91 protein-coding genes, 3 tRNA genes and 1 riboswitch (1 of these 95 only partly in view) are annotated in these 97,304 nt (G+C 52.8%); of the genes, 48 read left to right on the top strand and 46 right to left on the bottom strand.

The genetic code is table 11. The features are described 5' to 3' along the window. Positions 1–91 precede the first annotated feature (91 nt). Positions 92–167: transfer RNA gene (locus tag AAC086_RS02060), tRNA-Glu, on the top strand. Between the two features lie 138 nt (positions 168–305). Here AAC086_RS02060 and AAC086_RS02055 read toward each other — a convergent pair. Next, positions 306–1,793 carry a DNA polymerase IV gene (locus tag AAC086_RS02055; protein ID WP_339774636.1) on the bottom strand — a complete coding sequence of 496 codons (1,488 nt, stop codon included), beginning with the start codon at positions 1,791–1,793 and terminating at the stop codon, positions 306–308. A gap of 104 nt (positions 1,794–1,897) precedes the next feature. Next, a complete protein-coding gene (locus AAC086_RS02050; RefSeq protein WP_339774635.1) occupies positions 1,898–3,169 on the bottom strand; it encodes an EAL domain-containing protein in 1,272 nt (423 codons plus the stop codon). A gap of 290 nt (positions 3,170–3,459) precedes the next feature. Here AAC086_RS02050 and AAC086_RS02045 point away from each other — a divergent pair, with 290 nt between their 5' ends. The 3 genes from AAC086_RS02045 (at position 3,460) to AAC086_RS02035 (ending at position 6,685) form a co-directional block, all read left to right on the top strand. After that, positions 3,460–4,815, top strand: coding sequence for a tetratricopeptide repeat protein (locus tag AAC086_RS02045; protein WP_339774634.1), 1,356 nt, complete (start codon positions 3,460–3,462; stop codon positions 4,813–4,815). A 157-nt stretch (positions 4,816–4,972) separates the two neighbouring features. Further along, positions 4,973–5,719, top strand: a complete 747-nt coding sequence (locus tag AAC086_RS02040; RefSeq protein WP_339774632.1) for an SAM-dependent chlorinase/fluorinase — start codon at positions 4,973–4,975, stop codon at positions 5,717–5,719. A 129-nt stretch (positions 5,720–5,848) separates the two neighbouring features. Continuing rightward, on the top strand, positions 5,849–6,685 hold the full coding sequence (locus AAC086_RS02035) for an MBL fold metallo-hydrolase (RefSeq protein ID WP_339774630.1): 837 nt from the start codon (positions 5,849–5,851) through the stop codon (positions 6,683–6,685). 125 nt (positions 6,686–6,810) lie between these two features. Here AAC086_RS02035 and AAC086_RS02030 read toward each other — a convergent pair whose 3' ends face one another. The 3 genes from AAC086_RS02030 to AAC086_RS02020 all read right to left on the bottom strand — a co-directional run bounded on the left by AAC086_RS02030 (position 6,811) and on the right by AAC086_RS02020 (position 10,436). After that, positions 6,811–7,506, bottom strand: a complete 696-nt coding sequence (locus AAC086_RS02030) for a flagellar motor protein MotB (RefSeq protein ID WP_339774627.1) — start codon at positions 7,504–7,506, stop codon at positions 6,811–6,813. Positions 7,507–7,542: 36 nt separating this feature from the next. Then, positions 7,543–8,337 (bottom strand): MotA/TolQ/ExbB proton channel family protein, encoded by a 795-nt coding sequence (locus AAC086_RS02025; protein WP_339774624.1) that lies wholly within the window; start codon positions 8,335–8,337, stop codon positions 7,543–7,545. A gap of 383 nt (positions 8,338–8,720) precedes the next feature. Continuing rightward, on the bottom strand, positions 8,721–10,436 hold the full coding sequence (locus AAC086_RS02020; protein WP_339774621.1) for a HAMP domain-containing methyl-accepting chemotaxis protein: 1,716 nt from the start codon (positions 10,434–10,436) through the stop codon (positions 8,721–8,723). 435 nt (positions 10,437–10,871) lie between these two features. Between AAC086_RS02020 and AAC086_RS02015 the strand changes: the two genes are divergently transcribed. The 5 genes from AAC086_RS02015 (at position 10,872) to AAC086_RS01995 (ending at position 13,683) form a co-directional block, all read left to right on the top strand. Continuing rightward, positions 10,872–11,141: a hypothetical protein gene (locus AAC086_RS02015; RefSeq protein WP_339774619.1), complete on the top strand. Its 270-nt coding sequence runs from the start codon at positions 10,872–10,874 to the stop codon at positions 11,139–11,141. Positions 11,142–11,503: 362 nt separating this feature from the next. After that, on the top strand, positions 11,504–11,764 hold the full coding sequence (locus AAC086_RS02010) for a hypothetical protein (protein WP_339774617.1): 261 nt from the start codon (positions 11,504–11,506) through the stop codon (positions 11,762–11,764). A 123-nt stretch (positions 11,765–11,887) separates the two neighbouring features. Beyond that, complete coding sequence (locus AAC086_RS02005) at positions 11,888–12,415, top strand: adenine phosphoribosyltransferase (protein ID WP_339774615.1); 528 nt, start codon at positions 11,888–11,890, stop codon at positions 12,413–12,415. Between the two features lie 126 nt (positions 12,416–12,541). Next, the gene (locus AAC086_RS02000; RefSeq protein WP_339774612.1) at positions 12,542–13,003 is read left to right on the top strand and encodes a hypothetical protein; all 462 of its coding nucleotides are present in this window, start codon (positions 12,542–12,544) and stop codon (positions 13,001–13,003) included. Between the two features lie 92 nt (positions 13,004–13,095). Beyond that, a complete protein-coding gene (locus AAC086_RS01995; RefSeq protein WP_339774610.1) occupies positions 13,096–13,683 on the top strand; it encodes a hypothetical protein in 588 nt (195 codons plus the stop codon). Between the two features lie 14 nt (positions 13,684–13,697). On the opposite strand, the gene AAC086_RS01990 is transcribed toward AAC086_RS01995, so the two are convergent. Then, positions 13,698–15,041 carry a ChaN family lipoprotein gene (locus AAC086_RS01990; RefSeq protein WP_339774609.1) on the bottom strand — a complete coding sequence of 448 codons (1,344 nt, stop codon included), beginning with the start codon at positions 15,039–15,041 and terminating at the stop codon, positions 13,698–13,700. 43 nt (positions 15,042–15,084) lie between these two features. After that, the gene (locus AAC086_RS01985) at positions 15,085–16,239 is read right to left on the bottom strand and encodes a PLP-dependent aspartate aminotransferase family protein (RefSeq protein ID WP_339774608.1); all 1,155 of its coding nucleotides are present in this window, start codon (positions 16,237–16,239) and stop codon (positions 15,085–15,087) included. A gap of 114 nt (positions 16,240–16,353) precedes the next feature. Between AAC086_RS01985 and AAC086_RS01980 the strand changes: the two genes are divergently transcribed. Further along, positions 16,354–17,658 carry an FAD-binding oxidoreductase gene (locus AAC086_RS01980; RefSeq protein WP_339774607.1) on the top strand — a complete coding sequence of 435 codons (1,305 nt, stop codon included), beginning with the start codon at positions 16,354–16,356 and terminating at the stop codon, positions 17,656–17,658. 79 nt (positions 17,659–17,737) lie between these two features. Here AAC086_RS01980 and AAC086_RS01975 read toward each other — a convergent pair whose 3' ends face one another. From AAC086_RS01975 to AAC086_RS01955, 5 genes are all read right to left on the bottom strand, one after another. Further along, positions 17,738–18,739 carry an MBL fold metallo-hydrolase gene (locus AAC086_RS01975; RefSeq protein WP_339774605.1) on the bottom strand — a complete coding sequence of 334 codons (1,002 nt, stop codon included), beginning with the start codon at positions 18,737–18,739 and terminating at the stop codon, positions 17,738–17,740. A 182-nt stretch (positions 18,740–18,921) separates the two neighbouring features. Next, complete coding sequence (locus AAC086_RS01970; protein WP_339774604.1) at positions 18,922–19,875, bottom strand: ABC transporter substrate-binding protein; 954 nt, start codon at positions 19,873–19,875, stop codon at positions 18,922–18,924. 95 nt (positions 19,876–19,970) lie between these two features. Then, positions 19,971–20,792 (bottom strand): ABC transporter permease, encoded by an 822-nt coding sequence (locus AAC086_RS01965; protein WP_339774602.1) that lies wholly within the window; start codon positions 20,790–20,792, stop codon positions 19,971–19,973. Then, positions 20,789–21,610 carry an ABC transporter ATP-binding protein gene (locus AAC086_RS01960; RefSeq protein ID WP_339774600.1) on the bottom strand — a complete coding sequence of 274 codons (822 nt, stop codon included), beginning with the start codon at positions 21,608–21,610 and terminating at the stop codon, positions 20,789–20,791. Before AAC086_RS01960 ends, AAC086_RS01965 begins: the two co-directional genes overlap by 4 nt. Then, positions 21,601–21,712: riboswitch (TPP riboswitch) on the bottom strand. Its footprint overlaps the gene before it by 10 nt. A 98-nt stretch (positions 21,713–21,810) precedes the next feature. Continuing rightward, complete coding sequence (locus AAC086_RS01955; protein ID WP_339774598.1) at positions 21,811–22,779, bottom strand: quinone oxidoreductase; 969 nt, start codon at positions 22,777–22,779, stop codon at positions 21,811–21,813. 98 nt (positions 22,780–22,877) lie between these two features. On the opposite strand from AAC086_RS01955, the gene AAC086_RS01950 reads away from it, so the two are divergent. The 7 genes from AAC086_RS01950 to AAC086_RS01920 all read left to right on the top strand — a co-directional run bounded on the left by AAC086_RS01950 (position 22,878) and on the right by AAC086_RS01920 (position 27,362). Beyond that, positions 22,878–23,726, top strand: coding sequence for a LysR family transcriptional regulator (locus tag AAC086_RS01950; protein ID WP_339774595.1), 849 nt, complete (start codon positions 22,878–22,880; stop codon positions 23,724–23,726). Positions 23,727–23,928: 202 nt separating this feature from the next. After that, on the top strand, positions 23,929–25,041 hold the full coding sequence (locus AAC086_RS01945) for an acetoin utilization protein AcuC (RefSeq protein ID WP_339774593.1): 1,113 nt from the start codon (positions 23,929–23,931) through the stop codon (positions 25,039–25,041). Next, positions 25,038–25,484, top strand: a complete 447-nt coding sequence (locus tag AAC086_RS01940; protein ID WP_339774591.1) for a DUF192 domain-containing protein — start codon at positions 25,038–25,040, stop codon at positions 25,482–25,484. Before AAC086_RS01945 ends, AAC086_RS01940 begins: the two co-directional genes overlap by 4 nt. A 172-nt stretch (positions 25,485–25,656) precedes the next feature. Beyond that, positions 25,657–25,733: transfer RNA gene (locus AAC086_RS01935), tRNA-Pro, on the top strand. Positions 25,734–25,838: 105 nt separating this feature from the next. Then, on the top strand, positions 25,839–26,132 hold the full coding sequence (locus tag AAC086_RS01930; protein WP_339774589.1) for an ETC complex I subunit: 294 nt from the start codon (positions 25,839–25,841) through the stop codon (positions 26,130–26,132). 129 nt (positions 26,133–26,261) lie between these two features. Next, a tRNA-Arg gene (locus tag AAC086_RS01925) sits at positions 26,262–26,338 on the top strand. Positions 26,339–26,513: 175 nt separating this feature from the next. Next, positions 26,514–27,362, top strand: coding sequence for a polysaccharide lyase (locus tag AAC086_RS01920; protein WP_339774587.1), 849 nt, complete (start codon positions 26,514–26,516; stop codon positions 27,360–27,362). 15 nt (positions 27,363–27,377) lie between these two features. Here AAC086_RS01920 and AAC086_RS01915 read toward each other — a convergent pair whose 3' ends face one another. The 4 genes from AAC086_RS01915 to hisI form a co-directional block, all read right to left on the bottom strand. After that, positions 27,378–28,100 carry a YitT family protein gene (locus tag AAC086_RS01915; RefSeq protein WP_339774585.1) on the bottom strand — a complete coding sequence of 241 codons (723 nt, stop codon included), beginning with the start codon at positions 28,098–28,100 and terminating at the stop codon, positions 27,378–27,380. A 98-nt stretch (positions 28,101–28,198) separates the two neighbouring features. Then, positions 28,199–29,026, bottom strand: coding sequence for an aldo/keto reductase (locus AAC086_RS01910; RefSeq protein ID WP_339774582.1), 828 nt, complete (start codon positions 29,024–29,026; stop codon positions 28,199–28,201). Between the two features lie 349 nt (positions 29,027–29,375). Then, positions 29,376–30,524 (bottom strand): GTP-binding protein, encoded by a 1,149-nt coding sequence (locus AAC086_RS01905; protein ID WP_339774580.1) that lies wholly within the window; start codon positions 30,522–30,524, stop codon positions 29,376–29,378. A 42-nt stretch (positions 30,525–30,566) separates the two neighbouring features. After that, a complete protein-coding gene (hisI, locus tag AAC086_RS01900; RefSeq protein ID WP_339774579.1) occupies positions 30,567–30,968 on the bottom strand; it encodes a phosphoribosyl-AMP cyclohydrolase in 402 nt (133 codons plus the stop codon). A 134-nt stretch (positions 30,969–31,102) separates the two neighbouring features. Here hisI and AAC086_RS01895 point away from each other — a divergent pair, with 134 nt between their 5' ends. Genes AAC086_RS01895 through AAC086_RS01885 form a run of 3 tightly spaced genes read left to right on the top strand, consistent with a single transcriptional unit; the run spans position 31,103 to position 33,240 of the window. Beyond that, positions 31,103–31,579 (top strand): Fur family transcriptional regulator, encoded by a 477-nt coding sequence (locus AAC086_RS01895; protein WP_339774576.1) that lies wholly within the window; start codon positions 31,103–31,105, stop codon positions 31,577–31,579. Next, positions 31,560–32,438 (top strand): zinc ABC transporter ATP-binding protein ZnuC, encoded by an 879-nt coding sequence (znuC, locus tag AAC086_RS01890; RefSeq protein ID WP_339774573.1) that lies wholly within the window; start codon positions 31,560–31,562, stop codon positions 32,436–32,438. Before AAC086_RS01895 ends, znuC begins: the two co-directional genes overlap by 20 nt. Next, positions 32,431–33,240, top strand: coding sequence for an iron chelate uptake ABC transporter family permease subunit (locus AAC086_RS01885; RefSeq protein ID WP_339774571.1), 810 nt, complete (start codon positions 32,431–32,433; stop codon positions 33,238–33,240). Before znuC ends, AAC086_RS01885 begins: the two co-directional genes overlap by 8 nt. Positions 33,241–33,317: 77 nt before the next feature. On the opposite strand, the gene metC is transcribed toward AAC086_RS01885, so the two are convergent. Then, a complete protein-coding gene (metC, locus tag AAC086_RS01880) occupies positions 33,318–34,502 on the bottom strand; it encodes a cystathionine beta-lyase (RefSeq protein WP_339774569.1) in 1,185 nt (394 codons plus the stop codon). A gap of 256 nt (positions 34,503–34,758) precedes the next feature. Between metC and AAC086_RS01875 the strand changes: the two genes are divergently transcribed. Continuing rightward, positions 34,759–35,712 (top strand): threonine/serine dehydratase, encoded by a 954-nt coding sequence (locus AAC086_RS01875; protein WP_339774567.1) that lies wholly within the window; start codon positions 34,759–34,761, stop codon positions 35,710–35,712. Positions 35,713–35,950: 238 nt separating this feature from the next. On the opposite strand, the gene rpmF is transcribed toward AAC086_RS01875, so the two are convergent. The 6 genes from rpmF to AAC086_RS01845 form a co-directional block, all read right to left on the bottom strand. Then, on the bottom strand, positions 35,951–36,130 hold the full coding sequence (gene rpmF, locus AAC086_RS01870; RefSeq protein ID WP_085593343.1) for a 50S ribosomal protein L32: 180 nt from the start codon (positions 36,128–36,130) through the stop codon (positions 35,951–35,953). Positions 36,131–36,171: 41 nt separating this feature from the next. Next, positions 36,172–36,834: a GNAT family N-acetyltransferase gene (locus AAC086_RS01865; RefSeq protein ID WP_339774563.1), complete on the bottom strand. Its 663-nt coding sequence runs from the start codon at positions 36,832–36,834 to the stop codon at positions 36,172–36,174. Beyond that, positions 36,831–37,388 (bottom strand): GNAT family N-acetyltransferase, encoded by a 558-nt coding sequence (locus AAC086_RS01860; RefSeq protein WP_339774561.1) that lies wholly within the window; start codon positions 37,386–37,388, stop codon positions 36,831–36,833. The genes AAC086_RS01865 and AAC086_RS01860 overlap by 4 nt, the downstream gene beginning before the upstream one ends. A gap of 182 nt (positions 37,389–37,570) precedes the next feature. Next, positions 37,571–38,431: a sulfurtransferase gene (locus AAC086_RS01855; RefSeq protein ID WP_339774558.1), complete on the bottom strand. Its 861-nt coding sequence runs from the start codon at positions 38,429–38,431 to the stop codon at positions 37,571–37,573. Positions 38,432–38,559: 128 nt separating this feature from the next. Then, on the bottom strand, positions 38,560–39,273 hold the full coding sequence (locus AAC086_RS01850) for an alanyl-tRNA editing protein (protein WP_339774556.1): 714 nt from the start codon (positions 39,271–39,273) through the stop codon (positions 38,560–38,562). 222 nt (positions 39,274–39,495) lie between these two features. Continuing rightward, a complete protein-coding gene (locus AAC086_RS01845; RefSeq protein ID WP_339774555.1) occupies positions 39,496–39,915 on the bottom strand; it encodes a nuclear transport factor 2 family protein in 420 nt (139 codons plus the stop codon). A 114-nt stretch (positions 39,916–40,029) separates the two neighbouring features. Between AAC086_RS01845 and AAC086_RS01840 the strand changes: the two genes are divergently transcribed. After that, positions 40,030–40,815 carry a helix-turn-helix transcriptional regulator gene (locus AAC086_RS01840; RefSeq protein WP_339774554.1) on the top strand — a complete coding sequence of 262 codons (786 nt, stop codon included), beginning with the start codon at positions 40,030–40,032 and terminating at the stop codon, positions 40,813–40,815. A gap of 8 nt (positions 40,816–40,823) precedes the next feature. Here the strand turns inward: AAC086_RS01840 and AAC086_RS01835 are convergent, their stop codons facing one another. Then, positions 40,824–41,981 (bottom strand): PA0069 family radical SAM protein, encoded by a 1,158-nt coding sequence (locus AAC086_RS01835; protein WP_339774552.1) that lies wholly within the window; start codon positions 41,979–41,981, stop codon positions 40,824–40,826. Between the two features lie 117 nt (positions 41,982–42,098). Between AAC086_RS01835 and AAC086_RS01830 the strand changes: the two genes are divergently transcribed. Together AAC086_RS01830 and AAC086_RS01825 are read left to right on the top strand one after the other, a co-directional pair. After that, positions 42,099–42,362: a GDP-mannose 4,6-dehydratase gene (locus AAC086_RS01830; protein ID WP_339774551.1), complete on the top strand. Its 264-nt coding sequence runs from the start codon at positions 42,099–42,101 to the stop codon at positions 42,360–42,362. A gap of 145 nt (positions 42,363–42,507) precedes the next feature. Continuing rightward, entirely contained in the window at positions 42,508–43,170 is a 663-nt protein-coding gene (locus AAC086_RS01825; protein WP_339774549.1) for a LysE family translocator, read from the top strand. A gap of 93 nt (positions 43,171–43,263) precedes the next feature. Here the strand turns inward: AAC086_RS01825 and AAC086_RS01820 are convergent, their stop codons facing one another. From AAC086_RS01820 to AAC086_RS01810, 3 genes are all read right to left on the bottom strand, one after another. Next, positions 43,264–43,422, bottom strand: a complete 159-nt coding sequence (locus AAC086_RS01820) for a hypothetical protein (RefSeq protein ID WP_339774548.1) — start codon at positions 43,420–43,422, stop codon at positions 43,264–43,266. A gap of 1 nt (position 43,423) precedes the next feature. Then, entirely contained in the window at positions 43,424–44,998 is a 1,575-nt protein-coding gene (locus AAC086_RS01815; RefSeq protein WP_339774546.1) for an L-lactate permease, read from the bottom strand. 287 nt (positions 44,999–45,285) lie between these two features. Further along, complete coding sequence (locus AAC086_RS01810; protein ID WP_339774544.1) at positions 45,286–46,305, bottom strand: LLM class flavin-dependent oxidoreductase; 1,020 nt, start codon at positions 46,303–46,305, stop codon at positions 45,286–45,288. A gap of 164 nt (positions 46,306–46,469) precedes the next feature. On the opposite strand from AAC086_RS01810, the gene AAC086_RS01805 reads away from it, so the two are divergent. Further along, positions 46,470–46,994 carry an AAA family ATPase gene (locus AAC086_RS01805; protein ID WP_339774542.1) on the top strand — a complete coding sequence of 175 codons (525 nt, stop codon included), beginning with the start codon at positions 46,470–46,472 and terminating at the stop codon, positions 46,992–46,994. 40 nt (positions 46,995–47,034) lie between these two features. Here AAC086_RS01805 and AAC086_RS01800 read toward each other — a convergent pair whose 3' ends face one another. Beyond that, positions 47,035–47,922 (bottom strand): LysR family transcriptional regulator, encoded by an 888-nt coding sequence (locus AAC086_RS01800; protein WP_339774539.1) that lies wholly within the window; start codon positions 47,920–47,922, stop codon positions 47,035–47,037. Between the two features lie 120 nt (positions 47,923–48,042). Between AAC086_RS01800 and AAC086_RS01795 the strand changes: the two genes are divergently transcribed. From AAC086_RS01795 to AAC086_RS01775, 5 genes are all read left to right on the top strand, one after another. Then, positions 48,043–49,350, top strand: a complete 1,308-nt coding sequence (locus tag AAC086_RS01795; RefSeq protein ID WP_339774537.1) for an MFS transporter — start codon at positions 48,043–48,045, stop codon at positions 49,348–49,350. A gap of 1,285 nt (positions 49,351–50,635) precedes the next feature. Then, positions 50,636–51,601, top strand: a complete 966-nt coding sequence (locus tag AAC086_RS01790) for a hypothetical protein (protein WP_339774534.1) — start codon at positions 50,636–50,638, stop codon at positions 51,599–51,601. 431 nt (positions 51,602–52,032) lie between these two features. Beyond that, on the top strand, positions 52,033–53,757 hold the full coding sequence (locus AAC086_RS01785; protein WP_339774531.1) for a carbamoyltransferase: 1,725 nt from the start codon (positions 52,033–52,035) through the stop codon (positions 53,755–53,757). A gap of 56 nt (positions 53,758–53,813) precedes the next feature. Further along, complete coding sequence (locus AAC086_RS01780) at positions 53,814–55,157, top strand: MBOAT family O-acyltransferase (protein WP_339774530.1); 1,344 nt, start codon at positions 53,814–53,816, stop codon at positions 55,155–55,157. A gap of 8 nt (positions 55,158–55,165) precedes the next feature. After that, entirely contained in the window at positions 55,166–56,203 is a 1,038-nt protein-coding gene (locus tag AAC086_RS01775; RefSeq protein ID WP_339774528.1) for a hypothetical protein, read from the top strand. A gap of 120 nt (positions 56,204–56,323) precedes the next feature. On the opposite strand, the gene AAC086_RS01770 is transcribed toward AAC086_RS01775, so the two are convergent. After that, on the bottom strand, positions 56,324–57,322 hold the full coding sequence (locus AAC086_RS01770; RefSeq protein ID WP_339774526.1) for a cysteine synthase A: 999 nt from the start codon (positions 57,320–57,322) through the stop codon (positions 56,324–56,326). Positions 57,323–57,453: 131 nt separating this feature from the next. Beyond that, positions 57,454–58,083, bottom strand: a complete 630-nt coding sequence (locus AAC086_RS01765) for an NUDIX domain-containing protein (RefSeq protein ID WP_339774523.1) — start codon at positions 58,081–58,083, stop codon at positions 57,454–57,456. Between the two features lie 269 nt (positions 58,084–58,352). Here AAC086_RS01765 and AAC086_RS01760 point away from each other — a divergent pair, with 269 nt between their 5' ends. The 3 genes from AAC086_RS01760 (at position 58,353) to AAC086_RS01750 (ending at position 62,702) form a co-directional block, all read left to right on the top strand. Beyond that, positions 58,353–58,793 (top strand): DUF3775 domain-containing protein, encoded by a 441-nt coding sequence (locus AAC086_RS01760; protein ID WP_339774521.1) that lies wholly within the window; start codon positions 58,353–58,355, stop codon positions 58,791–58,793. 458 nt (positions 58,794–59,251) lie between these two features. Next, positions 59,252–60,934 carry a diguanylate cyclase gene (locus tag AAC086_RS01755; RefSeq protein WP_339774519.1) on the top strand — a complete coding sequence of 561 codons (1,683 nt, stop codon included), beginning with the start codon at positions 59,252–59,254 and terminating at the stop codon, positions 60,932–60,934. 304 nt (positions 60,935–61,238) lie between these two features. Continuing rightward, on the top strand, positions 61,239–62,702 hold the full coding sequence (locus AAC086_RS01750) for an aminoacyl-histidine dipeptidase (protein WP_339774517.1): 1,464 nt from the start codon (positions 61,239–61,241) through the stop codon (positions 62,700–62,702). A gap of 49 nt (positions 62,703–62,751) precedes the next feature. On the opposite strand, the gene AAC086_RS01745 is transcribed toward AAC086_RS01750, so the two are convergent. Next, the gene (locus AAC086_RS01745; protein ID WP_339774515.1) at positions 62,752–64,116 is read right to left on the bottom strand and encodes a DnaJ domain-containing protein; all 1,365 of its coding nucleotides are present in this window, start codon (positions 64,114–64,116) and stop codon (positions 62,752–62,754) included. Between the two features lie 315 nt (positions 64,117–64,431). Between AAC086_RS01745 and AAC086_RS01740 the strand changes: the two genes are divergently transcribed. Beyond that, entirely contained in the window at positions 64,432–65,475 is a 1,044-nt protein-coding gene (locus tag AAC086_RS01740) for a phosphoethanolamine methyltransferase (protein WP_339774513.1), read from the top strand. A gap of 124 nt (positions 65,476–65,599) precedes the next feature. Further along, positions 65,600–65,725: a type B 50S ribosomal protein L36 gene (gene ykgO, locus AAC086_RS01735; RefSeq protein WP_007090004.1), complete on the top strand. Its 126-nt coding sequence runs from the start codon at positions 65,600–65,602 to the stop codon at positions 65,723–65,725. Positions 65,726–65,869: 144 nt separating this feature from the next. Here the strand turns inward: ykgO and AAC086_RS01730 are convergent, their stop codons facing one another. The 3 genes from AAC086_RS01730 to AAC086_RS01720 form a co-directional block, all read right to left on the bottom strand. Next, complete coding sequence (locus AAC086_RS01730; RefSeq protein WP_339774511.1) at positions 65,870–67,312, bottom strand: adenylate/guanylate cyclase domain-containing protein; 1,443 nt, start codon at positions 67,310–67,312, stop codon at positions 65,870–65,872. A gap of 27 nt (positions 67,313–67,339) precedes the next feature. Next, a complete protein-coding gene (locus AAC086_RS01725; RefSeq protein ID WP_339774509.1) occupies positions 67,340–67,693 on the bottom strand; it encodes a hypothetical protein in 354 nt (117 codons plus the stop codon). Positions 67,694–67,797: 104 nt separating this feature from the next. After that, positions 67,798–68,244 carry an Lrp/AsnC family transcriptional regulator gene (locus AAC086_RS01720; RefSeq protein WP_339774506.1) on the bottom strand — a complete coding sequence of 149 codons (447 nt, stop codon included), beginning with the start codon at positions 68,242–68,244 and terminating at the stop codon, positions 67,798–67,800. A gap of 161 nt (positions 68,245–68,405) precedes the next feature. Here AAC086_RS01720 and AAC086_RS01715 point away from each other — a divergent pair, with 161 nt between their 5' ends. From AAC086_RS01715 to AAC086_RS01705, 3 genes are all read left to right on the top strand, one after another. Next, on the top strand, positions 68,406–69,488 hold the full coding sequence (locus tag AAC086_RS01715) for a saccharopine dehydrogenase C-terminal domain-containing protein (protein ID WP_339774504.1): 1,083 nt from the start codon (positions 68,406–68,408) through the stop codon (positions 69,486–69,488). Between the two features lie 172 nt (positions 69,489–69,660). Then, complete coding sequence (locus tag AAC086_RS01710) at positions 69,661–70,584, top strand: hypothetical protein (protein WP_339774502.1); 924 nt, start codon at positions 69,661–69,663, stop codon at positions 70,582–70,584. A gap of 116 nt (positions 70,585–70,700) precedes the next feature. Further along, the gene (locus AAC086_RS01705) at positions 70,701–73,142 is read left to right on the top strand and encodes a tetratricopeptide repeat protein (protein WP_339774499.1); all 2,442 of its coding nucleotides are present in this window, start codon (positions 70,701–70,703) and stop codon (positions 73,140–73,142) included. A 34-nt stretch (positions 73,143–73,176) separates the two neighbouring features. Here the strand turns inward: AAC086_RS01705 and AAC086_RS01700 are convergent, their stop codons facing one another. From AAC086_RS01700 to AAC086_RS01690, 3 genes are all read right to left on the bottom strand, one after another. Beyond that, entirely contained in the window at positions 73,177–73,677 is a 501-nt protein-coding gene (locus AAC086_RS01700; RefSeq protein WP_339774497.1) for a universal stress protein, read from the bottom strand. Between the two features lie 280 nt (positions 73,678–73,957). Continuing rightward, positions 73,958–74,710 (bottom strand): TIGR02186 family protein, encoded by a 753-nt coding sequence (locus tag AAC086_RS01695; RefSeq protein ID WP_339774495.1) that lies wholly within the window; start codon positions 74,708–74,710, stop codon positions 73,958–73,960. A gap of 98 nt (positions 74,711–74,808) precedes the next feature. Next, positions 74,809–75,732 (bottom strand): sulfite exporter TauE/SafE family protein, encoded by a 924-nt coding sequence (locus AAC086_RS01690; protein ID WP_339774493.1) that lies wholly within the window; start codon positions 75,730–75,732, stop codon positions 74,809–74,811. A gap of 133 nt (positions 75,733–75,865) precedes the next feature. On the opposite strand from AAC086_RS01690, the gene AAC086_RS01685 reads away from it, so the two are divergent. Both AAC086_RS01685 and AAC086_RS01680 read left to right on the top strand, forming a co-directional pair. Next, positions 75,866–76,117 (top strand): sulfurtransferase TusA family protein, encoded by a 252-nt coding sequence (locus tag AAC086_RS01685; RefSeq protein WP_339774491.1) that lies wholly within the window; start codon positions 75,866–75,868, stop codon positions 76,115–76,117. 15 nt (positions 76,118–76,132) lie between these two features. Then, complete coding sequence (locus AAC086_RS01680; RefSeq protein ID WP_339774488.1) at positions 76,133–76,627, top strand: GNAT family N-acetyltransferase; 495 nt, start codon at positions 76,133–76,135, stop codon at positions 76,625–76,627. A gap of 34 nt (positions 76,628–76,661) precedes the next feature. Here the strand turns inward: AAC086_RS01680 and AAC086_RS01675 are convergent, their stop codons facing one another. From AAC086_RS01675 to AAC086_RS01660, 4 genes are all read right to left on the bottom strand, one after another. Then, complete coding sequence (locus tag AAC086_RS01675; protein ID WP_339774487.1) at positions 76,662–78,029, bottom strand: DUF2336 domain-containing protein; 1,368 nt, start codon at positions 78,027–78,029, stop codon at positions 76,662–76,664. A gap of 12 nt (positions 78,030–78,041) precedes the next feature. Beyond that, a complete protein-coding gene (locus AAC086_RS01670; RefSeq protein WP_339774484.1) occupies positions 78,042–79,883 on the bottom strand; it encodes a sensor domain-containing diguanylate cyclase in 1,842 nt (613 codons plus the stop codon). Next, on the bottom strand, positions 79,880–81,910 hold the full coding sequence (locus AAC086_RS01665) for an EAL domain-containing protein (protein WP_339774482.1): 2,031 nt from the start codon (positions 81,908–81,910) through the stop codon (positions 79,880–79,882). The genes AAC086_RS01670 and AAC086_RS01665 overlap by 4 nt, the downstream gene beginning before the upstream one ends. Positions 81,911–82,074: 164 nt before the next feature. After that, positions 82,075–82,764, bottom strand: a complete 690-nt coding sequence (locus AAC086_RS01660) for a GGDEF domain-containing protein (protein WP_339774480.1) — start codon at positions 82,762–82,764, stop codon at positions 82,075–82,077. Positions 82,765–82,914: 150 nt separating this feature from the next. On the opposite strand from AAC086_RS01660, the gene AAC086_RS01655 reads away from it, so the two are divergent. After that, on the top strand, positions 82,915–83,232 hold the full coding sequence (locus AAC086_RS01655) for a DUF5818 domain-containing protein (protein WP_339774477.1): 318 nt from the start codon (positions 82,915–82,917) through the stop codon (positions 83,230–83,232). Positions 83,233–83,260: 28 nt separating this feature from the next. Here the strand turns inward: AAC086_RS01655 and AAC086_RS01650 are convergent, their stop codons facing one another. Together AAC086_RS01650 and AAC086_RS01645 are read right to left on the bottom strand one after the other, a co-directional pair. Beyond that, entirely contained in the window at positions 83,261–84,358 is a 1,098-nt protein-coding gene (locus AAC086_RS01650; RefSeq protein ID WP_339774475.1) for an SPOR domain-containing protein, read from the bottom strand. A gap of 148 nt (positions 84,359–84,506) precedes the next feature. Then, complete coding sequence (locus AAC086_RS01645) at positions 84,507–86,888, bottom strand: AAA family ATPase (RefSeq protein ID WP_339774474.1); 2,382 nt, start codon at positions 86,886–86,888, stop codon at positions 84,507–84,509. A 308-nt stretch (positions 86,889–87,196) separates the two neighbouring features. Between AAC086_RS01645 and AAC086_RS01640 the strand changes: the two genes are divergently transcribed. Beyond that, entirely contained in the window at positions 87,197–88,168 is a 972-nt protein-coding gene (locus AAC086_RS01640; RefSeq protein WP_339774471.1) for a PaaX family transcriptional regulator C-terminal domain-containing protein, read from the top strand. 53 nt (positions 88,169–88,221) lie between these two features. On the opposite strand, the gene AAC086_RS01635 is transcribed toward AAC086_RS01640, so the two are convergent. Continuing rightward, entirely contained in the window at positions 88,222–89,781 is a 1,560-nt protein-coding gene (locus AAC086_RS01635) for a PLP-dependent aminotransferase family protein (RefSeq protein WP_339774469.1), read from the bottom strand. Positions 89,782–89,860: 79 nt separating this feature from the next. On the opposite strand from AAC086_RS01635, the gene AAC086_RS01630 reads away from it, so the two are divergent. The 4 genes from AAC086_RS01630 (at position 89,861) to AAC086_RS01615 (ending at position 93,525) form a co-directional block, all read left to right on the top strand. Then, the gene (locus AAC086_RS01630) at positions 89,861–90,148 is read left to right on the top strand and encodes a DUF1127 domain-containing protein (protein WP_339774466.1); all 288 of its coding nucleotides are present in this window, start codon (positions 89,861–89,863) and stop codon (positions 90,146–90,148) included. A 142-nt stretch (positions 90,149–90,290) separates the two neighbouring features. Then, the gene (locus tag AAC086_RS01625; protein ID WP_339774463.1) at positions 90,291–91,268 is read left to right on the top strand and encodes a threonine dehydratase; all 978 of its coding nucleotides are present in this window, start codon (positions 90,291–90,293) and stop codon (positions 91,266–91,268) included. After that, the gene (locus AAC086_RS01620; protein WP_339774460.1) at positions 91,252–92,637 is read left to right on the top strand and encodes a pyridoxal-dependent decarboxylase; all 1,386 of its coding nucleotides are present in this window, start codon (positions 91,252–91,254) and stop codon (positions 92,635–92,637) included. The genes AAC086_RS01625 and AAC086_RS01620 overlap by 17 nt, the downstream gene beginning before the upstream one ends. 63 nt (positions 92,638–92,700) lie before the next feature. Further along, a complete protein-coding gene (locus AAC086_RS01615; RefSeq protein WP_339774457.1) occupies positions 92,701–93,525 on the top strand; it encodes a PhzF family phenazine biosynthesis protein in 825 nt (274 codons plus the stop codon). 75 nt (positions 93,526–93,600) lie between these two features. On the opposite strand, the gene AAC086_RS01610 is transcribed toward AAC086_RS01615, so the two are convergent. Together AAC086_RS01610 and AAC086_RS01605 are read right to left on the bottom strand one after the other, a co-directional pair. Beyond that, a complete protein-coding gene (locus AAC086_RS01610; protein WP_339774454.1) occupies positions 93,601–94,290 on the bottom strand; it encodes an SDR family NAD(P)-dependent oxidoreductase in 690 nt (229 codons plus the stop codon). A gap of 127 nt (positions 94,291–94,417) precedes the next feature. After that, the gene (locus AAC086_RS01605) at positions 94,418–95,167 is read right to left on the bottom strand and encodes an SDR family oxidoreductase (RefSeq protein ID WP_339774451.1); all 750 of its coding nucleotides are present in this window, start codon (positions 95,165–95,167) and stop codon (positions 94,418–94,420) included. Between the two features lie 130 nt (positions 95,168–95,297). Between AAC086_RS01605 and AAC086_RS01600 the strand changes: the two genes are divergently transcribed. Both AAC086_RS01600 and AAC086_RS01595 read left to right on the top strand, forming a co-directional pair. Continuing rightward, positions 95,298–96,323, top strand: a complete 1,026-nt coding sequence (locus AAC086_RS01600; protein ID WP_339774449.1) for a LysR substrate-binding domain-containing protein — start codon at positions 95,298–95,300, stop codon at positions 96,321–96,323. 250 nt (positions 96,324–96,573) lie between these two features. Then, positions 96,574–97,304, top strand: partial view of an SLC13 family permease gene (locus AAC086_RS01595; RefSeq protein WP_339774447.1) — the start only. Its footprint extends 1,144 nt past the window's final position; only the first 731 of its 1,875 coding nucleotides appear in the window; it begins with the start codon at positions 96,574–96,576; its stop codon lies off the right edge, out of view.

Below are 97,304 nucleotides of genomic sequence, written 5' to 3'. Positions count from 1 at the left end.
GACACTGCCCTTTCACGGCGGCAACAGGGGTTCGAATCCCCTAGGGGACGCCACCGAAACACAGTCCACATAAAATCGCTTTGCGATCTGCGTCCCCTTCGTCTAGAGGCCTAGGACACTGCCCTTTCACGGCGGCAACAGGGGTTCGAATCCCCTAGGGGACGCCATTTCCTTTTTGGAAATGCCCACAATCACCTTTCCCTGACGGGTTGGGTGATTTTTTGCTTTAAAGCACGAATTTTTTCGGTGTTATGTATCCTCTGATATGGCCGTTGGGCGCGGGATGGCGAAAACATGCTGTCTTCTTAAAAAACAAACTTGTGCTGCCGGGGTTGTTTAACCTGCTTGCGATAGGGCCGTGTCAGGCTTTCGCGCAGTTGCTCTGTTGTTGGCCGGGGCAGCAGGTCGTTTTTGATCGTAATGAGCGGGCGGTTGGCCGCAGGTGCAGGTGTTTCACTTGTCACCGGGGGCGTAGCCCGCATGACGGCATGGTTTGGTGTTGTTTCGCCGGTTCCGTTCTGTAACGGTTTTTGCTGTGCTGAAACAGCGGGGAGGGGGCCGGGTGTCGGAATGTTGCCTGCGACCCCTGACGTGATCTCGTCGGTTGCGGTGGCTTTTGTCGCAAACAGGTCGTCCGGGTCGGCGGCGGCGGCACTAAACAAATCGGTTACACCAACACCTAGCAGCCGAAATTTGGTGCCATCGATTTCGCGGTGCAAAAGGGTCATGGCACTTTGCAAAATAACGTCTTCGCGCAAGGTGGGATAGGCCAGGCGCATGTTGCGGGTTCGCGATTTGAAATCGGCTGTTTTCAGTTTTAGAACCACCGTGTGCCCGGCAATGCGTTTGCGCTCCAGGTCATGCGCAACCCGCCCGGTCAACCGGGTTAAAATGTCGCCCAATGCGGTGCTGTCGGAAATGTCGTCGCTAAAGGTTGTTTCCGATGAAAGACTTTTGCGTTCCGACGTGGTTTCAACCTGTCGGTTATCTTCCCCGCGGGAGAAATGGTAAAACCGCTTGCCGATACTGCCATATCGGCCTTGCAGGTGGTGGATATCAATTTCGTGTAGTTGCCCGATCGTTTTAATGCCGTCCTGATGCAGTTTGCGTTCCATGGCCGGGCCAACACCCCACATCATGCGAACCGGCTTGTCAGACAGAAATTCGACGGCTTCCGCCCGGCCAATCAGCGAAAAGCCAAACGGTTTGTTCAGGTCAGATGCGATCTTTGCCAAAAATTTGTTATAGGACAGGCCGATCGATACCGTGATGCCAACTTCCTGCAAAATCAACCGTTGCAGCGCGACCAGATTTTCAGCCGGGCTTTTGCCGGTTCGTTCATAGGAATCGGTCAAATCCATAAAGGCTTCGTCGATTGACAGGGGTTCGATGACCGGCGTCACGGCCCGCATCATGTCGCGGACCCGCATGCCTTCGCGCTGGTATTTGGCCATGTCAGGCGGCAAAAAAATACCGTCGGGGCAAAGTTCGCGGGCCTTGAAGGCCGGCATGGCCGACCGGACGCCAAATTTACGCGCCATATAACAGCAGGTCGACACAACGCCGCGTTTGCCGCCGCCAATAATAACCGGCTGATGGGCCAGTTCCGGGCGGTCGCGCTTCTCGATCGACGCATAAAACGCATCGCAGTCCAGATGTCCGATTTGAAGTTCGGGTAATTCAGCATGGGCGATGCTGCGTTTGTCACCACAGTGCGGGCACAAAATGGCGGGCGCGGCCAAAACCGGTGGCCGCCATTTATGCAGGCAGGAAGGGCAAATCGCGTATGTCATGCCTTTTTTGTACTTCTTTTGTTCGCTTTTCGCAAAGAAGAATTAGCAGCGAACAAAACGTGACTGACAGTTTCTGTCAGGAAAGAACGCCAGGTGCCCGGGGATCAGGGTGTTTTTGGTGCGGCGGCGGCTTTGGCCGTTTTTGCCACCTTGCTGGCTTTCTTGGCCCGGCGGGTTCGGGCAACCATATTGTCAACATAGCGGCCCTGAAACAGGGTAATGCCCAGCGATTGACCAAACCGGATCGCGGTTGGGCTGTCGCAGCGGCATAGAATAACGCGCTCTCGGCCAGACTGTTGAACAAGGGTATCCATTTCGCTGTATTTTTTGCGAATGACGTTATCTGTCATTTCTTCACGCCAGGCGATCTTGATAAAATCAGCCTTCAGGCTGGTACGATCCACAAACGATAAAGATTCAACCGTTAAATTGTCGATCAGGATACGGTAACCCCGTTCATGGAACTCGTCGCGCAAATGCAAATAGGTTTCCAGGTTTGAAAACAGGTCAACCTGATTGAATTCCAAAATCACATTACCCGGCCAGCCGCGGCGCACAATTTCGTCAAACCGCTCAAATTCGCGCGATGTTAACGTGGCCAGGTTCAGATTGATCGAAAAGGATGATGCATGGGTTTTAAACGTTCGCTTGCACAGATAATTGAGCATGCGTTTATCGAGCACTTCGGTCATGTGCTGAAACAGCCACTTGTTTGATGCCAGGTCAATATTGGGCATGACCGCATCACGCAGTTCTGAAATCGAGACAAAAAATTCGTCAAATACCGGATGAAGTTCGCCGCCATTGTTTTTTGACAGCACGCAGACCGGTTGCTGGCGGATATGGGCGGACAGATCGGCGGTATGGATGGTTTCTTCAAGTTGCGCCAGATTGTCGGCATTGATCGGCTGCAACTGAAGTTTCTTTTCTGTCGACAGGTTGCGGCGTTGCAGTTTTTGCGCGCTTTCGCTCATATAGCGGCACAGGAGCAAAAATTCCTGAAATTCAGTATTCAGATTGTACCAGGTGCAAAAACCGGTTTCTTCGCTTTCGTCCTGGGCCACGGGGTCATCGCGGAACAGATAACGCAGGGTTTCCACCCCCGGCTCTACATCTGCAATTGTTCTGTCTTTCCAGATGAACAAAAGATCATCGTTACTGAGAACAAAAATGCGGCCAACAAAAAGTTTGACGTAACTTTCGAACGTATTGGTCGCAACGCGAATGTGATAATCCCGGCGATGAAACGGCTTTAGGCGCGACAAATGGATATGCACCGCCCGATGCCCGAATTTACGGGTTTCCAGACGTTGCACGTAATCAAGCAGCAGGTGTTCCTGCAATGCCTGTTGTCCATATTGTTGCGGCTCAATCAAGCCCATTCCCCTGAGTAAACGGTAAGCACCTTATACCTTTGCCGTAAATTTAACCATATCTCTCTGAAGGCGAGGTTAATATATGTCTTTCCGCATATGTTTTCATTCGTCCTTCAAATGCAAGCCATAGCGCATAGTCCGCAGGTAAACCAAGCGATTTTAACGAATTATTGCAAGGCCATCGATCAAACTGTTTGAAAGGTGACATCAATGTTCGCGGTTTCACAAACTTGACAGGGCAACAGGGAAGTGGTCCCTTGTTTTGCATCTGGGTATATGGGGTTGGCGTAATGAACGCGGTAAAAGATAAAACCATGACTTTTGGTGGTCGTGGGCTGCGTATCCTGATTTTGGCGGGCATTGTTTCCGTCAGTGCGGCATGTGCACCGATCGGGGATCAGGAATTCTGGAACCAGGCGACATCGTTTGCGGGCAAGGATGATACCGCACTGGGCCTTTCCGAATTGGTATCAGGCAATTATCCTGCGGCAGAAAAGTTTCTTGATGCCGCGATTGAGCGTAATCCCCTGAATGGTTATGCTTTGTTGTGGCGTGGTCTTGTTTATCAAAATACCGGGCGCCCCGAGAAGGCCCGCCAGGATTATAGCGCCGTTATCGCCGCCAATCCGCCTGGTACCATTGTGATGGCAGGTCCCAATACAACCCAGTTGCACCCGCTACGCGATGCCGCCCAATATAATCTTGGCCGGTTGGAGCAGGGCCAGCCCGGCGTGGTCGGTGTCAGCCCGGATGCCATGAAGATGGCGGCGGCATCGACGAATGGTGCGGCCATGATGGCAGGCCCGTTTGATAATGCCACGGCCCAGCCGCAACCGGCAAATGCGACAAGGGCCGATGCCAATATTGCCAGGCGGTTTGCAATTTTGCGGAATCTGCAAACCGCAGGCTTGATCACGCCCGAGGAATATTCGGCACGCCGGGCTGCCAATCTGGGTGCCTTGCTGCCGATGACGGCACCGGCACCGGCCGCCTATCTTGATCGGGAACCCCCTGACGGGCGCGAAATTCAAAGTCGGCTGGAACAGTTAAACAAATCATTGCAGATGGGGGCTGTGACAGTGCAGGACCATGTCAATGAGCGCACAGCGATTTTGGATGGTCTGTTGCCTGCAGACCCGCGTGAACGGGCGACACCCGCCCCGGCTCCTCAAGGGTTGATGGATGCCGCCCGCAAAATTTCGCGGATCGAAGATCTGCAAAAGGAAAAACTGATTACGTCGACCGAGTTCACCAAAGAACGCAATGCGATTGAAGCATCAATCATTGAACCGGCCAATGCCAGCATGGTGGCGCAGGAAGGTCAACCTGTTCGCCGCGTTGCAACAGGGGCAGACGCGCCCAGCCGCCCGGTCAACAAGGTTGCCAGTGCCCCTGCCAAATCGTCCGCCGGGGCGGAAATCCATCTGGCATCCTATCGCAATCAGACCCAGGCTGAACGGGGCTGGCTGATTCTGGGAAGCCGGTTCGCGAACGAGCTTGGTGGGCTGGATCATGAAATACGCAAGGTAACGGTGCCGGGCAAAGGCACCTTTTACCGGTTGCTGGCCGATGGGATGGACCCGCGCAAGGCCGCGCAGGTTTGTGCAGATTTGAAAAAGCGTGGCCAGTTTTGTGATGTTAAATAAAGGTCACACCGGGCTGGGGCCGTTTTGCAGGCCAAGGTAGGTCATTGTATTTTTTACGGATGTGGCCTGCCCGGTATCTGCGGTGTTTGTATTGTGATGTTTATCATATGCCATTGCCGCAATCAGGATCAGACTGGGCCGCCAACAAGGTGATGTCATGATTTTGGTGTTTAGCGACTTTCAGGCCACAGGCCCTTATCGTGGGGCAATGCAGGCGGCCATTTTGCGCCATGCCGGGCCGGAGGCCGTGGTGGTTGATCTGATGGTCGATGCCCCGGATCGCGACCCGATGAAGGCCGCCTATTTGCTGGCATCGTGCCGGGGCGAATTTACTCACGGGGATGTCGGACTGTGCGTTGTGGACCCCGGCGTTGGCAGTGACCGGCGCGGCCTGATGGCACATTGCGATGGCGTCTGGCTTGTCGGGCCGGATAACGGCTTGTTTGAACTGTGGTTGCGCCGGGCCAAAGACGTGCGTTTATGGCAAATTGACTGGGAACCGGAGGACGTGTCCGCCAGTTTTCATGGCCGGGATATTTTTGGCCCGGTTGCGGGCATGATCGCGGCGGGCAAGGATGTTGCCTGCCGTGAAATTGATGTATCAGCCCGGTTTGCCGACGCCATAAACTGGCCCGATGATCTGGCGCAAGTTATTTATATTGATGGATATGGAAACGTAATGACCGGGCTTCGTGCTGCCGTGGTCGTTCCGGGCCAGACCTTGTTAAAAGCAGGGGATATGCCGATTTCGCGGGCACGCACATTTTCCGATGTGCGACCGGGAGAGGCTTTCTGGTACGAAAATGCTTTTGGTTTGGTTGAAATTGCGGTTAATGGCGGGCGCGCCGATGCGTTGCCACATATTGAAACAGGCGCAGTCATTGAATGGGCCGGTTCAGTTTAGGGGCAGGACCTGCTGATATGCCGCTGATGCGTGTGATGTTAGCCAGAGCAGGCCCCCATGCCGGGCCAATGTTTGAAAAATGCAGTCCAGTCATGGTCTGACTGCCAAAAAGAACGGGAAACGCACAATATGACCATCGCGGTCAAATTTTGGGGCGTGCGTGGCAGCATCGCCTGCCCATCGCCAGACCATGTGGTTTATGGTGGCAATACCAGTTGTGTTGAAATGCGGGTTGGGGACCGGGTTCTGATTTTTGATGCTGGCACCGGCATTCGCAATCTGGGGCGTGATCTGGTTCGGCGGGGTGTTTCCCATGCGTCTATTTTTCTAACCCATACCCATTGGGACCACATCAACGGGTTTCCGTTTTTTGTCCCGGCCTATGATCCTGGCAATAACTTCGACATTTTCGCAGGCCATTTGACCGGGCAGGGCGGGGTCGAAAAGGTTTTTTCATCCCAGATGGCTAATCCGACCTTTCCTGTGCCCTTGTCGGCAATGCGTTCCAAATTAACCTTTTACGATTTTGATACCGGCATAACGTTGCATCCTGCCCCCGAAATTGCCGTGCGAACGGCCCCCTTGCGTCACCCCAACGGCGCAACGGCTTATCGGGTTGAGTATGGCGGGGCGTCGGTTTGCTATGTTACTGATACCGAACATCGACCGGGGCAGATCGACCAGACAGTGCTGGGTTTTATCGCCGGGGCCGATCTGGTGATTTATGATGCCTCCTATACCGATGACGAATTTGAAAAGCGGGTCGGGTGGGGGCATTCCACCTGGCGCGAGGGGATCAGGCTGTGCCGGGCAAATGGTGTCGGGCGATTGGCCCTGTTTCATCATGACCCGGACCACGATGATGCAATAATGGCTGCGATCGAAAAACAGGCCCAGGCAGAATGGCCGCCAGTATTTGCCGCACGCGATGAAATGGTTGTCGAGGTTACGGGCAAATCATCCTGATGGGGGCTCGCTTGGGCTACATTCCGGGCCAAGGTCAGCATTTATTGGCCGGTTTTATCGCAAAAGGTGCTGCTTGATACCGCAATTGAATTCTGGCAGGGGTCTTTGGCGTTGGCAAGCGTGCTTTAAAGCCCGCGCGCATATTTAGGGAAGACCCGCACTTCGATCCGGCGGTTGACTTCGCGGTTTTCCGGTATCGGGTTGCCCTGGTCATCTTCGTTGGGTAATTTGGGCATGGTATCGCCATAGGAAATGGCGCGCATTCGGTCTGATTGCGGATCAACACCAACCGCGCCAAAAAAGCGCACAACGGCAATTGCCCGGCCTGCTGCCAGTTCCCAGTTGGACGGAAAACGTGGCGTGTTGATCGGGGAATCATCGGTGTGCCCCTTAACTTCAATTTGAAAGCCCATATAGCGCGGCTGTTTTAACAGATCGCCCACGTCTTTCAAAAACAGAACCGCGTCACGCGTCAGATCTGCCGATCCGGGTTGAAAAAACGATCCGCTGGCAAGCTCCATCAGAATGCCTTCGTCATCGGTTTTAACACTGACGGATTTATCCAGTTGCAGGTTGAAAACAACGTCTTTCAGGTCGGTTTCCAGAATTTCGGTGGGGCGCACCACACTGCGCTTGCCGATATTTTCAGCGATACCCGCCTGAATCTTTTCAAATATCGGCAACTCGATTTTGGAAAAGCTGACAAGCATGACAAAAAACGCCATTAGCAAGGTAATGGCATCGGCATAGGTTGCCAGCCAATCCTCGTTGATTTCTGCGGGGCGTTTCGTGTCTAACGGTGATCTGCGACGCCGGGCCATAAGCATGTCCTGTATTCAGAGAAGAACCAAACCGGTTTATTGCGGGGTCTTGTCCATATTGAAATGGATGGCCGGGTCCAGAAACGAATTCATCCGGTCCTGAATGGCGCGCGGGCCTTTGCGGTCTGCCAGCATGATCAGGCCTTCGGCAATCAGCGAATTGCGAAATTTCATAATGTCTTCGCGCTGCTGGATTTTGCTGGCGGCAGGAATGAAAAAGAACCGCGCCGCGACAATGCCATAAAGGGTTGTGATCAGTGCAATCGCCAGACCGGCACCCAGCGATGTCGGATCGTCACCCATTTTATCAAGCATGATGACAAGGCCCACCAGCGTTCCGATCATGCCAAAGGCAGGTGCGGCACCCGCCATGCTGCGCAAGATATCAACCGGCACCAGATTGCGGTTATAGGAACTGTCGATTGCATTATAGAGCATGTCGGAAACATCATCGCCGTTATAGCCGGTAATGACGATTTCCATCGCCCAGCCCAGAAACGGTTCTTCCTTGCCCAGCCGGGTAACTTCCTGTTCAAGGGCGTTGATGCCTTTTTTCTGCATCAGATACCCCCATTTGACCACCCGGCCGACTTCGCCGGTCAATTGTCCGCGGCCCATGCGCGGGGCCCGGAAAATTTTAAAAATCAATTTGATTGCGAGCCATACATACCGTGTTTCATAGGCGATGAATGTTGCTGCAAACGTCCCGCCGAGCACCATCAACACACTGGACAGGCTAAGAAAGACGACATAATTGTCAGTCGAGATATAGATCGACGCAACAAACAGGCCGATACCGGCCATAATCCCGAAAATTGTTGTCAGCGACATTGCTTTTTAAGTTCCCCCGTACAGAAGTCTTCCTGACTTCTGTCTCCCACTTCGCAGACCTGCCAAAGGCAGCGCACTTCTGGAAGCATCATAGACTGCGTTTGCGTTCCTGTTAAGCAAAGAGCCTTCCAAAGCGCAAATCGGCCCTGTTTTTCGACTTGAACGTTTTTAGGGGACGTCGAAATTTACAAAAGTTGAAAAAAAGACGCTATGTATTACGTGTCGGGACATGATGACCTATTTGGCGCATGACAAAAAAACACCCTGCACCGACCCCGACAGGGTATCTGCACAGGGTGCCACGATTTTTCAATAACCGAAAATGCCGGGGCAGGGCCGAACATCAACGCCTCTGCGCGGCCCAGGGCAACCGGGAAATGGCGTTATGCGCCGCGAATGCCATCGAGGAAGCGGTCAACTTCGGCACGCAGGTTTTGCGAAAGCGCGCCAAGTTCTTCGGCAACGTGGAGTACCGAATGGGCCGATTTGTCGGTTTCACCAACGGTTTGGCTGACCCGTTCAATATTACGGGTTACTTCCTGGGTGCCAAGTGCGGCCTGTTCAACATTGCGGGCAATTTCGTTGGTGGCATCGGCCTGTTCGCGCACGGCTTCGGAAATGGTGCCGGTGATGTCGGTAATGCGCATGATGACATCCGAAATGTCCTGAATGGATTTTACCGTTTTACCGGTTTCATTCTGGATGGCGTTAATCTGGTCAGAGATTTCGTCGGTTGCGCGTGCGGTCTGGTTGGCAAGGTTTTTGACCTCGGCGGCAACAACGGCAAAACCCTTGCCTGCTTCCCCGGCACGGGCAGCCTCGATGGTGGCGTTCAGGGCCAGAAGGTTGGTTTGACCTGCAATATCGCTGATCAGATTAACGATTTCGCCAATTTTACCAGCCGCCTCGGAAAGGCCAGCGACAGTGCGGCTTGAAATATCGGCTTCGCGTGATGCCTCGGCGGTAATTTCGGTCGATTGATGGGCCTTGTCGCCAATCTGCGTGATGGATGCGGACAAATGATCGGCGGCTTCGGAAACCGTGCGTACATTGGTGGTTGCTTCTTCCGAAGCAGCGGCCACGGTGGTCGCGTTCTTGCTGGCCTGATCGGCTTCGCCAACCAGTTCACGCGCGGTGTTTTGCATTTTTGTGGCAGACGTTGACACCGACGATACGATGGCGGCGATAATTTTTTCGAAATCGCCAATCATTGTTTCAAGCCGAACCATGCGTTGTTCACGCTGCTGTTGTGCGGCTTTTTGTTCTTTTTCCATCCGTTCTTTGGCAAGGGCATTGGTTTTAAAAACCTCTACCGATCGTGCCATTGCGCCAATTTCGTCATGACGCTGCGTGTTTTCAATTTCCAGATCGGTGCGACCTTCGGCCAGTTTGTGCATCACTTGATTAAGTTGCGACAGCGGGTTGGTAACAATGTTGGAAAGCAATGCCCGAATACCGAACACGGTCAAAATGGCAACAATAATGCCGCCAATGGCAATCCCAAACAGGATGGTGTTGGTCTTTGCCTGTTCTGGCGCGACCGACAGGCTGGAGGACAAAACGGCAATCACGTCGCCTTTTTCTTCGTCCATTAACCCGGCATGGCAGGTAAAGCAAACTTCCTTGTCGGCACCCTTGGTCACACCCAGAACAATCGGCATCGACATGCGATAGGTGCCTTCATCGGTATAGCGACCAACCAGTTTGCCGGTCTGAATGGCTTCTTCATCGATGGCATCGCGTGGAAGTTTAAGGGGCTTTTCTTCGTTTTCCTTCATGTAGGCCAGGGTTTTGGGTGCCCAGACCGACCATAATTCGCCAGGGTAATCCTGGTTGCGGCTATCAAACCAGTTGTTGAACACGCGAATGCCGATATCATCTGAATCATCAACTCGGGCGGCCATCACGTTCACAATCAGGGCGTGCAGGGATGTCAGTTCATTGTCACTAAGTTGTTTGAGCTTGGCATCCATCGCATGGCGTTCTGTCATGGCGATCATGACCAAACCAATTACCATGACTGCCGTCACACCAAAGGCCGATGCAACCATAAACCGTTTACGAATTCCCATCCGTTTCCAACTGGATAAAAGCGCCATCAAATTCCCTCAAGCCCGTCAAAACCGGCAATAAACATATACGCACAAGATCCCGAAACATGCTTGTGCAACGAATGACTTAGTGTACTTAAACGTCGCCCTTCCGGCTTTTGGAAGCATTGATTTGCCTCAACTCCAAGGGCTTATTCAGAAATATTCCAATTTTCTATTCGTTGTTATTGCAATTATCGTTCTATTTTTTAAACGTGTGGTTTCAATTGTCGCGGTCTCTCCAAAGAAAGGTCGCAACCCTGTTGCGCGTCAGATCCAGTCAGCGGTGGTTGTTGGCCTGCATCGGGAACAATTTCGTGTGCGATGCCTTAATCTCATTGGGTCACGGTTGAATTTATATCGATAGGCAGGCATACAGCTTGTAACGGGATAAGTCGCTGGCAAACAGCGGCGTAACGGGCATATCACAAGTTGGGGTTGATCATGAATATTACCTTTGTCGAAGCACAAAAAAAGCTGGAAGACATTACTGCCGAAATGCTGGTGCTGATCCGGCAATATGGGCTGGATGCGCAGTCCCCCTTTGATGTGATTACGGTGGCACGTCATAAAATTGGAAATGAGCAGGATTATATCCGGTTTCTTGAACTGTCCCTTGAAGGCCGCATTTACGGTGAATATGCCGAAGCCCTGCAAAAGCAGATGGATCAGCAAAGCGGGGATATCGACGCCGCGACGAACAACATTCACTGATCAGTTTGATCATTGTCAGTCGGGCGGGGCCATAAGGGCGCAGCTAACGCCGCGCTTGCGCGCCCGGTTTAACGTCTTCCGATCACGGGGCGGCAACGTTTTGTCTTTTTCGTTGTGACGGGTCGGTTAACGCCAGGCTGGGTGAATATGGCTGTTTTCCGGAGTAAACCGGATATATTCCGGCCCGACGTCACAAAATGTTCGCCAACATGTCACCGTCCTGCAGTTGAGAAACCATATTTCCCGAATTATATCGCGGGGGTCGATGCGCTGTACCCTGAAGTACATAAAAGGCGCGCGGCCATGCCATGCCGGGCTTTGTGCCGGGCATATCCGGGAAAACGAGCAACAGGATGGCTGACATGAATAAAAGTTATGTTCAGACCTTGATGGAAGTTGAAAAGGTATTTGGTCAGATCAATGACCATGATTATCGTTTATATCGGGCGGTATGGGGTAATCGACGCGCTGCCGATAGTGGCATGCCACGCGGCACCCGTGCCGAAATCAGCCGTAAACTGGCCGATGATTTTACCCCGGCGGTATATGTCGCTGGCGCAGGTGGTGTGACCGGGCACGCCATTGTCGGCGGGCGCAAAATGGAATTTCACCACGCCGCCTGAGATGTTTTGATACAGAACCACATATTGCGGCATTGCATTTTTCGCCAAGCTGCCCGATTTTAAGCCGCCATTCGATACATTGATGGCGGCTTTGTTTTACCCGGGTCGGAGGTCTCACCTGCTATGTCGATTAAGTCCCTTATTCGTACTATTCCCGACTATCCGAGAAAAGGGATCATGTTTCGCGATATTACAACCTTGTTTGGCGATGCCGAAGGTTTGCGTGACGTGATCGACACACTGGCTGGCGCGTTTCAGGACCAGAAAATTGACGTGATCGCCGGTATCGAAGCCCGTGGTTTCATCATCGGCCCGGCAGTCGCCCTGGCATTGGGGGTGGGTTTTGTGTCCATCCGTAAAAAGGGAAAATTACCCGCCAAAACCGTCTCGATTGAATATGATCTGGAATATGGCTCGGACATTATCGAAATGCATGTCGATGCAGTAAAGCCCGGACAACGGGTTTTGATTATGGATGATCTGATTGCAACGGGTGGCACGGCCCTTGCGGCCATTGATTTGATTGAAAAGGCCGGGGCGATAGCTGTTTCCTGCGCCTTTATCATCGATTTGCCAGACCTTGGCGGTGCTGCGCGCATTCGTCAACGTGGCGTTCCCGTGTTTAACATTGTTGAATTTGACGGGGACTGACAATTGCCGGGTCGCGGCAACCTCAGGTTTCATATTGGTCGATTTTTATGATTTTTTTGCGCTGTTGGTGTATGATCATAAGGGTTGATCAAATGAACGCCCATCTTGTTAACGATGGTGAAGGTGATGATACCGCAACTGCCCCCCGCCCAGATTACCAATACGGCCATGCATATGACGCGGTTGGCCCCGGCAGGTGCGCGCGGTATTGCATCGGTGGGGCGCGATGTTGGTGTTGAACAAATCAACGAAAAGTTCGGGTATCAGCCCGGCACCGACGGCACTTTGTTCAATGCCTTTATTGATCAGAAAAATGGCCATGGCGCCCCGCAGGGTGGCGGCCAGCGTGACCAAAACCCCCATGAAAACAGTCAGCAGGCCCGAGCCCGCAATGCGGGCAATGGTGCTGCGCGCGATGCCAGCGATGCCATAGACCTCGAAAATGCCCGCTTTGCCGATTTTCTTGATTTTGACGGGCCGCTGGACCTGGGCGCACGTCGTTCCCCGCAATCCATATATGCCATGGTCAATGCGGTGACGCATGGTGCTGTACCCCCGCGTGGTCAGCGGCTTGATTTCCATATCTGATCGCGGCTTGTTTCTGTCTTGGTCCTTCCGGGTAACAGATCCCTTGTTGTCACATTGCGGGCTGGCTATCATGTGCCACAGGGGCATTTATAATGTCGCTGTCATTTGCAGTGTTTTTTGTCGTGATCAGGGCAGGTATGAAACAAAAACCGGTTCTTTATTCGGTATTCGATGTTGCGTTCCGCCTGATTGATCATGCGTTGAACGATAACGAATATTTGCAGCCACAAAAACTGCATCGGTTGTTGTATCTGGCCCAGGGATATTTCGGCGCGTCCTATCATGGGGCAATGCTGATGCCGGCTCTGTTCGTCGCCGAAGAAAGCGGGCCGATTGAACCCAACCTGTATGTGGTGATGGAAGAAACACGGCCCGATGTGCGGTTAAAAGCCATCAATGATAAAACCAAGCACTTTATCGAAAGCATCTGGCGGCAGTTCGGTCATCATTCGGTGGATCATTTAAATGCGTCCATTCGCAACCATGCGCCATATCAGGATGCCTGGCGTGCCGGGCCGGGCACGGTTATTTCATTTACCGAAATGGTGACATTTTATACCGCAGTTCGTAAATCTGCGACCACCCCCGAAGCAGACGATGTTGTGCGCCCGCGTGTCATGCGTTCGCACAAAGGCAAACCCGTTGCCACAACAGACTGGCGTCCGCGTCGCTTGAAATAACGGTTTGCAGGGGCTTATTCCCTGGGCTGGGCAGGCGGGATCGGCATGATCCGGCGCATCGGGTTGGTTGAAGGTTCCGGGTCTATAATCGGTGCGGGGCCTGTTTTGGGGGCTGTCTGCGTCGGGGCAGGTACAGCGCTGTCAAGTTCATTTGTTGATGGTGCTGTTAAATCATCGGCCTGATCATTCCCCTGATCGTCGCCCTGTGTGATGTCGTCATGTATCGCCGGGACGGCGATGGATGGATCATCGGCATCTTTTCCGTCAGATGCGTCGTCCTGGGTGTCATTTTGGGTGTCGGGCGTATTTTCTGCGCCGGTATCATCGGTGGGGCCATTTTTTGCATCAAGGGCCTTGATGTGCGGCATGACAATGCCCTCGCACGGGTCAGACTGGTCAAGGTCGGATGTAAACCAGACAAAATCAACACTGTGACCGGGGCCAAAAGCCTTAAGATAATCGGCCGGTGGCACGGCAGGATCACCGGGATTTGGGGCTTCAATCATGGTGATGACAATGCTTGTGCCTTTGGGATCGAACCGTTTTAAATGCCATGGAACAGCAACATTGGCCCGAACATGCATCGAACCTGCAATTAAAAATGCGCCATCGATGCCTTTTTGTTTGGAGGCGTCAAACATGGCACGCGCCAGGGATGCATCGCGGGTGAACTGGATAATACTGAAAGGCGGCGCCTGATCGGGGGACATTATGCCGCAATGGGCATCGACAATTTCCTGATCAAACAGTATTTTTGTATCGTCCGGCATGGGCGGCAGGGCCAGCTTTTTTGCCAGGCTTGCGGGCAGGGCGGCAACGCCCTTGTCCATCAGCGGGCCAGGCAGGTCGTCTGGCAGGTTCCCCGCAATCATGGGCAACTGGTGCTGGCGTGCGGCCTCGGCGATGGGGGAATAGTCCTGCCACGAGGGCCAGCCGCTATTGTCCCAGTCAAGCTGGCTGCCGATGTCATCAATGGTCTTTTTTTTGTCAGACCAGGCTGCGTTTAGCGCCGCTTGCTGGTCGCGATTGATCATTTCCCACACCACGGCGCGTTTTATGCCATCGCCCGATAACACATCGATCAATTCGGCCTGACGTTGATGGTGGATCAGGTTGTTGTGGGTTTCACCCAGCAAAATGTATTTTACCCCGGCGACCGCTGATTGCACGGTTTCAAGCCGCACATAGGCGTTTTTGGCAACGTCATAGATTAATCCCGGCGCAGGCGACATAGGGCTGATGGGCTTATTGGCCGCCTGCGCTGGAACAATGGTACCAACGCATAGAACAGTCAGCAGATAAACAATAAACGGGAAGCCGGTTTTCCCGGCCTGTGGTTTGTTGTGACTTGGTGTCATGTTCCGGTTCGGTGTTGTTGGCAAAAAAGATACCTGATCAGGGTTAGCTGGTCTGGTTCAGGGCCGTTTCAATATCGTCAATCAAATCGTCGATATGTTCGATCCCGACGGATATGCGCAAAAGATCGCCCGGGACCGGGCTGGTCGGGCCTTCAACAGATGCGCGATGTTCTATCAGGCTTTCAACCCCGCCCAGCGACGTTGCACGTTTAAACAGTTTACAGGCATTGTGAAAGGCAACGGCGCGTTCGGTGCCACCTTTAACCCGCAATGACAACATGCCACCAAATCCACCATGCATCTGCTTTTTGGCAATGTCATGGCCGATATGACTTTCAAGGCCGGGATATTGCACCTGTTCAATCTCGGCATGATGTTCAAAATGCCGGGCAATCGTCATCGCATTGCTGCTTGCCCGTTCAACCCGCACCGAAAGGGTGCGCATGCCGCGCAATAACAGCCATGTTTCAAACACACCCAGAACAGCACCGCCGCCCTTGTGCTGTTTGCAAACCTGCTCCCAAAAGGCATCTTTGTGCGCGCAGGTCAGTGTGCCTGCCAAAACATCGCTATGCCCGTTCAGGTATTTGGTGGCCGAATGCATCACAATGTCGGCGCCAAATTCAATCGGGCGGGTAATCAGCGGCGTTGCCACCGTGTTATCAACCGCAATAATGGCGCCAATGTCGTGGGCGGCTTTGGCAACGGCGGCAATATCGGTAATTTGCCAGTCGGGGTTGGCCGGAGTTTCCAGCCAGATCAGCTTTGTTTTGCCCGGCAGCATGTGTTTTGCCCATGCGTCCGCGTCGCCATTGTCAACGAAATCAAACGACAGGCCTGACCGAACACCGATATCTTGCATAAATGCGCGCAAGGCCCAGTACATTATTTTGGGTGCAACCACATGGTCGCCCGGTTGCAGGGCTTGCAGCACACAAACAGCCGCCGCCATGCCCGATGCAAACAACCGGCTGTCTGCGCCGCCTTCAAGTGCGTTTAAAACGGCACAGGCCTGATCATAGGTCGGGTTATCGGCGCGGGTATAACACCGCCCGTCGTGATAGCTAAGGTCGGTATTGCGTTCAAACGTGGTTGACGGATAAATCGGCGGGGTGACGGAACGTGTTGTTTCATCCACCCAGCCCAGAGCCTGTGCCGCAACAGTGGCGGCATGCCGGTTATTTGTTTTGTGGGGCATTTTAGGTTTCCCTGATGGTGGTGGCCATGCTTAATTGCTATACCCTAATGCGCCCTATCATTTTGGGGAACCACAAAAATACCCAGCAGACCAGCTATCAGGGATATGATGCACATGCCGACACAAACCGTTCCAGATCAGGCCGACATTGTCATTATTGGCGGTGGTATTCAAGGGGCCTCCAGCGCGTATTATTTGCAAAAGGCCGGAATGTCGGTTGTTTTGCTGGAAAAGGATACGGTTGCTTCGCACCAGTCTGGCCGGGCGTGGGGGTTTGTGCGCCAGCAGGGCCGCGACCCGGTTGAACTGCCCTTGATGAAAGCCTGTATTGATATCTGGGCTGATCTGGAGCGCGACCTTGGCGCGGATCTGGAATGGCGGCAGGGCGGTGTTTTGTATGTTGCCAAGGATGACGCCGAAATGGCCCGGTATGAAAAATGGCTGGCCGATTCCCAACCCTATGACATTGGCACCCGCAAATTGGGCCGCGCCGAGGTTGAAGGCTTGATGACAGGTCTTGCATCGCCCGGTGTCGGCGGTATTTTTACCCCCAATGACGGGCAGGCCGAACCGAAAAAAGCCGCCCCGGCCCTGGCAAAAAAGGCCCATGATTTGGGGGCCGTGATTGTGCAGGGATGCGGGGCACTGGGCATTGAAACCGAAGCCGGGCAGGTCAGCGGTGTGATCAGCGAACGGGGACTGATTAAAACCCGCATTGTTATTTGTGCTGCGGGGGCGATGACCCATAAATTTGTCGCCAGATTTGGCCGCCGTTTACCGCAGCAAACCACACGCGGCACGGTTATTCGCACCAAACCGGTTTCTCCCATTTCGGCGGCCAGTGCCGTGGTGGACGGCTTGGGGTTTCGTCAGCGCGCGGATGGTTCGTTAAATCTGTCAGATGATATTAATACCGATATCGACCTGACCCTGTCGCGTTTTCGCTATGCGGGCGATTTTTGGCCGGGTTACAAGGCCAACTGGCGTAGCTTTAATTTTCATCTTGATATGCGGTTTATCGATGATCTGGCCGATCATTTGCCGGGTAGCCCGGCGGCGGATAAACCGCTGATGGGGCGCAGGCAAACAACCGCCTTGCCCAACCCGAAACGTATTCGCAACTCTCTTGCGGCCTTTAAACGCCTTTTTCCTCATATCGAAACGCCACAAATTGTTGATCAGTGGGCCGGTGATATTGATGTAACGCCCGATGCCGTGCCGGTGATTGACCAGCTTGACACCCCCAAGGGTTTTTTCGTGGCCACCGGTTTTTCCGGGCATGGTTTTGCCATGGGGCCCATTGTTGGCAAGGTGCTGTCGGAATGGATAACCACCGGGCAATCCTCGATCAATCTGGATGCTTTCCGTTTGTCACGCTTTGAAACCGGCGAAAAGCGGCGTCCTTACGATATGCTGTAAGGGTGGCGGCGCGAGGGTGTTGTGTCGTGGTGTGGTGTTTCGCCTTTGCCATTATGCATTGTCAGTCGTTTGGCGAAGTTCAGTCCTGCGATGGCGTGGGCATGTGGTGATGCGTACCCCCAACGGGCAAGGCCAAAAAATGGTCCGGGTTCAAACCCGCCTGTTCCAGCGCGATCCGAAGCCGTTTTGGGGGCTCGTCAACCGGTTCGGCGGTTAACACAAAGGTCCCCCAATGAATGGCAATGGCCTGTTTGATCCCCATGGTCTGTTTGATCAGAACCGCTTCTTCGGGGTTTACATGGGCGGCTTTCATAAAATCGCGCGGGTCATAGGCACCAATCGGGATTAAGCCCAAATCAAACGGGCCATATTTTTCGCCCATTTCGGCAAATAACTGTTCATTCCAGCCGCTATCACCGACAAAGTAAAACTTGAACCCGTTGGGAAATGTCAGGGCATATCCGCCCCACAGCATTTCCTTGCGGTCGCTGATCTTGCGGCTGGACCAGTGATAGGACGGGGTATGAACAATTTTAACGCCGTTAACTTCGGCAAACTGGTCCCAGTCCATTTCAATGCAACTGTCAATTCCGGCTTCTTTTAGCAGGCTGGCATTTTTTAACGGCACAATATAGGTGGGTTCTTTGCCAATTTGGCGCAAAGATTCAATGTCACAATGGTCGTAATGATTGTGCGATAGCAGGATAATGTTGATCTTTGGCAACTGATCAATCGCAAGCCCCGGCGGGCTGTAGCGTTTGGGACCAATATGGGCAAAAGGCGATGCCCGGTCCGAAAAAACCGGATCGGTCAGAATGTTGATCCCCTGATATTGCAGCAATACCGTTGAATGGCCAATCCATGTGACCTGGGCGACATTTGGGTCTGGCGTGTGGATGGCGTCCAGATTGGGGGCAACGACCGGTGTTTTTCCAATCTGCTTTTTGGCCTTGGGCCAGCTTTCGCGTCCCAACAGGCGAAGACGCAAAAAGGTGAAAAACGATTTTTTGCTTTCGGGCAAGGGATACCGGTTTTCAAAGCCGTTTTCAGTGTGGTGGCTTGGGCGCGATGCAGAATTCACGGGCGTTCCCTTATCAATTTGTTCTTTTACTATGTGTTGCATTTGCGACATGGCGCAAGTGGCAACCATGCGTTGATCATGCCATGCTTCTGCGGCGCAGAAAAAACGGGCGGCACCATATTGGTACTGCCCGCTACATTTGCATTGCTTCCCCGGGTGTCAGCGCGGATTAGATAAAAGCCTTACTCGATGACATCGATATAACTGTCGAGATCCGGTGTGTGGTCGATAATGCCCTGATCAAGCAAATATTGGGCAAAACGGGCATAGCGGCCCCGGTCCACGGCGGCGGGGCGCAGGGCAAAACGGGTTAGCGTGTCGGCCCAGGCGCGTTTATTCAATTCATCGTCAAGGTTGGGATAAGCCGCGACAAAGGCTTTCCAGCTATCATCGGGGTGGTTGATCAGATATTGGGTGGCTTCTTCAATCGCATCGAGCATCTTTTTCATGCGCGGGTCATTCACATGGTCCTTGCGCACCGTCAGGATCAGTTCGTCATAAGTTGGAACGCCTTCTTCCTCGACATAAAATGCCTTGCCTGGTTTGCCTTCAATATCCATCTGGTTGAGTTCAAAGTTGCGATAGGCCCCAATCACGGCATCAACCTGGCCCGAATAAAGCGATGGCGACAGCGAGAAATTCACATTCACCAGTTCGACCGACTTTATATCAACGCCGTGTTTTTTCAGCATCGTGCCGACAATGGCATCTTCAAACCCGGCCAGTGAATAGCCGATCTTTTTGCCTTTCAGGTCGGAAATTTCCTTGATCGGACCGTCTTTTAACACCACCAGTGCATTTAACGGCGTTGCTACCAGAGTGCCAATGCGCGTGAGCGGTAAACCCTGGGCGACCTGAACATGTAATTGCGGCTGATAGTTCACGGCGACATCGCCTTGCCCGGCGGCCACCAGGCGCGGCGGGGCGGATGGGTCCGCCGGTTCGATCAATTCCACATCCAGCCCGTGTTTGGCGAAAAATCCCTTTTCCTTGGCCACAATCAGCTGCGCGTGGTCGGGGTTTACAAACCAGTCCAGCAGGATCGTCAGTTTTTCGTTGGCATGGGCTGGCAGGGTTGCCAGGGCCAGCGACACCCCAAGGGTCGCGACCGATAACATGGTTTTTAGGCGTGACATGGGCTTTTTCCTGTTTCAAACAAGCAAGGTAAAACGAATAAATGCAGTGGCAAAATTGCAGGCAGGCCGCGATTATTGGCGCATAAGCAGCAAGTTTAATCGTGGCGGGCAAGGCTGTCGGGTTGCCAGGGCAACAGCCTGCGCAACAGTTGGTCGACGATAAAATACTGGGTAATCGAAAAGGCACACAGGATCAGAAGGCAGGCAAAAACCATGTCGATCTGAACCCGGGCATTGGCTTGCAGCATTAAATATCCCAGTCCGTGACTGGAGCCGACCCATTCGCCAATGATCGCCCCGATCGGGGCAACCGCCGTTGCCACGCGAAAACCCGACGCAAAGGCGGGCAGGGCAGCGGGCAGCCGAATGTGGGTTAACAGCCGCCAGCGATGGGTGCCCATGGTGCGCGCCAGATCAAGCCAGCCCGGTTCTGTCCGCGATAATCCATCAAAAAACGCAACGGTGACGGGAAAGAAAATGATCAGGGCGGCCATGGCAATTTTTGACGCCATGCCAAATCCCAGCCACAGCACCAGCAACGGGGCAATGGCAAAAAACGGAATGGCTTGTGATACCAGCAATATCGGCATCAGCCAAAACCGTATCGGGCTGAACAATGCCATCGGCAGGGCGGCAAGCGCGCCCAAAAGTGCGCCAGCAAACAAGCCAATCACGGTTTCGGCAATTGTATAACCCGCATGATCCAACAGCACCGCATGGCGGTCGATCAGCGCAAGCCACACATCATAGGGGGCGGGCAGCATATATTTGGGCGCACCTGTAAGTGTAACAATGATCTGCCAGGTGGCGATTAAGGTCGCAATGATGATAACGGGCCGCGCCAGTTTAAGCAGTTTTCGCTCGGCCAACGGTTTTCGCGATATTTGACGGGGGGGCTGCGCCGGGGACGGGGTCATCGGGGGGCCTCCGTCATACTGCTTTGGGGCGATAACGCGCCCAACTGGTGCAAGAGGCGGGCCTGATGGCGCAATATGGCGGGGTCGGTTATGTCGCGCGGGATGGTGCCGTGGGGAATAACGGCATCGGACACTGTTGCCGGTGTACCCTGTAAAACCACCACCTTGTGGCCGACGCGAAGGGCTTCAAGCGGATCGTGGGTGACCAGCAAAACGGTTTTGCCCTGTAAAACCCGGGCGGCCAGATCCTGAATACGCATCCGGTTTAGCGGGTCCAGGGCAGAAAACGGCTCGTCCATCAGAACAACCGGGCGATCTTCCATCAAGGTGCGGGCCAGGGCGGCACGCTGTTTCATGCCGCCAGACAATTGGGCCGGGCGCATATGGGCGGCCTTGCCAAGCCCCACTTCGGCAATCAAATGATCGGCCCGGGAAAGATCGGGTTTTTCGCCGCGCAATACTGCACCGAGAACGACGTTTTCGCGCACTGAGCGCCACGGCAACAGCAAATCTTGCTGCGCCATATAGGCGACCCGCCTTGTCAAAGGCAATCCATCGCCGCAGGTAACGGTGCCGCTGGCGGCATCGCCGACAAGCCCGGCCAGAAACCGTAACAGCGTGCTTTTGCCCACACCCGATGGTCCCAGCAAACAGGTAAAACTGCTGGCACTCAGATCAAGGGCAAGGTCATGGAAAAGGCTGGTGCCGTTAAATTCAACACTGGCACCGCGCAAATGAACATCAAACGATGTTTGAGTTTTGTCAAAGGGTGCCGTTATGTGCCCTGTGGCGGGCGCTTTTGCGTCGGTATATGTCATACGATCCTTCCTACGCCGGTCTTAACCGGTTCAGGTTCAAAGGGTCGTTCGGCAACACCGAACCTCTCAGCCCATTTACGACAGGCCCCCCTGGAGATGACGCGACTATGCGCAGATGAAACGCTGACGTCAAGTTTCGTGATTAATGTTTTTCGTTTGGCCCTTGTCGGGCAGGGTGTCGACAAGGGCCTTTTTCGGGTTTATGGATCGACTCGCAGGTAAACCGCACCATTTGTTGCCCCGGCTTCAAGGTCGGCATGTGCCTGTGATGCGTTTGCAAAATCATATGCATGGGCAGCCGGAAAAGGCGACTGACGCAAAACATCAAACCACGCATGTGCTGCGCGGTGATACCCTTGCAGGTCATTGATAAAGGCCAAAACACTGGCACGAATTAAAAACCGGTTTGTTAACGCGCTGACATCAAGCAAAGGCACATTACCGCCGATCTGGCCAATATTGACCGTTGTGCCAAACGGTTTGGTCGTGCGGATGGTTTTATTCAGTGTTTCCCCGCCAATGCCGTCAATGGCATAATCAACGCCCTTGCCGTCTGTCAGGTCGGCGATGGCTGTTTCAAAATCCTGTTCTTTATAGAAAATGGCGTGGTCAAGCCCTTGCTGTTTGGCAAGCTCGGCTTTTTTAGCTGTGCTGACAGTGCCAATTGTGGTGGCCCCCAACAGTTTCGCCCAGCGCACCAGAATTTGCCCCAGGCCGCCCGCCGCTGCATGCACAAGGATGCTTTGCCCGGCTTGCACCTTGCACACATGAACCAGCAGAAAATAGGCGGTTAGTCCGCGTAACAAGGACCCTGCAATTTGGGCGTCGCTCAGGTCGTCGGGCAGTTTGATGACGCGGTTCGCGGCAACATTGCGTTGGGCGCAATAGCTTCCCACCGGGAACCCGGCATAGGCGACCCGCTCGCCAATGCTAAAATCGCGAACATCCTTGCCGAGGGCACAAACCGTTCCGACAGCCTCAACACCAATGCAGCCCGGCAGGGCGGGCATGGTATAAAGACCTTTGCGAAAATAAACATCAACGAAATTAACGCCAATCAGGCTTTGTTTGATTTGCACTTCGTTGGCCTGTGGGGCAGGCAAATCAATATCGGTGGCATATAATGCCGATGGCTCTCCGGCCTTGTCCATGTGAATGATGCGGGTCATGACTGTCTCCTGAATGTTGTGACATGTTCAGGATTAAGGCGTATTGATCATGGGGGAAATTGCATATATTTGCATAGTAAACGGGTGATAATGCGCAAATGAACTGGGAAGATTTTCGTTATTTTCTAACGCTTGCCGATGCGGGCAGTTTTTCCGGCGCGGCACGCACGCTTGGTGTGGATCACAGCACGGTTGCCCGGCGCGTGGCGGCGCTTGAAATGGCATTTGGTGTGCGCTTGATTGACCGTTTACCCAAGGCTGTGATGTTAACGCAGGAAGGCCATGTGCTTGCCAAACGCGGGCAGGGCGCACTTGATGCCATGTTTGCCGTTGAACGGGCGGCAGCCGGGGCTGTTGCCGGTGTGTCGGTGCCGTTATGTATCAGCGCGCCGCCAGCACTGGCGCGGTATGTGATCGCGCCGAACCTGAGCCATTTTCGCGAAATGCATCCCGATATCGAGGTGATTTTACAGGGGCAAACGCAGTCTGCCGACCTTAACCGTCGCCAGGCCGATATTGCCATAAGGTTGTCGCGGCCGCGTAAATCCAGTGTGATTACCCGTAAACTGGCCGACATGCCGTTGGGGTTTTATGGCGCACGGGACTATCATAAAGCCGAGCCTGACTGGGACCTGATCAGTTGGGACGAAACCAGTGCGGATATTCCGCAATATCGCTGGCTGGAAGACAGGTTGGACGGGCGGCGTGTTGTTTTGCGCTCGAACGATATGGATGTGCAGGCGTCTGCCGCCCGGTCCGGTTTGGGCATTGCATTGTTGCCCTGTTATCTCGGCGATGCCGATCCGCGCTTGCTGAAATTTCAGGGCCGCGAGGATTTCCCCGCCCGCGAAATCTGGATGCTGGTTCATGCCGATTTGCGCCACGCCTCGCGTGTGAGAAGCGGGATGGATTTTCTGATTAAAACGATAGGCCGCCTTGCATCGTGATTGGTTTTAAGCCGTAAAGGCAAGGAACGGTGCTACAATTTTTGAAATGTTACAAACACGCGAAGATTTTGGGGTGTTTTACGTATTACCCCTTGAAATTTATGCGCGCTTCTGCAAACCCTGATGCCAGAAACATTTTAGGCTATACATTGGTTTCGTTTGTTTCGCTGCTTTTGTCCACGCCCTGGTGTTCTGGCATTTTATGGTCTACCTGCCACGCATGATTGCCGCCGAAATTTATCGCGGCTCGTCTTATGGTCCCAAACATCCCTTGGGCATTCCGCGTGTGTCGCTGGTGGTTGATATGGTGCATGCTCTGGGCTGGGTCGATGCGACCAATTATGTTGTCGGGCCTGTGGCCACACCGGTACAACTGGCGCGTTTTCATGCGCCAGATTATATCGCTGCGGTGATGCAGGCAGAACGGGATCAATGCCTGCCCGATGATATGATGGATCGTTACAAACTGGGGAAAAACGGCAATCCGATTTATCCGGAAATCTTCCGGCGTCCGGCGACGTCGGCCGGATCATCGATTTTGTCGGCAGAATTGTTACGGGATGGCGGTATCGTCCATCATCCGGCGGGCGGCACCCATCACGGGCGCGCGGCCGAGGCATCGGGGTTTTGTTATTTTAACGATCCGGTGCTGGGCATTCTGGCCTTGCTTGATGGCGGGCTGGACCGTGTGTTGTATGTGGATATCGATGCCCATCACGGCGATGGCGTGCAGCTTGCATTTGCCGATGATGACAGAGTTTTGACAGTTTCGGTTCATCAGGATGATTTATGGCCGCGAACCGGCGCTGTTACCGACATGGCCGGGGGCATGGCGCGCAACGTGCCGATACCTGCGGGCATGAATGACGATGAAATGCGATTTGTGCTGTTTGACTATCTTTTGCCCCTGGCGGCGAATTTTGCGCCGCAGGCGGTGGTGTTGCAATGCGGATGCGATGCCCTGGCAGAAGATCCACAATCGCGACAAAGGCTGGGAAACCAGTCGGTGTGGGAAGTGGTAAGGGAGTTTGCGAAAATTGCGCCCCGCCTGATGGTTCTAGGCGGTGGCGGATACAATCCCTACGGGGTGGCCCGATGTTGGGCCGGGATATGGGCAACTGTGAATAATAATGAAATTCCGGAAAAATTACCGGAATCGGCAGAAGAGATACTGCGTGACATAAAATGGTCGCATCGTCTTGGCAGACAGCCAGCGGCCAGCTTGCTTACAACCCTTGCCGATGATTGGCGGGGTGGGGAAATCCGGGCGGAAGTCCGGGGTCATGTGCAGTTTCTTAAAGGGTATGGGGTATGAAGTCTTTCGTTCAAACGGTGTTTGTATTCTTTTTTGTCAGTGCGGCGGTTATGGCTGGCCTGAATGCAAAAGCCACAGGTTTTGAGCGATCGCGTCTTTTGGTCGATGGACAGATCTTTAATGTGGAACTTGCCTTAAGCGCCGATGAACGGGCGCGGGGGCTTATGTTTCGGACCCACATGGAAGATGACAACGGCATGTTGTTCGATTTCGGCCAGCCACGCGATGTGTCGATGTGGATGAAAAATACGTTTATTTCGCTTGATATGCTGTTTATCGGCCAGGATGGCAAAATTGTTGGCATTGCGCCGCGCACGGTTCCAAAATCCGAAGCGATCATTTCGGCACCGCGTCCGGTGCGCTTTGTTCTGGAACTTAATGCCGGGCTGGCCGACAAATTTGATTTCAAAGTGGGTGATACGGTTGATGGTTTGCCGCGCTAGTTAGCGTGTATGGTTTGGGGTGGGGCGGTTTTCTGCCGGTATCTGTAATATGTGCGGGTCAGGCTGGTTTTGTTTGAAGCACCGAAACGACATGTTGTTGTAAAAAAGGTGATAAAAAGCATTAAACCGGTCTTGCCGTGAACAGATTAAGGTGCTAAATCCCTCCCCGTGTCGGGAAGTGGCGCAGTCTGGTAGCGTACCTGCTTTGGGAGCAGGGGGCCGTGGGTTCGAATCCCGCCTTCCCGACCATTTCATCTCGAAGCGGATGTTTGCGCTTTCAAGTCGCCCAATCGGGTGTAGATTGATGATCGCAACATCGCATTTCATCTGGTTGACAAGTTAAACGAGGGTCCGATGAAGGTTCGTATTTTCAAACCCGCGAAAAATGCCATGCAGTCCGGTCGCGCCGCGACCAAGCATTGGGTTATGGAATTTGAACCCCGCGCCCAGAAACTTCCGGATCATCTGATGGGCTGGATCGGCTCGACCGATACCCGTGGTCAGGTCCGGATGGACTTTGAAACGCTGGAAGAAGCACAGGCATTTGCGGCAAAACACAATCTGATTGCCGAAATTGAACAGCCGAAAACCCGCAAAATTCAGATTAAAACCTATGCCGACAATTTCGCATTCAAGCGCGTTGTCTGATTAACCGTCCGGTTTGATTTGTAAGCCGGAATGCGGGGCGATTATCGCCCCGTTTTGCGCTAAAACCGGTTTTAAAGTTGCACTTGTATCTGTATATAACGTGCACCAGTCTGGTATTTCCAGCCCCGCGGTCCCTTAGCTCAACTGGATAGAGCAACAGACTTCTAATCTGTAGGTTGCAGGTTCAAGTCCTGCAGGGATCGCCATTTTTCCTTTTTAAAATCATAGCGTTGGATGCCATTTTTAGAATTGAGTGGCTCGGCCTGTGTATTTGTGCGTGCTTTTTTGCACAGATTCTTATTTTCATCGTTATTTGCCGTTATCCCGACATGATCGCTTTGCACACTGCGTGACAGAAAATGGTCGCAAGGATGTGCGTCGATGTCGCGAAGAACGGGATGGCGGATATTATGTGTTGGAATCTTGCTGATTGCCGCGGCTATTGCCGGGTCCGCCGTCGCTAATAATGGTGTTGGGGCGGGCGTTGTGGCGGAAAGCATCCCTTTGGTTGCCGCGTCGCCCGACGCTGTTCTGCGCGGAAATTTCGGGCCGTTTGTTCGATCCCTTAACGACAAGCCTTATGGCTATCAATTGGTGCCCGATCCGGTTTCGTCCCATACGGGGCGCGGGGCCGACGCAATAGCGCTGGTGGAACGGTTTGAAGTCCGCCCCGGCGATTGCGGCGGTGACACTGCCATTGATTGCGGCCGGGACCGGGAGCGGTCGGAATTAAGCGAACGCGGCGATCGCAACCCGCAAGGCAGTTCATACTGGTATGGCTGGTCGCTTTATATTCCCGATAATTTCGCCAATGTGGCGCCGACAAAGGTGGCGCTGGGCCAGTTTCATCAAGAAGGCAGTCATCCAGCCTGGATGTTTGAAATTGGTGCTTCGGGGTATCGCATCGATAATCATGTATCGGATGGCAAACCAAACGATCATACCTTGATCGACAATGCTGTTTTGCGCGGGCGCTGGCATGACATTACGGTTTATGCACATTGGGCAACCAGCGACGATGGTGTGTTGCAGGTATGGGCCGATAACGACCTTAAATTTGATTATCGCGGCCCTACGATGACGGCAGACAAGGTTTATTTTAAATACGGCCTCTATCGGTCGTTCGTATCGCGCTATCAAAATGCCAATGAAACCGATAAGGTCCCGGCGCAAACCGTGTATTTCACCAATGTGAAACGGGCAGATAGCCGTGCGGATTTGTCGCAATAAAACAGGATATGCTTTTTAACGGGCGCTAAAATAGCGTCCCGGTCGGTGGTTCATGGCGATGATCAGGTTTAAAACCATTGCCCCGGCTAACGACAATAATACTTTGTCCCAGGGTAATAAAAACAGCGCGCACACCATGATGCTGGCATCAATGCCCAACTGGAAATAACCGGCGCGAATGCCATGATGTTCTTGTAAATACAGGGCCAAAATATTAATCCCGCCCAAGCCCGCGCGATGGCGAAACAACATTAACAGACCAACGCCCATTAATCCGCCGCCAATCAGGGCGGCATAAAGCGGATGCAAGGTATCAATGTTGATCCATATCGGGGTCAGGCGGGAAAAGGCAGATACCAGCCCAACGGCGATAAAGGTTTTAAGGGTAAATTCCCAACCCATGCGTTTGAAGGACAACCAGTAAAACGGCAGGTTAAGGGCGAAAAAGACAATCCCGAAATCCAGCCCGCTGGCATGATGGATTAAAAGGGCGGCCCCGGCTGTGCTGCCGGTAATGAGAACTGCCTGCGTATATAATGTAACACCCAGCGAAACAATCAGGGTGCCCAGAACAAGCGCAATCGCATCTTCATACAGCCGATGCTTTGGCGGGTTTGTCGCTTTATCGGTTTCTGGTGCAGGGGCAGGTTCAGGGGCATTTGCGGGGGCGTCTGCATTGGCTTGTATGGCTGACAGGTTTGCTTGTGTTTGCGAAATATCGGCCATGGCCACCCTCATTGATAAATTCCCCGATCATTGAATGGTACGTATTTCGCAGGTGCGAAACAAGGACGCGTATCAGGGGGTGTTTTGTGCCGCTGCAATTTGCCGATATTTCAGGCGGCATCCCATCTGGGGGCAAATTCCGGGTTGATCATGCGGCCATCCGGGCGGGCCAGGCCGCTAATCCTGGTCATTTCCGCATCGCTCAGTTCAAAGTCAAAAATGTCGAAATTGGCTTTGGCATTTTTGGGCGAGCCTGATTTGGGAATGGCCATTACACCGTCCTGCTGCATAAGCCAGCGCAAGGTAACCTGTGTTGCCGATTTGCCGTGGTTTTTGCCAATGGCGATCAAGGTATCGTCCTTAAGCACTTCGGCACGGGCCAGCGGGCAATAGGCGGTTAACAGCATGTCGTGTTTTTTCAGGCAATCCATCACGGCCTTTTGTGACAGGTAAGGATGATATTCCACCTGATTGCACAAAAGTGGCAGGTTGCTATAGGAAACCGCCTTATCGATCAGGGCGCAGGGGAAATTCGAAATTCCGATATGTTTTGTCATGCCCAGATTGCGCACTTCGTTTAATGCTGCAATGGTCTCTTCAAGCGGAACGTCATCATTGGGCCAATGCAACAATAACAGGTCAACATGGTTAAGGTCGAGCTTGCGCAGCGATTCAACAACCGATGTTTGCAAGTCACCGCTATGGAACTGGTCTGACCAGACCTTGGTGGTTAGAAAATAATCATCGCGGGCCAGGCCGCTGGCCTTAAGGCCGCGGCCAACGCCTTCTTCATTATGATACATCTGGGCCGTATCAAAATGGCGATAACCAATTTCAGCGGCTTTCGCTACCATGGTTTCGGCAGCCTGGGGATCAAGCTGAAATGTTCCAAAACCAAGCGCGGGTATCGAAACCCCGTGAATGTCACGTGTGATCATGATGCATATCCCCTGTTTATATAATTGTCGTTTTGCGACCTTGCTGCACAAATGGGCCTTTTTTGCGGCCCTGCTGTTTGTGTGCAGCAAAGGACATGATGTAATTTTAATACCTCAATTGGTTCAGATCAATTGATCCGCAACCTGTACGGGGGGATGCGCGGCGGATACCGGCAGCAAAACACGGGGATTGGGCGATCATAACCCATGCCCGAAACAAGAAAAAAGCCGGTCGTGAATGCAGCGACCGGCTGTAAAGTTTCAGGACTTAGAGTGAGGCTGTATCAAGCCTTCTTCAAGCTGACAGATCGATATTGTCGAGACCTTGATATGCGTCAAACCATCGGTTTTATTTGGAAGAAGTGTGCCCCGGGCCGTTTGTTTCGGTGGAGGCCGCATTTAATTGCAACAATGACTGACGGATCACATCAGGCCCGAGATCGCGGGTAATGAAAACCAGTTTCGACCTGTGGTCATCGCTGGGCCAGTCGGGCAGGGTGGCGGGTGCATGAAATATATGTTGCACCGCGTGAATGGCGACCGGTTTGTCTTCGCCGGCAATGTTAAGCACGCCTTTTATCCGCAAAAGATTCTCGCCGCGCATCTGGGTAAAAATTTCAGCCCAGGTTACAAAGGCATCCCAGTGCAGCGGTTCATCGAATGTCAGGCAGAAGGATGAAATATGGTCATCATGGCGATTCACATCGTGGCTGTGATTGTGGCCGTGACGGGGAGCATGTTCGGAACTGTGGTCATCATGTGTATGGTTATGGTCATGGCCGTGATCGTGACCAGCGGCGTTGTCATCGCCATAGGCTTCTTCGCGCAGCCATTTTTGTACATCCAGCGATTTGGTGTTCGGGTTATAAAGCCCGGCATTAAAAAGTTTTTCGGGGTCAATTTCGCCCATATGCACCCGATAAACCGGGGCGGCCGGGTTCAGGCTGTGCAGGCGCGCTTCAAGGGCCTTTAAACCGCTTTCTGTCGCCAAATCGGCTTTGGTGATCAGGATGCGATCGGCAACGGCGGCCTGTTTGACACTTTCGGCATGGTCATCAAGCTGGCTGTTGCCATAAACCCCGTCAACCGTGCTGACCACGCTGTCAAGGCGGAATTTGTTGGTTAACAGCGGGTCGGTCATTAAGGTGTGCAAAATCGGGGCAGGGTCGGCAAGCCCGGTGGTTTCAATAATTACGCGGTCAAAGGCGGAGACTTCGCCACGGACGCGTTTTAAAAACATATCACGCAAACCGCTGATCAAATCGCCGCGAACGGAACAACAAATACAGCCGGAATTTAGTAAAACCACATCTTCGGAAATTTCGCGCACCAGCAAATGATCCAGGCCGATTTCGCCAAATTCATTGATCAGAACGGCGGTGTTGCTCATGGTTGGATGCGACAATAACGCATTAAGCAAGGTGGTTTTGCCACTACCCAAAAAGCCGGTAATTACGGTTGCGGCAATGCGTTCGTTTTGCTCTTCTCTGATCGCCATGATCATACCTTTGCGGTCGCGATTGAAATCTGTAAATGCGGATTACTTCTGGGTGCCATAAAGGTCCTCAACCGAAATTTCCGGCTCGGAAATGATGGTTTCAGCGCCGTTGCGCGCGGCAAAATAAAAACAGTTCCGCCGCCCGGTGTGGCAGGCCACCCCTTTTTGATCGACCTGGACCAAAATGGTGTCCTGGTCACAGTCATAGCGAAAATCAACCAGGTACTGTTCCTGACCAGAGCTTTCGCCCTTGCGCCACAGCTTGTTGCGCGACCGCGAAAAATAACAAACCCGCCCGGTGCCAAGTGTTTCAATCACCGCATCGCGGTTCATCCATGCCATCATAAGAACCTCGCCACTGTCATGCTGCTGGGCAATGGCCGGGATCAATCCCTGTTCGTTGAATTTTAAACGATCCGTAATTGCAGCATAGGGTGCGGTCATTTTTGTTCGCTCCGGCATTTGGGCAATAGGTTAAATTGTCTGTTGGCTCTTGACGAAATGATATAATATAACACTTCAATAAAAGCGATCCCCAATCGCAATATTTAATGATCACAAGTCACCAGGATCACGCAATGACGGACCTTTTCCCTGACAAAGGGCATGATCACGATCGCTGTATCGATAGTGCCCTGCATCAGGCACAGACCGTGGCCGAGGCAAACAATGCCCGCTTTACCGATATGCGCCGCCGCGTTTTTACCCTGATCTGGCAGTCGCACAAGGCGATTACCGCCTATGAACTGCTCGATGCCTTGCAGGCCGAAGGGGTGCGCGCGCAGCCGCCAACGGTGTATCGGGCGCTGGAATTTCTGGTCGGGTTGCGGCTTATTCACCGGATTGAATCGTTAAATGCCTATTTTGGCTGTGACATGCCCGATTGCGAACATCTGGGCCAATATTTTATTTGCCGCAAGTGTGGCCGTGTCGCCGAAGCCGTGAATGAAGACATGAGCCTTGCTGTTCGTGCCGCGGCCAGCATTGTTGGCTTTAAAATTGAAGCTACAACCATTGAAATCAAGGGGCTATGCCATGACTGTGCCGCTCATTGAGGGGCAGGATCTGACGTTATCTTTTGGCGGCGAAGCCGTGCTTGATAATGTCAGTCTGGCAATTTCAGCGGGCGAGATCATCACCCTGATCGGGCCAAACGGGGCGGGGAAATCCACCCTGGTCAAGGCATTGTTGGGGTTGCAGGCGGTGGATCGCGGCAAAATTATGCGCAAGCCCGGCCTGCGGGTGGGATATGTGCCGCAAAAGCTGGCGATTGATCGGGTTTTGCCGATGACAGTGAAACGGTTTTTAAACCTGACCCATCGCGCCAGCCTGGCAGAACGCGCCGAGGCCCTGCATCATGTCGGGGCCAGCCCGGTTTTAAACACCCAGATTGGCGATTTATCGGGCGGGGAAACCCAGCGTGTGATGCTGGCCCGCGCCCTGTTGCGCAAACCCGACTTGCTGGTGTTAGATGAACCGACACAAGGCGTTGATGTGGTCGGGCAGGCCGATTTGTATCGCCTGATCGACACCATTCGCCGCGAGCAGGGCTGTGCGGTTTTAATGATTTCGCATGATTTGCATCTGGTGATGGCAAAGACCGACAAGGTGGTGTGTTTTAACCGCCATGTCTGTTGTTCGGGCCTGCCCGAAACCGTGCGCCAGCACCCCGAATACCGGTCGCTGTTTGGCTATCAGGCCGCCGATGCGATTGGCATTTACCACCATGAACATGACCACGAACATGATTTGTCGGGCCATGTGGTTGGCGGGTGCAGCCATGATCATGGCAAGGCGCATGATCATACGCATGCACATCCTCATGACCATTCCGAACCTCCGGCTTCGGGCGCTGCGACCGCGCCAAAACACCAACAACCAGACATGCTGTTAGGGGATCAGGACCGTGGATAGCTTTTTAATCCGGGCGGTGACCGGTGGTGTTTTGCTGGCATTGGTGTGCGGCCCGTTCGGCACATTCATTGTCTGGCGGCGGATGGCATTTTTTGGCGATACGCTGGCCCATTCGGCCTTGCTGGGCGTGGCGCTTGGCTTGTTGTTTGGCGTTGATGTGCGGTTTGGCATGATCATTACCTGCCTGATGGCGGCCTTGTTGCTGGCCCTTGGACAACGGCAAAGCAAGCTGGGCAGTGATACCGTATTGGGTATGCTTGCCCATTCCACATTGGCGCTGGGCATGGTTGCCCTGGCCTTTGTTCAGGGGGTGGCGGTTGATATTGTCGCCTATCTGTTTGGCGATATTCTGGCGATTAATGCGACCGATATATGGTTGCTGGGCGTTGGCGGCGGGGCAGCGGTGGCAGCCCTTATCTGGATGTGGCGGCCGCTTCTTGCCCTTACCGTATCGCCCGAAATTGCCGCCGTTGAAGGGGTGCCGGTGGAACGGCTCCGGGTGGTTTTCATGCTGCTGATGGCGCTGGTGATTGGCATTGCGATTAAAATTGTCGGTGTGTTGCTGATTACCGCCCTGTTAATTGTTCCTGCCGCCAGCGCGCGTTTTTTTTCGCGCACGCCCGAGCAAATGGCAGTGGGGGCGGCCTTGTTTGGTGTGGCAGCGGTTTTGGCCGGTATTGCCCTGTCGTGGCATATCGATAGCCCGGCCGGGCCCAGCATTGTTATTTCGGCTGCCGGACTGTTTTTAATCAGTGGTGCGCTTGTCTCCGTTTTTCGCTGTCTGGCGCGTTTATCAAGGTAGTGTCTCAACAGATTGCAATAAAAACGGCGCGCGATATTGTTTCCCGCGCCGTTTTTTCAGGGGGTGTTCAGACGTGATTACGCGGTTTTCAGCCGCTCAAACCCGGCAGCCAGATCGGCGATCAGATCGTCGGTATCTTCCAGGCCCACATGAATGCGCACCAGTTGGCCGGGATCGTCCCAGCTTGTGGCGGTGCGGATTTTTTTCGGGTCTGATGGCAAAAGCAGGCTTTCAAACCCGCCCCAGCTAAAGCCCATGCCAAACAGGTCCATATGGTCCAGCATATGGGCCAGTTGCGGGCGGTCCACCGGATGCAGGATGAAAGAAAACAGGCCGCTGGCACCTATGAAATCACGCTTCCAGATCGCATGGCCCGGGTCATCGGGCAGGCCGGGGTGCAAAACGCGGCTGATTTCGGGGCGGGTTTGCAGCCATTTCGCAATCGCCAGACCCGATTCGTGATGCTGGCGCATCCGCACATTAAGGGTGCGCAAGCCGCGCTGGGCCAGATAACAATCATCCGGGCCAATTGAATCGCCCGACAAAATGACCTGTTTTTTACAGGTGATAAAATCTTCTTCGCTGGCGGTGGTAATGGTGCCCATCATGACATCGGAATGGCCGACAATGTATTTTGTCCCTGCTTGCACCGAAACATCCACCCCCATGTCAAACGGGCGGCACAATATGGGCGATGCCCAGGTGTTATCTAGCAAAACCTTGGCGTTTTTGGCGTGTGCTGCTTTGGCAATGGCGGGAATGTCCTGCATTTCAAAGGTCAGCGAACCGGGGCTTTCACACCAGACGACGGTGGTATTATCGCGAATAAGCGGCGCAATGTTGGCTCCGAGGGTCGGGTCGTAATAGTCAATATCGACACCGAATTTCTTCAAAAAGGTATTAGCAAGGTTGCGGGTGGGAAAATAGGTGCTGTCCGTGATCAGCACATGATCGCCCGGTTTAACGAATGCCAGAATGGCATTGGTAATGGCCGCAACACCCGATGACAGGCACAGGGTGGCGTGGCCGCCTTCCAGCTCGGCAATGGCTTCTTCCAGCAGATAGCGCGTCGGGGTGCCATGACGGCCATAAAAGCTGTTGCCGTGCGGGAAGGGCGATGCCTTGTCCAGCGCGTCAAGATTTTCAAACAAAATGGTCGAGGCATGTAAAACCGGCGGATTGACCACACCATGATATTCACTGGACCGGCGCCCGGCATGAACCAGCCGTGTTGAGGATTTAAAATTTTTGGTGTCCGACATAAAGCATTTCTCCTTGCCGCGTTTAACGCCGCCAATGTGTCATTTATTGCCTAAGACAAAGCATCTCAGGGCATGGGGATCAAGGGTTTTTACGGCAATTTGATGTGGATTGGGGGCGGTTTGGGCGGGTTTGCGCCAGAGGGCCTGGTCTTTGCGGCTTGCGGTTGGGCCGCATAAATCTTTCGGTGTGATTGTGGCTCGCATCGGGGGCAATAAATGATGTAAAACCGCTGTCATCTTTTATAGGGGAGGTTTCGTGCTTCAGCTTCAGGATTTTCGGGCAGCCCGCCGTCTGATTTCACCCCACATGCGTGTTACGCCGGTTTTTGCCATTGGCCAGCCCGATTTTGGCGCTGGTTTGCGCAATGGCACCACAACGCCCGACCTGTTTTTGAAACTGGAAAATTTGCAGGTGTCGGGGTCGTTCAAGGCGCGCGGGGCGATGAATGCCGCCCTTAACCTTGACGATGCTGTGCGGGAAAAGGGGCTGGTGACGGCATCGGGTGGCAATCACGGGATGGGGGTTATCAATGCGGCCCGGACGTTAAGGGTGCCGGTTAAAATATTTTTACCTACCAACACCCCCAAACCCAAGGTCGCCAAATTGCGTAAATCGGGTGTTGATGTCAGTTTGCACGGCGCTGTCTGGGATGATGCCAATCATGCCGCGATGGCCCATGCGCGTGAAACCGGCATGGCCTATATTCACCCCTTTGCCGATCCCAATGTCATTGCCGGGCAGGGCACTATTGCGCTGGAACTGCTCGAACAGCAAGCCGATCTGGATACATTGGTGGTGGCGGTGGGCGGCGGCGGCCTTATTTCCGGTGTGGCAACGGCGGCAAAAATGCTGCGCCCCGGAATACGGATTATCGGGGTGGAACCAACGGGGGCGGCAACCCTGTTTGAAAGCCTGAAAAACAACGAAGTGGTGACATTGCCATCGGTTAATACTGCAGCAACCAGTTTGGCCCCGCGTCAGTCGTCGGCATTGAATGTCGATTTGATCGGCAAAAATGTCGACCGGATTGTGCTGGTATCGGATGATGAAATGCGTGCCGCCGCAGGCTGGATGTGGCGTGAGCTGGGCCTGTCGGTGGAGCTTTCGGCTGCTGCCGGGCTGGCCGCTGTGATGCAGGGCCGCCTTGGCGATACGGCAATTGGCAAAACCGGCATTATTGTTTGTGGCGTTGGAACAGACGGGCAATAAAGAACCCGGCGGCGGGCCTGCGAAATCAGCGCCTGCCACATAATCGGCGCGTACCGCGCCTGTCGGCTGATTTTGGTTTGGCGACAAATTTCGGGGTATCATTTGGGCAATAAAAAAGGACGAAACCTTGCGGTCTCGTCCTTTTTTAAACCAGCAGACCCCTAAAAAGGGGCTCGCGGAAAACAGCGTCGCAAACCGCGATGCTTTACACAGGAAAGCCGAAGCCTTCCCCCGTAAATTACATCTTCGGCTCGATGACCTGACGACCACGGTACATACCGGTCTTCAGATCAACGTGGTGCGGGCGATGCAGTTCGCCGGTTTCTTTGTCTTCGCGGTACGAGCCCGCGGCGAGCTTGTCATGTGAGCGACGCATGCCCTGACGGGACTTGGTCACTTTACTTTTTGGCACTGCCATGGGTCATAATCCTCAGGCTTGGGTAAACTTAGGGGCGCTTGTTACCTTGCGCGGTCAGGAAAGTCAACGATCAAAGTATCCGAATTGCCAAATTCGCTATCTTTTTGCGATTCTGGTGCGCCGGGCCTGTTCGCCACGGTTACGGTGGCAGGAATCAGCCCGGTGTCACGGGGGTCGTCGATAATTTCTGTTCGCTGATCATATACCGTAAAGCCTGCCCGTTGATAAGCCCCTAACGCACCTGGATGGTCCATCGAACAGGTATTTACGGTCAAACGCTGGGGGGAAAAGCTCCAGGCGGTGTCAATTGCCCAGTTTAGCAGGTATTTGCCATAACCCTTGCCGATAAATTCGGGGATCAATCCCATATAGGAAAGGTCGATCTGGCGGTCGTCTTCCAGCAAAATCAGGCTGAGTTCGGCAAATCCGGTCGGAACCCCGCCAACATAAAGAACGTAAACGTGGTTTTCCGGGCTTGAGAGAATCGGTTCCAGTTCCGCGTCCGTTAACTGGCGGCGAAACCACCACATCCAGGGTTCACCGACCGTATTATACAGATAGCGGTAAAACGACAGGGTTGGTTCTTCGGCGCGCACAATGGCAACCTTGCCCGGCGGAATAACCGCCGCCGGGCGGTCGGGCTGGCGGGTCATTTCCAGATAGGTGATGGTGACTTCCAGTTTCCCGGGGGTCTTTGTCGTCATGAGGTTAACCTTTTTTCATAAAACCGGGCATCGTCGGTATGGGCTGGTCCGGCAGACCATCCGGAATCGGGCGCAGGTGCCTGCCGATATCCCTGGCGACGATAGAATTTTGCCGCGCGCGGCGATGCCGCATGAACCTTGCATGTCGCCAGCCCGGCAGCCAACAGGATGTTTTCTGCCATTTCCAGCATCATTGCCCCGTGGCCCTGTCCTCGTTTTGGCGATGCCACAACCAGATAATGCACCCAGCCGGTGATGCCATCATGCCCGACCATGATGGTGGCAATGATGGGCTGTTGGGGCGACTGGCGCGCAATCAGCACCGAGCCGCGCCCGGATGCATAGCAATTTTGTAAATCGTCATCGGCATTGGTATCCTGATTAATCAGATCACCATCATACCACAAATCAATCACCGCGTCGCAGGCGGCAGTATTTTCCAACGACAACCGGTCTATCAGCAGATCAGATGCCGGGGGGGTGCTGTTTGCGCGCGCGGTACTGTCGCTGCGGGGATTTTCTGGCGGGGGCCGATTTGCACATAATTCTGTCATCGGCAATACCGGCCCGGTTGGCGGGGGTTTCTGGTGCAATTGGTATTGGCGGTGGTGCCGCCTGTGCCTGTTGTTGGAAAAGCCCGTAATTTCGGCCCTGCCTTACAGTGCGGCCATATATGCCGTGACGGGCATATCGGGGCCGCAATGTTAAGGCAAGGCCGAAAAATCATGGGTTTATCCTATGATGGTTGGCCCGAGGCGCGCGGGCTTTCGGGGCGCGATGCCCATTCGGCCCACGACCCGTCATAAACAGCGGTGTGTTTTTTTCCGGCAATATAGGCCCCCATTGCCAGCACACAGGCCGTTACACCCGACCCGCAACTGGTGACCATGGGTTTATCAATATTCACGCCAGCATCCCTGAAAACCGCCTTGATGTCGTCGCCTTCCTTAAAGGTGCCATCGCCATTGAGCAGTTTTTCAAACGGAACATTATAGGCACCGGGAATGCGCCCCGGTGCGCCCCAGCGTTCGTCGGCGGTGCCGGCAAAACGTTCGGCAGAACGGGCATCGACGAGTTGTTCGCGCCCGGTATCCACATTGGCCAGCACCTGGTCATATTCACGCAACAAAAAGCTGTTGGCGCGTGCGGTGAAATGGCGTTCACGCGGTGGTGTTATTGTATCGGTTACCGGGTGGCCATCGGCTTCCCATTTGGGCAGGCCCCCATCAAGAACAACAACGTCGCTGTGGCCAAAATGGCGCAGCATCCACCATGCCCGGCACGCGGCCGAGGCCACACCGGTTTGCGCATAGACAACAATGCGCACGCCATCGCCAAGGCCAAGCTTGCGGACTTTGGCCGAAAATTTAATGGCATCAGGCATCATATGGGGCAGGGGGGCGCTGTCGTCGGCGGCAATATCGTCAATGTCAAAAAAGACAGCACCGGGAATATGTTTGGCATCAAAAATGGCGCGCGGGTCCTTGCCGCTGCCAGGCATATACCAGCTTGCATCAATCACGCGCACATCAGGGGCGTTTAAATGCTCCGCCAGCCACTGGGTGGAAACCAGCGCGTCGGATTTGGAATCACTCATGGTCAAGCTCCGGTTTGCAATGGTGGGTATTGCATGTCCCCGGTCGTTTCCGAAGATCATTGTTTTTAAAGGCACGAACCGGCGGTTTTAATTTTTCCGGTTCGTTTTCACAATCAATTCTGAAAACTTTATTGCTCTTCGTCAAAAACAATATTGATGCGGCGGTTCTGTCGGCCCTTCTTTTCAATCTTTGACACCCGAACCCGGCCAATTTCCGATGTATTGCGCACATGGGTGCCGCCACAGGGCTGAAAATCGATGCCTTCAATGGTCACCGTGCGGACAGTTTCGCCATCCATCGGTGGTTGAACCGACATGGTGCGCACCAGTTCGGGGTTGGCTTTTAGTTCGGCAATGCTGATTTCGCCGTCATAAACATCGGCATTGCGTGCCAAAAGCGCGTTCAGTTTTTCGGTCAGGGCGTCCTTGTCGGGGCTGTCTTCCATGTCAAAATCCAGCCGGGCCTTGTGGCGGGCAATGTTGCCGCCGGTTACTCCGCCATCCACAATTGAACACAAAACATGCAGGCAGGTGTGAAACCGCATATGGCGATGGCGGGTTTCCCAATCTAGCACCGCGCGCACCTTGCTGCCAACCGGTGGCAGGTCGTGATCATCGGCAATCACGTGCAAGGGAACACCCGACTCGCGGTCTTTTACGGTAATGGTTACCGGCACTTCGCTGCCGTCTTCCAAAACCAGCACGCCCTTGTCGCCGGTTTGTCCGCCGCTGGTGGCATAAAAAACGGTTTGGTCAAGGGCGATGGCCCGGTCATGGTGGGCGACAATGGTGGCGATGCAGTCTTGCTGATAGGCATCCTTGCGAAACAGAAGGTCGGTCATTGGGGGCTCCCTGTTTTCCGGGCACGGGGGCGCCGGATGTCGGTTTTCACGTTTTCTAAAACCATCGTGGCGCGGCTTTGTCCGGGCTGTCGAGGATAAAATTGCTATTTTTTGCTACCAAATAATTGGGGCATCACAATTTTGTTTCCCGCATTGCGCCACTTTCGGTTGCAATGCCATCGTTGCAGGCCCTGCCTCGGGCGGGGCGACCCGGGTTTTATTTCAGGAATTTGCGGTTATTTTCCGATCAATGCGCGATCCGATATCGCCATCGGCCGCGTTGCCGGTGATCAGGCGGGTAAGTTCCTCGATCCGGGATATTTTACCGTTATGCAGGGTATAAAACGCCATCACCTTCACTTTTATCATGCCGCCTGCTTTTTTGTGCGCGGTCACGGTATGGATGTCGGCCAGGGTGGCGTCGTTGGCGATGATGTTTTCAAATTCAACATCAAGGGTCGCAAGGGTGCGGCGCAATGTTGCCACATGGTCGATAAATCCTTTTAAATCCAGGCTTTTTCCGTCTACAAGCTGCATATAGTCCGGGGTGAAAAAACCTTTCAGATCTTTTAGCGATACCGCCGGGTTGATCAGGGCGGTAAACAGGCGATGCAACATGTGTTCGGCATCTGTTTTGGTCATGTCTTTTAATCTCGTATGGGCAATGGCCCCATGCCAATTGCCGGTAACGGGAAAATAGCGTTATAAATTTGGCCGTACTCACGTATCAATGCCAATGAATACGGATTTAAAGCCATGGCTGATGATTTGATTGATCGAACTGTTTTAAGGGGTAAAAACCCGCCATTGTCGATCCGGGCGGTTTTGCGGCGCAGTGCTTTGGTGCGCCAAACGGCATGGCATCATCATGCCCAGGGGCAATTGATTGGCACCTTGACCGGGGCGATCCGCATTGAAACAGATGCCGGTGCGTGGGTTGTGCCGACCATTCATGCGGTATGGGTGCCGCCTTTGCACGATCATGCCCTGCAATCAAACGGGCCGTTTGAGGGATGGAGTGTTTATATCCCGCCTGCTTTATGTGCCGGGTTGCCAACATCGCCACAAGTGATTGTGGCAAGTGATGTGTTACGCGCAGCAATTACCCGTGCCGCCACCTGGCCCGATGGCCCCCAAAGCGATGCCCAGCACCGGCTGGCACAGGTGATTATGGATGAAATTGCCGCCGCACAGAAAGTTTCCTTTCATTTGCCTGCCCCGCGTGATGCCCGGTTGCAACGCATTGCCCGGCAAATCACAATCGATCTGGCCGATAATCGAACCATGGTGCAATGGGCCGATTGGGCGGGCATTGCCCCGCGCACGCTAAGCCGCCATTTCGCGGCTGAAACCGGTTTCACTTTTCAGGCCTGGCGGCAACGGGCGCGGCTGTTGGCGGCACTGGAAATGCTGGCATCGGGCCTTGCGGTGACCACTGTTGCGCTGGATTTGGGCTATGACAATATCAGCGCGTTTATTGCCGCGTTTAAAAAAACATTTGGGGTAACACCGGGCCGTCACCACGATATTCAGGCCCTGTAACGGATACTTTAAAACAGCGATAATTGACCATTGGCAGCGGGGCGGATAAACCCGCTGCAATCGAGATTTAGCGACCGCCCGGCCATATTGTGTTTGCGCCGGGCCAGGTTAAAGCGCTGGGCGATCAAATCGGCAATCGGGCCGCTGCCGCGCATCCGGCTGCCAAAGTTTGCATCATATAATTTGCCATCGCGCATTTGTTTGATCAGGGAAATCACCTTGTCGTGGCGGTCCGGGTAATGGTTTTGCAGCCATTCATCAAATAAATCGGCAATTTCCAGCGGCAAGCGCAACACAATATGCGACACCGATTGCGCCCCGGCCTTATGGCAGGCCGCAACCAGATTTTCGATTTCACTGTCATTCAAACCGGGAATGATCGGCGCGCATAAAGCTGTTACTGCAATACCGGCATCGCTAAGCCGGGCAATGGCATCCAGCCTGCGGTGCGGGGCACTGGCGCGCGGTTCCAGCAAGTTTGATAGCCTGTTATCAAGCGATGTCACCGACACCGCAACCGAGGCCCGGTTTTGTTTCGCCATCGGGGCAATCAGGTCGATATCGCGGCACACCAGGGCCGATTTGGTAATGATCGAAAACGGGTGCTGGCAATCGGCCAAAACCTGAATGATCTGGCGGGTCAGCTGTTTTTCGCGATCAACGGGCTGGTAGGGATCGGTGCTGGTGCCAATAACGATGGGTGCAGGCATATAGCTTTTTGCAGCCAGTTGTTTGCGCAACAGGGCCGGGGCTTCGGGTTTCCAGAACAGTTTTGTTTCAAAATCCAGCCCCGGCGACAGGCCCAGCCAGGCGTGGGTTGGCCGGGCAAAACAATAAACACAGCCATGTTCACAGCCGCGATAGGGGTTGATGGAGCGGTCAAACGGCACATCCGGGCTTTGATTTTTGGTAATGACACTGCGCGCGCCATCAATGCCAAGGGTGGTTTTCACGCGGGGAAGATCGGGATCTTCCATCAGGCCCGATGCCCAGCCATCATCATAGGCCTGATGACTGAATTTTTCATAACGGCCATTGGTGTTGGAAATCGCCCCGCGTCCTTTTTGCGCCCGGGCTGGCAGCACGGACGGATCAGAAGCTCGCCGGTTGTGGATGGCTTCAAAATCCTCAAACTCGGATGATGGGGCGGTGGTTTGGTTTTCCATAGTGCCACTATAGAACAAACAATGAACATTGCAATCGCAAAACCCCGTTTCCGCCTTTTGCGGGTTATGTTTGGGCGGTTGGCAGTGATCGGTGATTTTTAACGAAACGAGGGTGCCATGCGCGCGGTTGTAACGGGTGGTGCGGGTTTTATCGGGTCGGCGTTGTGCCGCTATCTGGTGGGGCAATGTGGCTGGCAGGTTCTGAATATCGACAAGCTGACCTACGCTGCCGATCTGCGTTCGCTGGCCGAAATTGAAGGCGCACCGGGCTATCGCTTTGTGCAGGCCGACAAACTGGAAAATCAGTTGGGCTGGCAACCGCATTGTGACCTGGCTCGCGGATTACGCGATACCGTGGCGTGGTATTTGAACCATGCGTAATGGTGGCAGCCGTTCCTTGATCGCAAATATCACGGTCAGCGCCTGGGCGTTGCCTGCCTGTGCGTGCTTTGGCGTGAAGTTTGTTTCCGGTTTAAAATATTTACGCTAACCTTTGGCAGTAAATTGCAAACCGGTGAACAAAGGTATGGCGATGGTTATGGAATGGTCTCAGATACTGACATTTGCGCTGGTAACGTCGCTTTTGGTGATGTCACCCGGCCCGAACGGGGTGTTGATTGCTAAAACGGTGCCCACATCCGGGCGTGCGGCGGGCTTTGCCAATGTTGCCGGGTTTGTTACCGCGTTTTATGTGCATGGCACGCTGTCCATTCTGGGTATTTCGGTCATTCTGGTGCAATCGGCACAGTTGTTTTTTGCCGTCAAAATGCTGGGTGCGGCCTATTTGTGCTGGGTGGGTTTCAAGGCCCTGCGCGATGCCTGGCGCGGGGTTAAAACCGTTGGCGAAACATCGCCCGCACGGCGCAAACGCACCTTGATAAAAGCCTATGGCGAAGGGTTTTTAACCAATGTGCTAAACCCCAAAGTATCGATTTTTTATCTGGCGGCTTTTCCTCAATTTATCCCTGTTGGGGCAGGCGGTGCCGGGTCTTCCGGGGCTGTCGGGGCGGCATTTATGCTGGTTTGTGTGCATGCCCTGATTAATGCCGTTTGGTTCACGGCGATGGTTTTGTTGCTGGCGCGGTTAACAGGGGCGGTGCGCAATGGTCGCTTCCAGCGGTGGTTAAAGGCCGTCACCGGCAGCGTGTTTATTGCCTTTGGCATCAAGCTGGCAACTTTCCGCCCGTAAATACCCGGCATATTGCTATATTTAAAATTTAATTTCTGTATCAGTTTGCGCCGCTCGATCAGGTGTGGATGCGGGCGCGGCGGGTGTGGGTTTTTACGTGCGCAAGGCAATCAGCGCCATCACCAGCACAAATGCGCCAAACAGGATGTCGGCCAGCAGGTTGTCATTGCCATTCATCGCCAGAAACGATGCCACGGGCAAAATCAACGAAGCCAGTACGAGAAAGACAGGGGTAAAAAGCATCTTTTTCATATCAGTGGCCCCCCAGCGCCATTGTGACCAGTAAAATGCCCAGCGCCCAAACACCGCAGAGCAGGGTCAGGATCACGCCGGTTTTTAAAACAACCGATAAAACCGGCCCTTCCTTGCCCGACAGCCCGACGGTGGAGCACCCGACCATGATTTTAGAGGGGGCCAACATACTGCCAAGCGATGCGCCGGTTGCCTGTGCGGCCAGAACAAGGGCGGTGGAAAGCCCCGAAAGTTCGGCTGTGTGGCGCTGGAACATGCCAAAAACCACATTGGAATTGTTGGTGCTGCCGGTCATGAAAGCGCCCAGCGCGCCAATGGCCGGGGCCACCACGGGATAGGCAATGGCAAAGGTGCCCGAAAACAGTTTTGATCCCCCTTCGGCCAGCGCATAGGTCATACCGGCATGGTCCATCATCAGGGCAAGACCAATGACGGGCACCATGCCAATGCTGGTGGGAAGGGCGCTTTTCAGGGTGCGTTGGGCAATGCGTTTGCCAATACCCGGTGCATAGCGCCCGCGCAGTTTGAAAAAGGTAAAGCTGATGGCGGCGGTATAAAGCAAAAGGGCACCGGGATGACCAAAAACCGCAATGGCCTTGGCTTTTTCAGCGGCAATATCCCAGCCCTGCAATGTTTGCATTGCCGGGAAAGACAAGGTTAGTTCAATGCCCGATAAAAACCGGCCCACCGGGGCGACAAAGGTTGCCAGGCCCACAATGATCATAAAGACCAGATAGGGGGTTAAGCCTTCGATCAGGGGCATTTTTTGGGCATCATCCGATCCCGGTTCGGCAATGTCGTCGGGGTGGGGTTTCCAGAACCGGGTGACAATGATCGATGCGATCAGCCCGAAAATCCCGGCGGTCAGCCCGCCCAAAGTCCAGACGCCGTAATTTGCCATCATATATTGGGCAACACCCATTACCCCGGCAATGATCACCAGTGGCACAATGCGGCGGCGAATGGTCAAAAACCCGCCATCCAGCCACAAAACGGCCGCCCCGCAGGTAAAGCCCGACAGACCCAGCAAAATGGCCGAATAATGGGTCAGCTCGCTGCCGGGGATGCCGGTAACGCCAATCAGGGCTTCAAACGACGTGGCCATATTGCCAAACAAAACCGACCAGCTATGCCCGATCATGGGGGCGGCAACCGCAATAACCGGCGAAAACCCCATGCCCAGCAACAACGGGGCGATGACAGCAATTGGCACGCCAAACCCGGCGACACCTTGTAAAAAGGTGGCAAAAACATACCCCAAAATCAGCAATTGCAAGGGCCGGTCATCGGTCAGTTTGCGAATGGCCGCGCCGATGGTTTTAATCGCCCCGGCTTCCTCTGCCGCGAAATACAGGATCAGCGCGGCCCACACGATATATAGAATATACAGGGCCAGCATCACGCCCTTGGCCTGGGCGACAATCAGCATATCGACCGGGGTGCCAAAGGCAAAAAAGGCGATAGCCGCAGTGATGAACCATGCCGCGGCACCGGCGCGCGCAGCGCCCCAGTTTGCCTTGATCATTAAAAACAAAATGGTGGCAATGGGCAGGGCGGCCAGAATAAACTTGATCATCGGGAATGCGTTAACCTTTGGGAACAACATGTTGTGGTTAAACACAAAACCGTTTTAACCGCCCGTGTATCATGTCCGATGCCTGTGATATGTGCAAGGGTGCGCAAGGCGCTTTTCGTATTATGGAAATGGTTCGGCTTACAGCAAATTGGTTCATCAAGGGGTAATTATGCAACCGGGAACGCATCATGCCTTATAAACAGGACGACAAAATGCCCACCAAACAGAGAAAGTCGTTTGGTGGGCATTGGTCGATTTAGGGCTGTTTTATGTGGTCGTGGTAGGGCTTAGGCGCATTCCTGCCGACTTTCCTTGGCCGCCAGTTCGTCGCGAATTTCGGCCCCGATGGCAAAGGATTTAAGGCGGGCATCATGATCGAAAATATTGGCCGTCAAGATCAGTTCATCGACCTGTGTTTCATATAAAAATTCGCGAACCTTGGTGCGTACTGTGTCGCGCGACCCAACGGCGGCATAGCGCATGGCGTGGTTAACACCGGCCCTTTCGATCGAATTCCACATCGCATCCATATCCTTGACCGGGGCGGGCAATTTTCCGGGGTTGCCACGGCGCAAGTTCAGGAATTGCTGTTGCATTGATGTTGCCAGAAACTGGCCTTCCGCGTCGCTATCGGCGGCAAAAAAGCCCATGGCGGCAGCGGCATAAGGTTTTTCCAGCTGCTCGGAGGGTTCAAACCGCGACCGGTAAAGGTCCAACGCCTGCATGAGATAATCAGGTGCAAAATGCGAGGCAAAGGCAAAGGGCAAGCCAAGGCGGGCGGCAAGTTCGGCTGAAAACAGGCTGGACCCCAAAAGCCATATCGGGACTTGGGACCCATAACCCGGCACAGCCCGAATAGGCGGGTTGCCATCTAGCGGCGCCAGGAATTGCTGCACCTGCAACACATCCTGAATAAAGCGTTCTTCGCTGCCATGCATATCGCGGCGCAGGGCGGCGGCGGTACGCTGGTCGGTGCCAGGCGCGCGGCCAATGCCAAGGTCAATCCGGCCCGGATACAGGGCATCAAGGGTGCCAAACTGTTCGGCAATGACCAACGGCGCGTGGTTGGGCAGCATCACGCCGCCCGATCCGACCCGAATGGTTTTGGTGCCACCGGCAACATGGCCGATTACCACCGATGTTGCGGCACTGGCAATGCCGGGCATGTTGTGGTGTTCGGCCAGCCAATAGCGATAATAGCCCAGCTTTTCGCCCAGTTGGGCCAGTTCAAGGGTTTTGCGCAAGGCATCGGACGGATGTTCACCGTCATTTACCGGGCAAAGATCAAGAATGGAGAAACGCGTCATAACATTATATCCTGTTGGGCGTCGGGCATTTTCTGCCGCGCCAAATGGGTCTGTTACGACCTAATTTAGGGCAAAAATGCCATAACGCCAGCGCGACCTGTTGCGGGGGCATTATTTCACGGGCAAATCAGGGGATTGGCGCGCATGAAGGGGTGGTTTTGGTCATGTTGATTATTTTGGGCGGCCTGCCGGGATGTGGCAAAAGCACATTGGCAAAGATGCTGGCAGAACGTTTGTCTGCTGTGTGGTTAAGGATTGACAGCATCGAACAGGCCCTGCGCGATGCCCATGATCTATATGGCAATGGGCCGCTTGAAATGGGGCCGCAGGGTTATATGGTGGCCTATCAACTGGCGGCGGATAATCTGGCACTGGGCCATTACGTGATTGCCGATAGTGTAAACCCGCTTGAAATTACCCGTGCCGCGTGGCGCGATGTGGCACGGAAGACCGGTGTTAAATTTGTTGAAATTGAACTGATCTGTTCGGATGCGGGGGAGCACCGCAAGCGCATCGAAACCCGGCAAACAAGCGTGCCAAATTTAAAACTGCCAGACTGGCAGGCCGTGCAAAACCGCGATTATCAGCCCTGGCACAGCGGCCAACTGGTTTTGGACAGCGCGCAAAATACTGCCGAACAACTGGTGGGGCAGGTGATATCGCGGCTGTTCGATGACGGCGCAGGGTGAGTTTTGTTTGGAAATTCACCCTAATGTTTTGATAATATGACTATTTTTGATCGTTGATCGTGCTGTCGATAAAGTTGCGAATGACGGTTGATGTGGTGTCGCGGCGATAGGCCAATGACAAAAAGGCGATGGCGGGAATGCCATCAATCGGGCGATAAGCAACCCCGCGAACCTGCAATTGTCCCATGGCCGCAGGCACAAGCGACACCCCCATTTCAGCGGCCACCAGATTAATTACCGACCCGATTTGCGGGGCCGATTGCCCCAGTTCCGGTTCAAAACCGGCATTGCGACAGGCATTGACCACGGTGTCAAAATGGGTGGGGCCCACTTCGCGCGGGGTTAAAACAAACGGGTCATGTGCCAGCATGGCAAGCGAGATGGTTTCATGAACAGCGGCAGGATGGCCGACAGGTAATACCGCCAGCATGGGTTCATTGCCCAGATCGTGCAGTTTGATGTTGGCATGATCGACGGTGTTTTGGCGCAGGAAGGCGGCATCAAGCTGCCCGTCAATCAGGTCTGTTAACAGCCGGGTGGAGTTGGTTTCGGTTAAGGTGAGCTTGACGGTCGGCCAGGTACGGCGAAAGGCGCGAATGGCGGCCGGCACCACCGGGCTAAAGGCGGCAGAGCCGGTAAAGCCAACATGAATGGTGCCAACTTCGCCGCGCGCGGCACGTTGTGCGGCATGAATCGCTTGTTGGGCAAGGTCGGGAAACTGGCACACGATGGCCTTAAAAGCATGACCGGCATCGGTCAGTTCGGCACCATGGGGAACACGGTGAAACAGTTTTGCGCCAATTTCGGTTTCCAGATCCTTTATTTGCTGGCTAAGCGGTGGTTGACCAATGCCAATGCGCTGGGCGGCACGGGTGAAATTGCCTTCTGCGGCAACAGCCAGAAAATAACGGATATGACGAAGTTCCATGTTTTGGTATCTCTAAAACATATTAAAAACGGCAGTAACATATATTGGACGGATGGCATGGTTGGTGCAACAATTTGGACAAAATAAAAACATCGCCCTACCACCCGCCAAGGATTGAAAATGACCGACGAAAAGGCAGGCCCGGACCTGCCACCGCGCAGCGATACCGAACCGACAGTAGCAGCAATGCCGACACCCGCCGCCGCGACAGCCCGTGACGACCAAAACTGGGTTGAACCTGGCACACCGGCCTATCGCCGGGTGGCGATGGCGCTGTTTTTGGCCGGGTTTGCGACATTTTCGCTGATTTATTGTGTGCAGCCTTTATTGCCTGCCTTTGCCGATGATTTTGCCGTCAGTCCGACGCAAAGCTCGCTGGCCTTGTCGTTGACCACCGGGTTTCTGGCCTTTTCAATTTTGCTGGCCGGTGCCGCGTCCGAGGCATTTGGGCGGCGGCGGTTGATGTTTGTGTCGATGTGTGCGGCGTCGGTGTTAAATATTGCCGATGCGTTTATTCCTAACTGGCATGTGCTGCTGATGGCGCGTGCGCTTGAAGGTTTTGTTCTGGGTGGGGTGCCTGCGGTGGCAATGGCCTATCTGGCCGAAGAAATCCATCCGCGCGGGCTGGGGCTGGCGATGGGGTTGTATGTCGGTGGCACGGCATTTGGCGGCATGGCCGGGCGGGTCGGTGTCGGATTGCTAACCGAATTTTCGTCGTGGGAAGTGGCATTGGGTGTTCTGGGCGGGCTGGATTTGCTGGCCGCGATTGGCTTTTTCATTCTGTTGCCGCCCTCGCGCAATTTTACCACCAAACCCGGCTTTCAACTGGCCTATCATATCGATGCCTGGGCGAAACATTTGCGCCATCCGGCCTTGCCGTTTTTGTTCGTGACTGGCGCGCTGTCGATGGGCTGTTTTGTGACGGTATATAACTATGCCGGGTTCCGCCTGGTGGCGGACCCTTATAATCTGGGGCAGGGCGAAATCAGCCTGATTTTTATGGTCTATCTGTTCGGCATTGCCGCATCTTCTATCGCCGGTGGCCTGGCCGACAAACATGGCCGTGGCCCGGTGATGGCGGTGGGCATTCTGGTGGCCCTGGCCGGTGTCGCCCTGACGTTGATGGGGGCAATTTATGGCGTGATTGGCGGCATTATTGTTTTAACCAGCGGCTTTTTCATGGCCCATTCGGTCGCCAGTGGCTGGGTCGGGCGGATGGCAAAACAGTCCAAGGGCCATGCATCGTCGTTGTATTTGCTGTCTTATTATCTGGGTTCCAGCGTGATGGGGTCTATTGGCGGCTGGTTCTGGACGCATGGCGGCTGGTCGGCGGTGGCCGGTTTTGCCGGGGCGTTGCTGGTCATCGCCTTGTTGGTTTCCGGGCATTTATGGCGTTATGCGCGCAGGGTTGAAACCCGACCTGTATAAAGTAGACTATGGAGATGCCTCGGACATAGCATAGCGTGAACCGATCCCCCGGAAGTTGGGCATTAACCTTTGGGGATGTCCAAATACACAACGATTTTCAAACATAGAGCCGTTGAATTCTACGGTAGCAGCGAGCCCGCTTGCCGGGAAGTGAGCAAGCATTTTGGTATCGATAGTTCAACAGGGCGTCACTGGCTAGGATCCTTGCCGCTAATGGATCGCGAGGCTGATGACGAAATTCAGATAGCCAGAAATGACTGATCAATGTGACAGCGTGTGCTGAGGCCAGAGAAAAACCCTATCTCTGAGCTGTCTTGGAAGTATTTGATAGCAAGAATATCTTTTTGTACTCACTCCCGGCGCCGCAAGATTGAGTAGAGCATGACCCGCAAAGGTAAATTCCTTGATAACGCTGTCATGGAGAGCTTCTTTTCTGTTCTTAAATACGAATGATTTCATCCCAATCACTTTACCCGCATCGACAGCATCGAAATCGTCTCGACGAGAATATTCATTACTACATTAAACTGAAAATCATAGAGCTAAGTCTTGTACAAGATAGAACTCAGTCCTTAAATTAACCAAACCTGCAAAATGCCCATCTTTTATGGAGGTCGTTCTGCTTGGAGATCATCATTTTCTGATGAAAAAAAAGTCGGTCGGGATTACATCCAGTCCGGTAAGGAACTGCCGATTTTATTTTCCATATATTAACCTTAAACTTTGAAAGGATGCCGTATTGTTGTCTATGTCGTTAAAAATGAAAATTCGCGGCGAAGATAGCGGTGAATGATTATTCTTACGTATACTTTAGTGGCGAAAATGGCTAGTCGAGGTTATTCGCGCATGCTTGACAGCATTGAGACGTGATGGTATCAATGTAAAATTGGGGTGTTTTGGGCAACATAAATGATTTGCAACACTCAAAGTTTTTTGTGGATCTGTGTTTTATAATTAACTCTGGTCTACTTAAAATTTACTTGGTTGTCGTAGGCAAAATAAAATTAATTAGTTAAGTTTTGTGGTTTCGGTCGGGGACGGTATGGGTGATTTTATATCAGAATTGTGCGGATTTTTTTTCTCGAAAGGTCGGCGAATTTTTCTTATACCGTTCTTTTTGATTTTGTTCTTATGCGCCTTTCTCTTTCTTTTCGCTAGCGGATCCGCATGGGCTCCATTCGTGTATGCGATATTTTAGATTTTTATGAACGTCGAATTAAACAAGCCTCAATGTTGTTCGTTGAGGCTTGTTTTTTTTGTTATTGGATGATTGTGAGTATGAAGCATGAATTTTCGGAATTTCGTTCGTAGTTCAATTATGGCTTTCGCTGGTGTGGTTGTCGCTTTTGCAATTGGTGAAGGTATTATACGGATTGCGACGGCAAACCAGAAAAATTATATAATTGAAATGTGGCGTTATGCAAAGTTATTGAAGAAACAAAGTGTGGACCCTGCTGTCGGGCATGATCATATCCCTAACAGAACTGCAATGTTGGAAAATGTTGCGGTTAGAATTAATAGTCTGGGATTGAGAGGGCCGGAGCCAGTAAAAAACGCGCCTCATCGTGTTGCTATAATCGGCGATTCCATCGCATTTGGCTGGGGGGTTCCGGAAGATGATACCCTTCGCGGCAATCTTGAGAAGTTATTACCTGATTCTATTGATGTCATAAACGTGGGAGTTGGGAACCGTAATATTGATCAGGCTGTATCGCAATGGATAGACTTGAGAAATAAAATTACTGCGGACACGTTGGTCATTGTGGTTGCTCCGCGCGCAACAACTTCGGTTTCCACCAAATCAGCCGGATGGTTGGTCGAGCATAGTGCGTTGGCCGCAATAGGCTTAACCATATTTGAACAATTATCCAGTGGCGAGTATGGTCCTCAGGCACTGGTTGATGGTTATAAAAAACAATGGTCTAGCCCTGAAGGTAAAAAAATTATAAAAAGCGCGTTCGACAAACTTCTGAAAATAAAAAATAAAGATAAATCTAATATTATAATACTAGATGTTCCTGAGCCGCATGATTTCAATGATTATAAATTTAATTTCATGCAGCAAGAGATCAGGAGTTTATCTGACAAATACGGATTTGAATATGTAAGTACTCTTTCTTTGCTGAAGGGGCCTCCATCCTCCAGCTATTGGGTTTCTGATCGAGATGTTCATCCGAATGGAAAAGCATTGAAGATAATGGCAGATGCGACGGTGGGTGATATAAAATTATTTTATGAATCTAATAAATAGAAATTTATTTGATGGGAAATTTAATGGTTGATAAGAAGGAAGAAAATGACGATCTATCTTTCCTCAGGAAAAAAAGCATTGCCATGTGTTGCGGCTTTTCGGTTCTGTCGAGTATCTCATATTTCAATAATGGGTTCTCTTGGCCGATCTTTACTGTTGCCGCAGTAATAATTATAATGTTAGGGATTTTTTATCCGTCGAAATTGTCGAATTTTTTCTATTATATTCAAAAATTACACAAAAAAATTGGCGTGGTCGCGTTTTTTGTCGTTTTTGTTTTTGTGATTACGCCTATGAGTTGGGTTTTACGTGCTTTACGACTGGATGACATGACGTCGCATCCGTCGGATTCTCCCATAACTTATTGGGAGACAGAAAATATAAAAGACTCGAACGATATTGATTTTACGAAGCAGTTTTGATGGTTTACTATGGAAAATAAAGACATCTATATTCTTGGTGTTTCCGCGTTTTATCACGATAGTGCTGCAGCTCTGATCAAGAATGGTCAAATCGTTTCTGCGGTTCAGGAGGAGCGATTTTCCAGAGTTAAGAATGATTGTTCTTTCCCGATCGAGGCGATTAAATGGATATTATCTGATAGTCATCTTGGCTTGTCCGATATTGACCATGTTGTTTTTTATGAAAAGCCATTCGTAAAATTTGAAAGAATACTTGCGACTTGTATTCATTTTGCGCCTAGGGGGTTCGGTCTCTTTAAAAAGCAGGTTCCAACATGGTTAAAAGAAAAGATATTTCAAAGAAAGACAATACAAAACCATTTTCAGGATAATTTTCCTGAATCAGGTTGGAACAAGAAGTTATTTTTTTCAGAACATCATCTTTCCCATTGTGCGGCGGCGTTTTATCCGTCTCCATTTGAAGATGCTGCAATTTTAACGATTGATGGCGTTGGCGAACGTGTGACAACGACAGTTTCCATTGGGCGTAAAGGTAAGATTGTACGTTTGGCAGAACTGAATTTCCCACACTCATTTGGCCTGCTTTATTCGGCAGTAACGGCATTTTTGGGTTTCAAGGTGAATTCCGGAGAATATAAAGTTATGGGACTGGCCCCATACGGTTCGCCTATTTATTCGGAAAAAATAAAGGAAACCTTGGTCGATATTCGTAGTGACGGTAGCTTTCGTCTCCGGATGAAAAATTTTAGATTTGCCACCGAAATGCGAATGTTTGGTTCAGAATTCGAGAAAATATTTTGTATATCAGCCAGAGAACCAGAAAGTAATATTGAGCAAATCCATATGGACATTGCGGCATCGGTTCAGCAGGTCTCTGACGAACTATTTCTTATGCTTGTTTCATATGTAAAAAAACTGACGAAACAATCGTCTCTTTGTCTTGGTGGAGGAGTCGCCTTGAACTGTGCTTCTACCGGGAAGGTATTAGAGAGCAAGATTTTTGATAAAGTCTGGGTGCAACCATCTGCCGGTGATGCAGGAAGTGCACTCGGGGCTGCGCTTGCTTATTACCACATTGGTTTGGGCCGCCCGAGAGCCGTTTTGAAGAATTATATGCCTTTCCTCGGACCAGAGTTCACACTCGATCAGATTCTGGCGGATCTGGATAGCTGTAAAGCCGGTTACCAGGTGCTATCACCTGACCAAGTGGTGCAGCGGGCGGCACAGGCCCTCGCTGATGGAAAAGTACTTGCATGGATGCAAGGACGTGCTGAGTTTAGTCCCAGAGCTCTTGGTCATCGCTCGATTCTTGCCGACCCTCGGGTAAAAGATTTAAAGAAGACGCTGAATCTTAAGATTAAATTCAGAGAATCTTTCCGTCCGTTTGCCCCAGCAGTTTTGGAGGAGGATGCATCGAACTGGTTTGATTTACCGTCCCCGTCTCCGTTGATGAATTTTATATGTAAAACTAGACCAGAAGTCAGAGATGTCGTTCCTAGCGTTGTACATGTTGATGGTACGGCACGGGTTCAGACCGTTTCTGAAGAATTTAACCCAGATTTTTATAAATTAATTCGTAAGTTTAAATCTCTAACAAATTGCCCTGTTTTGGTCAATACAAGTTTAAATGTTCGCGGTGAACCTATGGTCTTGACGCCGGCAGATGCATATAGATGCTTTATGAATACACGTATCGACTGCCTTGTTATCGGAAATGTCTATCTGGAAAAATGAATCTAACCTGGTGGTAGTTGGTTAGCAACTTTACTTTTTTTTTATGCGGTGTAGGAATGCTTTTTCAATTACCAGATTTTATTTTATTTTTTGGTGGGTTTTGTTTTATACTATCTATTGTACCAAAGAGATTTGTCAAGACTTATGTCCTGTTGGGGAGTGTTTTATTTTATTCTTTTTGGCTCGTTTCCGACGTTTTTTTGCTAATAATTTTGATGATTTTTAGTTGGGTTGCGTGTCGATGCATAAGTAAAAATACTAAACTTTTACCGTTCTTTATTGTAATTTCGGTTCTTCCTCTTTTTTATTTTAAATATGCGAACTTTTTCTTGCATTCGATAGGGCTGTCATCTGTTAATTTGCAAGTTCATCTGCCGCTTGGTATATCGTTTATTACGTTTACATTGATCAGTATGATGGTGGATTTATCAAGATCGCAACGCCCGGAAAGCAGTATGCTAGATACGAGTGCCTATATATCTTTTTTTCCGCATTTGATTGCAGGGCCGATTCTCAGAACAAGCCAGTTAATCCCGCAGTTAGATAAATTTAAAGTTACTCGTAAAAATATAATATATAATATTCCATTGTTCGCCACCGGAATGGTGAAGAAAGTTTTTATTGCTGACCCAATAGCTCGGTATGCCGATCCCATTTTTTTTAATTCTGGTTCCTATAATAGTTCCGAGTTGCTGGTGGCTGCAATTGGATTTTCCATCCAAATTTATTGTGATTTTAGCGCCTATTCTGATATGGCTATTGCAGTAGCAGGTATGATTGGCATTGACTTTCCTGAGAATTTTAGTTCGCCCTATTTGTCGAAGTCGATGCGTGAAATTTGGCGCCGTTGGCACATGACACTTAGTTTTTGGATACGCGACTATCTATTCAAACCCATGTATAAAAAAATGCGAAAATCCTCACCATATCTTCCTTTTGTTTTAACTATGACGCTGTCCGGTTTATGGCATGGAGCAAATTGGACATTTGTGGTGTGGGGTGCTGTTCAAGGAATTATAATCGCCTTGGAGACTTATTGTGATTACGATCGAATTTTGAAAAGAAAATGGTATTTAGGATGCATGGGAACTTTCTTAAATTTTTCAATATGGACCTTTCTATTGGTAATTTTTAGATCCTCGACTTTAAAGGAGGCTTTTAATTTTTACTCTTATTTTATGGATTTTAATTTTGGTAATATTTCAGATGGCGGCATGACTACCATTATTCTAATTTTAGTCGCACTTTCTTTTCATTATTTTGACCAAGTGGACAAGATCAGAGGGGCATTTGTGAAGGTTCCGGCATTTATCACTTTTTTTTCTTGTCTTGGGCTTATAGTTGGCGGATCTTTTGTCGCGAGTTCTCACCCGCAAAATTTTTATTACTTTGATTTTTGAGAAATGAAATGAAGAAGATAATTTCGGTACTCGTTTTTCTTGCTTTTCTTTTCTTCTCGTTCGATGGGTTTCTGGATTTCATCTCTTATGTGAAGCCAGATCTGACGAATTATTTTGCGGGGGAAAAAAAATTTAAGTCTTTGCCTGTTGATGTGGATCGTGAAAATATTTCACAGGCGTTTGAAGATGTTAATGGCATTAAGTACTCGATGATGCGTGTCGTTGGTAAGCTTCCGCTACCTGGTGATTATGGTTCTTATAAAATTGGTGCGAGGGGGGATAGGAAAATTGAATATTATAGTGATCAAAATATAGAAAATAATTTGAAACGTATTCTTATCCTGGGAAGTTCTCAGAGCTTCGGTTATTTTAGTGGTCCTGTTGATAATTTCGCCAATCAGCTTGCAATGGAGTTGCCAGAATATCGAATTAGTAATTTCTCGGTCCCAGGACAGATGATCGCAGAAACAAAGGCAAACTGGCAAAGGCTTTCTCTGCTTGGGGAGAAGTACGACAAGGTTATTATAATAGAAGGTCCAATTGACTTTTATAATTATTGCGCTCCAGGGTTCAATCTCTCTTTGAGAGAAGGTCATAGAATGGCCGTAATGAAATTGATCGACAAAGCGTCCCAAATATATAGTATGTTGACTGGCGATCAAGATAAGTACCAATCACCTTGTCTTGATGAGAGTTATAATAATTTATTAATAAAAAATGTTTTTTCTGATTTTAAAAGCGTAATTGAATATGGTCGTGATATTGGAAGCGAAACATATATTGTCGTGCCACCATCGCCTTACGTTGGTAATGTTAATGTAGAGAATTTAAGTGAAAATAATCTTGCTTTCAGGAGCTTGGTGATCGAATTAGGCGTGGATTTGGAAAAGGAGTACCAAGATATTCCACAAGTGATTGACATGAAGAATATTTTCTCGGGTGCTGGGCCTATGTTTTTGGATTGGGGCGGGCACTTTACGCCAAAGGGAAACAAGGTATTTGCACAATCTGTCGCGAATTTTATAAAATCAACAGATTATAATTGAAATATTTTAACCTACCTTAATTGTAGGAATTGATCTTGAGTAAGGCGTGCTGTCAGAATTAAAAACGCCCCCGATATGTTTTCGGGAGCGTATTTTGTTGGCAAAAAGGCTGGCGACTGACTATAGCCATTCGGGGCTTGGTAGGCCCTTTTCCTTAAGGAATACCGGGTTCCACAGTTTGCTTTGATAGCGCGTGCCAAGGTCACACAGGATGGTGACAATGGTGTGGCCCGGCCCCAGTTCGCGGGCCAGCTTTACCGCACCGGCAATGTTGATGCCGGTCGATCCGCCCATGCACAGGCCTTCTTCTTTTAAAAGGTCAAACACGATGGGCAGCATTTCAGCGTCCGTGATCTGGAAAGGATGATCAATTTCAAGCCCTTCCAGATTGGCGGTGATGCGGCCCTGACCAATCCCTTCGGAGATAGAACCCCCTTCGGATTTCAGTTCGCCATGTTTGTAATGGTTAAACAGGGCGGCCCCCATCGGGTCGGCCAGGCCGATCTGGATGTTTTTGTTGCGTTCGCGCAGCGCCATTGCGGTGCCTGCAAGCGTACCGCCAGTACCAACAGCGGTGATAAAACCATCAACCTTGCCATCGGTCTGCTGCCAGATTTCGGGGCCGGTGGTGTCATAATGGCCCTGACGGTTGGCAACATTGTCAAACTGGTTGGCCCAGATGGCCCCGTTTGGTTCGGTTTTTGCCAGGTCTTCGGCCAGACGGCGCGACACATGGACATAGTTGTTTTCATCGCGGTACGGTACGGCAGGAACTTCGCGCAGGTCGGCACCCAAAAGACGCAACAGGTCTTTCTTTTCCTGGCTTTGCGTTTCCGGAATCACGATAACCGTGCGATAGCCTAAGGCATTGCCAACAGTTGCCAGGCCAATGCCGGTATTGCCCGCCGTGCCTTCAACAATAACGCCGCCCGGCTGTAACAGGCCGCGTTTTTCGGCGTCGCGGATGATGGCAAGGGCCGCGCGGTCCTTAACCGATCCACCCGGATTGGTATATTCGGCCTTGCCCAGAATGGTGCAGCCGGTCAGTTCCGAAACCTTTTTTAGCCGGATCAGCGGCGTCCGGCCAATGGCCTCGATGGTGCCATTGCGAATGTCCATGACAGACTCCAGATCTATCGTTTTACAAAATATATGCCTGTTGATTGATCTTTTTCTACACAAAAGTCAACACAGTTTTAAAAATATAACGTAAATTTTGTGTCAAATATAATATTTGCACAATAAATTTGTTATTTATGTCGCGTTGCGTTCTGGCGCAGGCGGTCGCGGTTTAGCATCAACCATTGCATGGCCATGATAATGGGCGCGTTGCAAAAAACGCCGTCTTGCAGCATGGCAAAACACGTGTCGGACGATTTGGTGAAAACGCGGATGTCTTCGCCTTCTTCGGCCAGGCCATGCAGGCCACCTGCCTTTTTGCTATCAACCTGTCCATAAAATATCTGCACCGTTTCACTGGTGCAGCCCGGCGATGTGTAATAGCGCGGGGTGATGATTTCGAGATCGCCAATGATCGCACAACCGGATTCTTCCATGGTTTCGCGATGTGCAACGTCTTGCAGGGTTTCGCCGGGCTCGACAACGCCCGCGACAATTTCGACCAGCCACACGGGCATGTCGGGGCTGTTTTTATGAACGCCAAGCGTGGCGGGGCGAAATTGTTCGATCAGGACGACTTCATCACGCACCGGGTCGTAGGGCAGAACGGCAACGGCATGGCCGCGTTCGAGCACTTCGCGCCGGATAACCGGGCTTTGAGCGCCGTTAAACTGTTTGTGGCGCAGTTCATAGACATCAAGTTTGAAATAACCGTCCCAGCCCCGTTGATGTGTGATGATATCGACGTCACGATAATCCAATTTTTCTCTCCGATTTATATGCGCTATAATTGTAACCTTATCCCAGCCTGCGCCATCGAGCCAGCATGGCAGGTCATTTTACCAAGGCACCCATGCGTGATTTGCAGCAGGGATTTGGAACATTTCTGTGCCCTGATGGTTACAAGGCACAGATGATTGCCATAATAATTGGTGGAAACATGGCGCTGCGCGGACAATGGTATGCCTTGTCTTTTGTGGTCACGTGCCGCGACGCGATCATGCGTTTTCTTTAACGAATGGAGAATTTTATGGCGGACGTTGTGGATGATACTGAAACAGATGATTTTCCAGCAATTGATTTGGAAAAAATCGCCTTCATCCTGTTAAAGGCGCGTGCCTTTGACGCGCAGGAAGATGTGGTTGAGCCTGATTATGGATCGAACGGCTCAGACGACCAGTTTCGCGAGGTGCTTGAGGCCTATGGCGGTGATGCGACGCATGCTGAACTGGTGGATGCGATCAATGACCTGAACTGGGATGAACAATGCCATCTGGTTGCTTTGGTCTGGATTGGCCGGGGCAGTTTTGACGCCGAGCAGTGGCAGGAAGCCTTGAAGGAAGCCGAAGACGGGCACACCAACCACACGGCTGAATATTTGACCGGGATTCCGATGCTGGGCGAATATATCGAGGAAGGTCTGTCGGCGTTTGATATCTCGGTTAGTGATATTGAGGCATCCCACCTTTAAATGTCCAATTTTCAATCTATGATTGAAATTCTATAGTCAGGATATCGTCAGGGCAGAGCCGGTTTTCGTCTTCTTTTGTGGCGATAAAAGGATAAGTCGTCTTTGGGTTAGGGAGATGATGCTTTCGAATGGGAGGCCCTGCGAATCCTGGCTAAAAGAATAGTTATTGTTCGAATTTGTTTTAAAAAAGTCACATAATTTATTGTTTTTTAGGCATATACGCCCTTTTCTGTATCTGTACGATAGCTATACAATATGCACAATTCACGAATTAAAGCTCTGGTTGGCATGAATTCCTCGTGAAAAATACTATATTAAGGACTGCTATATTATAGATATCGCAGAAAAGCAGTCTCCATCAACTATGGGTTTTATTGGTGGTATGCGTAGCCTTTGTCAAACGTGATCGCATGGATCGCGTTTGACATGGCTGTTATTGTTGCGACCGGGGGAACAGGTTGGCGCGCTTCGAGAAAAAAGAGATTGAAGGTCTCTATGGGCAATCTGCTGTTGGTGTTGTTATTCATCGCGATCTGCGGGCGATATATGTCAATGATGCCTATGCCCGCATGGCAGGGTGCAAGGATGCCGCCGATTTTATGCAGAACCCTGATCTTGTTCGTTATATTCCCCCCGCCTTTCACCGCGAATCCCAGGCACTTTACGATAAGTTCATGATGGCAACCGGCTTTCACGGCTGGAAAAAGGTCTATAATATTCGCCGTGACGGCACGCCGGTATGGCTTGAAATCAGCGATGAAACCATTGAGTGGGAAGATGGCCGCGCCCTGATGACCACAGCACAGATGATCGAAAATGGGACAACCGCGATGCAGGTTGACCATATGATGGGTCGGTCGTTTGTCGGGGTAACCGTTCATCGCGGGATGCAGGCTTTATATGTGAACGACGCTTTCGCCCGGTTGCTCGGGGCGGGCAATGCCAGCGATTTTATGCAAAACCCCGATCTTTCCCGGTTTATCGATGTGTCAGTGCGCGAAAAACGATCAGCTTATAGCGAGAAGATTTTGCAGGGTGTTGTCGCCGGAGAGCGCCGCCGCGAATGCATTTGCCTGGATGATGGTCGTGAAGTTTGGTGGGATCTGACCGACGAGCGCATTTTGTGGCATGATGGCAAACCTGCGGTTTTAACGACGGCGCATGATGTGTGCGAAGAAGTGCGCATGACCAACATGCTGGTGCGCCATAAAAACAGTCTGGAAAATGCGGTGGCCGAGGTGATCCGTATGGTGCCGAGCGCTGTTGCCATGTTTGACGAAGAATTGCATGTGCTGCATTTCAATCGTGAATTTTCCCGCCTGTTTTCGCAAAACCCGGGTGTCTATCCTGCCGCCACACCGGAATTTGATGTATCGGGCCTGCACGCGATTTATCGGGAAATGGTGCTGGCTGGTCATGACCACGCCGATCGCAATGGTGTGATGACGCCGTCGGGGCGCATGGCCGATATCCGGAGCAATCGTTTGCTAGGTGGCGGCATGATGGTGTCCGCCCTTGATGTGACCGATCATAAGGAAGTGGAAAAGCAACTGGCGGTTCTGGCCTCGACCGACCCTTTGACCGAGGTCTTGAACCGACGCGGTTTTGAAGGCGCTGTCAGCCGCCTCGAGGATATCAGACGGTTGCGCAACAAGGCCTGGCTATATGGTATTGCCATGCTTGATCTGGATTATTTCAAGCAGATCAACGACAATTTTGGCCATGCCTGTGGCGATCGGATATTGCAGGAGGTTGCCGCCGTGTTGCGCGGGGCGCTGCGCGAGGATGACCTGGTTGTTCGGCTGGGCGGCGAGGAGTTTGCTGTTTTGCTGCCATCGGCCACGGCACGCGTGACCATGGACATTGCGGGGCGGCTGGCACAGCTGATCAGCGACATTCGTTTGCCTGTTAAAGGTGGTGATGCCGCCGTGGTGACTGTTACCGTCAGCATTGGTGTCACCATTGGCGGGGATGTGGGGGATCGTGAAATTGATTTGCCGACAGCCCTTCTGGTCGGGGACCGTGCCCTGTATCAGGCCAAGCAAAATGGCCGTAACCGGGTTGTTTATGCCGACCCGACCCTGCCATCGACACAGGTTCTGCCAGATAACGACACCCGGTCCGATGAAACACCCGCGTGATTGTATCTTTGGTTGCTGTGATACGATCGGCAGCATTCCGGTTTGGTGCGCACGATTGGCCTGGGCTGTGCGGGAAATCCCTGACGAGACGGTGGAAATGCATCCCGATATGCGATAATCAGTAGGCTGTCGGGTTTTGAAGAACAGGCTTTCAGGGCAACGTCATTGCGCATCCCCACATAAACCGTTTCCTGTGCGGGGTGGTTTATGGGGCGTTATGATCCATTCGCGACGGTGATGCTATTGCTGAAAGCAACGATGTTCTTGGGCCTGCATGTTTCGATCCAGACAGGAGAGCGCCGCCGTGGGCAATATCAGCCAAATAGAACCAACTGCAATTTGGGCCAATTTTCAGAAACTGTGTGACATTCCGCGTCCTTCGACCAAGGAAGAGGCTGTGTTGCAGATGATTGAAAAGCTGGCCGATGATCATGGGTGCAGCCATTATCGCGATAGCGGTAGCAACCTGGTGGTGAATGTTGCAGCGACACCGGGCTATGAAGATCGCAAAATGACGGTTTTGCAGTCCCATGTCGATATGGTGACCCAGGCCAATAGCGGATCGACCCACAATTTTGATACCGATCCCATCAATGCCTATATTGATGGTGAATGGGTCACGGCCGATAACACCACGCTGGGGGCCGATAACGGGATTGGCGCTGCGGCGATGCTTGGGGTTCTGTGCGATAAGTCGGTTGCGCATGGCCCGCTGGAATTGCTTTTCACGGTCGATGAAGAACGCGGGCTGACCGGTGCGATGAATTTGGAGCCCGGTCGTTTACAGGGTGAAATCCTGCTGAATCTTGATACCGAAGATGAATACGAACTTTATGTTGGCTGTGCGGGGGGCGGTGATCTGGTCGCGCGCTGGCAATATGGTGCCGATGTTGTCGCCAACGATTTGATTGCCCGTAAAATTGCCCTGACCGGCCTTAAAGGCGGGCATTCAGGCATTGATATTATTCTGGGGCTGGGGAATGCCAATAAATTGATGGCGCGGTTTATGCGCCCGTTATTGCGCGATCTTGATGCGCGGATTGTGTCGATCCAGGCAGGAACCGCACGCAATGCCATTCCGCGCGAATCATTTGCCACCATTGTCTTGCCTGCTGATAATTCAGATGCATTTGATAGCGCATTGGCCGCATTTCGCGATGCCGTGATCGGCGAATATGCCGATATTGAACCGAATTTTGCCATTGCCGCATCGAATGTGGATTTGCCGGAAAGTGCAATGACACCGGCCGATAGCATAACCTTTAATAACGCCATTCTGGGCAGCCCTAACGGGGTGCAAGCCATGAGCACCAGTGTTCCCGGTATTGTTGAAACATCGATTAATCTGGCCATTGTTTCGGTGGCGGACGGGCAGGCGAAGGTAACGCTTTCGGCGCGCAGTTCCATTTCCAGTGCGCGTGATGCGACGCGCGATGTTGCGACGGCTGTTTTTGAAAATATCGGGGCGACTGTGACCTGGGGCGATGCCTATCCCGGTTGGAAACCCAATATGGACAGCGAAGTGCTTGAGATGATGCAGGCGGTGCATCGGGATCTGTTTGGCAAGGATGCCGAGGTAAAGGTTATTCATGCCGGGCTGGAATGTGGTGTTTTAGGGTCGAAATATCCTAATTGGGATATGATTTCGTTTGGGCCGACCATTAAACGTGCACATAGCCCCGATGAATGCGCCCATATCCCTGCTGTGGCCCGTTTTTGGGATTATTTGCAGGCGGCGTTAAAGGCCATTCCGGTAAAAGCTGCCTGATTTTGGCGGGCAATAGCCTGGTCATTTTTAAATGCGACTGGCTTTTGGGTCAGTCGCATTTGTTCTTTTTACACCATTCATCACGCGCGGCGCTGCCATCGCCGGGCACCAGCGCATCGGCGTTTACATATCCGTCTTCGCCAATTTCAGTTTCGACGCGGATCCAGAAATTTTGATTTTCGCCAATCAGAAAAACAGTTTCAAACCGGGACAACTGACGCATGACCGGAAATTTGATGCCAGCCCCTGATCGTAAATTCAAAAATTGCCGATCGACATAATAAGGATCGGTTTTAGGGGAGATCAGGTCGTCGATTTTGTTGCGCAGGGTTGCAATGGTTGTGCGAACCTGCGCGGGGAAATCGGTGCTGAAATAGGTGTGGGCGGGACCAAATGCCAGAAGAAGGCAAAAGATCACCACGAATATCGGCCCTAAATGCAGCAAGGCGTCAAGCATGGCGACCCGTTTCCATTCATCGCGCACGCGCCGTGCTGGTTGCCCGGTATCAAGGCGGCGTAAATTGGCCCTGATCTGTTCGGCCAGGGCCGATCGGTTGTTGCCGATAAAATCGGATGCCTGCAACAAAACAGCGCGGGCCAGTGGCTTGTTGCCGTTGCGTTCAAAGGCGGTGGCCTGATTAAACAAAAGCTGTGCGTTGGCTTCGGGCGGGAACACACCGCCGCGCATATTGGAAATAATTGCCCGCCATGCCGGAAAAAAACTGCGCCAGCCCCAAAACCCACCCAGCCAGGTGCGCAGGCTGGCGCGCAGCGCCATGCGACGCGCTCCTTTGGGCGATAAAACCGCGCTGACGGTTTGGCGGCGCATTGAATTCAGAAAACCGTGAATCACGGTAAATTCAATATGGCGCGGCTGGGCTGAAATAACATCGGTTATGGCGCAGCGGGCAAAGCCGCTGGCGTCGCCATTGCGACTGGATGATTTATGATGGCGGCGGGCACCGGGATTAACCTTTGGGTCGCGCTGCCCGGTTTTGGCCTGGTGGCGCTGATAGGCGGAACTTGCTTCGGCATAGCGATCTTCGCGGTCATGGGGCTGTTGTTTGCGACCCGCCCCGGCAAAGCCCTGTTTGGTGGCGCGGGCACGATCGGCACCCGGTGCGTCGCTGGTTGTGCCTTTGGTGGTTTTCGCGCCTTGGGGTGATGTGGCATCGGGTTTGGCGGCACCCCCCGCACCCGTACGCGGCCCATTTGGCGGGCGGCGGCGAATCCCGGCCAGAATTTCATAGGCTTCGGTCACATCCTTGAACCGGTCTTCCGCATCGGCATCGGAATTGCGGTCAGGATGAAATTTAAATGCCATTTGTCGATAGGCCAGCTTGATTTCTTTTTCACTGGCACCGGGGTTAAGGCCCAACTGGCGATAATATGGGATGAGGGGGTCGTGGCTCATGCGGTTTTTGTTGTCTCTTGGGTCTGTCAGGCCAGCGGAGTATCCCGCAAGAACGCCGTTTATCAGGCAGTGCCGCCATTACAGGCAGGCATATTGTGAAATATCAGGGCGTTTGGCGCCACACTTGTTTGTGTTTTATCAGGAATGCAAATGCATTGGTATGCTAGTTATGATTGCTTTTGTGGTTATGGGTCGGACCAGAGGGCCTCTGTGGTGCGCTGTGTTGCCATGCTTTCATCCTTTACCTTGCCGGGGGGATCATTGATGATGGGGGGGCATGAATGTCGAACAATTTAACACAAGCGGGCGATGCCATTGAAATTCAAGTTCTGGCAACGAAAATCATCGAATGCCAATCCCTATATCGACGATGCCGGTTCACAAGATGACCCGCTTGCGGTGACGGAAGCGGTCAAGGTGCCTTTTCGCAAGCGCCTTCGTGCGCGCTGGGAAGGGTACGATGACCCGGTTGAATATTATCTGATGGAACAGCAACTAGACGATTATCGGCGCTGGTTGCAACGGATGATGGTTTTAGCCGCGATGCCGGTGGAAGAAGAAGCCGGTGAACTTGACCTTGATGACGAAGTCGGGAATTGGCCGCCAGAACGCCTGAAGCTTTATGGCAAACTGTTTGATCGCGGCATCATGAAGCCGGGCGGGCATGAATATGCGATGGAGCTGGCAAAACCATTGGCGCTTGACGAAACCATGAGCTGCCTTGAAATCGGGGCGCGCCTTGGCGGGACTGCCCGACTGTTGGCCGACAAATTCGGAGTCTGGGTTACGGCACTGGAACAGGATGGCGAACTTGCCCTGCGGGGGATGGAGAGATCTGTTGCGACGGGCAGTCAGAAAAAGGTGCCTGTTCAGCAATATGATCCGCTGGTACCGGATTTTCGCGCCAAGTATTTCAATGTGGTCTATTCGTTTGGGGAAATGTTCCTTGTCGAGAAGAAGGATACCTTTCTTTTAAAGCTGACCGAATCGCTGCGCGAACAGGGTCAATTGCTGATTACCGATTATGTGGTGACAGCAAAAGCTGACGAGTCTTCGGGAAATTATCGTCAATGGGTCGAAAAAGAGGACATAAAACCTCATCCATGGACGGCGGATCGTTACAAAGACGTGCTCGGAAAGCTGCGATTTGATATTCGCATCGCCAAAGATGAAACCGAATTGCATGTCTCACAGATCAAAAGTGCCTGGATAGTTTTTCTCGCCGAGCTTCAAAGAAGCGGTTTGGACCCCGATTTCACCGCTTTTCTCGAAGATGACATGGAAATGTGGATGAGAAGGGTAAAAATGCTTGAAAATGGTGAACTGGCCTATTATCGGTTCTACGCAACGCACGACTAACGCACTGACACAGCCCGGTTGACAACTTGAGGCAAAATTATTGCGTTTTAAGTGTTGACAGGGACTGGGGTGCCTTCTATTTTCCCGGCTCCCAATAGGGCCAAAGTTTCTAAGGTTTACTGTTATGAAGATCCGGAACTCATTGAAATCCGCGAAGCTGCGGGAAAAAGGCTGCCGTATCGTGCGCCGCCGTGGCCGCGTATATGTCATCAATAAAAAGAACCCCCGTTTTAAAGCACGTCAGGGTTAATTCCCTTACGGACGGAAAAACAGGTTTTACAAAACGCCACCATCCTAGCGATGGTGGCGTTTTGTATTTCGCGCATCTGTTTATATTTATCGCTGATGCCATCCTGGCGCTTGGGGTGATGCTGGCAGTGCCGACGATGTATGATCAGATGATAGTCGGGCGAACAGTATAAACTGCGGTTGTCTGGCTGCGGCCACGCAACAGGATGTCGCCTGCAACTGTTACCCGGTCCGGGTCTGACAGCTGATTGCGGGTGCTGTCTGCAAGCAGGATTTGGGTGCCAAAGCGTTTGTTTTCTGACTCAAGCCGCGATGCGCTGTTCACAGCATCGCCATGTACCGTAAAGGACAGGCGGTCGGTTGCCCCAACATTGCCAGCAATCATAGGGCCGGTATTGATGCCACACCGGCAGCTGATTTTCTGACCGTCAAACAACTGGTTTCTGACCGCCTTTTGAATGTTGATCGCGGTATCAAGGGCGGCGTCGGCATGGGTGTTTAAATCATCAAACGCATTGTAAACGGCCAGCACGGCGTCGCCTTGAAACTGGGTAATGATGCCGCCGTGATCTTCGATAATATTGGTAACTGTATCGAAATAGGCGTTTAGCATTGCAACGATACTTGCCGGGTCAAGCTGTTCGCACATGCTGGTAAAGCCGACAATATCAACAAACAGGACCGTCGCGTCGCGCTGTTGCGGGGGTAAAACGCCCGAATCTGTTCCGGATGCCAGCAATTCACGGGCAATCGAGGGCGGTAGGAATTTACCAAACAGGCTGCTGATGCGTTCGCGGTCACGCAGGGCAATAATCATATGGTTAAAAGAGCGGGCGGCATCGTCATATTCGCGGATACGGCTGCCCGTCAGGGTGGGGGTGAGGTCCAGATGGCCTGCTTCCAGGCTGCGGGCGGCAGCGGCAAAGCGGCGGATAGGGCGGGTAAAGTGACGCGCAAGAAACACCGCGAGAACGATCGACAGACCCAGCACAATCGCCCCGAGGATGGAAGTCAGGACCAGCCGGTCAAATTCAGCATCAAACAGGCTTTCTTCAAAATGAATGCCGATGATAAGCGGTGAAAACGGGGTTCCAGAGATCTGTTTGGTGACAATGACGGAATATTGACCATTTACATCCAGCCCGGAAATCTGGACGTCACTGGTGCTGGTGCCTTTGTTATAGGCGGGGTAATCCATTTTCTTTGATTGGCCCAGATTGGCCAGAACCGGATCGCCGATATCAACGGTGCGCGGCAGGGGAACCGGGCTTCGTTCGATCTGGTCGGCACCATCTGATAGCGCCGAAGCCACATGATCCCCCCAGCTTTGCAGCATGGGATGGGCCAGAACCCGATTACCGGAAATAATGATAAAGGGCACACCGGGTGAATTTTCGCGCCCACGGACCAGATTGTGCGACAGGTTTGATAGCGACAGATATTGAACAAAGGTGCCCAGATAGTGGCCGTTGCGAAACAGCGGCACCCAGTCAATAATCACGGGTTGTTTAAAATACGCATCCCAGCGGGGAAAGCTGGTTTTATTGTTGGTGGGTTCGCGCAATTGCGAAATTTCCGATATCAACATGTCGTCGACCGGCAGGAGGCGGCGAATTTAGGTCATGTCGCGCGGATTATAGCCGAAAAACTGACGAGACCCTTTAATCAGGCCATAGGCCATCACATTCATTTCATCGGCGGCAAGGGCGCGCATGGTGTTGTCCCAGCCCAGATCAAAGTCCGGGTCAAGGCGGCCCTGTGTTACCTGGGATGCGACCCAGTTGGCACGTGCCCCGACATTTTTCATGCGATCTTTCATGGCTTGTTGTAACGAAATCAGTTCGTTATCAGCAACCAGCACCCAAAGATTGCGTGTGTTTTCATATGCAGCATTCAGCCCCAGATATAAGGCAATGCCAACACCGCCAATGCTTGTGGCAACAAAACTTGCCAGAAGAACACTCAGCACAGAAAAACGCCGGTTTATTTTCACGTATCAAAGCCTTGGCATGGTGGCGGAAAGCGAAATTTGCCCTGTAATCCTATTGTGTTTGGGGGGCTTTGGGAATGGATTTACGGGGTTTGGCGGCGATCAAACTTTGTTGAGAGAATGATCGAACTTGAAGTGCGCTTGATGCCGGTCAATGTACCGATGCGATCCAGCATCTGGTCAAGCTCTTCGGGGGCATCGGCGCAAATTTCAGCAATCAGGTCAAATTCACCGGAAATCGCCAGGCAGCGAATGCAGCCGGGAATTTTTTGCAAGGCACCAACAACACCGGCCGATTTTTGCGGTTCAACCTGGATCATGACTTCGGCGAGCAGGCGCGGGCGGGCTTCTTGCCCTAGAATAACAGTATATCCGCGTATGACCTGGCTTCTTTCAAGTCTTGCAAGGCGTTCCTGAACGGCACTGCGCGACAGGCCAACGTCGCGGGCAAGGGCCGCTGTGGGAAGGCGGGCATCTTGTTGCAGGCGGGCGATCAGGCGGCGGTCGATGTCATCGATTTGGCGTTTCAACGGTTTTACCCATAAATATGACGGAAAAACTTAACGGATTGACAGTATTGCCGGGTTGTTTCCGGCAGTCCAGAGGCAGAACATTCAGAGATTAAAATTATTCAAACCCCAACGATCCATGATCGTCGTTTCAGGCGGCAATATCTTATCGGGAGATGGCAATGAAAAAAGTTCTGGTTCTGGGTGCGGGCAAAATTGGCCGTATCGTTTCTGTTATGTTGCATGAAACTGGTGACTACGCGGTGACCCTGGCCGATGCGAACGGGCAGATGCTTGAAGTGTGCGCGCCAGATGGTGCCGCAAAGCTGGTGAAGGTCGATGTGACCGACGAAGCTGCCTTGCGTGAGGTTGCGAGCGGGCATGATGCCATTTTGTCGACATGCCCGTTTTATTTGAATGTTGCCATTGCCCGTGTTGCCCGTGATATTGGCGCATCCTATTTCGATGTCACCGAAGATGTGGAAACCACCCGTGCCATTCGCGAAATTTCAAAGGGCGCTGACGGGGCGTTTGTGCCGCAATGTGGTTTGGCACCGGGCTTTATCTCGATCGCCGCACACGACCTTTTCAAGCGGTTTGACAAGGTTCGCAGTTTGCGCCTGCGCGTGGGGGCTTTGCCGCAAAACCCGACCAATCGCCTTAAATATAACCTGACATGGTCGACCGATGGTTTGATTAACGAATATCTCAACCCGTGCGAAGCGATCCATAAAGGCAAACGGATCGAGGTTTTGCCGCTGGAAGGATACGAGCGTTTCACCCTTGATGGCACCGAATACGAAGCGTTCAATACATCAGGCGGTGTTGGTGCGCTGTGCGACATGCTCGACGGCAAGCTCGACAGTCTGGATTACAAAACCGTGCGCTATCCCGGCCATCAGGAGATTTTGAAAATCCTGATTGAAGATCTGGCACTGGGGCAACGCCCGGAATTGCTGAAGGATATTTTTGAAAAATCCCTGCCGATCACCAGCCAGGATGTGATTGTGATATTTGCCGATGCCGTGGGCGAACGTGACGGGTATTTGTGCGAAGAAAACTTCATTCGCAAGGTGCATGGCACCAAAATTGGCCTGCGTCAATGGTCGGCCATTCAGGTGACGACATCGGCAGGTTTGTGCGCGGTGATGGATATGGTGTTGACCGGAACCTTGCCGGGCAAGGGATATATCCAGCAAGAACAGGTTGCCCTGAACGACTTTTTGGCCAACCGTTTTGGTCGCTATTACCAGCATAGTTCCTGAATATTCTGACCAGACGACTTGGTTTTACAAGCGGGCTTGCCAGGTGCAGGCCCGTTTTTACCTGCGCCTACGTACTCTCGTTTTGTGTCTAACGCAAAAGTTGAACATCGCGTATGATGGCACGATATAAAAATATGCTACTGTCTGGACCACCTGGTTAAGGGGGGCGTAAATGCGGTGTTGGCACATATTAAACAACGGCTTTGTAACAGTTGTTGCCGGTTTATTGCCCGTGATCGTTGGCGGGGCATTAAATGATGCGCAGGCCGATCCGCCCCTGATTGTGCCGGTGCGATCAACCGATCTTGAAGGGGTGCAAAAATGCTATGATGACCCGCAATCAAGTGGTTTCTGCGACCGGTGCAAAAGCCCGAACAACAATAACAATTCACTGACCAACTATGTGTTGTTGCGAGAAACCCTGAAAGCCGGGGGCATGGATGTGCGACTGGTCGGCATTGATTCCCCCAATTCGGCGCGCAGCAGAATGATGGTTGAAACCGGGGTTGCAACGATTAAGGCCGACTGGAATTTCAACATAGATAACAATGACCTGGTCCTGAAAAGTGACGCCTTTATCCGGTCAGGCGAATTGTTCAAGGGGGTCTATGGCTTGCCTGATAATACGTCATTGCACAACATTCGCGACATTGGCGATATCCGGCCCTTGATTGCCGCGACCAACCCGCATTGGCGGCTGGACTGGCAGGTGTTGAAAAACATGGAACTTGCCAGTTTATATCCGGTCAGCACCACGGCGCAGATGTATCATTTGATTGCGCAGCGGCGCGTTGATTTTACTTTGCTGGAATTTTCGCCACGGGCCGACATGATGCGCGAATTTGACGGGGAAAAGCTGGTGCCAGCACCGGGTGTAAAGGTGGCAATGCCTGGTTCCCAGCATTTTATGGTGTCGCGTAAAGATGCGCGAGCACAGGAAATTATTGCGGTTTTGAATCGCGGCTTAAAGGCGTTGCGGCAAAATGGCCTGCTTGCACAATGTTTGCGTCAGGGAGGGCTGATTAATGCCCAGACAGCGGACTGGAAAGTTTTAAACGTCAGCGAAACCGGAATTTCAGAAAATCAGATTTTTTGACCCGGCAGGTATAAAATCATCATTGATCCGACCTGCCGCCATCTGTTTGATTGTTCGCGTTTGAATTGCGTGGTTTGTTAACGCTTCGTCGTTATTGTTCGCGCATGAATATCTATGTGCGTTCTGATCGAATGGTTGAAAATTCATTGTCTGACCTGGGCGAGATGTTTTATTCGGCACTTGATTTGTTCGAGGCCGGTCATTTTGCGGAGGCCGAAGATGCCTGCCGCATATTGACGCTTGCTTACCCGCAAGCGGTTGAACCCATGCATCTTGCCGGGTTGGTTGCCCTTAAACAGGGCCGCTTTGATATTGCCGCCGAACGGATGGGGCGGGCTGCCATTGCCGATGCCAGCAATGCGGAAGTTCAGCACGACCATGCACGGGCCTTAAAGGCTGCTGGCAAAAACCGCGACGCGGTGGGCGCGTTCAAGCGGGCGATTCGCCTGTGCCCGGACTCGGCGGCGCTGTATTGCAACCTTGCCAATACCTATCGTGATCTTGGCGATCTCGACCATGCCCGCGAAAACTATCTCATCGCGCTCGACCTTGCCCCGGACAGTGCCGATATCAACGCCAATTATGCGGCCTGTCTGCGCGACAGTGGCGATTTGGACGGGGCCGAAACCGCGTGTCGGCTGGCTTTATCATTGCGCGACGATATTGTTATGGCACAGGTTCTTTTGGGAAAAATTTTGCTCGATCAGGGGCGAACGGTATCGGCAACCGACCCGTTGATCCGGGCGTTGCGCCTGTCGCCGGGCCATAAAACGGCATTAACGACGTATGGCGAGGCGTTATTTCGATTGGGTCAATTCGCGGGTGCCCTGCATTTCCTGCGCCAGGTGCTGGCTTTGGACCCCGCAGCCGAAGGGGCGCGTCGCACGCTGGCCTTGCTGAATTTGCGGACAGGCCAGGGGGCCGAGGCCATTGCATCCCTGGACCCGCTGGTACGCCGTTACCCCGATGACCCGGAATTGTTACTGATGATGGGCGAGGGGTTAAGTCTTTCGGGCCGCCATAACGAAGCCGTTGAACGGTTTGGCGCGGCCATTGGTGCGGGCGGTGGCGATGATGCGGTGTTTCGGCTGGCGGTAGAGCTGTCAGAACAAACCGATGCGGCAATGGCACACGAGGTTTTGCAAAAAACCATTGATCGCAAAATTCGCAATGGCAATGACGCCACCTTGTTTCGCACCGCGCGGCGGTTGCTGTTTTCGCCGGTTCCCGCAGATATAAATGCCCAAAATGACGAAGTCGTTCGCGACATCGTTGAAGATGCGATTTTATCAGACGAACAAAACGGGACACCTGCTGCCCCTGGCCGTATCGACCCGATGACCCTGACCCGGTTTCCGCCGGTATGGCGCGCGGCATTGCGCCCGCAAGGCGACGAACAATTGATGGCGGTAGGCCGATATTGGGAACAGTTAACCGCAGATGCTGATATTCCGGCGGTTCATGACCCGGTTTCGACACAGGGGCGAAAAGTCCGGTTGGGCATTGTTTCGGCCAATATGTGCGATAATGGTATCGGGCGCTGGATTGCCGGTTTTGTTGCAGCCCTGGATCGGGACCGGTTTGACATTACTGTTGTGCGCCCGCCATTGGGAGAAGACGACATTACATCGCGCATTGATGTGAATGCCGATTTGGTGGTGCGCCTGCCGCTGGACCCGAAACATTCTGCCGGGGTCATTGCCGGGCTTGAATTTGATGTGTTGCATTATGTCGATGCCCAGGCCGATGCCTATACCATGTTGCTGGCAAGCTGGCGTTTGGCACCGATACAGGTGGCTGGCGGTGGTATTGCTGCAACCACCGGGCTTTCAAATATGGATTTCCATTTTGTCGCCGATGACTGGGAAGCTGCAGGCGGCGAAGCACGTTATACCGAAAAACTGGTGCGGTTGCCGGGCCTGTTTGTGAATGGCGAATGCCCATCGGTGCCCGATCATTCGCCGCGCGATTTGCAACGCCAATGGCGCATTGACGAAGACCGCAACAGCTATTTATGCCCGCAGCCGCTTGACGTGCTAAGTGCCGATTTTGACCCGCTGATTGCTGAAATTTTGCGCCTTGATGAAACCGCCGAATTGTTGCTGATTGCGCCAGAGCGCGACACCTGGGACGCGGCATGGGGGCGGCGTTTTGCGGTTAATCATGGCGATGTTGCGGGGCGGATGCGGTTTGTGAATGTGCGCAACCGGGCCGAAATGCTGTCATTGCTTGGTGCGGTTGACGTGGTGCTGGAAAGCCCGGCCTGGAACGATGCCATGCTGGGGTTTGATTGTCTTGGGCTGGGTGTGCCCTTGGTGACGCTGCCAGGCAAGGAAGCCCGAACGCGCCGTAGCCATACTTGTTATCGGCAAATTTCGGTGTTTGACTGTGTGGCCTATAATTCGGCCGATTATGTTGAAACCGCGCTGACGCTGGCAACCGATAAACGTCGCCGTTCGGTTATTGCACAGGCCATTCGCACCCGCTCGCACGTTCTTTTCGGACAGAAAGAATCCTTTATTGCCTATATGGATTTTTTAGAACAGCAAACGGCCTGACAAAATGTTCAGGCCGTTTTAAAAGAAAAGTTCTTTAGCTGAGCGCGTCAATATCGGCATCGGATAAAGCGGCGGGCACGATGGTCAGGGGCAGGCGAAGCTGACCGACCACATCGCTTTTTGTCAGTGCTGTGATCAGCGGGCCGGGGCCTTCGTTATTGGCGCTGGCAGCAAGGACAAGAATGGAAATTTGTTCTTCTTGCAGAACACTTAAAAGTTCGTCCTTGATCCGCCCTTCGCGAATAAACAACAGCGGCATGAACCCGGTTTGTTCATGAACATAACCGGCGAGGTCATTGATCCGGGTTTCGGCATTTTCCCGGGCTTCTTCCTTCATCAAATCGCCAACCGCCATCCAGTGCTGAAACTCGGCGGGTTCAATAACGCTTAGCAACGCGACCCGTCCGCCGGTATGTTGCGCACGGCGACAGGCATATCGTAATGCCTTGGTCATTTCATCGCTATCATCGACAACGACCAGAAAGGTTCGATTATTCGAACTCAGTAATTCTCGATCATCTTGGTTGGCGTTCATATCTGTTCCTGCCCTGTGATGATTTTACGGTGGGGTGCGGTGTCGTCACAAGCCAGCCTGCGAACGCGCACCATGTTTTCGTGAAATTGTGCCGCATCAAAGGGTGATTATCCAAGCTATTTTTAATCGTTTTGCTGCATGGGGATATGCAATAAATTAACACGATGCCAGCTTGACAGCCAGGACAGGCAGTTGCCATGGTGATAAATCTGTTAGTTTTCGTTAGCAAAGCGGGATTTGCGCAGGGCTAAAATATCCGTCATATTAAAGGAAATGTGCTTTAGTTCTTGCGAAACAGAACACTTGCGATCCAGCCTGCGATCCCGGCAATGATGACGGCGATAATGCCGTAAAGCGCGGAATAACGGTGGGCAAAGTCGTATATTTCGGCGCTGATGCCGGTTTTTGAAACCACAAGCGGCGTGCTTTTGATGCTGGCAATCCGTCCGTCGCGGATCAGATATACATCAATCAAATAAGTGCCGGTTGGGGTGTTGGCCGGAAAATGAATATCGGTGCGAAACAGCTGGTTTGACAGAAAACTGATTTTTGCAGGCTTGTCATTAAACAGCCCGACATATTCCATGTTGCGCAGCAAAGCGTCGCGATACAGGCTGTCGTCGGTGTCGTCGCCGTCCATTGTGGTGACAAATCGCTGATTATGCAGCCCGATATGATAGGATGCAAACAGGCGGTCATTGGCAATCAGTTCGATCGGGCGGCTGGCGGCAGTGGCATAATAGGCCGGTACATTGCGCACATAAGCACTTTTTGTATTGATCCAGATGCCGGCTTTGCGTTCCTTGCGGCGCACAACCACGTCGCGTTCCGGTCCGCGAACGGTAATAACGACGTCGCCCTTGTTTTCGATTGCGCCAAAAAGCAAAACATCAGTGCCGGTAAACCCGGTACTGATCGCGACCAGATGATTGGATAAATCAACAACCAGGGGGTCGGCTCTGGCCGGTTTTGATACCGACATGGCGGCAAAAAGCAGCGTTGCCACCATGATAATGGTCATACGCAGGCGCATATTTTTAATCGTTTTTGCGTTTTGTTGAGGATGGCGAGACACAGATGGTCGTGCGGTAGGCAAGGCCGAAACGGTAAAACCCGGGAAACACACAGTCATTACAAATTCCCCGGCGCAACGGAAAACAGGTCATTGGGTGTGATAACAAGGTCCAGTGCAAGTTTGATACATACCGCCAGCACCAGGGCCGCCAGACCGGCACGAAGATATTCGGCCTTGATCCGTGCGCCAAAACGCGCGCCAAATTGTGCACCAACAACCGCACCTGAAACCAGCAGCAAAGCCAATGCCACGTCAACCGTGTGTGTTTGAACGGATTGTAAAATGGTGACGTTGGCCGAAACAAAAATGATCTGAAACAGAGACGTGCCAATTACCACGCTGGTTGGCATGCCCAGAATGTAAATCATGGCCGGAACCATGACAAAGCCGCCACCAACCCCCATCAAAGCTGTCAGCAAGCCAACAAGAAATCCGACCAACAGGGGCAGCAACGCGCTGATATAAAGACCGGACCGGTAAAATCTGACTTTAAGGGGCAGGCGATGGAAAAAGCCGTGCTGGTGTTTTTTGCTGCGCCGCAGGTTGCCGCTTTTGCGCCGGGTGCGGAAAATGGCGCGCGATGCCTCGATCAGCATCATGCCGCCAATGGTCCCTAAAAATATGACATAGCACAGGGAAATAACCAGATCGATTTGCCCGAGTGACCGCAGCCAGGCAAAAACACCAACCCCGGACGACGACCCGACAAGGCCGCCCACCAGCAAAACCAGCCCCATTTTGACATCAACATTGCCGCGTCGCCAATGCACGATGACACCCGACAATGAGGACGCAACAATTTGATTAGCGGCAGTCGCAACTGAAACCGCTGGCGGGATGCCAAAAAAGATCAATAACGGGGTGATCAAAAAGCCACCGCCAACGCCGAACAATCCGGACACAAATCCGACGCCGCCGCCAAGACCTAAAATTAGCAGAACATTTACCGACATCTCGGCGATAGGCAGATAGATTTGCATTGCGGCAGCACAGGCGTGAGCGTTTGATTGATTATTGAAGGCCAGTCTAACATATTGTGCAAATGCAACAATCGCCAAATCATCGGCGCAGTCATTTGACAGCCCGGATGAGCAAAAATATGAAGGAAAAGCCATGACAATTTCGTCTCGGGAACCTTTTAGCCTGATTTTGGATACGCGCGGCCTGATGTGCCCGATGCCGGTTTTAAAGACCAAAAAGGCATTGCATGATGTTCCGCCCGGCGGTGTTATCAAGGTAATGGCAACCGACCCGGGTTCTGTCGCTGACATGAAGTCATTTTGCGAAATGACGGGTAATGTTTTGCTGGCATCATTGCAAGAAGATGATGTGTTTGTTTACCACATCGAGCATCGTGGCAAGTAACAGGACCAGGTTCTTATGAAAACGCATAACGTTGTTTGGTGGCATGGCCGTTTTGACGGTATGGAATTACGGCAACTTCACGATTTGCTGATGTTGCGCCAACAGATTTTTATCATCGAGCAAAATTGTATTTTCCCCGACATTGATGGCCTTGATCCGCTATCATTTCATGTTGTGGGGATGCGTGACGGGCAAGTTGTCGCTGCGACGCGGATTGTCCCGCCGGGGATTGACCCGCATCACAGCCAGCAGGGCCTTGATCCGGCGATTGGCCGGGTGGTTGCGGCATCGTCATTACGCGGGATGGGAATTGGTCGTGACATTATGATGCAGTCGATTCTGGCATGTCAAAAATACTTCCCGGAATCGGGCATTTTCTTAAATGGCCAGCAACATCTGGCACGGTTTTATCAGGGATTGGGTTTTGTGCAGGAGGGGGAACCCTTTGACGAGGATGGTATTCCCCATATTTCCATGCGACGGGCGTCGGTCGATAACGCGCCGATTTAAACGCAACAGGTGCCCATGATGGCGGCACCTGTTTTTAACGCACGCCAACTGTGGCCATGCCGGTAAAAAATTCAAGCTGCCAAAGCATGTCATCCTCGCTGAGCGGATAACTGTTGCCGGATCGCGGGTTTAGCGCCTGACCGGGAGGGACATGGCCCAGTTTCACCTGAATTTTCACCGCCAGATCCGCTGGCAGGCCTGCTTTCCATGCCAATGAAACCACCCCTTTGGCCGAATGGGTGTTAAGCACCTTGGCAACGGCCTCGGCGGGAATGCCGGCGCGAACCGCCAGGGCAGCACGGGCAAATTTAACATCGTTTTCGGTCATCGCGGTTGAAATGCGCGCATCCGTCAGCTTGCCTTTGGCGTGCAGGTCCAGTGCCTTCAGATAGGCCGCAGTTTCATTGGAGCTTGCGTCTTCCTCTGCCGGGGCTGCGTTCTTGTCCTTTCCGGAAGCTTTCTTTTTGGGGTCTTTATCCTCTTTGTCCTGACGGGCGAGGGCGGTGCTAAATTCTCCGGCTTCGATCCGGCGCTCCACAACCTTGCGCACCATAGCAAGCTGGTCTTCTTTAAGGTCCTTGCGGCGTTCAAGCACCGAGATCAGGTTCTGGGCAACAAAGCGGGCCAGTTTCCCGGCTGCGGACGGGCCAAGGGCCGGGCGCTGCACCAGGGGTTCGTGCCAATCCTCAATATCGGGGGCGCGATCAATCAGCTGATCAAGGGTTTCTTCGCGAATTTGGGCCGACCGGTTCCCCAGAAGATGCGAAATGGCATCGGTGTCGGTGCTGGCCGCAATCGCATCAGACAGGCGTTCGCTTAGATTACGGCGCTGGGAGACAAAGCTGAGCGCCCCTGATGCGGTACTGGTTTCGATCAGTTCAAGCAGGTCAAGTTCGGTCAGAACCGGCGAATATTGCAGAATCGGACCACACACCACAGTTTCGGTGTCGCGGGCCAACTGGCTGATGATCGGTTGCGGGGCATTGATCAGGTCTTTGAGCGTTTCGGCAATAACCTGACGCACCTGAATGGCCTGGTCGCGTGCCAGTTTCTCCAGCGCCTGATAGGTCATACGGCGCAGTTTGTCGGTTTCGTTGGGCGTTAAACCGTCTGACAGATTGGCGATTTTTTGCGCCAGCGTACCGCGAACATCATCATCTTTATCGTCCGTGAGCAGTAAATCCGCCTGAACCGGTGTGGCTTCGTTTTCGGCAACATGGCGCCGCACCGAAGGTTCGGCATCATTGGCCAGAAAATAAAGAATTTCCGGGCGGGTGTCATGGCGCTGTGCAAGGGTGCCGCGCACATGCGCTGCCGTGCTGGCGGCCATATCCTTGGCTTCCTCATAGGAAATCGGTGTTTCCTTGCGTCGATTGAAGACACGCTGCAAAAAACCCTTCATCGGGTTGGCTCCCTAGTCAGTTCTGGTTGGTGTGTGCATACCAACAGGTTCCGCAATGGCATAGCTGCCCTTGCCGTGTTTTTTTACAAAATACATTGTGTCATCGGCACGTTGCACCAGATCATCAATATTTTCGGTTTCAGTAACTTCGTGGACCGCGATGCCCAGCGAAATGCCCAGCGGTCGGTCTTCGCGGCCCGATAACGGGCGCAAGACAGCACTGGCTTCAATCAGGTCTTTGGCCCGTTTTTCGGCTGCAGTGCGGTCTGCACCATCCAGCCACACAACAAATTCATCACCGCCCAGTCGCGCCACAAGGTCGCCCGGGCGGGTGTTGTTGTGCAACAGGCGGCTTAAGGTCAGAATGGCTTCGTCGCCGCGTTGATGACCATGGACGTCGTTGACCAGTTTAAAGTTGTCCATATCGACATACATCAGGGCTGCCGGGCTTGGTTGATGTATCAGCCGGGCATAACGACGTTTAAGCTCATCAAAAAAGGCGCGTCGGTTCAAAAGCCCTGTCAGACCATCTGTCCGCGATAGGGTTACGATACGGTCGTGGTTGTCGGCCTGTTCGATCGCAATGCCGATCTGGTCGGCAACGTCATCCATGATCGCCCGTTCGCCTTCATTGGGAATGGGGTGGTCGTTTGCAAACATAAATGCCACCGCCCCATTGACCCGATGGTGATAGTGGCACCGGCGAATTTTGACCCAGTAATCATCCTTGACGATTTCCTGGTTATCGATATCGGCGGGCAGCTCATTTAAAATGTCGGCGGCAAGTTTGTGCAGGCTTTCATCGCCCTGACTGGCAACCTCGACCATGTCGCCGCCTTCGTGTTCCGGGCGAAAAATAACGCAGGCGGTACAGGCAAGGGCGCGCGTGCTGGCCGTGGCGGCGTTGCGCAAGACTTCGGTGGGGTTGATTTCATCGCGCATGGCGCGGACAATATAGGTGATCAGCCGGTCACGGTTTCGCGCATTGGCAACTTCGGTTTCATGTTGACGTTGTTCGGTAATGTCATGTGCCAGCCCGCGCGCCCCGCACCATTTGCCGTCGCGGTTCATAATCGGTGTTGCCGATACCGACAGGCAGGCGCTGCTGCCATTGGCGCGGTAAAACCAGATGGGCATATCGCGTACCGGGCGGGTGGTTTTAAAGACCTGTTCGGCATCCTGATCGGTTTTTTCGATCATGAATTCTATTGGTAACCGACCCAGAAGTGCCTTTGGTTGATAATCCATTGCGCCGCGCGGGGAGACGAAAACAAACTTTCCGCTGTCATCTGTTTCCCAGGCAAAGGCCGATGAAACCTCGACAATGTCGCGATAGCGCTGGCGTGAATCAATCAGGGCTTCGCGCAGGTTACGGTCCATTGATACGTCGCGGGGCAGCAACAAGATAAGGTCATCGCGCATCGGCAAGGCGGTCAGTTCCAGCGTTGCCGTGCCACGCTGTACCTCGAATGTCAAAAGTTCGACCACACCACCAGGTGTTTCCAGTGCGCGTGCAATCAGCGCGACAATTTCGGGAAACAGGCCTTCGCGGATGCCATCGGCAAAACCCATGGCATTTTTGTTGGCAAACAGTGGTTTTCCGTTGGACCGCATTACCATGACCGGGGCTTCTGCCTGCGCCATTGTCGATGGGTCCAGTTCAAATCGCAGGGCGTTCAGGTCAACATCTTTGGCGTCATGTGCGCTTAGCGTGCCGTTGATGGCCGCTTCGTGGCGCTCTTGCAAAATATCGCCCCCGATATTTTCCCGCTGGTCTGCGCCATGTTCAGGCTGCTGCGCAGATGTTTTTTCACTGAGTGATTTCTTTTTACGGTTAATCAGGCGCGAAATCATCGGCGGTCTCCTGCTGGCGGGGGGGATGTCGTGTCGCATATGTCCGCCAATGGACTGTTTTTCGGGGTAAAGCTAACCGTTTCAGGATGGCCAAAATGATAGCCCTGGCCATAATCAATGCCCAGATCGCGCAGCATTTTAAAGGTTGCCTGATCATGGATCATTTCAGCAATGGTGCGGATTTTCAAATCACGACATAGCGATGCTGTTGCCTTTAAAAATGCTCTTCCTTTCGGGTTGACCAAAGCGGTTTGCATGGCGCGACCATCAAATTTGATAACATCGACGTCAAGCGCACTCAGATATTCAAAATTGGCCGCACCGGCACCAAAATCGTCCAGGCAGACCATGTGGCCGCGCGTCCGCAATTTTTGCAACGTCGCATTGACCATTCGTAAATTGGTGATGCGTGCCGTTTCGGTGACTTCGAAATACACCAATGACGGGTCGATGGCAAATTCATCAAGAACATGCAGCAGGGCGACGTCAAAATTGTGCTGTTCCAGCGAATGGCCCGAGAGATTGATGGCGATATGGATGCCCGCCGGGCATTGCGCGGATGCCATATAATCGAGAACCTTGCGACACATCGCCAGGTCAAATTCAGTAATCAGTCCGGTGCCTTCGGCAAAATGAATGATCTGATCGATCGCCAGGGTATCATCTGCTCCGGTAAAGCGGGCCAGGGCTTCGAAATGATGTGTTTGTTCGTCACTCAGGTTGACGATTGGTTGAAGGGCGACCGTGAACGACCCGTTTTTGACAATCTCGCGAAAGGCGCGGACCGATTTCATCGTTTCCTGAATCAATCCGGGCAGGCTGGCCGACAGTTTTGCCGCGCTGACGTCATCGCGGGTGTCGCGACGTGCATGCAGCCGGTTCAAGGCATAGGCAACAGCGCGGGTCAGATTGGTGGCAAAGCCGTCTCCGTCAACGCTTTTCTGATGATGAACCGCATGTGCCACGTCATAATCGGGGCCTTCAAAAACCGGTTCGTCAAGGCTGTTTTCACGTTCGGTTATGGAATGTGTAATCGCTTCATCGTCAATTGCATGAATTGCGGCGAGGGCGTCTGTTGTCACAGAGGCCGGATTTGCCCCAGGCAGGGTGCTGGCGGCGGGAACATCAGGATCGCGATGCAGGGTCGGCTCTGTTGCGCCATCAGGCCCGGAAGGGGTGTTTGGGTCCGCTATATCTGCGGCTTTATCATATGGGGACTGGTCCTTTTGCGGGCTGGTATAGGCCGGGTCATTCACGTCTGCCCGCAGGGCACTGGCATAGGCAACGATCCGGCGTTCGAGTTCGATCATGGGTTCGTGCATGCCGGGGCGTTGCACCAGCCCGGCAGCGGTCGGATCTTCGTGATTGCGTTGGCGGATCATGTCGGAAAGTTCATTGGCAGCATCGGTTTCAGCACGGCGGCGCGCAGCGGCCATGTTTTCAAGCACGATCAGGGCGGCGTTGTGATGGGCGTTTTTTTGTGGCGTGTCCGTATCGTCAAGGTCGTTAAAGCGCGATGCCGCGATATGGGGGGCGGTCGCGTTGCCAACGGGTTTTTTGCGCGCCAGACGGGTTTTGCCCGACATGCCTTGCTGCAATATCAACTGGTCTATGCCATGGCGCGCCCGGGGGCGGATGGCGCGATGACGTATCGCCAGAAAATAGCGGCCCACCGGGTCCGAAATCAGATAGCCACTGACGGATACGGGCAGCACGGATGAACCGGTATTGTTTTCTGTTGCAAGAACCAGAAGGTCAAGATCCAGTTCTTCAAGGCGTTTGATGCCGGTGCTGCTATGCAGATAGGCACGTAAAAGCGGACGTTGTGCCGGAATGATCAATTGTTCCAGGGCTTCGCCCACCAGACGTTCAGGCGTACATCCCAGCAAACTTTCAATGGCACCGGCCGCGAAAAGAACATAGCCGTTTTCATCTACTTCCAGCAGCATATCAGCCCAGCAAAACGCCATCGCGGCCAGAAGGTCGCGGTCTGTTTCGCCAATATCGGCCGAAGAGTATTCCGTCATTCCATGACCGCCACGCTATTTTGATGTTGCTGTGAACCGGTATATGCAGGCTCATCAAGGCTTGCCAATGGTATAGATAGCGCTTCTTGCAACGATAATGAAGGAAAACCCAAAAAAATAAACCGGTCTATTCGTTCCGGGTTGTGCTGGTGGTATTGCTTTTTTTACGTCGGAGAGGCTGGATTTGCGGCAATTGTTTGTGTTGCATGTTTATGGCGATACATTTCCAGGTCGGCACTGTGCAAAAGTTTGGTCATGCTGGCATGGTCATTGCTGTTGGCGCGGCCAAAACTGGCCATAACGACCAGATGGTGATGCTGCCATGAAACAGGTGATTTGCCGAGGCAGGATTTAACCTGTTCGATGAAAGCGATTGCTTTGCTGTCGTTACACTTAACCAGCGCAATCGCAAACTCGTCGCCGCCCAGACGCCCGGCAAAATCGTTTTCCCCAAGATGTCTTTTGATAAGGCGGGCGACATGGCGCAATACTGCATCACCCGCAGCATGACCATATTGGTCATTTGTGCCTTTGAAACCGTCTAAATCGGCGATGATGACTTCGGTTTGGTAACCAGATTGTGCGTTGGCATCAAGGGCCAGCGTTAACAGGCGGATAAAGCCGCGCCGGTTGTGAAGCCCCGTCAGATCATCGGTATCAAGCTGGCGTTCGAGTTGACGAACACGGATTTCTGATTGTTTTAACTTTGTTTGCAAGGCAAGGGTTTGTTTGATCAGCGGGGCCAATTCCGGTGTCAAACGGGCAGTTTGGCGTGATTTTTGATCGGGGCATATGGATGCCGCCTTTATTAAGGATTGCAGAAGGGGAAGATCAACATCTTTCATGTTGTCCATCGTTTGTTTCTGGCAATGACACGGGGCGACGAAACGGCTACAAAATAAGGAATCTCAAGTGTTCTTTTACAAACTCTCGGTTACAAGAGTATTAACAACATCTTTAAATCCGGGGTTTTTGATGAAAATCCGTCAAGGAGACGTGGAAAAATGAATTTCTGGTTGGGTAACAGGCACGTCAAAATTGTTGCGACATCGGCGATGGTGCTCATGCTGGGGGCGTGCAGTACGCTAAACCGTGACAGCATCACCGCAACGGGCGAAATCACCGATCAGGGGCAGGAATGTGTGACATTTCGGGCCAATGACGGCACGCTTTATGCGCTGGCCAACAAGGCATCGGGCTTTCGCCCTGGTGACCGTGTTCGCGTAACCGGGCATTCGGCCCTGATGACCACGTGCCGCGAAGCATCAACCCTGATTGTCGATAAAATCACCTTGCTGGTGCCCGCGAAGACCGGGCAGTAATTCCGGGTAAAGTTTATCGGGTCGTGCCCTATTGGGGTAACCCGATACATGCCGTGCCGTCAGTCGCAAGCTGGCGGCATTTTTCTTTGACCTGTGCCAAGGATGAAAAACCGCCAATGCGCAGACGATGGAACCGGCCTTTGTCGCCCAGGTCAACAATACCCAGGTAATGATGGTGCTGGCGTGCAAGTTCCGGGTAGCGAATGGCAAAGCTGGCCCAATAGGTTTCTGCCGAAACGGCTGTCCGAAAGGCGCCAAGCTGCAGCACAAAGCCGCCACCTGAAACCGGGGGCCTGGGCGGTATGGCCGAGGCCGGATGTGACGCCGCTATGGCCGTTGTGGGACCGCCTGGCGGGGCAGAGGGCGCTGTCATTGTCGTGGTGTCGCGCTCTGGTGCAGGCAGCGGTGACGGCTCATTGTTTGATCCCCACGGTGTTGGTGCCTGTGCTGCCTGCGGTAGGGCGAAAATGGCCGAGGACGCCGATGGAGCCGGTTTTGCATCGGGTGTTTGGGCGGGGATTGATGCGGGGAGAGCCTGTTGGGCCACAGGCATGGCATTTTTACTGCCGGTTTGATCGTTATTGCCGCCCCACGGGGCAATAATTTGCAGGGTCTGTGCGGGGGCGGCTTGTGGTGCTGCGGGCGGCGTGACTGCTGGCTTTGGTTTGCCCGGCGCGTTGACAGGGTTGGCTGTGGGTGCCTTTTGGTATTGTGGTCGAACCCATTGCGCGGCTGTAGCAGGTTGCCCGTTCTCGGACGGCATGATGGATGCCTGAAGCACATTGGCATTCATCGGGCGTTTTGATGTTGGTGTGCCGGATTTTACCTGTCTGTCGTTTCTGTAACGGCTGGAAAGCAAAAAATCGGCGGGCTCGACACCGGATTCTGTACCGGGTTCGGGGGGAGATGATGTGGCATATGGCGCATTTCTTGCGCGTTCGGGCCGTTCTTTTGCCAGTTTAAGTAAATCAAGCGGGCCGGTCGCCGGGCCAGGATTATCGGTGATGCGCCGCGCGCTGCCGGGAATATCCGTGGGAATGGCCTCAAGGCCCGATACCGTGTCGGCGCGGGTGTTCAGATCGGCATTTTGTGCGTATGCGGGCGTAACCTGCCATGCTTGAAACATGAAAGCAGCCAATGCCGTTGCACATAACAGGTATTGCGCCCGTTGCCTGTGTGGCGATGTGGCTTTGTGACACCTCAATCCGGTGCGACCTTTATACAGGCCGCGCCGGATTGGGGTTAAAGATGGGGATTGGCGGGGAGGAGACATTTTATTCAGACCATCCGGGATAGGCATGACGTTCACGCAGCAAGACATCATTGCGGCGCAGACGTTCCATTGCTTTGCCAAAAACACTGCCCGTCGGGTAATTGCCATCGGCAGTATCGCCACAGGGTTTTCCTGTCAGGATTTCGATGGCGTCGCTGATATTGTCGATGGTCCAGATATTGAATTTACCCTGGCGAATGGCATGGACGACCTCGTCGCGCAGAATAATATGTTCGGCATTGGCGGCAGGGACAATAACCCCCTGATCGCCGGTAAAGCCCTGATCGGCACAGATGCGATAAAATCCTTCGATTTTATGCGAAATGCCACCCACAACCTGGGCTTCGCCAAACTGGTTCATCGATCCGGTCACGCCAATATTTTGTTTAACCGGCACCTGGGAAATGGCTGAAATAATTGCACACAGCTCGGCGAGCGAGGCTGAATCGCCTTCGATGCCGCCGTAATTTTGCTCGAACGTGACGGAACAGGCAAAAGAAAGCGGAAATTCCTGGGCGAAGCGGGATTTCAAAAAGCCTTCGATCGTCATGACTGATTTTTGCTGTAGCGGCCCTGAAAGATCGACCATGCGTTCGATATTGAGCACACCGAGATTGCCGACATAGCTGCGCGCGGTGACACGGGCGGGCAGGCCAAAGGCGTGGTCGCCATAATCAAGAACGGTCAGCGCGTTGACCTGGCCGATCACACTGCCAAAGCTGTCAATCAGGACTTCACGGCGCTGAACCCGTTCGTGCGAGCGGTCTTCAAGGCGGCTGTTGCGGTGGCGGCGTTCTTCGATTGCGCGTTTGACATCGGCGGCGCGAATGGTGGTGCGGCCCGCTGTCTTTGCCAGGGCGCCTGCTTCAATTGCCACATCTTCAACCCGTTCGATCTGGGCTGAAATTTTGTCGCGTTCCCCGGCCCAGCGTGCGGCCTGGCCTAGCAACTGGCGAATGGCACCAGTATCAATTGAAATGCCCGAGCGCGCCTTGACCGAGCGGGTGAGAAGCCCGGTATAGGTGGAGATATTGCGGGTGATGGCGGGCATGTCGGAGTCGATATCGGCCTTGACGCGGAAATGGTTGCGAAAATCGACATCAAGCGAAAAGAAGGAATAATAATATTTGGGCGCACCGACAATGACGATTTTGACATCCAGCGGAATGGCGCGGGGTTCGGGGGCACCGGCGGTGGGCGGACCGGATTTTTGCCGTTCCTCGATGCGGATTTCGCCATCACGCAGGGCGGCTTTCAAATAGCTCCAGCTTTCTTCGTGTTCGACCAAAGATTCCGCACGTAACACCAGAACCCCGCCATTGGCCCGATGCAAAGCCCCTGGTTTGATCAGCGAGAAATGCGGGTGCATCCCGCCTGCCATGGGGCGATACTGGATCTGACCAAACAGATTGTCATAGCTGGGCGAGGGTTCGAGAACCACATCGGGGTGGTCGTCGCGGGAATGATCAATCAGCAAATTAACCGCATAACGATCTTCGACCGTTTCGGGCATTTTGCCATCGCCAAGATCAATGGATGGCTGATCGTCGGGTTCCTCAAAGGCGTCGATATTGTCAAGAATATCGGCCTCAAGTGCATCGAACCACGCCTTTAGACCGGGAACAGTGAAAACCTCGCGCAGTTTTTCGATGCGGGGTTTAAGTACGACACTGGCGGCAGATCGACGCAGGCTATCAAGTGTGTCGCCAATCTGGTCTTCAAGGTCGCGGGTGGAAAGCAGGGTTTTACGGGCTTCTTCGGCGACTTCTTCAAAGACGGCATCGGCGGTGTCACGGCGTTCCTTGGACAATTTGTCCATCGGGATTGGTTCGCCTTCATCATCAAGCGCAACGATCATGACGCCTTTTTCGTTTTCCTGCACATCAAGCCCGCGCTCCCGGGCAAATTTGCGCAGGGTGTCGAATTTATCGCGCACCTGGTGGCGGGCTTCTTCGGTTTGCGCCTGGGTCTCGGTCAAATGCGCCGGGGCACTAAAGGCAGAGGCAAAGGCCTCGCGCAGATGGGAAATCAGAGTTTCCATTGCTTCGGTCAGCTTGCGGCCGGTGCCCGGTTCAAAGCTGAAGGGGCGGGGCCGGTTGCTGCGTGAAAAATTGTTCAGGTAAACCCAGTCGGCCGGGGCCGGGAGGCGCTCCATCGATTTTTTCAGATAATCCATCGTTGCGGTCATGCGCCCTGCCCGGTCTAGCCCCAGGACAAACACGTTAAAGCCCGGTTCTGACATGGACAGGCCAAATTTCAGGGCCTCGGCCGCACGGTAATGCGACGTAAAATCGAAAATTTCTGGCGATGTGTCCTTTTGCGGGCTGCGGATACGGAAATGCGGAAAACTGCAATCGTCGGCATCAAGGCGGGAAATCGGCATGTGCGCTCTTTTGTAAGGACCCCGGAAACCTGACATTTGCAAACTTGGCAAACGCAGGTGCGAAATGATTTTGGAAGCAAGTCTGCGTGCTGGTCAAGCATTGCCTTGCCGAATTTTGCCTCGCTTTGGGTTCACGGCGAAATTTATGTCATTGTGATACAAATATTGTCGATTTTTCTAAATTGTGTATCATGTTTAAAATGAGAACATGTGTGATGATATGGATCGAAAGGGCGACCCGGGCTTGCCCGGTTCACGACCGCTAAAACGTGTAAATCTTTTATTTGAAATGACCCTTGAGGACATAAATGAGCCGCCAGACCAGCTTTGCCTATCAACAGTTCGACGCCATACGCACCCGGCTTGATCTGAGCAGCCGGGCTGTTGTGATTACTTTTCTGTGTGATGTTTTGCGGCCCCGAGGCGAGTCTGTTTTTTTGGCGGATATGATTTCACTGTTATCGCCCGTCGGGGTGAGTGAACGGGTTTTACGGACCGCTGTTTTTCGCATGTCGCGCGATGGCTGGCTGGAAACGCGACGGGTGGGGCGGCAGGCGGTTTACCGGGTTACATCGGAGGGCTGGCGTTTGATCGAACCCGGATGTCGCCAGTTCTATACCGCCCCGACGCCTGGCTGGGACGGGCAGTGGACCTTGATCATGTTTGACAACCATTCGATTACTGTCGAGCAAAGAAGGGCGGCGGCCCGCATCTTATCGTGGCGCGGCTTTGGCGTGGTTGCCAGCAATGTTTTTGCCCATCCCGGGATTGATGTGGCGCTGACCCGGCAAATTTTAACGGAAACCGGGCTGGCATCGGCGGCAATTTCGTTGCGGGCGGAAACGCAGGACATTGCTGAATCCGCATCCTTGCGCGATATGGTGGCATCCACCTGGGATTTGAAATCGTTGCAGCAGGAATATCGGCAAAAACTGGCTTTGTTTGAACCGCTGCTGTCGGTTGATCTGGCGGCAGAATGCACGCCAGACCTGGCTTTTGCCCTGCGCATGTTATTGATGCACGGTTTTAAGCAGGTGGTTTTGCGGGACCCCGGCCTGCCGGCCCAATTGTTACCGACCGACTGGCCGGGGCATCGGGCGCGCGATGTTATCCGGCAGTTATATTGGCAGCTTGTGCCATTGTCCGAGCCTTTTATTGCGCAGCATTTTCGCCAATGCGCCGGTGATGGCGCTCATGAGACAGCTGCAAAATCAGGGTCAGGCAATGCCGACCTTGCCGGATGGTTTTTTAAAAGATTGGGCGGGCCAATCCTGGATTGATCATTCAGTATGAAAAAGGGTGTTGCAGCTTTTGTTTGTTGAAATTGCAAATTTTACATCACCTGTGCGTCACTAAACTCGCTGGTTTGTAACAGGCGCAGGATAATATTGACTCCGTGATGAATCCGCTCGGTCGAGCGTTCGGCGCCAAAGGACAGTCGCAATCCGCGTGGGGGAACGCCAACAGAAAATTGTTGGGCGGCAGTTAGAATCACGCCCGAATTGGCCGCATTCATCACCAGTTCGGTGGTTTCAATATGGTCGGGCAGGCTTAGCCATATGAAGTAATTGGTGGGGTGGAAGCGCACATCATAACCTTTGAGGCTGCCAAGAATAACCCCCAGTCGCCGGGAGGCTTCTTCGCGGTGCCAGCTTTCATATCGTTCCACTGTGCCATCATTGATCAGGCGCGTAACCAGTTCCAGATTGATACCCGGCGTCATCCAGCAGGTGGTGCGAATACCGCTGGCCAGTTTGGCAATATACTGGATCGGCGCATGAATAAAGCCGATGCGTAATCCGCCACCAACGCTTTTGGATATGCCATTGAGGTAAATGGCCCGTTCGGGGACAAAGCATGACAATGGCGGGGGCGAATCGGGATTTAAAAACCCGTAAATGGCATCTTCGATCAGCAACAGATTGTGTTTTCGCAGCACATCGGCAATGGCAATCCGGCGTTCGTGGCTCATGGTGCTGCAAAGCGGGTTATGCAGGGTTGGCATCAGATAAATGACGCGCGGCGATTGTGTGCGACACAGGCTGTCGAGCACATCGGGTAAAATGCCTTCTTCATCCATCGCGACGCCGCGCAGACGAAACTGCATCATCGCGGCCAGGCTGCGCAGATTGGGATAGGTCATTTCTTCGCACAGAACCAGATCACCGGGACGGGTAAAGGTCATTAACGCCACCGTCATGGCATGTTGAACACCGGCGGTTGGCAAAACCCGGTCCGGGTTGTCGTCCAGCCCGAAACGCCCGGCCATTTTGGCCAGGGCCTGGCGATGATGGGGCATGCCATATTCGGTTTTATAGGTGATCAGGTTTTCAATAGAGCCGCCCTGGGCAATGTCGATCAGAACCTGATTGATGTGGGTTTCCTGCGGGGGCAGGGGGCAATTCATGCGAAAATTGATTGGCCCGTCATCAAGTTTTACCGGATAGGGCGTTTGAGAATCGCGGTTTTGCGTAAACGATACGTCTGCTGTGCCGAAATTAACCGGTGCACTGGCAGTGCCAGATTGAACATATCCGTTCGCGGTGTTTTGCCGGGCGATGCTGGCGGTATCGCCGCCGCCTGTTAGCGCGCCTTCTTTGCCAAAGGTGCGGGGATGGCCGGGCAGCAATAAAGGCGGCGTTACGTCTATTGGCCCGCTGACATAAGTGCCGCGCCCAACCTCGCCAATGGCAAGGCCCATGCGTTCGGCCTCTCGGTAGGCGCGCGTTACCGTGCCAACCGTCACACCCAAATGATAGGCTAAATCTCGATGGGTCGGCAGGCGGTCACCCGCCTGCAATTGCCCTTTTTCAACGGCAGCACCAATGGCATGCGCGATGCGGCGATAAACCGGGCCGCTACCGGATGAAAGATCGGGGGTCCATATTGTCATGGTGACAATGTTTAGTTTGACAGGGTTACAATGTCAATGACAAAAGGAAATCGACACAATTTTAAAGCAGGAGGAAATAATGACAAATTGTAATGATACAATTCGGTTTCCTGCGACTCTCGCTGGCGGCTCGTTACCGCAGGACCAGAGCGCAGGGGATGCAAATGCAACCCGCACCGGTTTTGTGAGCACCGCGATCCGTCGCCTGCTTGTTGCTCTGGTGTCGGTGCAGCGAAAACATCGAGATAAGAATAACCTGCGCCACCTTGATGACCGGTTGCTTAAGGATGTCGGGTTGGTAAGATCTGACGTTGAACCTTATGTCTCGGCACCGGTGATGAAAGACTTGCCCCCGCGCGGTTATTAAACCGCGCTGCGACCGGAATGCACCGCTCCCTCGCGTTCCGGTCTCCACCCTTTCCCAGGGGGAGGGGTACAATTCTGTATCCCGGAATTTCGCGCAATGTCTGTGCTAAAATGGCGATACAATATCAATTCAGGGGTACAATATGTTTTCCGCGCAGGAACTGAACGCCGCAGCCGACTTTGTGCATCAATATGTCGCGCCCACACCCACCATCCGATGGCCGCTTCTTGAGCAGGCAACAGGGCTTTCGCTTTATGTAAAGCACGAAAATCATACCCGCTTGGGGGCGTTCAAGCTGCGTGGCGGGCTAACATTTTGCCGTTATCTGTCGCAATCAACGCAAATCATAAATGGCATCATCAGTGCAACACGTGGCAATCATGGTCAAAGCCTGGCCTATGCTGCCAGTGTGTTTGGTTTGCGCGCCACGATCATTGTACCCTTTGGCAATTCACCCGAAAAAAATGCCGCCATACAGGCCCTTGGTGCCGAGGTGATCGAACATGGCGACGATTTTCAGGACGCCGCCGACTTTGCCCGCCAAAAAGCAATCGAGGATGATTTGGTGATGGTGCCACCATTTCACCCCGAACTGGTGCGCGGGGTGGCATCTTATGGTGTAGAATTGTTTACAGCGATCGAGAATTTGGACAGGGTTTATGTGCCCATTGGCATGGGGTCGGGTATTTGCAGCCTGATTACGGCGCGCGATGCTTTGGGGTTGAAAACCGATATTATCGGGGTGGTCGCCAACGGGGCCGACGCGGTGCGTCAGTCTTTTTACAAAGGCGAAATTTGCGAAACCAAAACCGCCGTGACCTTTGCCGATGGTGTGGCGTGTCGCAAACCGGACCCTGCGGCGTTTGACATTATCAATCGTGGGGCCAGCGATATTGTTGCTGTTTCCGATGACGACATAAAGCAGGCGATGCGCCTTTTATTCAGTGCCACCCACAATGTGGCCGAAGGGGCCGGTGCCGCAGCACTGGCCGCCGTTATCGCCGACAAGAACCGGGCCATCGGCAAAAAAAGCGCCATTATTTTAAGTGGCGCAAATATCGACCGCGATGTTTACGCAGATATTCTGCAAGGAAGTCATCAGAATGAACCAGAAATTTGAAGATCTGAACCAGATCGGCGATATTTTTGCCAAGGTTGGCGATATCGCGCAGCATTATTTAAATGCAGGCGACGACGCCCCGGTCATTTGCCATGATACCGGTGCGTTTGACCCCTTTGCGACCCTGCCTGCCCATGGTGCTGGCGCGCTGGCGGCACTCGACGCGCTTAAACAGGAAATTCTGCCTTTTCTGGCAACATCAAGCGGGCCGCGTTATTTGGGTTTTGTCACGGGTGGGGCAACCCCGGCGGCGGTGGCTGGCGACTGGATCGCCAGTGCCATTGATCAGAATGCGACCGGGCCGGAAGGTTCTGTCGCATCGGCGGTGGAACAGCAGGTTTTAAACTGGATTTGTGATTTGGGCGGGCTGCCGCGCAACCGGTTTGACGGCGCTTTGACCACCGGGGCAACGGCATCAAACCTGTTGGCGGTGGTAACAGCGCGGCAATGGTGTGGTGAACAGGTGGGGATCGATGTTGATGCCGATGGGGCCATGGCCTTGCCTTCGTTCGAGGTTTTTTCAGCCACGCCACATGCCAGCATGGTCAAGGATTTGTCGGTTTCCGGTGTAGGTCGCAACAATATCATCAAGGTTGCGACAGAACCGGGCACTGAAGCAATGCATGTGCAAGACCTGGCCGACAAACTGGCAAATAGCACCTCGAAGGCAAAAATGGTGATCGCCAGTGCCGGTACGGTCAATGCCACCGATTTTGATGATTTGGTGGCGATTGCCGATATGTGTGCCGCTTATGGTGCATGGATGCATGTGGATGCGGCATTTGGCCTGTTTGCGGCCCTTGACGACCGTCGGGCGCATTTGGTGACCGGTATTGAACGGGCAGACTCGATCACATCCGACGGGCATAAATGGCTGAATGTGCCTTATGACTGCGGTATTTTCTTAACCCGGCAGATTTCAGTGCTGGAAAAATGCTTTCGCGCCTTTGCCCCTTATCTGGCGTCGGATGCTCGCGGGAATAATTATATTAATCGGGGTGTCGAAAATTCGCGCCGGTTTCGGGCCTTGCCCATCTGGATGGCGGTTAAGGCCTATGGTCGCGAAGGGTTTGCCGACATTGTGCGCCGCAATTGTGATCAGGCGCGTGACCTTGCTCATTGGGTGGCAGACCATTCGGAGCTGATATTGCTGCGCGATCCGCTGTTAAATGTGGTGATGTTTTGCGGGCGGGGAAATGATGATGCCAATCGCCAGCTTTTGTCGCGGATCAATGCGACAGGTAAAGTCTTTTTGACACCGACAATTTACGATGGTCGTTTCGGGTTTCGGGCCGCTTTTAGCAACTGGCGCACACGCGACCATGACATGACGATTATTAAAAATGCCATTCAAGGCGTTCTGTCATAAACTGTTTTTGGTGGTTCCACCGCGTGCGGCACCGCCACCATTCCGGATTTCGAGGTGACTTTTATGCCCCAGACATCGCTGCCGATCTATCAGGTTGATGCTTTCACCAACCATCTTTTTGCCGGAAACCCGGCCGCTGTTGTGCCGCTGGATTGCTGGTTGCCAGACACGGTGATGCAGCAGATTGCAATGGAAAATAACCTGTCGGAAACGGCTTTTTTTGTCAAAGTCGATCAGGGTGATGCAGATTACCACATTCGCTGGTTTACCCCGACGGTAGAAGTCCCGTTATGCGGCCATGCAACCCTTGCCAGTGCCTATGTGCTGTTTCATCAGCTGGGCGTGACGGGCGATGAAATTCGCCTGCAAAGCAAAAGTGGTATGTTAACGGCCCGACGCGATGGCGCTGCCATTGTGCTTAATTTTCCGGTCCAGCCTCTGGTCGATGATGCGATCGTGCAAAATATTGCCAAGGCCCTGTCGCCTGATGGTGCCGTTGCCTGTTTCAGGGTTGCCAGCCGCGATACTGACCATGTTCTGGTTTATGAAAATGCCGACACGGTGCGCAATATGGCCCCGGATATGTCGGTTCTGGCGACACTGGCCCAGCGCGGTGTAATTGTAACCGCCCCGTCAGACAGTGATGATTGCGACATGGTGTCACGGTATTTTCTACCCGCTTTGGGTATTAATGAAGATCCGGTGACGGGATACATGCATTGTGTTGTTGCGCCTTATTGGGCCGCGCAAACCGGCAAGGCGCACCTTGTTGGCTATCAGGCATCTGCGCGTGGCGGGTTTGTTGATTGCACTGTTGATGGTGACCGGGTGCATTTAAAAGGCAACGCTATTTTGTATTTGAAAGGCGAAATTTTCTTGCCTCAATAGACCGGCCAAATGACAGGCCCCCGCAAAACAACCCGCCAATAATGCCAAATTGGCGGGTTGTGGGGGTGGGGGGATTTAGGCGGCATGAAGGGCATTGTGGTCGTTTCGGTCGTTAAAGTTAAATGTGGTGCCGGTTATAAAATCGGATTCAGGCCCGGCCAAAAATGACAGGCCTTTGGCGATATCGCCCAATACCGGGATATTGGCCAAGGATGCCGCCAGGTTCTTGCGCCCCAGAATATTCGATTGCAGACGATTAACCGTAACGTGGCGATTATGAAGTGATTTGGCGCTGTGCGTGATCAGTTCGTCTAGCGGTGCCAGGGTGGCGTGGTTATTGTTGCTCGCGGCGAGATCGTTAACCGGTTGGGCCGGGGTGGTTTTGCCAATGGCAATGATGCGGCCCCCGTCACGAATAGCCGGTGTAATGGCATCAATGGCAGCCGCACTATAAATGCGTTCATCATCGACAAGAACGAAGGATACATTGTTGGTTACCAGAATATCAACCTGGCCAAAATCGGCGATGACCTGGGAAACAAGTATTTTAATGCCTGAAACACGATCACAATTAATGGCATAGGCGCGCGCATTGACTCCGCGGGCTTCAAGCCCGGTAACGATGCCTTGCGCGTTCCAGGCATTCGCGGGGTGGCTGATGATGACGTCGGCACCCTGATCGGCCAGGGTCTGTGCGCTTAAGGCGCCAATGCCGTAATGCCCGTCGGTAACAATGGCAATCTTGCCTGCCAATGGTTTGTTCATGGTTGTTCTCCCGAACAAGGGTTTTTCCTGTATGCAAAAACCTTACGTCTGAAACCCGGCAGGCAATAGTCCTTATTCTTGCGACCTAGCGTTCGTTATATAGAACGATATTGGGGCAAGAATTTGATCACGCGCTATAACCACCATCAACGTTGATCACTGTTCCGGTGATATAGGATGCAGCGGGGCTGGCAAGAAAGGAAATGGCGGCGGCGACTTCTTCGGGCATGGCGGGGCGGCCCAGGGGCACGGCTGTTTGAATGGGGGTCGGGTACTGTGCCAGCGGGTCCAGCAGGTCGTCATTCACAAAGCCCGATTGCACAACGTTGATCGTGATGTTGCGGGGGGCAAGGTCGCGGGCGGCACCCCGGGTATAGCCCACCATGGCGGCCTGGGTTGCGGTAAAATCGGCCAGTCCGCTTGCCCCGGCATGGGCGCACAGGCACGATCCCAGCGTAATGATGCGTCCGCCATTGGGCATCAGGGGGGCGGCAGTGCGAATGGTGTGTGTTGTGGCGCAAAAATTGACGTTTTGCTGGCGTTTTATGCCATTCAGATCGGCATCGGGGTTGTCGACCTGGCCGCAAACGGCAATGAATGCGGCGTTGACCAGAATGTCGAGGCGGCCAAAATGGGCAAAGGCAGTTTGTACCATTGCGCTGACCTGCAGGTTATCGGCCGGGTCGGCTTCAAATGATTTGGCTTGCACGCCAATGCCCTGAAGTTCTTCGACCATTTCCCGGGCGACCTTGCGGTCGCAAACATATCCGATGGCAATGTTCGCGCCTTGCTCGGCAAGCATGCGGGCGGTGGCGGCACCGATGCCGAATGCGCCCCCGGTGATCAGGGCGACTTTGCCATTTAGAAGTTTGCTCATGGGGGCTCCGGTTGAAGGGGAAAAGAACCGATTTGTCGACGATGCAACAGAATTTAGAATTTTCAAGATATGGACAAAAGTTCCTTTTTGCGGCACTCTGCGTTCATCATATAGAACAATGGGGCCGGTCATGCAGGACTTGAACGATCTTTTTTATTTTGCGCAGGTTGTGTCCCATGGTGGATTTGCACCGGCAGGCCGCGCGCTTAACCAGCCCAAATCGAAACTCAGTCGGCGGGTAGCTCAACTCGAAGACCGTCTTGGTGTCAAGTTAATCGAAAGATCAAGCCGGCGCTTTCGGGTGACGGAACTGGGGCAGGCTTTTTATGACCGTTGTGCCAATATTTTAAACGAAGCCGAAGAAGCCGAAGCCATTGTTGCGGAAGCAAAAGGGGTAGAGCAGGGGGTGGTTCGCATCAGTGTGCCGCCAGCCATGCTTGAAACAGCACTGGCCGAAGTTTTGGCCGATTTCAGTGAAAAATTTCCCAAGGTGCAATTGCGGGTGATGGCAACCAACCGCCGGGTGGATTTGATCGAGGACCGGGTTGATGTGGCGTTTCGGGTGCGCGATTCGCTTGATAGCGATGCGACCCTGATTGTTAAAACCCTGGGCCTTGCCGATGCAATCATGGTGGCCAGCCCCGGTTTGATGGAAAAACTTGGCTCCGGCTTTTCGGTTGATGACATTAACCGCTTTCCCACTCTCAGCATCAAAGGGGAGGATGTTGATACCATTCGCTGGCAGCTTGTCGGTCCCGATGACGATACACGTATGCTGGAAGTTACCCCGAGACTGGCCACCAGCGATATTTCCATGATCCGCCAATGTGCCCTGCGCGGGCAGGGGATTGCCCTGTTGCCACGTTTTAGCACCCATCATGCCATTCAGGCCGGGCGTCTGGTGCAGGTATTGCCGGAATGGCGTGCTGTTGGCGGCATTGTGCATATTCTGTTTAAGGCACGACGCGGCTTGCCCCCGGCGGTGCGCGCGTTGATCGACCATTTGACCGAACGCGCGCGTGAACGCACGCTTTGGGAATGTGACCAAGCCCTTGAACGGCTGTGCCCGCAATATATTTGCCGTGAAGGCGCAATTGAAGAAGCCGCGACGCCGAAAAATATTCCGGCAGAGCTAAAACCTTTGGTTTCAGTCTGATCATTTTACGCGGCATCTGCTATTTTATAACGCTCTGACAGGTTCGCAAATGCGATTGTCAGGGCGTTTTTGTGCGCGGAACTTTGCCTGGGGCAAGGATATACCAAATTCCCCGTGCGAGATTTTTATTGACCGCATGGCAGGGCTTTCGGCTAAGTAATAGCAATAATATGCATGATATCTTTGGTTTCGTTGGGTATCGGCCCGTTTTTCGGGATGCATAAGGCATTTGCGACAGGGGAAAATCAACGTGCTAGACAATGTCGTCGCAAACAGTGCGACACCGTTGCAGATGTGGGTTGTGCTTGCGCTGGTCGCGGGTTCGCTCGGGCTTTACGCTTGGGAACGCATCTCGCTTGAGATGACGTCGATGGCGATCATCGCTGTTTTGTTGCTGTTTTTTAATCTTGTGCCGCTGAACGATGGCGAAGGCACAAACCTTTTAGGCCCGGACACCTTGATGTCGGGCTTTGCCAACCCCGCCTTGCTGACTGTGTTGGCATTGCTGGTGGTGGGGCAGGGCATGGTGCTGACGGGCGGGGTTAGTTACATCGCCGGGCTGATTACCGAACATGGCGGCAAAAATGCCTCGCTGTCGATTTTTGTCGGTCTGTTTGTGGTTATGTTGCTGTCGGCGTTTTTGAACAATACGCCCGTGGTGGTTATTTTTATTCCCATCATTCAGGCCTTGGCCGAACGCATTCAGCGATCCCCAAGTTCGCTCATGATTCCACTGTCTTTTGCCGCAATTTTGGGCGGTATGACGACCCTGATCGGGTCTTCGACCAACCTTTTGGTCTCAAGCTCGCTGATCGAGCTGGGGATGGAACCGCTGGAATTTTTTGAATTTACCGTGGTGGGGTCTGTTCTCGCCTTTTCGGGGTTTTTCTATGTGCTGCTGATTGCGCCGCGCCTGTTACCGGCCCTGGCATCCATGAGCAGCCGTTTGACCAAACCCGATGGTAGTGGCAAACAGTTTAT

Source organism: uncultured Thalassospira sp., from assembly GCF_963976115.1.
In the GTDB taxonomy this organism is placed as follows: Bacteria; Pseudomonadota; Alphaproteobacteria; order Rhodospirillales; family Thalassospiraceae; genus Thalassospira.
Note: the sequence above shows the minus strand (reverse complement) of the source record. Positions and strands in the feature narration are given on the sequence as shown.

What these genes read in the sequence shown, in the direction of transcription:
- hisI (WP_339774579.1), bottom strand. Translation starts at nt 30,968, where the DNA reads ATGACCGCACCCTATGCTGCAATTACGGATCGTTTAAAATTCAACGAA.
- AAC086_RS02005 (WP_339774615.1), top strand. Translation starts at nt 11,888, where the DNA reads ATGTCGATTAAGTCCCTTATTCGTACTATTCCCGACTATCCGAGAAAA.
- AAC086_RS01700 (WP_339774497.1), bottom strand. Translation starts at nt 73,677, where the DNA reads ATGAACGCCAACCAAGATGATCGAGAATTACTGAGTTCGAATAATCGA.
- AAC086_RS02025 (WP_339774624.1), bottom strand. Translation starts at nt 8,337, where the DNA reads ATGTCGCTGACAACAATTTTCGGGATTATGGCCGGTATCGGCCTGTTT.
- AAC086_RS01630 (WP_339774466.1), top strand. Translation starts at nt 89,861, where the DNA reads ATGACAAATTGTAATGATACAATTCGGTTTCCTGCGACTCTCGCTGGC.
- AAC086_RS01810 (WP_339774544.1), bottom strand. Translation starts at nt 46,305, where the DNA reads ATGACGCGTTTCTCCATTCTTGATCTTTGCCCGGTAAATGACGGTGAA.
- AAC086_RS01835 (WP_339774552.1), bottom strand. Translation starts at nt 41,981, where the DNA reads ATGGAAAACCAAACCACCGCCCCATCATCCGAGTTTGAGGATTTTGAA.
- AAC086_RS01830 (WP_339774551.1), top strand. Translation starts at nt 42,099, where the DNA reads ATGCGCGCGGTTGTAACGGGTGGTGCGGGTTTTATCGGGTCGGCGTTG.
- AAC086_RS01950 (WP_339774595.1), top strand. Translation starts at nt 22,878, where the DNA reads ATGAACTGGGAAGATTTTCGTTATTTTCTAACGCTTGCCGATGCGGGC.
- AAC086_RS01910 (WP_339774582.1), bottom strand. Translation starts at nt 29,026, where the DNA reads ATGATCACACGTGACATTCACGGGGTTTCGATACCCGCGCTTGGTTTT.
- AAC086_RS01985 (WP_339774608.1), bottom strand. Translation starts at nt 16,239, where the DNA reads ATGCCCCACAAAACAAATAACCGGCATGCCGCCACTGTTGCGGCACAG.
- AAC086_RS01915 (WP_339774585.1), bottom strand. Translation starts at nt 28,100, where the DNA reads ATGAGGGTGGCCATGGCCGATATTTCGCAAACACAAGCAAACCTGTCA.
- AAC086_RS01800 (WP_339774539.1), bottom strand. Translation starts at nt 47,922, where the DNA reads ATGGAACTTCGTCATATCCGTTATTTTCTGGCTGTTGCCGCAGAAGGC.
- AAC086_RS02040 (WP_339774632.1), top strand. Translation starts at nt 4,973, where the DNA reads ATGATTTTGGTGTTTAGCGACTTTCAGGCCACAGGCCCTTATCGTGGG.
- AAC086_RS01770 (WP_339774526.1), bottom strand. Translation starts at nt 57,322, where the DNA reads ATGGACATTCGCAATGGCACCATCGAGGCCATTGGCCGGACGCCGCTG.
- AAC086_RS01815 (WP_339774546.1), bottom strand. Translation starts at nt 44,998, where the DNA reads ATGATCAAGTTTATTCTGGCCGCCCTGCCCATTGCCACCATTTTGTTT.
- AAC086_RS01960 (WP_339774600.1), bottom strand. Translation starts at nt 21,610, where the DNA reads ATGACATATACCGACGCAAAAGCGCCCGCCACAGGGCACATAACGGCA.
- AAC086_RS01605 (WP_339774451.1), bottom strand. Translation starts at nt 95,167, where the DNA reads ATGAGCAAACTTCTAAATGGCAAAGTCGCCCTGATCACCGGGGGCGCA.
- AAC086_RS01845 (WP_339774555.1), bottom strand. Translation starts at nt 39,915, where the DNA reads ATGACCAAAACAGATGCCGAACACATGTTGCATCGCCTGTTTACCGCC.
- AAC086_RS02015 (WP_339774619.1), top strand. Translation starts at nt 10,872, where the DNA reads ATGAATATTACCTTTGTCGAAGCACAAAAAAAGCTGGAAGACATTACT.
- AAC086_RS01780 (WP_339774530.1), top strand. Translation starts at nt 53,814, where the DNA reads ATGCTTTTTCAATTACCAGATTTTATTTTATTTTTTGGTGGGTTTTGT.
- AAC086_RS01620 (WP_339774460.1), top strand. Translation starts at nt 91,252, where the DNA reads ATGAACCAGAAATTTGAAGATCTGAACCAGATCGGCGATATTTTTGCC.
- AAC086_RS01645 (WP_339774474.1), bottom strand. Translation starts at nt 86,888, where the DNA reads ATGCCGATTTCCCGCCTTGATGCCGACGATTGCAGTTTTCCGCATTTC.
- AAC086_RS01965 (WP_339774602.1), bottom strand. Translation starts at nt 20,792, where the DNA reads ATGACCCCGTCCCCGGCGCAGCCCCCCCGTCAAATATCGCGAAAACCG.
- AAC086_RS01600 (WP_339774449.1), top strand. Translation starts at nt 95,298, where the DNA reads ATGCAGGACTTGAACGATCTTTTTTATTTTGCGCAGGTTGTGTCCCAT.
- AAC086_RS02000 (WP_339774612.1), top strand. Translation starts at nt 12,542, where the DNA reads ATGATACCGCAACTGCCCCCCGCCCAGATTACCAATACGGCCATGCAT.
- AAC086_RS01710 (WP_339774502.1), top strand. Translation starts at nt 69,661, where the DNA reads ATGCGGTGTTGGCACATATTAAACAACGGCTTTGTAACAGTTGTTGCC.
- AAC086_RS01675 (WP_339774487.1), bottom strand. Translation starts at nt 78,029, where the DNA reads ATGAAGGGTTTTTTGCAGCGTGTCTTCAATCGACGCAAGGAAACACCG.
- ykgO (WP_007090004.1), top strand. Translation starts at nt 65,600, where the DNA reads ATGAAGATCCGGAACTCATTGAAATCCGCGAAGCTGCGGGAAAAAGGC.
- AAC086_RS01795 (WP_339774537.1), top strand. Translation starts at nt 48,043, where the DNA reads ATGACCGACGAAAAGGCAGGCCCGGACCTGCCACCGCGCAGCGATACC.
- AAC086_RS01955 (WP_339774598.1), bottom strand. Translation starts at nt 22,779, where the DNA reads ATGACCCGCATCATTCACATGGACAAGGCCGGAGAGCCATCGGCATTA.
- AAC086_RS01665 (WP_339774482.1), bottom strand. Translation starts at nt 81,910, where the DNA reads ATGACGGAATACTCTTCGGCCGATATTGGCGAAACAGACCGCGACCTT.
- AAC086_RS01860 (WP_339774561.1), bottom strand. Translation starts at nt 37,388, where the DNA reads ATGACAGAATTATGTGCAAATCGGCCCCCGCCAGAAAATCCCCGCAGC.
- AAC086_RS02035 (WP_339774630.1), top strand. Translation starts at nt 5,849, where the DNA reads ATGACCATCGCGGTCAAATTTTGGGGCGTGCGTGGCAGCATCGCCTGC.
- AAC086_RS02010 (WP_339774617.1), top strand. Translation starts at nt 11,504, where the DNA reads ATGAATAAAAGTTATGTTCAGACCTTGATGGAAGTTGAAAAGGTATTT.
- AAC086_RS01650 (WP_339774475.1), bottom strand. Translation starts at nt 84,358, where the DNA reads ATGTTTCAAGCATGGCAGGTTACGCCCGCATACGCACAAAATGCCGAT.
- AAC086_RS01790 (WP_339774534.1), top strand. Translation starts at nt 50,636, where the DNA reads ATGAATTTTCGGAATTTCGTTCGTAGTTCAATTATGGCTTTCGCTGGT.
- AAC086_RS01850 (WP_339774556.1), bottom strand. Translation starts at nt 39,273, where the DNA reads ATGACCGACCTTCTGTTTCGCAAGGATGCCTATCAGCAAGACTGCATC.
- AAC086_RS01775 (WP_339774528.1), top strand. Translation starts at nt 55,166, where the DNA reads ATGAAGAAGATAATTTCGGTACTCGTTTTTCTTGCTTTTCTTTTCTTC.
- AAC086_RS01610 (WP_339774454.1), bottom strand. Translation starts at nt 94,290, where the DNA reads ATGAACAAACCATTGGCAGGCAAGATTGCCATTGTTACCGACGGGCAT.
- AAC086_RS01865 (WP_339774563.1), bottom strand. Translation starts at nt 36,834, where the DNA reads ATGACGACAAAGACCCCCGGGAAACTGGAAGTCACCATCACCTATCTG.
- rpmF (WP_085593343.1), bottom strand. Translation starts at nt 36,130, where the DNA reads ATGGCAGTGCCAAAAAGTAAAGTGACCAAGTCCCGTCAGGGCATGCGT.
- AAC086_RS01625 (WP_339774463.1), top strand. Translation starts at nt 90,291, where the DNA reads ATGTTTTCCGCGCAGGAACTGAACGCCGCAGCCGACTTTGTGCATCAA.
- AAC086_RS01680 (WP_339774488.1), top strand. Translation starts at nt 76,133, where the DNA reads ATGAAAACGCATAACGTTGTTTGGTGGCATGGCCGTTTTGACGGTATG.
- AAC086_RS01980 (WP_339774607.1), top strand. Translation starts at nt 16,354, where the DNA reads ATGCCGACACAAACCGTTCCAGATCAGGCCGACATTGTCATTATTGGC.
- znuC (WP_339774573.1), top strand. Translation starts at nt 31,560, where the DNA reads ATGACTGTGCCGCTCATTGAGGGGCAGGATCTGACGTTATCTTTTGGC.
- AAC086_RS02055 (WP_339774636.1), bottom strand. Translation starts at nt 1,793, where the DNA reads ATGACATACGCGATTTGCCCTTCCTGCCTGCATAAATGGCGGCCACCG.
- AAC086_RS01785 (WP_339774531.1), top strand. Translation starts at nt 52,033, where the DNA reads ATGGAAAATAAAGACATCTATATTCTTGGTGTTTCCGCGTTTTATCAC.
- AAC086_RS01970 (WP_339774604.1), bottom strand. Translation starts at nt 19,875, where the DNA reads ATGTCACGCCTAAAAACCATGTTATCGGTCGCGACCCTTGGGGTGTCG.
- AAC086_RS01690 (WP_339774493.1), bottom strand. Translation starts at nt 75,732, where the DNA reads ATGCAAATCTATCTGCCTATCGCCGAGATGTCGGTAAATGTTCTGCTA.
- AAC086_RS01895 (WP_339774576.1), top strand. Translation starts at nt 31,103, where the DNA reads ATGACGGACCTTTTCCCTGACAAAGGGCATGATCACGATCGCTGTATC.
- AAC086_RS01995 (WP_339774610.1), top strand. Translation starts at nt 13,096, where the DNA reads ATGTCGCTGTCATTTGCAGTGTTTTTTGTCGTGATCAGGGCAGGTATG.
- AAC086_RS01715 (WP_339774504.1), top strand. Translation starts at nt 68,406, where the DNA reads ATGAAAAAAGTTCTGGTTCTGGGTGCGGGCAAAATTGGCCGTATCGTT.
- AAC086_RS01760 (WP_339774521.1), top strand. Translation starts at nt 58,353, where the DNA reads ATGGCGGACGTTGTGGATGATACTGAAACAGATGATTTTCCAGCAATT.
- AAC086_RS01855 (WP_339774558.1), bottom strand. Translation starts at nt 38,431, where the DNA reads ATGAGTGATTCCAAATCCGACGCGCTGGTTTCCACCCAGTGGCTGGCG.
- AAC086_RS01945 (WP_339774593.1), top strand. Translation starts at nt 23,929, where the DNA reads ATGGTCTACCTGCCACGCATGATTGCCGCCGAAATTTATCGCGGCTCG.
- AAC086_RS02020 (WP_339774621.1), bottom strand. Translation starts at nt 10,436, where the DNA reads ATGGCGCTTTTATCCAGTTGGAAACGGATGGGAATTCGTAAACGGTTT.
- AAC086_RS01635 (WP_339774469.1), bottom strand. Translation starts at nt 89,781, where the DNA reads ATGACAATATGGACCCCCGATCTTTCATCCGGTAGCGGCCCGGTTTAT.
- AAC086_RS01615 (WP_339774457.1), top strand. Translation starts at nt 92,701, where the DNA reads ATGCCCCAGACATCGCTGCCGATCTATCAGGTTGATGCTTTCACCAAC.
- AAC086_RS01920 (WP_339774587.1), top strand. Translation starts at nt 26,514, where the DNA reads ATGTCGCGAAGAACGGGATGGCGGATATTATGTGTTGGAATCTTGCTG.
- AAC086_RS01695 (WP_339774495.1), bottom strand. Translation starts at nt 74,710, where the DNA reads ATGCGCCTGCGTATGACCATTATCATGGTGGCAACGCTGCTTTTTGCC.
- AAC086_RS02045 (WP_339774634.1), top strand. Translation starts at nt 3,460, where the DNA reads ATGAACGCGGTAAAAGATAAAACCATGACTTTTGGTGGTCGTGGGCTG.
- AAC086_RS02030 (WP_339774627.1), bottom strand. Translation starts at nt 7,506, where the DNA reads ATGGCCCGGCGTCGCAGATCACCGTTAGACACGAAACGCCCCGCAGAA.
- AAC086_RS01940 (WP_339774591.1), top strand. Translation starts at nt 25,038, where the DNA reads ATGAAGTCTTTCGTTCAAACGGTGTTTGTATTCTTTTTTGTCAGTGCG.
- AAC086_RS01825 (WP_339774549.1), top strand. Translation starts at nt 42,508, where the DNA reads ATGGCGATGGTTATGGAATGGTCTCAGATACTGACATTTGCGCTGGTA.
- AAC086_RS01805 (WP_339774542.1), top strand. Translation starts at nt 46,470, where the DNA reads ATGTTGATTATTTTGGGCGGCCTGCCGGGATGTGGCAAAAGCACATTG.
- AAC086_RS01745 (WP_339774515.1), bottom strand. Translation starts at nt 64,116, where the DNA reads ATGAGCCACGACCCCCTCATCCCATATTATCGCCAGTTGGGCCTTAAC.
- AAC086_RS01670 (WP_339774484.1), bottom strand. Translation starts at nt 79,883, where the DNA reads ATGATTTCGCGCCTGATTAACCGTAAAAAGAAATCACTCAGTGAAAAA.
- AAC086_RS01655 (WP_339774477.1), top strand. Translation starts at nt 82,915, where the DNA reads ATGAATTTCTGGTTGGGTAACAGGCACGTCAAAATTGTTGCGACATCG.
- AAC086_RS01660 (WP_339774480.1), bottom strand. Translation starts at nt 82,764, where the DNA reads ATGGACAACATGAAAGATGTTGATCTTCCCCTTCTGCAATCCTTAATA.
- AAC086_RS01820 (WP_339774548.1), bottom strand. Translation starts at nt 43,422, where the DNA reads ATGAAAAAGATGCTTTTTACCCCTGTCTTTCTCGTACTGGCTTCGTTG.
- AAC086_RS01685 (WP_339774491.1), top strand. Translation starts at nt 75,866, where the DNA reads ATGACAATTTCGTCTCGGGAACCTTTTAGCCTGATTTTGGATACGCGC.
- AAC086_RS01905 (WP_339774580.1), bottom strand. Translation starts at nt 30,524, where the DNA reads ATGGCGATCAGAGAAGAGCAAAACGAACGCATTGCCGCAACCGTAATT.
- AAC086_RS01930 (WP_339774589.1), top strand. Translation starts at nt 25,839, where the DNA reads ATGAAGGTTCGTATTTTCAAACCCGCGAAAAATGCCATGCAGTCCGGT.
- AAC086_RS01990 (WP_339774609.1), bottom strand. Translation starts at nt 15,041, where the DNA reads ATGACACCAAGTCACAACAAACCACAGGCCGGGAAAACCGGCTTCCCG.
- AAC086_RS01640 (WP_339774471.1), top strand. Translation starts at nt 87,197, where the DNA reads ATGAGCCGCCAGACCAGCTTTGCCTATCAACAGTTCGACGCCATACGC.
- metC (WP_339774569.1), bottom strand. Translation starts at nt 34,502, where the DNA reads ATGTCGGACACCAAAAATTTTAAATCCTCAACACGGCTGGTTCATGCC.
- AAC086_RS01840 (WP_339774554.1), top strand. Translation starts at nt 40,030, where the DNA reads ATGGCTGATGATTTGATTGATCGAACTGTTTTAAGGGGTAAAAACCCG.
- AAC086_RS01730 (WP_339774511.1), bottom strand. Translation starts at nt 67,312, where the DNA reads ATGTTGATATCGGAAATTTCGCAATTGCGCGAACCCACCAACAATAAA.